This is a genomic window from Priestia sp. P5, from assembly GCF_029522155.1.
GTDB classification, from domain to species: Bacteria; Bacillota; Bacilli; order Bacillales; family Bacillaceae_H; genus Priestia; species Priestia megaterium_E.
This window is the reverse complement of the sequence record NZ_JAKWFJ010000001.1, coordinates 2,916,676-3,032,018: the sequence shown is the minus strand read 5'-3', so window position 1 is coordinate 3,032,018 and position 115,343 is coordinate 2,916,676. Positions and strand designations below refer to the sequence as shown.

Genomic DNA, 115,343 nt, shown 5'->3' with positions numbered 1-115,343 from the left:
TCCTCATTTGTCTTTATGCAAGTTTTATTTATTTTGCTGTTTTTTGAAAAGCAATGGTAAAGGGAAACGAAACAAACCATCCTTTTGCTTTTTAAAACGAAAAGGAGCAAAAGGAGCAAAGTAGGGTATGCCGAAAGACCTTAGGCTGCTCATATGAAGCCATATACATAAGGTCATAAGCAAAATTCCATACAAACCAATAAATGCTGAGATTATAATTAAGATAAACCGAAAACCGCGAGCTGCATTGACCATACTAGTAGTAGGGAGTGTAAAACTGCTAATAGCAGAAATAGCAACAATGATAACTACGGCTGCTGATACAAAACCTGCTTCTACAGCTGCTTGTCCTAGAATAAGTGCCCCTACAATGGATACAGCTGGGCCAATTGCTCTAGGCATTCGAATTCCAGCTTCTCGTAACATCTCAAATGCTAGTTCCATTACTAACATTTCTATAATTGCGGGGAAAGGAACTTTTTCTCGTTGAGCCATTAAGCTCACCATTAAGGTGGTTGGAATAAGCCCTTGGTGGTGTGTAATTAATGCTAAATAAATAGCTGATGCATACATGGAAAGAAAAAAAGCCCCAAATCTTAATAATCTCAAAAAAGAACTAATATAGTAGTTTTGATAATAGTCCTCTGGAGACTGAAAGAACTGAGAGAAAACAGCAGGCGCGATTAACACAAAAGGTGTTCCTTGAATGATGATGGCAATTCGTCCCTCCAATAAATTCCCTACAACGCCATCAGGCCGTTCCGTATTTAATAGAAGGGGAAAAATAGTCGTTCGATCATCTTGAATAAATTCTTCAATATAGCTTGATTCAAGGATACCATCTATATCAATATCCTTTAACCTTTTTTTGATTTCCTGCACAATGCTTTCATCTGCAATTCCCTGAATGTACATAATTCCTATATCCGTTTGGGTTACATTTCCGATTTTCATGCTATCTAAGCGCAAATTAGGACTCTGAACCCTAGCTCGAATTAAAGAAGTATTAGTCCTTAAATTTTCTGTGAAACTATCTTTTGGTCCTCTAACAACCGTTTGACTTGTTGGTTCCGTTACTGTGCGGGACTGGAGTTTTTTTGTACTAGCAACAAATGCTTTAGAACTTCCATTCAGCAGTACTACTGTATCTCCAGCTAAAACTGCTGACATGAATTCATTCCAACTCTCTTTTATCGTTAATTGTGATACAGTTAAAATCTGATGGATTCGTTCTTCTATCTCTGTAAAGGTTATCGCTTGATCACTTTCTTTAAGCCACTGAATTAAAGGATCTACAATGTTTTCATTTATAATGTTTTCATCAGCTAATCCGTCAAGATGAATAACGGCTACTTTTAACGTTTTCTGATACGGAGACTCAACTATTCGAGATGACACATCGGAACTATTTCCTAATTCGTTCAAGAGCCTCTCTATATTTTTATTTACATCATCATATAAGGGAGTTGCTGAACAATCTGTTGTCTTTTTTTCCTTAGATTTTTTTAGAAGATGTCTTTGTCGCACTTTTTACCACCTTTTATATGAGTGAATATTTGTTTATACAACGAGTAACGTTATCATTCCTATAAAATGTAAAAAATATGCACGTAAGGAAGATACATAAAATAAAATGATAGGAAATGTATCTAACTTTGTTTTCTATTTTGTCGCATTAGTTGAACGTCAAAATAAAGCTGAGGATTCTTTAGAGTTTTTAGATGAAAATCAAAGCGGTTTAGCTGGTATTACTTTATATCCAGTGACAGATCAGCAGACATTGTTTTAAGAGTGAAGGAATTGGAGAGAAAAGTACCTTACATTTCTCTGTATATCTGATGTTTTTATGGCCGATATCGTACATTATGATAATTAAAAATGAAGTGAATATTCACATTGATTGATTCCAAAATTCCCAACACGAAATAACAAAAAGCCCTCTCTTAAATTTAATGCTTAGAGATTGGGCTTTTGTACAGGAATATCTCCAATATTGTAAATGAATTTCTACTTACACTACCTCTCTACTAATCAAAAGAGCGCTCTCTTTCATGCCTTAACGCTCTGTTTTTTCACAGGAATGTAGATATCAATTTCTTTGTTTTCTGAGCCATAGCATCTTTTGTCATATAGTTCAAATTCCATTGATCCGTAGTGCTCATACCCTGATTTTGGGAACCATTCTGTAAAAACATAATTCCATGTGGACTGAATAGAAGAAGTAAAGGATTCTTCATCTGATTTTGGTGTAGTAAATACAGCATATTCTAGTTCAGGGAAGCTTCTGTAAACTGTTCCTTCGGGTGCTGGAGTGTCTTTCTCTACTTCCATGCCAATTACATAAACAAACTCACCCGTTTCAGGATTAAAATCAGTGCAAATGCCAAGCTCCGCGTTTTCGTTTATGGGATTTGGTATTTTAGAGCCCAAGCCATTTTGCATGTACTGTTGCCAAAATTCAGGAATGTCTTTGTTATTCTGGCCACCTTCGTTCTTTGTTTTTAGCTCATATCCAATGACATAAAAAGCAGGTTTAGTGACTAGTTTTGGTTCCATCTTATTTCCTCCTGACAAAAGTGTGGTATTTAGGTAGGCTTTTCCCCGTAGAGGTCCAGATATTGTTGGTGCATTACGGTATTGTTTCGGTGAAACATTATAAATTTTTTTGAACGCTCTGTTAAATGATTCTTGATAGTGGAAGCCAACATCAAGTGCAATATCAATCACTTTTTCATCTGTGAAGAATAAGCGTTCTGCTGCGCGTGTAAGCCTTCTTTTTCTCACATAATCCATCACAGATTCTCCCACCATTGCTTGGAAGACCCGGTGATAATGAAAAGGAGAAAAACAAGCAATTTCTGCTAACTTTTCTAAAGTAATTTGTGTCTCCAAATTCTCCTCAATGTAATCTAGCGTTCGCTGTATACAAGTTACATAATTCATTTGCATTCACCTACCTTACGTTCACTATAACAGCAAACAATTCTTTGTTCTTAACATTTTTTGCTACATTTATTTAGTTGAAGATTATTTTGTGATATACGCCTCTAGATGTATAGTCCTAAGGGAATTTTAATATTAAAATTCCTTATGTAAATTAATGGTACAAATATATTGTTAAAGAGAGCGCTTGAATTGAAGAAAATTTGTTTTAGCTTAATAACTATCTTTTTATTAGGTGCTTGTTCTTATCAGGAAAGTACAAAAGCAGCTAGTGAAAAAATTGTATTACCAACTTCCATATTTAGTTCATCGAAAAATAATGACCTAATTGATGAAAAAGAAATGAAAAAAGTATAAAGACATACTTAGATACTAGCGAGGATTTATCCAACATTAGGGATCAATTTGAAGGAACTATAGATTCCGATGAAAAATTAAATGAAGCTGAAGCGAAAAAATTCGAACAATTAAAAGACTTGGTCAAAGAAAATGATCATAACTTTTCTAGCTATATATCTCACAATACTTTACCAGAAGGATATAAAAAAGATTCAAAGAGAATTAGCCGCTATATTATGGGTTCCAATCAAATTTTGGATGAACTGGATCAAGCAATCGATGACATGGTTGAGCATATGAGTAAAGGAGATTTTTCTGAAACAGAAAGAGAACTGAAATGAAGAGAGTTAAAAGCGTGGACTGAATTCAGCTCGCGCTTTTATGATGGGGGATCATACTTAACAGAAGCTATATCATTTTAACTCAGAAATGTTAAGTAGAAAGTTTCTTAATATCAGAGTAACAAGTACGAAGCGTATTCTCATACTCAGATTCGTATCCTGTAAATACCAGATTGCTTTTTTTATTATCATAGTGAAGTCCGAATTTCTTTACATCATTTCTCAATATATCTTCACTAATTTTGATGGAAGAAACAATATCTCCACAAGTAGCACCATTATTTAGCTTTTGAACAATCTCACCTATTAACAAATTACGACCTCCAGTAGTATACGTTTCTTAAGTAATAATTTAACCTAAATAGCTGTTTTTATGAACGTTGTACGAAAAGCCATTCTAGATTATTAAAATTTACATCGAGCACTTCGTTTGCAAACTAGTGAATTAATTAGTTTTTTTCCTTTTACGATAATTATTAAAATAGTAAATTAAAAAAATTCCAATAAAAAAGCAAATAAAAAGACCGATGAGACTTTATATTTATACATCTTTTTCTCCAGTTAATCGGTCGTAAATTACTCTGAAGATCACACCAACGAAAGAGAGAAGAACAGCTGTTATGGCAATACGTAAAAAGTTAATAAAATCACGCCTTTTGATAAAGTGTATTACCCTTTTTTTAGCTATTATAAAGGTTTAGCAATAAAGATTTTTTGCTTATTAACCAAATTTCTGTAAATCGAAATTATTCTTTCTATTAGTAAATATGCCAAGTAAGGGAGACCCTACATGTTTGACTTATTGGCCTTTGTAAATTAGAGATTGGGTGAGAGCAACAAGTCAGCTTTTTCTAAAGAACGTTTAATTCCAATCTCACCAAAATCAATTTCCATTGTGGGTTTTCATGCTTGTGGAGATGGCTATGTTCCATTTATATATATATTTGTTTATTTATCCTTAGATTGGATATATAATGTATTTAATAAAAGAAAATTATACGGAGGAAATACTATGAAGAAAGCCTTATATTATGGGGGATGGGTTGTCGTTTGTTCGTCACTGATTACTTTAGCTGCTGCTATTTACTCAAGTTCCTCGCCTGTGAATCAGGTACCGGCAATTCAAAAGGGAGTTTCAGAATTCGACGAAGAAGATGAATTTATATTAAATTATTAAGCTCTTGTGGAAGTTTGGGGAGCTTTTTTTAATTGGAATTATACATAAAATAGGAGAAATAAATTGTTTAAAATGGTAAGAAGGTTCTATAAGGGAGCTTTTTCGTTTACTTTTATAAAATATATGGAGGATATAGTGAAAAAAACATTGATTTACATAGTTGTTCCGTGTCTCGCTCTATTTCTTAATGGCTGTTCTTCTACTCCAGAGCTTGATTTAATTAAAATGGATTCAGATCACTCTATTGAAAATTCAAAGTTAGCTAATTATTTAGCAAATGGCTCTGAAAGTATTTCATACTCTTATAAGGAAGACGACGATAAGTATGAAATTAATGTCAAAGCAAAGGTAAATAGCGCATTTTATGACAATAATCCGTTGGGTATCCTCAATATCCTTTCTAGAACTGTGCAGGATATTGACAGTGATATAAGTGACTATTGTGGAAGAAAAGATTGTGATTTTGGTACTCTAAAAGTAGTTTCAGCTACATCAACCAACCAAGACCCATATTCTATGAAAATAGATAGCCATGATAGGGATGAAGTTTTAGTATACGGTGAAGTGAAATATAAAAGGGATGACTTGACCTATTATAAAGGCCCTGACTATAACGAGAATGAAGATGTTCTTAGTTTTGAGGATGCTGTCTATGAGTATATGGAAAATAAATTTAATCAAATGACAAACGCTGGTCAGAATTACATACCAGAGGTAGATGATCCGAAGGTATTGAAAGCTGCTGCTTTACAATTTGATATTGCCGAAAAAGAAGCAAGTGATATTTACATTAGCAAAGCAGTACAACATGGAGAAACGTATATGATGGTAAATGAATGACTACATATTGACTACATATTATAGAAACTTTCCGTTGAGAGAAGAAAGAAATTCATTTTATTTTGCTAAAAAAACAAAATGAATTTCTAGTTATGTATGATAAAATGCTAGGAATTCTCGTGTATGAACGGCTCACTTTTTATGAGGTATGTATAATTTAAAAAAATTCAAAATTTTGATAAACAAACGATGTATAAAGAACTTTATATACCATATTTTATATACCATAAATGTATAAATCCAACCAGCCCTAGTATTAGCCATGGGCTGGTTGGATTGTTTGGTTCCCAGAGGAGACATTATGTCGACTGGATCGAGTTTTATTTGAAATCATAATTGCTTAAAAGGCAATTATGATTTCTTTTTCCTGATATTTGCCATTTTCTTATTTTTACATCCATAGAACCTATATAGTAAATCAATTATAAAACATCTCTGTTTGAATACTTATCGCTCTTTTTCTGATACCATTTTAACTTTACCTGGCCAGAAAGCAAATCTTCCTAAAACCGTAGTGATCGCAGGTACAAGGAATGGTCTTACGACAAATGTATCTAACAGAACACCTAAAGCTGTAATAATTCCGAACTGAACGAGAACTTGAATCGGCAGTGTTGCTAGAACCGCGAAAGTAGCAGCTAAAATGATTCCAGCTGATGTAATAACACCACTTGTTTCACTTACCCCTTCTTTAATTGCTTGCTTTAACGGCATGTGCTTCTTTTTCTGCCAGATGCTTGAGATCATAAAGATATTATAATCCTCACCAAGCGCCACTAAGAATACAAATGCGTATAAAGGAATTGCTCCTTGAATAGCATCTGCCCCCATAATATTATGGATAATGAGCCAGCCTAACCCTAAGGCTGCACTGTAGGACAAGATAACCGTTCCGACCAAGTAAAGCATGGCTACAATGGAACGCAAGTAAGCCAATAGCAGGAGCGATATAAAAATAATAATTAATGGGACAATAATACTGTCGTCTTTATCACTCGTGGTCATTGTGTCATACTGTGTTGCTGTTTGACCGCCGATCCATACTTTGGATTTGACAGCGGAAACTCCGGACTGTGACAGTGCCTTTTCAGCTGCATCTCTCAAGTCTGGAATAGCTTTCATTGCTTCTATACTATATGGATTCACATTAAACGTGACGTCATATACTTTTAAATCCTCATTATTTGTACCACTTTGAGGTGCAGAAACGGTACTAATAAGGTGATTTTCCTTTAATACTTTTTCAAGGTCAACCGATTTTCCTTCCGTATCAATGACTACTTGTGCCGGTGCTAGTTCACCAGGAGAGTAAGCATCAGAGATAATCGTAAATCCTTCGCGAGAAGGCATATCTTCAGGGAAAGAAGACAATAAATCATATGTGTACTTGATTTGACTTGAGTAAATGGACAAAGCTCCAAAAAAGACTAGACAAGCTACAATGATTGTCCATGGTTTAGTCGTGACCACATTACCAATCCAATTCCCGAAACGGTTTTTCTCTTTTCGGTCACGCACCGGTTTTCCTTTCTTTTTCGCCAATTCCTCTTCCATTTCAGGAGTACGAGGAACGAAAGGATAAAAAGAACCTCTTCCCATAACCGAAAGCAGGGCGGGAATAAGTGTTAAACTTGCTAATCCCATAACTAGAATAGATAAGCTAAAAGGGATTGCAAAACGGTGGTAAGCACCGTATTTTGCTACAATCAAGGCCAGAAGAGAGATGACAACTGTAAACCCACTCATAGCTATAGCACCTGAAGCACCTTTAAAGGCGTTAATAAGTGCTTGTCTCTTATCTCTTACTTTGCGAAGCTCATCGCGATAATGAGAAATTAAAAATAAACAATAGTCTGTTCCTGCTCCAAATAGCAAGACCGTCATAATGGATATGGACTGCGAGTCAACCGTAATCCATTCTTTATCTGCCAAAATACCGAGAATCGGACTCAGAACCCCATAGGCAAAACCTACACCGATTAAAGGAATAATCGCTAAAATTGGGGAACGATAAATTACAAGAAGTAAAATTAAGACTAATAAAACTGTCGCGATTAGTAAGGAAACGTCTGCTCCTTCAAATAAGCTAGTTGCATCTACTTGAATTCCTACAGGTCCCGTAACACGCGTGCTTAGCTTATCTTTTGCATCGATATCTGTAGCAAAAGAATCATATGAAACCTGTTCTTTTACTTGTTTTTTAATCGTGTCTAGATTTTTTTCTAGTACATCCGTTTCAACGTTTTCTTTAAAGAAAATGGGCTGTACAAGCGTTGTACCGTCCTTCGAAATCATTTTTTGTAAAGCTGCTAACGGTAATTTGTGCAAAGGCGGAGTAGACGTTTGTTCTTCTAATGGTTTCTTTTCTAAATCTGCCGCCACTTGCTGAATAGATTTTAAGTCATCGGTATTCAAACCTGAATCTTTATGCCATGTAAGCAGGGCAGGAACCCCTGAAGAGTTAGGGAATTCTTTCTTTATGAGATTTTCAGCCTCTACGGAAGGTGAATTCTCACTTAAGTTTGGTGCATTGTTCACTTCCGTTTTATTAACGGCAGGCCAAGCAATTGTTAGAACTGCAGTTGCCAGAATCCATACTGCAATAACAACCCAACGACTCACTTTTCCAGTCATCAATCGACTGAATGTTGCTAAAGGTGATTCTTTCATTAATTCTCCCTCATTTCCAAATCTGTTTGTTTCTATTACAATATATATAGAATCTTCAATAATTATATATACCAGAAGGTTAATTAATCAACTAGTTTAAATGTGCCAATTTCTTGAACTAGAAGGAGGGCCCTTATGAATGCGAATCAGACGCCGAAAAAAAAGCCTGGCAGACCTAAAATAACAACTGAAAATAATATAACAAGAGAGCAAATTTTAAAAACAGCTGCCCATCTCTTTATGGCATATGGATACGAAAAAGTTTCAATGGAGCAAGTGGCTGAAGCAAGCGATGTGACCAAGGCCAGCGTTTACTACTATTTTAAAAATAAGGCAACTTTGTTTACCGTTTCGGTATCAAGTATGTTCCAACGTATCACAAAACAGACGGAGAAATTATTACAAAATTCCAATGGGCTGAAACACAGATTATATGAGGTAACATTAGATCATTTAAAAAGACCGCATATTGATTTTGAAACATTATTGCAAGAAGCGACTTCTTCGCTTACAGAAGGTCATATTCATGAAATTCGTGAAGCGGAGAAAGCGATACATGAGGCATTAGAGAACGTATTCAAGCAAGCTGCAAACAGCGGAGAGATCGTCGTAGCAAGTCCCAGATTGCTTGCGCATACATTTTCCACGGTAACAATGATTCGGAACAAAAAAGAATTAATTACAGAATTAGGAGGCCCTGAAAAAACGGCTCAGGCTCTAGTGGACCTTTTTTGGGTAGGGATTAGTCCTAATTAATTTTCTTATTCCACTATAAAAACCGGCTGTAACATATTGGTTAATATGTTACAGCCGGTTTTTTTATCGTTCACAGGTACTTCTTGAGAAAAGGGGAAGGGCATAATAATAATAATATGGTGACTTTCTAACCTATGTAAGTATGTTGACATAAACTATTTACTCACATACTGGAATTCATAATTATGTTTATTCTAAAAGTTGTTCAACCGTTGATTAGTGTTAAAAAAATGAAAATCTCATCTTTTAGAGTTTACTGCAGCATATATGGTTATTCTATTGTAAACAAAACCTTTAGCATAACAGCTTACATTTTGGAAAGGAGAAAAATGGATGGAATCTATTTGGCTCGAATACGTATGGGCATTATTGATTCTAATCGGGTTAGAAGGATTATTATCAGCTGATAATGCTCTTGTACTAGCAGTTATAGCTAAACATTTACCCGAGGATCAGAAGAAAAGAGCGATTAATTACGGAATTCTTATGGCGTTTATTTTTCGATTTGGAGCTCTTTTTGCCATTTCATTTATCGCCAACGTCTGGTGGATACAGGCGATAGGAGCAGCTTATCTTCTTTATTTAGGTTTAAAGCATGTCATTAAGGCACGGTTTGGGAAACACAATGAGAATATTCATAATGATGATGAAAAGGAGTCTGCTGGAAAAGGATTCTGGCCGACGGTGGGCAAAATTGCGTTAGCCGACCTAGCTTTTGCCATTGATTCTATTTTAGCTGCGGTTGCTATAGCACTTGGACTTCCGGATTCACAGTTTGGAGAAATCGGTGGTATGGACGGAGGGCAGTTTGCAGTTGTAGTTCTTGGAGGGATTGCAGGTCTTATCTTAATCAAGTTTGCAGCGACCTGGTTTGTAAAACTCCTTGAAAAGCGACCTGCCTTGGAAACGACAGCATACGCCATTGTTGCCTGGGTAGGGGTGAAACTTGCTGTTATTACTTTTGCGCATAAAGATATTGGTATCTTAGATCCTCATTTTCCTCATAGCACTATCTGGACTCTAATTTTCTATGGAGTATTAGTTGGTATTGCTCTATTAGGTTGGTTTGCACCGGGCAATAAGTCATCAGAAAAATCATCGGTCTAGAAGGTAATCGAGTGTGATAATCACCCTGAATTCATCAATTAACCTTACTCTTTCCTTCCAAACTGATCCTCGCTTTAATATTTAAAAGCATGTTTAGATTTTATAGAAAAGTGAGTTTTGTTGATTCAAGTGTCACTATCAAGTGCGTTAATCCAAGCCAGATTAACGCACTTTTTAATTGAAATGGTTGCGCAAACGAACCTGGTTATTCTATTTATTATTTTTGTTTCTTTTACGATAATCAGTAAAGCAGGAAATTAAGAAAATCACACCTTTTTACAAAATGTATTACCCAATTTTAAACGATTAAAAAGGTCTAGAAAGACTTACAATTTAAGGTTCATTGAAGGGTTACATATTACACCTAAAGGGATTTATTCTCCAATAAAACCGAAGGTCAATTGCAAAAGATAGGTGATTATTTTTGCTAGTTTTAATATCCCAGTTTATTTTTCTAAAATTCCAAAAAAATAATCAATACTTGTTTAAATGGAAATGATTTGGGAATATAATTCACAAGTCAAAAAAATGACAAGGAGGATGCAAACATGGCAAAGGGACTAGCTATGCACGAAACGCTAGAAGTTCATGAAATCTTAACGCTTAAAACATCATGTGTAACAAAAGGAACAGCGATGTTGGGATTGGTAGAGGATGAGGAATTAAAAAAGATTCTTGAAGAAGATGTTCAAACATCTACTGAAGCGATTAAAGAATTGAAAAAAATCTTAAAGAAAGCTCAATAAATAGGAGGGGTAGAAAAATGGCCACTAAAAGTACTCTTACTAAAACGTTAGATGATCTTGCTATTGCGACTGATTTATTATTATCAGCTAAGAGTGGTGTACGAACATATGCTGTAGCGCTTACGGAAACAGCGACGCCCGAAGTTCGAAAGGTATTAAAAAAGCAATTAGATGAAACCATCGAGCTTCATGAAAGGATTGCTCAATATATGATTGATAATGAAATGTATCACGCCTATGATGTAGAAGAACAAGTAAATCACGATTTAAAAAAGGCAGATAAAGCGTTAGATTTAGCGAAAGGTTAACTAAAATTCCCCCTCTGACAATAGAGGGGGAATTTTTTTAAGGTTACATAAAAAGTTCTCTTTTGATATTTCTACAAAGGAGAAGAAGTCTATATTTTATTCTCTTAGAAGTAGATAATTTACCCCCATTTTATACAATATTTAGATGATATTTTATAGTCTTTTATCCCATATCCGAATAAATTGGTTTTAATTGGCTGCTGAAGGATACACCTATTAGTAGAACGACATATTCTATGGGGATAGAGGAGGAGAAAATAGTGAAGGAAATTAAAGTAGCAGAAAATAGTGGTCAGGCAAATAAGTTTATTGAAGAGTTTTTTGCCAACGGGTTTAGTAAAAACGAAATTTATTTATTGACCTATAATAAAGAGCGCTCGGAATATTTAACAAATACAACAAATACAAAAGAATATCGAGCTTTTGAACAAGGAGTTTTTGAATCTGCAGTTAATAAGTTATTTTCTCGTGAAGATGAACTTCATTCTAAAATGGCCTCGTTAGGTTTAACCCAAGAAGAAGCTAAACACTGTGTCGGTGAAATGAAACAGGAACGTATAATCATTATTGCAAAAAAAGATATGTAATGGTTTTTTCTTGCAATAACTTTCGAAGAAACTAACTGATCGAGAACTATTAGTAAATCATATTAGCATGTTGCCTTATATATAATATTTGTTCTTCTGTACGAAGGGTTTATGAATAGGAAAGATACTGAACGAAAAGTATATTACTAGAGTCGTTTACTACTCTCATATGGAGGTGAAAGGGTAATGATTCAATTTTTTGGTATCCACATAGGGACGTTATACTTTCCTACAAGTATCCTTCTAATTACTTTATTAGTTTTAGTAGGTTTTATTATCTATTTTCTTAGTAGAAGAAAAAGAAATAGAGATCAAACGATTCATTCAAATGAGAATAGGGTAAAGGGCAAAAGAGGAAAAGATAAAACTCTGTAAATGATCTAAAAGAAAAATTAATATATTTCGTCATCAAAAAGAATTCCAGTTTGAAGTCAAAGTAAATTATTTTCACCTATTGTTCCTGATACAGCCTTACACCATATTTAACCGGTGAGAAGGTATGATCTAAATAAATGCAGAGAGGGCCCTTGAATTCATTTCCAAGGGCCGTTTTTGTTTGTATTCTGTAAAGAACAAACGACCTTTTAATCTTTTATTTTCTTACTATTTCTTATTTATAACTTCAACAGAAACTTTATTATCGTTTTTTAAGATTTTAAACAAGCAATTGACCCCTTGATAAATTTGAAGTTGAATTATATTGTCATCCCTTGCTGCTGGGAGATAAAAAAGTAATCCAAACCTATGTGAGAGATATTACGGTAAAAAAAGAGAGTGAAACAAGACAAAAAGAAATAATAAAGCAAATAAATGAATTGTCTACAACCCTTGTTCCTCTTTTAGAGGGAATCGCTGTACTTCCCTTAGTAGAAGCCATAGATGAGGAAAGAGCAAATCAACTTTTAATGGCTGTTCCAGTAAAAGTGCAGACGCAAAATATAAATTGTTCAATTATAGATTTTTCCGGTATTTATACATTGAATTCAATTGTAACGGAGCATCTTTTTAAAATTAATAGCGTTATGTCACTACTTGGAGTGCAATGCATCTTAACAGGATTAAGACCAGAATTATCTCGCTCTGCTGTACAACTAGGTATTAATTTAGATTCTACCCGACAATGGCTACTGTAAAAAACGCACTTCATTTTTTAGGAATTACTTCTAGTAAATAAGCTGTAAAATGAAAATAATCAAAGCAACTTTTACAATTTTAAAGATACATATCATATAAATCTTTAGGTGGTGCTGAACCTTTTAGAGGAATTTTTTAATTATTTAATTAAAGGAATAGTGGCATCATCTTTACGGTTTCGTACTATTTTAAATATTTTTAGGTGGTTTTTTAAAATTAGATTTGTATCCTGTATACATTAGAAAAACAAAAGAAACTCCTGAACATATATTAGGAGTTTCTTTTGTTTAAAATAATATATTGTGCAATTGCACGTTTGTTAAATAAAAGATAGAAGAATCATTGAATTGCTTTCTTCAGTTTAAGATCTTGTATAAAGCTTCAGAAGCGTTATCTATATCATAATCGTTATAATTTAAGGTTTTTTGATCCGTAAGTGTAGTGATTTGAAAAATCTTAGATGTTTTACAATACGACAATTCCAGTACTTCAGGAATGGTATGAGTAATAGCGCTATCCTCATACTGAATAAGAGTATAAAGCGTTTTTTTTATTTCAAGTATATTCATAAAAGTACCTCTTTCCATTATAAGGAAACCCAGGGTACAAAGAGACCATATAATTTTAATTTATGTTCTTTCTCTATTGTAACATATGTACGTATAGAAAAATACCTGCCGAGAACAGACAGTATGATGTGAATTTAAAAATAGTTCTTTATAGATGGAAAATAAGATTACGCATTTAATTAATTAGCGGATACCGTTCTCTCTAAAATCGAGGGTTCGTAAAAGTATAACTAAGGGATCTTTGTTTTGATTTTACCGTATTATTATAAATATCAGGTTCAACTAACTTCTACTTCCATGTAACGGAATCCAAAAAACGCATAATATGTAACGCAGTAATTTTTATTTGATTTTTCTGTCACACTGCTCCACTAATGTCCATTCGGTTTTGCATGTACATAAATAATACACCTTAGATAAAATATACTTGGTTTATTGTCCCATTTATAGTAATCATCCATTTTAACTACTGTCATGATTACGATTTCAGTATTTTATGCTATAATAATCCCTAGTTTTTTAGTTTGTATAGAGAGGTGTAAAACGGAATGATTCCAAAATACCTGCAAGTAGCTGGCCAAATTGAATCTGATATTACTGAGCATGTTTATCAAAAAACAAACAAACTTTTGACTGAAGATGAATATGCAGCAAAGTATCAGGTGAGCCGTAATACAGTACGAAAAGCAATTGAAATTCTCGTAAATAAAGGATATGTATATCAAGTTCAGGGCAGCGGTGCATTTATTCGTAATCATCATAACAGTGGATACGTTAACCTTGAAAAGCTACAAGGAGTTACCAATGACTTTAGTGACCGTCTTGTAGAAAACAAGCTCCTAGATTTTAAAGTAATTACTGCGGACGAGGAACTAGCTCAAAATATGGGATGCAAGATTGGATCACCTATTTATTATGTGAAAAGGCTAAGATATGTTGATGGAGATCCATTTTCAATTGAAACTTCATATTTTAACAAAAATCTTGTTAAATATCTTGATGAAAATATTGTAAAAAAATCTATTTATACATATTTACGCAATGACCAGCAACTAGCAATTGGCTTTGCAGATCGTGTTATTCGTGCCGATTATCTCATGTCTGAGCAAGCTGGTTTATTGGGATTAAAAGAGAACGATCCGGCTTTGGTGGTAGATAATACGGTTTATTTAATAAACGGTGCTATTTTTGATTATTCACAGTCAGTGCATCACTTCAAACATGTAAAATTGCTAAAAGTATCAAATATGAAGGGAAGTTAAGGTGCAAAGAGAGCTCAGGGCTCTTTTTTTTTGTCTGAAAATAAAAAAAATAGTTTACATATGAATCTGAGTGAGTTATTATAAATTTATAAAATTTGTACCAACAAATTAAATTTGTACTTACGAAAGGGTGTACATATATGGTTGAAGAATCGATTGAGATTAGCTCTGAAGATATCTTTGGATTAATTGCATTTTCAGGTGATGCTAAAGCGAGCTATCACGCTGCTTTACATCTGCTCAGAGAAAATAAAGTAGAAGAGGCAGAAGCAGAAGTAGCAAAAGCGAATTCAATTTTAAACGAAGCACATGCTATTCAAACAAAATTTGTCACACTAGAGGCCCAAGGAAAATCGGCACGGGTTGGTGTATTGATGGTGCATGCCCAAGACCATTTAATGAACACGATTTTAGTAAAAGAGCTATTGGATCATATGATGACCATGCAAAAAGAAATTAACTTATTGAAAGGGATGAATTGATATGGTGAAGATTGGATTATTCTGTGCAGCAGGTATGTCTACAAGTATGTTAGTGGAGAAAATGAAAGCGTTTGCCGGTGAGCGTGGTGTAGAAGCTGAGATTGCAGCTTATCCTGAATCGGAGATGGAAAAGTATGTTGATGATATCGATGTTGCTTTATTAGGTCCTCAGGTGAAGTATTTGTTGAACAAAGGAAAATCTGTTTGTGAGCCAAAAGGTGTCGCAATTGATGTCATTAACACAGTGGATTACGGCATGATGAATGGTGCAAAAGTACTTGAACACGCAATTAAATTAGCGAATAAATAAACGAGGTGAATGATTTGAAAATGCCAAAAGATTTTTTGTTCGGTGCTGCTTCAGCTTCCTACCAAGTAGAAGGTGCATGGAACGAGGATGGTAAAGGAGTTTCAAACTGGGACGTCTTCTCAAAGATTCCCGGTAAAACATTTGAAGGAACAAACGGTGATGTGGCTATTGATCACTACCACCGATATAAAGAAGACATCGCACTTATGGCGGAGATGGGGCTGGAATCCTATCGGTTCTCCATTGCCTGGACACGTATTCTCCCCAACGGTACAGGTGAGGTAAATAAAAAAGGATTGGAATTCTATAATAATGTCATTAATGAATGTTTAACACATGGAATTATTCCGTTCGTCACATTGTATCACTGGGATCTTCCTCAAACGCTTGAAGAAGAAGGCGGCTGGCTAAACCCTAAAACAGCAGATGCATTTGTCGAATTCGCCGATGTTTGTTTCAGAGCATTCGGCGATCGAGTACGGAATTGGATTACCTTTAACGAAACCGTTATTTTTTGTTCGTTAGGCTATTTAACCGGTGCTCACCCACCAGGAATTGAAGGGGATGCGAAAGCATACTTTCAGGCGACACATAATGTGTTTGTGGCTCATGCCCGTGCAGTTGAACTTTTTAAACAGTCAAGCTATGAGGGTGAAATTGGCATTACTCATGTTTTTAACCCGGCGTTTAGCATTGATGAGGACGAAGAGAACAAATTTGCAGAAAGACATGCGAATGCCTATTCGACACATTGGTATTATGATCCAATTTTGAAAGGATCTTATCCACAATATGTAATAAAAGAGCTCGAAGCTAAAGGGCTACTCCCGCAAATGACAGAAGAAGAACTGGATTTGCTTCATAGAACGGCACCTATGAATGATTTCATCGGTTTAAACTATTACTGCCCACAGCGCGTAATGAAAAACGATTCAGCGCTCGTATTGTCTGGTGGACGTGAGAACTCAACAGGTAAACCTGGAAATCCTTCATTTGACGGTGTATACAAAACAGTCATGATGGAAGAAAAAGTATATACTAAATGGGGATGGGAAATTGCTCCTGACGCCTTTCTAGAAGGGATGCGTATGCTTAAAGAACGCTACGGAGACATCAAAATGTATATCACGGAAAACGGTTTAGGAGATGAAGATCCTATCGTGGGTGAAGAGATTCATGATCAACCTCGAATCGACTATATTGAAAATCATTTAAGCGCTGTCAAAAAAGCTGTCATGGAAGGAATTAACGTCTCAGGGTACTTTGCATGGTCTGTCATTGATTTGCTTAGCTGGTTAAATGGTTATAAAAAACAATACGGGTTTATTTACGTCGATCACAAAAATAATCTTGCAAGAAAACGAAAGCAGTCATTCTTTTGGTACAAGGACATTATCGCTACACGTGCAGAAGAACTTTAAGGAGGTACCCCTATGGGTCGCTTAGAAAGTGTATTTGAAAAGTTCACCCCGTTCTTCCTTCGATTTGCAAATGCAAAACCAACACTTGCAATTAAGGATGGGTTTATTTTAACAATGCCGATGACAATTATCGGCTCTCTCTTTCTACTAATTCTCGCTGCCCCGATTCCAGGCTGGGAAGAGACTATGGTGAAATTCTTTGGAGAACAGTGGAACCTTCCACTTACCCAGGTTGTCGGTTCTACATTTGATATTCTGGCTCTTATTGGTGTGTTTGGAATTGCTTATTCATACGTCCGGAACGAAAAAATTGAAGGTACGCCAGCTGGTATTTTAGGTGTAGTTGCCTTCCTTATTATCACTCAGGCCTCTGTCTTGACAAAAAGCGGAGAAACCGTCACAGGTGTTATTCCCAAAGTTTGGACCGGCGGGCAGGGTGTACTAGCCTCGATTGTAGTTGGTTTATTTGTTGGCTTTGTGTATTCACAGTTTATTAAGCGTGATATTCGTATTAAAATGCCAGAAGGTGTTCCGCCAGGCGTTGCGAACTCGTTCTCTGCACTAATTCCTGGGTTTGCCATTATTACAGTAGCTGCCATTGTCTTTGGATTATGCCAAGCTTTTGCAAATAAGACATTTACTGAAATTGTTTATAAACTGCTGCAAGTACCCGTACAAAATTTGACAGACACGCTTACCGGTGCAGTTCTTATCATGGTCTTAATGTCACTTCTTTGGTGGTGTGGAATTCATGGTGCTGCCATTATTATGGGAGTAATGGGACCGCTCCTAACAGCTAATGCTTTACAAAACCAAGCTATATTGGATTCTGGTAAAGAGCTTGTTGTAGGAGAAAATGCTAAAGTTGTAACTATTCAATTCTTGGATGTATTTACGAAACTGGGAGGATCAGGTATTACCATTGGTTTTATTATTGCAGCCCTTATAGTGGCCCGGTCATCGCACTTAAAGCAGCTCGGTCGATTATCTTTAGCTCCTGGCTTATTCAATATAAACGAGCCCATCATTTTTGGTATGCCAATTGTATTTAACCCAATAATGTTTGTTCCTTTTATTGTTGTTCCTGCAATCGCATCATTTATGGTCTACTTCTCTATCATTTGGGGATGGGTAGAGCCTTTCAATGCACTTCAGGTTCCTTGGACCACACCGCCGGTTGTTTCTGGCTTCTTGATTGGCGGCTGGAGAGGGGCTTTATTGCAAATAGTAACCATTGCAATGTCAGTGATGATTTATCTTCCTTTCGTTAGAATGCAAGATCGTATTTCTTACAACGAAGAGCTTGAAGCAAAAAAACAATCAGAAAGTAATATTGCTTGAAACAACTAAATAAAGAATTACCCCCGGTATAATTTTATAGGGGGTAATTCTTTATTTATGCGCTTATAATGAAGTTATAGTCAATATTTTAAATAAGAAAGTAGGATATACAATGAAATTTGTATTAGCTTGTGATATTGGTGGTACCGATTTAAAAATGGGTAAATTTTCTCTTTCCGGTGATCTTGTTGAATCCGTAAAAATACCTCTAGTCAACAGGAAAGGGCAGACTATTCTTACTCAAATTGAAAGCCAAATGGATTCTGATGTAGTAGGGCTAGCTCTAAGCATACCTGGTTTTATTAATCCTAATACAGGTTTTATTGAAATGGGCGGTGCTATTGAAGATTTTAATGGGTTCAATATCTTTGAATACTTTAAAGAACGATTTCCTGATTTGGCAATAAGTGCAGAAAACGATGCGAATTGTGTAGCTCTAGCAGAAAAATGGAAAGGAAGTGCAAAAGAAGAGACTGACTTTCTTTGTCTAACTATTGGAACAGGAATTGGAGGCGCAATTTATTTGAACGACGCTCTTTATAGAGGGAGACGTAACCGGTCTGGTGAGTTTGGACATATGTTCAGTGAACACGTTACGAGTGATATTGCAGAAAATCATAAATTTAACAAAACATCTACGCTAGCAGTCATTCGTGAAAAATATGCAACGTGTATGAACATACCTTTTCAACATGTCTCAGGTGAACAAATTTTTGAAGCTTACGACCAAGGGGAAGAAGTGGCATCACTTCTGGTTAGTGACTTATATAGTGGATTGGCAATGAACATCTTAAACTTATATTATGTGTTTGCTCCTCCTACTTTTTATATTGGGGGAGGGATTACCTCAAGAAAAACATTCATAAACGAATTAAAACAGAGAATCTTAGAAATTGATCCAGCATTCTCTGCTGTTATCAGGTCTACTAGTTTTGGAAATCAATCAGGTATGATTGGTGCAGTTTACCATCATATTGCGTCTCAAAAAACGTTGGAGTTAATTTAATACTAAATAGTAGAGCTATATATTTTTATAATAAATTTATTATAAAAAGCTAGGACATGTACAGACCATCATGAAAAGCTTTGCGCCTTAATAAGGAATCTAAGAGTGATTCTTATGAAATTGTCATCTACAATCAAGAGAATCAAATAATAAGTTAAAGAAATAGTACATAACGACAGTAAAGCCCTAAACAGTGTTCAGTGAACGCTGTTTAGGGCTTCTTTTCTGCCAACTATTATGGCTTAAGCGCTGTTTTATTAAGCAGGAAAGCCTCCTGTTGGCGGTGGCCATGCTCCATTTAACCTTCTCATAATGACAATTTCACCTAGATGATAGCTGTTGTGAGAAGCAATATTACGCAATAATCCCCCTGGGGTTTCACTTGGCCAAGCATCCAGAGGTTCTTCGATTGCTAATGTATCCGCTAAGTGACAAGCTTCGTCAATTCCATCACAAAAATGCTGGATTGTCTTTTTCCATTCTTCTTCATCAACCGGAGCAGGGTGTTCAGGCCAGCTTTCACTTACACTTTTCGGTCTTTCAGGGTTTTCTCCTTTAGCAAGAGCAAGTAAAAAGTCTTGCCAATAGCTCATATGCTTCACTAATTGATAAATAGAATAAGGTAATTCCTTTTGTTTATGTGAAGCAAGCTCCATATTAATATCAGTTATTGCGTTAATCGTTGGAAGATGACCTCTTTCACCTCGCAGTGATTTGATAAGCGCATCACGAAATGCTGTATTCGTTTGTGTCATGTTTTTTCCGGCCTTTCTTTTTCAAAGTATTAAGCTTGTAACAGTCTAACACAAATTAGTTTAATATATGTACTTTTGTGATTAACGATTTACTATAACAAAGCCACTAAAATAAATAGTCTCAATCACAATTTTTTGTTTGTAAGTCACCTTTATATGATGAAATATGGTTTAATATAAAATATATAGAAATAAGTAGAAAAAGGTACCCTTTATGGAAAGTGAAAAAGATTATGTGATTTTGAGAAAAACGATAACAACTCTTTCTACAAGCTTTATTTTAGCTTACCTCTTGGCAATAACGGGTCTAGTTCTACAGCTCACTGATGAAGAAGAACTGTCGTATCATATCGGAAACGACATGGCAGGATGGTTCCTTGTGTATCTTTTTTATATAGGTGCAGTCATTGCTGTTTACGGGAATTTTGTCTCAGTTATACTGGACGCTATTCGAAAGAAATGGCTTCCCAACATGAGGTGGCTATTTGTCTTCTTCCACGGCATATTTGGTTTAATTAACGGTTTGTTCTTTCAAGATACATATTTGGCTTATTACGGAATGGCAGCTGCTGTGTTATATGCATGTATAGATTGGTGGGTAGAAAGAAGAATTGACAGGGAAAAAAGTACAAAAGTATTACTAATTATACCTCTTGTTCTTTTACTTCTCAGTTGGAGTATATTAGAAGCGATATCACCTAGTCTTCCGCCATTTACCAAAGAAGATGCCATAGAGTTTACGACAAGTGGTGAAGGAACGGATATTGATCTATTTCCTGATAAAGCGGGAACGTGGAAAGGAACGTTTGAGGGATATCACGTTCAAAGAAGCACTCGTGCTAAAAAATTAAATAAAGAGTTATACCTTGTGACCTTTGAAGAAAACTGGACCAACGGGAAACGAAAAGGACGCTATGTAATGTCTTATAAAGTAGATCGCAGCAGTGTCTCAGGGTATGGAGGAAGTGGCACAACACCTCCTTATTATGAGAAGGTATTACAACAATAAAATAGTGAAAATTAAGTTTATGAATAAAGGAGCTTTGATCTATGTCTAAAATTTCTCTAGCAGAAGCTGTGAAATTGAAAAGTTTATTATCAAAACGAATACATGAATTAGAAGAAGAGATGAACCGAGTTGCATTGGTGCCCTTACTTATAAGTTAAGTAAGGGCCTTATTTATCTTATTTTTATTAGAAAGCTTTCAGTATAATAACACCTGTAATAATAAGAGTAACCGAGATAATCTTTCTTTTGTTTTTTGATTCCTTAAATATATAAATACCTAACAGCGTTGTACTAACAATCGTCAGCCCTGCCCATATAGCAAAAACAATTCCCATTTCAAAATAGTGCGTCGTTAGAGAAATAAAATAAATACAAGCAATGAAGAGTAGAAATGCGCCTATCGTGGGAACAGTTTGTCCAAAGCCTTTAGATAGTTTTACACACATTTGCCCTGCAATGCCTAAAACTAAGCCCATCGTTAAAAATACGTATCCCATTACGCTGTCCTTCTTTCTTTAGAGCTCCCTTTAATGTTAAGAGAAACTGCACCGATTATAATAAGAGAAACTCCTAAAATTTTAGATAAAGAAATAGTTTCATCAAAAAAGATAATACCTGTGACAACAACAAGTACAGTTGCTCCTCCTGCATACAAAGCACTTGCTACTCCTACTTCACCTTTGGCGTTAAGTAGCATATAAGCAGCAATTGAAGAACAATAAAATAGTATGGCGAAAACAGTCGGAACAAAGTTTGTGAATCCATTTGTAAGATTAAGAAAAAATACTGCGATTACCTCCAAGATGATGGCAAGAAACAATAGTAAATAAAACAATCAGATTTCCTCCTTTCAGTCACCTTATTTTAAGAACTTTACGTAATTGCTACTAAATAATTGCAGTAGCACTCGGATGTCATTATTTTATCTAGAGCTTGATATCTTGTAAAATAATGATAAATGATTATAGATATCACTATTATTAATACCTAAATGAATGCAAGTGGAAAGGAGGATGTTTATGGAAGTAGAAGATATACGCATATTTATGGCTGTAGCAGAATACGGCAGTGTAAGCCTTGCCGCTGATAAGCTAGGCTATGTCCAACCAAATGTAACAGCACGTATTCGGTCTCTTGAACGAAAAATTGGACACCCATTGTTTCATCGTCACAGACGAGGAATGACATTAAATGTAGAAGGTCGAAAACTTTTAACATATGGAGAACAAATGATGCGGCTGATAGATGAAATAGAGAAAGCGTTTCAAGATGAGCGTAACCTTGTTGGATCATTATGTATTGGATTAGTTGAAACGGTAGTAGGGTTTCCTGAAATCATTTCTTCCTATCATAATAAGCACAAAAATGTGGATATTTCTTTAGTATCAGGAGTAAGTGCACAATTAATAGAGAAAGTTCTTAAGTTCCAGTTAGACGGGGCATTTGTAGCAGAACCAGTAAATGTGTCAACGCTTGATCAAATTCCAGCTTTTGATGAAGAAATTGTACTTGTATGCAGTGCAAATGAGAACAGGAAGAAACAGATTCAGTCTGCCAAAGAGTTACTGCATTTACCATTCATTTTATTTAATGAAGGCTGTCAATATAGAGAAAGGCTACAGCAGTGGTTAAAAGAAGAACAGATCGTATCCCCAAAAATTATGGAATTTGCTACACTTGAAACGATTATGGGGACAGTAGTTTCTGGTCTTGGTGTGACACTTATAGCCCGGTCATTAGCGGAGAGATATGAGAGGGAAGGGTTAGTACAGCTCTTTTCAATACCTGAGCCTTACAGAAACCTCAGGATTGTGTACATTCGACGCTCTGACTCTTATCTAGGCGTAACTGAGCGTGAATTTATAAAGACAATCAGCGAAGTGAGAGAAGGGAAAAATCAGAGAACGAATTAAATCGATTATAGAAGATATAAACGAACACACGATTGTAGAAAGAGTTGAATCGGACGAAGTAGGAGGGCTAAAGATCTTTTTATCTCAAGGTTATTTATTAGAGGTGTTTCCGGATACTTCAGAAGACGATGAATATAGTGAGTTCTGGAGACTTTTCAACCGAAAGGAAGACAGCCCGCACTTTGTTGTCACAGGAAATGGTATTGAAAACGAGTAATCTTATAATTAAAGAAACGAAAAAAGCACAAACCCGTTGGAACCAAACGTTTTTGTGCTTTTTTCTTATTTTATAGTTGAGTTACATATAATCATAAGCGGAATCATCAAAATAGAGCCAGTGATAATATTCAACCTGCGGATCTGTCATTTTTAAAACTTCTTCTTCATTGAATTTTTGATACTCAACTAATTTCTGCACTTTAGAATTTCTTTCCACTTGGCTCATTTTAAATCCTCCTTATAGTTTGAGAAATAACGATGTATTTAAATTTAGAAAGCGTTTTCTTTTGTTCTTGTTTTTATTATATATCTCAATATGAGATTAAAACAATATCAATTATAGATGATTTTTCAAAAAACAATATAGAAATGGTATTATGGCGTCGGATTGGGACAACAAGGCTTCTGCAATCGAAATTAAATAATAGGTCATTGCCAAGGGCCAGGCTAAAAATTTTTTGTTAGTATCGTTGCTTAATCCCTGAAAAACATCATGATAGCTAATTCTATAAATTAGAAACAAAGCTAGCTGTGTTAAGCTAGCTTTATATTTTTTATGCTGTTTTGCAGAGCGGTTAATTTTCAACTGTCGTTCACTTTGTTATAAAAACTCTTTAACAATTTCATCATGTTACGCCCCGAAGTTCTTGACATTTGATGATGATCTTCATCATCACGCGTACTCAGGTACCAGCTTCCCTTGTTATCTTCATTTAATCTGTATACCTTATTGGTTCTATTATCTGTATAAAAGTTTCCATCCTTCAGTCTCAAACAATCGCCCCTCTACCAAGTATCTATCCTGTATTATGCCCAAGATATCAATTTTATGAAAAATTTTATATACACAAAAACAGCAGATTTCTTAATACGCTTACTATTTTGTAAGCAATCTACAGAGGTGCAAAAAAGGATAAGAGCTATGAGTGAGAAAATATTTAGTGATGGAGAAATAGTAAATAGAAGAGTATCGAATGAATTAGTGACAATTTTAAAAAGTCATTATGTAAAAAACATGAACTATAATTATTGATGAATAAGTGTTGATATAAAAATCTTTTTAAGTAAAAACAGACTCTGAAAATAGAGTCTGCTTTTTTAGTATGGTTTCTTATGCTTTATTTACGTTTGTCGCTTGTGGTCCACGTTGCCCCTGTTCGATATCAAAAGTCACTTCTTGACCTTCATCCAAGGATTTAAAGCCTTCACCTTGAATAGCTGAGAAGTGAACAAATACATCTTCTCCACCTTCACGCTCAATAAATCCAAAACCTTTGTCAGCATTAAACCATTTCACTTTACCGTGTTCCATTTTTTGTTGCCTCCTAGAATATAGAAAATAAACCAGATTATCATTAAATCTAGCTTATTTATTATATTATCCCAATAGAGACATCTTAAACTTAAATTAATGTGATCTTTCTAACTTTCTTTATCACTACTCATGCCACTAAAAGGTAATAAGTGTATGCCTATGTACATCATAACGGGATTCTCGTGCAAAAACTTCAACATATTTATAAGTGATCTTTTACACACGGAAATGATAGACGTCGAGTATTAGCCAATGTTCACACGATCATTAAGGGCACTGTATTCATAAATATGAACCTAAATTAGATGAGAAAGCACAATGGGAGCGGTCTGTTCAAAAAGAAAGGGAAGTTCACTCAAAAATTTTTTGAACAGTGGCGTAAAAATAGATTCTGTTAGATAAGAATCTATATGTCATTTTCATATAAATACAACCTTCGCACTACCATCCGTAAACTTATTTACACATAAAAAATGACGCCGTTGGAGGCGCCATTTTTTATAGAATAGAAAAGGACACACCCTATGCACGGGCGGTACTCTAAACACATCGTCTTGATTTGATAATACCCAGTGTTTAAATTTAATAAACCTTTGGTTATAACGCTTTATGCAGAATATCTACGTGTACCTGTTTAGTGAGCATAAGGTTTCTTAGAGTCATCAAGCAAAAGAGCCCTTACAGGTACAGTGTTTTATGAAGAAATTTCAAATAATACTGGATATTGTTAAAATTATTTATTGAATTTCTTTGGAAACTGCTTCACAACTCCCGCAGATATAGTATCTGCCATTAAGATAATATGTGATACTCCTTCATCAATTGCAACGATTCTTGCTTCCCAATCTTTTTCTAAGCTTGCAGATAAATCATTTGTCACTAATTTTAGATGCATATACAGTAATTTTTTTAAGTCTTCATTTTTTAAATAAGGGTTAGCCTGGCTAAGGAACGCTGCTATATCATCAGCATTTCGATACCATTCTTTGTTTAATTGATTCACCAAGGCTTTCTTTCCCGTTTTAGCTGCATCTACAATCTTGCCAGCAATCACAATATGTTCCTTGAGCAAAGCCGTAAGTTTGTTCCCAGCGTGCTCTCCGTATATTGGTTTCACAGCATTACCGATATCTTCTTGATTTTTTAATAACCTTGTCAACACCTGTTTTTGGTCTTCTGATCCTGCTGTTGTTGCACTTGTAATATAATTGCTTGTCCACAGTACATGATCCATCCAAAGTCTTCTGAATTCATTTTCAAACGTTACCTGAGATTGACTAACACGATGTTCTTGTGTTTCAGCACGAGCACTACTTGGTTCAACCAGCATGTTTAGCGAAAATAACAACGTAAATCCTATCCATAATAATCTTTTCATAAAAACTGCTCCTTCCAATTTAAATGATCCGTCTTATTATTTGTATATGGGATTTTTCACATTCCTTAAAACGTTATTTTCTAATAATAATTCTTTATAGAGTATTGTCATGCTACCAATCAGCTCACGCGGATGAAGGGTTACAGAAGATACCTTTCTATAAGGTGATAGTAGAGAATTCGAAATTTTAGGCTCTTGTATTTATACATTCATAAATATTATTACTCGTCTCATATGCTTATATAAAACTCTAGAAGAAAAAGAGGTAAAAAATGTGAAGCATATGCTAATAGTACGTAATCAGCATGTGAAGGAGGGACTTATTGGTCTTAAAATCCCCCATGTAAAGAAGATTCACTACTCTACATGTACCTGTTCTTTTTGTGATAAAAAGGCTGAAATCAAAATCTTTTATTCCATTCCTCAAAAATATAGTAAAACCAATTTTTAGATATAAGAATACATCGAAAAAGCTCAATTCTGAAAAGACTTGAGCTTTTTATGTGAGCCTAAGCATGTCCAGACATAAAGCAGAATAACTTAGAATGAAACTAATTTACAATTATAGGAGGATTAATAATGACTAATGCATTTGTTGCACAATCCTTAGATGAAATTCGTTTTTGGTCAAGGATTATGAAGGAACACTCATTGTTTCTTCGATTAGGTTTTAGAGGTGAGGATACACAATTAATTCAGGAAGCGAATCAATTTTATCGTTTGTTTGAAGATATTGAACAGCGGTCTCATTCATTTACGAATCAAACAGATCCGGAGCAAATGAAAAGATTTAATTCAGAAGTCCAACGAGCCGCCACAGGTATATTTGCTTTTAAGAGAAAAATTTTAGGTTTAATCTTAACCTGTCAACTGCCGGGCTCAAATAACTTTCCTCTTTTGGTTGATCATACTAGTAGAGAAGCCAACTATTTTAGAAAACGATTAATTGAATTAAACGAAGGGAAATTGAAGCCACTCGCTGATGCCATTATAAAGGAAAATGTCTTCTTTTTAAGAATTATGGCTGATCATGCCCAGTTTATAGGCCATCTTCTTGATCCATCAGAAAGAAAACTTGTAGATATGGCGAGAAATTTCAGTCATGATTTTGATCAATTAGTTTTTCAAGCAAGAGATTTAGAGTCTATGAAGCCTCAATCTCAAACGGTACCTCTTTTGGATCAATTTCTTGATCAGAATCGTGTTTCAGTGGCTTCCCTTAGAGACTTTAAAAAAACAGCGAGAGATTTAATTGAGGAATGTAAAATTAAAAGTATTATTCATCCTCTTTTAGCTGATCATGTTTTTCGAGAGGCTGAAAGGTTCCTTCATATTATCGATATGTTTGAAAAGAGTCTTCAAACACAAAAATAATACATTGATGCTTCCTTTTTACAAATCTTAATGACTTAATTTAAAAGGCTTCACTTTTAAGGGGGCCTTTTTTTGTTAATTAACAAAGAAACGATCATTGAAGCGTTCTTTTATTACAATTTTTTACTCAGCCAATTATTTATATATTATCTAAAAAATGTATTTAATATAAGAACCTAATGGTTACACTAGAAACAATAGTTAGTGAGTATGATTTCATTCCATATATTTACGATTTCGGTTAGTCAAAACTAGAAAAAACGAGATAAGAATTAATGAGCTATTTCTTTCACATAAGCTTGTTAGAATACTATCTAGAGAGAGGTCGAACAATATGAAAGTGACGGACACACTTGTTCAGTGTTTAGAAAATGAGGGAGTTGAATATATTTTCGGAATACCTGGTAAAGAAACATTGGATTTTATTGATTCTTTATCCAACTCTAAACAGATTCAATTCGTGAATGTGCGGCATGAGCAAGGAGCTGCTTTTATGGCAGATGTATACGGAAGGTTAACAAACAAAGTAGGGGTATGTTTGTCTACATTAGGCCCTGGAGCTACTAATTTATTGACGGGTATATCTAGTGCAAAGCTAGACCACTCTCCTGTTGTAGCATTAACGGGACAGGCTGCTTTGGGGAGACAACATAAAGAGTCACATCAATATATGGACATTATTAAAATGGTAGAACCGGCAACGAAGTGGTGTGTTCAAATAAAAGATTCACAAACGCTTTCTGAGATTATTCGAAAAGCATTTAAAATTGCACAGATGGAAAAGCCAGGACCCGTAGTAGTAGAATTGCCAGAAGACTTAGCAACTCAAATCGTTCCCATTAAACCTATTTCACCTACATCTATACCCGTAAGTATACCTATCATGGAGTCAATTCAGGCTGCCAATACTCTTATTAAGCAGTATGAGAGACCTTTTGTTATTATCGGTAACGGCGTTGTTAGACAGGAAGCCGTGGATGAGCTTCAACTATTTATTGAACACCTTCAATCACCGGTTACCCATAGTTATATGGCTAAAGGTGTGTTATCTAAAGATCATCCACAAAATTTCTTTACGTTTGGATTTAATGAAAAAGATGAAGTGCTCGCAGGCTTAAAAGAAGCTGATCTGCTTATTGTAATTGGGTTTGATTTTGTCGAAAAGTTACCCAAAGAATGGAACATCGAAAAAACACCAATTTTACATATAGATACTTTAACGGCAGAAATAGATGAATATTATCCTGTAGAAGTGGAATTGGTTGGAGATATAAAGCAGACTTTACGAGTATTCAATCAGCTGGATATCCCTTCTAAACCGTGGACTCCCTCTGGCAATCTCCAGGAGCAAATTAAGCAATCCTATCACATTGAAGAGAAAAAGATAGATAGTAATTTACTGCCTTTGACAATCGAGAATATCTTGCATAGTATTGACAAGCTCTCTTCAGAGGAAACAATTGTGATTTCAGATGTGGGAGCTCATAAAGTATCTATAGCTCGAACTTATCAACCCAAAAACGCTAACAAGTTCATTATATCAAATGGTCTAGCTTCCATGGGTATTGCTTTACCAGGCTCAATTGGGGCTAAACTAGCCTGCCCTAATGATCCAGTTATTTGTATTACTGGAGATGGAGGAGCTTTAATGAATTTTGCTGAAATAGAGACGGCAAAGCGCTTAGGGCTTTCATTCATCATTATTGTCTTAAACGACTCTACATTAAAAATAGAGCAGGAAATGATGAACAAAAAGTTTGGTAAGAGCTATGGAGTAACTTTTACAAACCCAAATTTTGTCCAATTCGCAACTAGCTTTGGAATTAAAGGAGAACGGGCAAATAGTTTAGTCGAATTTGAAAATATAATAAAAAGAGCCCTAAAAAATTCAGATGAGATTGTCCTAATTGACGTTCTTCTAAAAAGCTAATTGCGATTTCTCCATTATTTTAAAAGAAAATAAATGTTTTTAATTTTTTTAAATAAGCTAAGCTGAGCTCAACCCAAATCCAACTATAAAGGAAAGTAAATACAAAAATTAAACCAGTAGTAGAAAGAGAAAAATTATTGGAAATCACAGGACCTAGTACTGGGAATTTGAAACCGTACAATAAAGTAATAATCCCAACAGTTAATGAGGTGGCCCCACTTATAATAATGTACAATCTCTTTTTAAAAAAGTAAAAAGCTGCTCCTATGCCCACTCCCAATATTCCTGTTGTAAAAGGAAAAATAATAAGTTCACTTGGCTGGATAATCAGAAGAAGCAGATTTGTTAGTATATAGGTAAGAAACCCTAGAGGGAGCGAAAGTATAAAACAAAAAAGAATGGGTGCAGTAGATAATGGACTAATGAAAACTCCTATTCCTGGTAAGAAACCTCCTGCTGATTGAAAAAAGGCTGCTAAGCTGGCGAAAAGAGCGCCTGATACAAGCTGCTTAGTTTTAGATAGTCTATTAAAAAGAAGCTGCGTAGATTTTACTTCATTTGAAAGAGACTTTAAAAAGTACATGAATTTCACCTCGGTTAACTGTTTTTACATTATAAGGGGGTAAAGGTCGATTTAGACCACTGCCCGATATATCAACTCTTACATGTAATATATAAAGAAATTAAGAGGGAGCACTAATAAGTCGCATTTACTTTTACAGACATAGGTCGTACTTTCTAAAGGTATGGTATTTTAGCCCATAAAATGAATCTTTTATGGGCTTTATTGATTAAAGGCTTTCTTATTTTCTAGAAAGTTCATTTGCTCATTACTATAAAATAGCTGCTGAAAAAATTAAGCTATAATTTTTGGGAGAAAATCAATGTCCAGTCGAATTTTATAAATGTAAATCATGGAACAATTTCAAAAACAGTACCTTGATTAAAGTCAGACACTTTCATAGAGCCATAAACTCCTAAATAAAGCCTGGTTTGATCCAGGTTCGTTCCCAAACTAACGTAGTAAGCTGATTGAGAACCAAAATTATAATCAATTTCCACAATACTAAAATCATTTAGCTTACAATCTGTACTTGCCTTGGTATAAGCTAAAACTCCTCTAACTGGAGACTGAGATTCTTTAACCTGGGCAATGTCGGTAAACATAACGCTTCCTGTTAAGCTAGGGATTTTATTTCCCATATATGGCTGAACTCCAGTAAGGGAGGTTCCCCAAAATTTACCGAGACGGGAATCTTTATGAAAATAACTAGTTAAAGGCTGAAGACGTCTCGCTGAAGTTTTTACTGCTTCATCGTAATAAGCAATTATTTTCTCATCCAAGGCCGGATTTTCAGAACACCTCCTTATAAACGAAGTAGGGAAAGTTCCTTCCCATCCCCGCCAGCCAAGGTTAATAAACCCTTCTTGGCTGAGTTTAGCTCTCATTAAAGAAGCCTGAATAAGTTGAGGAACAGGTATTGGTTTATAATGAACGAATGAAAAAATCGACTCTACCACATCTTGTCCAACATTTCCCACATATTTGATATACTGATTATAAAATCTTTGAAATGAAATGCCCGTTATGTTGCGAACTCCTTTGGCAATGAGCGTAAGGGTTTCCTGAATAGGTGAGGGGAGTTCGTTAAAGCGTGTGACTGCGGGTGGATTATGGATGAATGTATTCTTACTTACATCAATTTCAATTATTTTTCCGTAAATCTCCATATCATCCTGACTTAAATTAAAGGGGTCATATCCTGATCCGCCATCTCCGATTGTTAAGATAAGTTTTCCAGTTTCAGGTGAAAAGTTTAAGCTGTTAACACCATTATGATTAAAAAATGGTCTTCTTAAGTTAAGTAACGTCCGTCTTTTTTGAGGTTGCCCATTTGGCTGGAAAATCCATTCTTCCACTGTATCAATATGATCATATTTAGTTTCTCTATTTATCCACTTTAGGTTTGAAGTTTTAGGATCACACGGGTTAGGCTTAAAATGTTCAGAAAGTGCACCTGGTCCTTGTGTTCCAGCTACTGAGTAATGAAGATAAAACAGACCGTTATAATAAAATTCTGGATGAAACGCTAGCCCCAGCAATCCTCGTTCATCATATCCCCCACGAGAAACACCTGGTTCAGACGTACCCAATTTTATGATTTGTGAGCGAATATCTAAAAAAGTCCGTATAGCGCCGTCTCTTATATAAAAGATCTCTCCTACTTGGGTTGCAATAAATAAGCTTTCAAATGAGTCACCCGGAAGTATAGCTGTTTTCAAAACGGTAGGTAAATTTATCTTACTAATAATAGGCCGTAAACTAACCTTAGCTTTTATCAACTAACTTGACACTCCTTTTTAATGTTTTCTCTTATAAGAATATGATTGAAACTGTTCTATTAGTATCAATACTATTTTATAAAGTGCGGCAATTTAATTGAGAGACCTAATCGAGAAGCTTCTTTCATAAAACTTATTTATTCCTGATTAAGTTTGCAATTTTCTTCTCTTAGCACTAACGATTCTCCCAACTTTCCTAACTATTTGTAGTTTCCGGAAATTGTGACTAAGGAAAAATAATACTTAATTCACAAAAAATATTGATATTATTTTATGAATTGGAAAAGAATATGGCTTAGGAAAGGAGTGATTGCAAATGTCTATGAAAAAGTGGTTAACGGGATGGGTCATTTTGTTTGCGATGGTTATCGGTGTGATAACTTCAGGGGCACTCGGCGTTTTGGCCGAATCGGACGTGGTAAGACAGAAAGCCATGGAGGTTCAGTTGAACGATGATTACTTTAATCCAGAAACCATCACTATCCCAAGTGGAAAAATGATTACATTGATATTGAAAAATAAAGGTCAGAAAGAGCATACCTTCACAGTAGAAAAACTCGGAATTGACGCTGAAGTCCAGCCTGGAAAAGAAAAAACCATTGCCGTGAAACCACAAAATCCCGGTACATATGAACTGATATGTAGGTACCATTTTAATAGTGGAATGGTAGGGAAAGTGATAGTCAAATAATAAGCAGGGCCCATCGGTCTCTGCTTTTTGAAGTGAATATAGCATACTTTCTTAGTTAACATAATGGATTTTAAAGGTACAAATAAATCATTCACAAGTTCAAAAAAGTAATAAATATTAATTTGAAATATATACTAAGTGAAGAAAAGGCACAGAAAAGTATAGAATAAAAACAGCATTTATATCCACATTATTAAAAAACGTATCCTTAATGCGCAATGAGCTTTGTTTAATTAAAAGGAGGAATTTTATATGAGTGATAATCAATCAAATGATTTAGAACAGGTATCAGAGGAATTAGCTGATCTTGAGAAAGAGTTTGTAACAAAGCCTGCCAAGCCTTCTGATCCTTATCCGCATAAGTATTATACTGGAGACGTTTCTATAATTTCTAATGCTGTGCCAGGAAACGATAAAGAATAAAAGTTTCTTTATTAATATATAAGGGGAAACTTAGAACATTTAAGCTTAAGCTCTGTATTTTTTCAGAATCAAAATACATTTCATAAAGTTATATTTCATTTATTATTTTAAACCCAAAGTAATCGCTTTCATTTTTTTCTTTCCCAAAATCATTTGATAGGTTATAATAAATATCTACAAAACTATTAAATGATATGTAAGTAACAAGCAATTACACCCTTAATATTTAAACAGAAAAACTCCATTAAGGCATTAAGGGAGTTTTTCTGTTTTTATGTACACTATATAAGGGTAATTTTATCATAATAATAGGGCGAACTCACTTTTCAATTCTAACTAATGTTTTTTCTGGCATGTCAATATCGTCAATGTCAAAGTAATGGATGTTTAACGTTAATTTCCTCTTTTGCTCTTCAGCTTCTTCTCCTACCCAACAACTATACAATTCAAAAAAGTCTCCTGACTTAAGATAGCGGTCCATCAATTTGCATAGTGCAATTAGTTTTTCTTTTGATTCTTTGCGCCTGCTCTTATTCATATATTCCGTAATTTCAATTCCCCAGTCACTTGCAACTTCATAAACATAAAGGGTAGTAAATGGGTGTTTCTTTATGTTCAATCGATTTCTTTCATCTGAGAAGCAACTCCCAATAGTAACTAAATCATCTAATTCCTTATTAATAGGTAATTCTACGTTCGAGCCTATATAAGTAGCTAAACTCATTCGTATTCACTCCGTTCCTCATCTAAATAACCCATTAAGTTTTGTGGAACTAACCTAGGCTGTTAACATCCTAAGAAATACATCCTGTTATCAAAAAGGTTTTTTACTAAACTTTATTACAAATAATCGAGTTTTATTCAAGGTTTACTATTATTCTACTTAATATATGAGTAGGCTACGAAATGTTTATATACTTGTAAATGGGGGATTTACCATATAAGAACATTAATACTTAATTGGAAGGAGAATGAAAAATGAACAATAATACTGAAACCGTTGAAAATAAAGTAGAGGATAAACTAAATGAAATGAGTCAAGAGAAGAAAGACAACATCCTTTCTAGTTTTAACGAATTTAAAAGTTATTTAGGAGATAAAGTCACAAAAGGTGAGAAACTAGGGTTAAATGATAATCAATTAGCTCTAGCAGCTAAAAAAATAGCTGATTATCTCGCAACACATGAGGAGCCACAAAATGAAGAGCAATACTTGTTACATGAGTTATGGAAAGTTGGAAACGAGGAAGAACAACATCATCTTGCTCATATGCTTGTTAAATTAGTTAAAGAATAATCTACATCACTTATAGATTGCTTTTTTTCATTATTTATTAGGGATCCAAGTGTATTCAATCAACGTAGCAAAGAGCCACTTGCGTAAAACAAGTGGCTCTTTATATTCGTTATGTGTTAGGTAATATCGTTGCAGAAGCAAGAATAAGCCGAGATTGAAATATATTATCTGCAACCCCTTCTATTGACAACTTAATAAAAATGTATAACTAAAGAAAAGAAATAAAGATCAGTTATTTTCTTCCCTCTTTTTTCTTATAAATAAAGTTTAGAGAAATATAGTATCAGTTATTGGATTCTATTTGGAGATGGAAGAAAAGAATGTAAAAAAACTACATTCTTCCTTTCCAACTTTTTATTTTTCTTCTAAATCAAGGACTGGAACCATACGGTCTTCATCATGTGTTCCTCTCGCATGAACGGTAGCCATACTTGATGTTTCATCTACACTTTTAATCCAAATAGGAACTCCGTGGTAATGAACATTAATTTCCTTGGGTGAAGAAAGAATTTGTTTGGCTCGATTTATTTCCATATTATCACCTCGTTTTTTAGTATGTCCCTGCGATGCATCAATTAAAAGATAAAGCTATATTTCCCCAACAATAATTTGACTACATGTGACATTCAAAATACGTCCCAAGCAATAGAAAGAAGAGGTTTTGAACGTTTATAATTAGGTTAAACATATTGTAACAATTATTTTTTGTTTATTCTGCATATTTAAATTATTCGTTCGTAATGGTACAATAAAATGATGGAAAGAGGATATGATGCTTCTTTCTTAATAAAGGATGAAGAAATATGGATATTAAGGCTCAGCAAACAAAATTGGCGAATAACTTGGGCAAATTGTTACGAGATAACTTTGGAAAAGGCCCCGAGGCTGTTCATGTTACGATTTATGAACCTTATGTTGTTATTTATGTCAGTGGCTTTGTATCGCCGATGGAACAAGTACTGTTAAACCAGAATGAAGAACTTCAAGTGATGACTACAAGAGAGCTTTTGGTAAAGACTCTTGAACCTCAAATCACTGGGCAAATCAAAGGGATTACAGACCTTGACATCCAGCACTTATATTATGATTGGAATTTAGATCATCACTCCGGAATTTTTGTGGGAGTTTGTCTGGACGATTTGAAAGCCGATTTGACTGAGGGTGACCCTTACCCAGGAAAACAAGCAATTCATGATCGAATTATAAAGATGAGTGAAATTGCACAAAAAGGGCCTGAGAAAATCTCTTCATATAAATTAAGCGATCGTACATTGGTCATCGTAAGAGAAGGAATACTGGTGGCTATTGAAAAGCAGCTAATTTCGTTGGGTTTTGATGACACCTTACGCATCTCTAAACGCCCTTTGGAAAAAGGAATCTTACGACAAAACGATGACTATGATGAGATATTAAATGCAGACATTCTTGATATTTTTGTGGATTGGGATTTTGAAAAGGATAATAGTATTATTACGCTTATCCTAAAACCAAAAAATTAATGAGGCAGTAATGAATTGGACACATTGTGCCAAACATAAGCCGAGGAAGAAAAGCTCATACCTTTTCTTTTTCGGCTTATTTTTGTTGTCTAAAAAGAGGAAGTCCTTTTGTAACGGAATAATTCCCTAAAATAGCATCTGAAAATAGGATGTGCCAACAGAAAGGATTTGATCGGTATGGCTGATAATCATGAGATTGTATTGTTTATAAAAGAGCTTCGTCGATTGTTGCAGGATTACCAAAAGTATGACAATGAATTATACAAAGAAGAAATTAGCAAGGATATAATACTTTTAAGTACCATTATCTATGGAAGTAAAATTGGAATTTCAAATAAAAGAAGAATCTTTAAACACAGAAAATACAAAGGTAAACAGAAACCAATCTATTAAAGATATACTAGTATGCCTCGTTTACACTTTGTAAAAAGTGAATTCTTATTACCGAAAATGATCTTATGATGAAGAAGGAGTTTTCATAAAACATCACGAATAGTATACCTTATGAAACTAGAAACTAGGTGCACCATCTATGGATAAAACGAAACTGGAAAAAGAATTAAGTAGTTATATGGGAAGGTTACTTCGTGAAAACTTTGGAAGAGGTCCTGGAGGTGTATTCACCGTCATTTCTCCTCCTTTTATAACCGTTTATTTTAAAGCCTTTTTATTACCTTTAGAAAAGGCTTTGTTAGACAAGGGACAAGTTATCTATGTTCAAAAAACACGTGATTTGTTAATGGAGACTTTAATTGAAGAGATAAAAGGATATATAAAATTGAATATACATGTAGATATTGAGGAATTTTATTATGATTGGAATTTAGATCTGCAGTCTGGCATGTTTATCATGCTCCATTCTGATAAAGAAAATATAATCAATCATTCCTATAAAAATCAGAAATTGCTGCATAAAGAAGTCGAGGAAGTGACTCGAAAAGCAGAAAAATTCCCTCAAGATGTTTCTTCTTATTTATTAGATGAGAGAACACTCCTCATAATCAGGGAAGGTATTATGGTAAATGTAGAGAAAGAATTAGTGCAATTAGGGTTTGAAGAAAACCTTACATTGGCTAAAAGAAATCTTGAAAAAAGGCTGCTTCATGAACATAGTCAATCATTAGAAGTGATTTTAGATTCGAAGGTAACAGATGTACTAGTCGCGTGGGACTTTCATAAAGATAAAAGTACGATTCTTCTGATTTTAAACCCAACTTCATAACGGCACTGATAAGCTAGGCACTGAACTAGATGTAGGCCAAAAAGAAAGGTCATATAACCTTTCTTTTTGGCCTATTGTTTTTTTACTACTATTAAAATAAAGAAAGTGGTGATAATTATGCTATTTCAATCGGATGAAGGAAAGGAACCTTTAACTGTTGAGATACACACTGAAGTGGATATAGTAGAAGCGCGTCAGAAAGGGCGGATGTTCTCTAACTGCTTAGGCTTCAGCACACTTGATCAAGCCCGAATTATTACGACTATTTCAGAATTGTCCAGAAATATATATAAATATGCCACTACGGGAAAAATTATAATGGAAATAATAGAGAATCAACTTGAAATAGGTCTCAAAATAATAGCCATAGATAAAGGACCAGGCATTAAAAATGTCCAAAAAGCGATGGAGAGTGGCTACACAACATCAGGAGGGTTAGGTGTTGGTTTATCAGGTGTAAAAAAATTAATGGACGAATTCACCATATCATCTCAAGAAAACCATGGTGTTAACATCGAGGTTATAAAATGGAAAAAAAGAAATAAGTAAAAGGAGCACAAGTTAAAATGTAAACGTTTATCTACAACAGTAGGTAAAGATTTGTATAGATTCATCAGTAGTTAGACTGAAAAATAGATTTTTTATTAAGCCCTATTAGGGTCAAAAAATTTTAAAAAGGTTAAGAAAGAACTGACTTCCTCTTTACAAAAGACTCCTTTATTGAATAGGAGATAGCTTCTAAAAATATCATCCCCTGATGATCCTGCTCTAGGATACGGTTAAGATATTTCACATGCTTGAGTTGATACCTTCAGCATGTGCTTCTCCTTTATTAACTCTTAGCAGTAGGACAAAAATTTTTCTCCGCAGTAATCACAAGAGGCTTAGAAACATGAGAAAAAGGTGTAGAAAATTAGGAGCTCCTTCCATTTAATCATTAAATGGAAGGAGCAAACTCTCACGCTAGAGAGCTTGCTCTTTTTATTTCTTAATATAATCCTATCTGACAAAAAAACAGCCTTTTTCAAGTACACCAAAAACATACATTTATGATACATAGATTTTGGTATAATCTCTGGAACATTTCTACCCGTATTAGAGGAGCAATAGAGGGGGGGAGTGTGTAAAGAGGTTCCCCTTCACTTAACTCAGTTATATAAACAAACAATACTCATATACATTTATTGAATGGCTTCTTTAAACTTGTCACGAAATAAAACATAATTCGATAAAGAGTACATAGGAGGAGAAAACATGTTTGTTCATATAGTTCAACCTGGGGATACCCTGTCTTCAATAAGCAGGAGATATGATTATCCCATTGCGCAGCTTAGGAGGGTAAATGGGTTAGAAGAAACAAATATTGTTCCAGGTCAAGCCTTACTTATAGCTTCTTATGTATACACAGTTCAACCTGGGGATACGATGAGGAGTATTGCTAAAAAAGCTTATGTATCCTTAGAACAATTAAAAAGAGCTAATCCTTCAGTCCATTATAATTATTTGCAGGTGGGAATGAAAATAAAAATCCCTAATATATCAGACTATATTGCAGGTACACTGGAGTATTATGCCGTTCGAAATCCAGAATTAGATCGCGATTTAATTACTGATTTTGCAACTTATTCCTCGTCCATTTCTATCTTTGAATATCATTTTGGCAGCAATGGAGATATTATGAATGATTTAAACGATTTAGTAGCGATTGAAACGACTTGGAAAAACCGAGTTACACCGTTAGTTACGATTACTAATCTAACTTCTGAAGGATTTAGTTCTGATCTTGCCCATCAAGTTTTAAATAATCCTCAGGCAAGAAACAATCTTGTCGATAATATTTTTTATTTAGTATCTAGAAAAGGATACGGCGGGGTGAATATTGATTTTGAACGTGTAAAGGCCGAGGATAGAGATCTTTTTACAGGATTTTTACTTCAGCTGGGTGAACGTTTAAAACCTGCAGGATACGTGCTGACCATAGCGGTTCCAGCCAAGACAAGCGAAGATATCCCTTGGTTAAAAGGATATGATTACGGGGGAATAGGTGCCGTTGTTAACTATATGTTCATTATGGCATATGATTGGCATCATGCAGGCAGCGAACCAGGGCCTGTTGCACCTATCACTGAAGTACAAAGAACAATAGAATTTGCGATAAAAAGTGTTCCGCGAAGAAAACTTATCATCGGAGTCCCGTTATATGGATATAACTGGTCAATTCCTTACAAGCCTGGCACAGTAGCATCTGCTATATCCAATCAAAATGCGATTAAAACAGCGATGAGATATCAGTCGCCCATACAATATTCTAAGGAGTATAAATCCCCCTTTTTTCAGTATAGAGATCAAGCGGGGCAGATGCATGAAGTATGGTTTGAAGATGTCAGAAGTATGAGTGAAAAAATGGTGTTAGTTCGTCAATTCGGCTTGCAAGCAATAGGAGCTTGGCAATTAACGCTTGGGTTTACGCCGGGACCTTGGCTTTTAAAGAAATTTTTTACTATTAGAACGGTATAAATAGTATTAGTTATTATGGATTAATCTAGAAAATTTCATGTATAGTAACTTATAAGAAGTTGGAGGTACTGCCATGGCAAAAAGGATAGATGTCTCAATAAAGCAGCATAAATTAAAACTATATGATGGAGCTAAATTGGTAAAGACATATCCTATTGCTGTAGGGAAAATGATTACTCCAACTCCAACTGGAAAATTTAAAATTATTAATAAAGATACTACTCCTCCAGCTGTATTTGGCCCCTTATGGATGGGACTGTCAAAACCTACATATGGAATACACGGGACTAATGATCCAGCTTCTATTGGCAGAGATATGTCACATGGATGTGTCAGAATGGACAATGAAGATATTCTAGAACTTTCCTCTGCAGTTCCCATTGGAACCCCGGTTTATATACATAAATAATAGTTTAAGAAGAGCACGACTGTTTACATTTAGCTAATTGTCGAGAGTGAGGGTATCAAAGTTTAAGTAGATGCTATACAATCATGGGGTTTTTTTATGTAATAACAAAAAAGTACCCCGATTAACAGAGGTACTTTTAGCATTTAAACTTATTTTGATGCTGGAGACGTAGTAACTTCTGGAGACGTTACTTTGTCATAAAAATCTACGAATTTGTCACGATCTTCGCTATCACGGTAAGCCATAGCAACACGTGGATGTTCATTCAGCACACCAGAAATCATGTAAGGAATGATATAGCCCCATTCCCACTTTTGACGCATTTCAAGCATATGCTTTTCAATTACGCCAAGAATCGGCTTCATCTCATAGCTTGGTTTTGGTATGTAGCTAACAAGCAACTCTGTGTTACAGTTACCAGCTGCACGGCCCATACCATAAACAGATGAATCAAGGAATGTAACTCCATTACGCATCGCAGTTAATGTATTAGCAAAAGCTAGCTGCATATTGTTATGGGTATGGATCCCAAGCTGTTTGCTAGGAATCATTGCTTGGAACTTTTTCACTTGATGCTCAATATCCGCAGGGTCTAGGCTTCCAAAGGAGTCAACAATATATACAACATCTACGGGGCTTTTCTTTACCATTTCAAATGCTTCAATAAGCTGATTTTCCGGTACGCTAGATAGTGCCATAATGTTAAGTGAAGTCTCATAGCCTAAATCGTGAAACATTTTTATAAGCTCTAAACCTTTATCTACTTCGCGAATATAGCATGCCACTCGAATCATATCTAACATACTTTGTTCACGCGGCAGAATGTCATTTGGATCTACACGCCCAATATCTACTAAGGCAGATAGCTTCGTGAACTTTTTCTCAGGAATAATTTCTTTGAGAAAGTTGTCGTCAAGAAATCTCCATGGATTGGGCTCAGTTGCTTGAAGAAGCTTAGGTGAATTTTTATAACCGATCTCCATGTATTCAACGCCGGCTGCGCTTAGGCCGTTATATAAGTCTTGCACAAATTCAACGCTAAAATCCCAATTATTAATTAAACCTCCGTCACGAATGGTACAGTCTATAATTTTGCTATTATGTCCCATGGTAGTTGTTTCCTCCTATGTATTCTATTTATATAAATATTGTTTTAAACTTTATCGCTTTTATGCTTTTAAGTGCTAAACTCTCCTATTGTGTTTATACCATGACTGATTCAGAGGCGTCAATGTATTTTCTAAATGTTTCTCTGCTTTACTGTATTTCATTGTAGGAGATGCTTCGGCTTTTTATCCGCTTGATGCTCTTAAAACAACACCAAGTTCAGCACTACAACCCCTAGTATATACAAACACAACCTTTATTACATCACTACTTACTGCAATAAAGGTTGTTTTTTAATTGAAACCGTTTATTAAGGAGAGAACTGCCATTAGTATCTAGGTTATAGGTTTAGATTTCTCTATAATTAATCCATAAATTTGGGAAGAGATTTAAAACCTGAGAAATAAGAGACTTTTTTCACATTAACAGTTGTATAGGAAATATTAGCTGTTACTTAATCATTTTAATTTACTTGTCTTTACATCGTCCAAAACGTAAGAAATGATAAGAGTATAGAGGTAATAAACATCGCAATCAACGGCTTCAATGCTTTTGTTCGAAGAGCCTTCATGCTTACATTTAAACCTAACCCGACCATAGCCATTGTTAAAAGAAAGGTAGTTAGAATTGAAATATTATTCATGATCGTTTTAGGTACTATAAGGTGCTTACCAACGACATAACTCCCAAAAATACTCATGATGATAAAACCTATTAAAAACCAAGGGAATTCAATCTTCGTATCCTTTTCCATTTTTCCTGTTCGCTTCATCCAGTACATTAAGATAAAGCTTAATGGCACAAGTAAGAGCACTCTGCCTAACTTAGCCAACAGGCCAATAGCTAGGGCGTCGCGTCCAGCCGGTGCTGCCGCTAGAGCTACATGGGCAATTTCATGAAGGCCTACGCCTGACCAAATTCCATATTGAATATTCGTTAAATGTATATAAGGTCTTAAAATGGTATATCCAATCGCAAATAGGGTTCCCACTAAAGCAATAACACCAGCTCCGATAGCTGTATCTTCTTCTTTTGCTTTTATAATCGGAGAAACAGCTGCGATAGCTGCAGCACCGCATATTCCTGTTCCTATCCCTAAAAGAAGGGATAAACCGCTATCAGCCTTCATCCATTTGGCTAGAAAAACCGTTAAAACAATCGCAAATAAAGCCGTTCCCACATCGCGAAGCAACAATCCTAACCCATGATGAATAACAACATCAATATTAAGCTTCAGTCCATATAAAACAATCGCATAGCGTAACAGCTTTTTAGAAGAAAATTCAATTCCAGATCTTATTTTTTCAGGGTACCCCCAAATTTGACGATAAATGACTGCCATTATAATTGAACAGGCTAGTGGACCGATATGATTAAACCCCGGGACTTTCGCTAAGCCATAAGCAAGTAAAGCAAAAAGAAAAGTAAAAGCAACTCCTCTAGCCGATACAGAACCAGTAGGTGACGTCCAGATATTTGTTCGTGAGAATAGATTTTGCTTTTGAGCTCTATTTATATTTATCATGCATTTCATCCCCAATATAGATTCTTATCAAGTAAAGCGTCACATAAGAAATATGTACTTTAACTATAAAAGACAGTTTATTATTAGTAAAATATAGATAAATCATGATTATGATTAAAAATATTAATAAACTAAACAAAAAAAGAGCAAGTTGATCTTCAGAGTTACTGAAAATCAACTTGCTCCTTTTGTACGTTTTTATCCTTTAATTCTTTAAAAAATAATCCATACAAAAATATATGTGCTTATGAGAGAGAGACAGCCTTACTAGTTGCTAAGCCTTTTTTGCGTCTATACCATAGCAGGATCAAACTGCCTAGCACGCAAAGGAAAGAAACTAGCTGAGCTATTCTGATATGAGAAGTTAGCATTAAGCTATCCGTACGTAATCCCTCTACAAAAAATCGTCCTATCGAATACCATAGCAGGTAAGTAAGAAAGACTTCTCCTCTTTTTAACAAGGATTTTCTTAGTACGATCAGGACAAGAACACCTATTATGTTCCAAAGTGATTCATAGAGGAATGTAGGATGATAATAAGTTCCATTGATATACATTTGATTAACAATAAAATCTGGTAAATGTAAAGTTTCTAAAAAATGACGTGTAACAGGTCCGCCATGTGCTTCTTGATTCATAAAGTTTCCCCACCGGCCAATAGCTTGGCCTAATAATAAGCTAGGAGCTAAAACATCAGCCATTTTCCAAAAAGAAAGATTCTTTTTTCTGCAAAACCATATAGCTGTTAATACAGATCCAATAATTCCACCGTGAATAGCTATGCCTCCATGCCAAATTGCTATAATTTCGCCTGGGTGGTCTTTATAATAACTCCATTCAAAAAGTACGTAGTAAATTCGAGCAGTAACGATAGCAATTGGTAGTGCTAGCAGAAGTAAATCAGAGATGGTTTCGGAAGAGATACCTCGTTTCTTTCCTTCTTTCGAGGCTAACAAAAAGCCTAAGAAAGCTCCTATTCCTATGATAATTCCATACCAATGGACTTCAAGTGGACCAAGGTGGAAGGCGATAGGGTTTAAAGGTTGTGTATGCTGGTTCATGTTTTTTCTCCTTTACTTCATATCGGTTTTCTTACATTTTTTTAGAGTAGTATTAAATTAGAGTGCTTTTTTAGTATATCTAATTAGATAAAGAAAGGACAACTTTTGCTTACGAACGGCCACTATTTCTTTGCCTACTTTAGTGTAACAGAATAGTCAAAATTAAAATAAACAGTATATTGACTTAATTACCAAAATATACTATCATTTTAGACAATATATTGTCTAAAATGGAGAGTGGATATGGATATTTATAGAGAGCTTTTTTTAATGCAGCAAACTTACGCTACTTTATTTTCTCTGGCAAATAAAATCCAAGTAAAGGGTGATAAATCTCTTGAACTTTTAACTTCAAGACAGCATATGGCGATGGTGGCAATTGCTCATTTACCTGAAGATGAAACAACGTTAAATAATATTGCTAGAAAATTAGGAACTACAAAACAAAGCGTCAAACAGTTAATTACCATTATGGAAAAGAAAGGTTATGTTGACGTAATTCCTAGCAGTAAAGACAAGCGTGCAGTTAACGTAAAAATTACAAAAGCGGGAAAAGAGGCACTGCTTGTTGTTTCAGAAAAAGGAATTTTCTTTTTGGAAGACCTTTTTAAAAAATTTTCAACCGAAGAGTTGGAAATAATGTGGAAGCTTTTAAAGAAACTTTATAGCTTTGATGGGGAAGAACATGACGGATTTGAAGAAGAAGGCAACATCAAAATGGATGGTGATCACAATGAATTACAGTTGAGAGTAATAAGGGAGCTTGAAAGTCGAAGGTTTCAAGCAATTGACAATATGAGAAAGAATAAAAAAAAAACTCGATAGGCTAATCTAACTTAAAGCATATCGATCAATCCTTTTAACAATTTTTTAAATAAAGGATAAGGGAGAGCACTCATTATGTTCGAAATCAGCGATGAAACATTACGGTTAATTAATAAAACCTGTAAAGGAAAAAAATACTTGAAACTAACCGTTGGCTACTTAACGGACAATCAGTCTATTATAAAAGTCTATAACGAAAGCGGTGAAATTGACTCATCAAAAAAATATCATTATGAAATTGGTTCTATTACCAAGACTTTCACTGTATCGCTGCTATCAAAATACATATCTGAAAACAAGTTGACACTAAACGATTCTATACAAAAATACATAAGAGAACTTAAAGAAGACACGTATTATCCTACATTGCTCCGCCTCGCTACTCACTCTTCTGGATATTCAGGAAGCTTACCTTTAAATAAACGGGAATATTTTAAAATAATTTTAGGTTTGATTTTTGGCGGAAGTGATTTTAACAAAAATAATCCGCTGCATATGGATTTTAACAAAATGAAAATGCTAATTGAAAGAACTAAATTGAAAGAAGTAGATTATTCGTGGAAATATTCTAATTTCGGTATTTCACTTATTGGGTATGTGTTAGGAACTATCTCAGGCAAAGGATATTGGGATACTATGAATGACTTTTTTCATAATGAGCTTGGACTAAAGGAGACTTGTTTAGGCAGCTCAAATAATAATTTACAGGGTTATGACCGCAAAAATAATGATTGCGGCAACTGGCAGTGGGACAAAGAAAACTTTATATCACCTGCGGGTGCAGTATCCTCAACCGCTGACGATTTACTTAAATACGCAAAAATAAATATGGACGAAGATAAACCATATCTGTCTTTTTGTCATAAAAAACACGGTAATGGAACAAAGAAGTTTGATATGGGTCTTGGATGGTTGCTTTTAAAGAAAAACAATAACGTGATGTTGCACGGCGGTGGAACAGGATGCTTCAGCTCATTTTTAGGAATTGATAAGGAAAAGAAAGTTGCGTCCGTCGTTTTAGCTAATTATAAACTAGAGAGAAATAATGATGAACATATAGGAATGTCTTTATTAGGAAGCCTGCAAAAGTCAAAAGATATATAAGAATAGTCTACAAAAAAATGAAGAAAATTAGTCTATTACAGTTCACCTTAACCCTTTAATTTCAATTAATTGAGAGATTATCACCAATATACCGACTTTCAAGAAGCTTAGATACCACTTCTTTTTTTGATAAAACCGTGCTATTATCATTAAGGTTTGTAAGGAACAGAAGATTTTTGTCTTTCCATACATTCTTTTGGTATAGTGTTAGAAATAAGGAGTGGGTAAGTTGGTTTTTACTGAATTTTTCCAGCAGTTTCCCGTAAAGGTTTTAACGGTAGGGCTGCTGATTGTACTTATCGTTTATTTTATTCGCAAATTCATTAAGCTTTTCTTTGATAAAACGAGCTTTTTAGATGAAAAACGAGAAGAGACGCTCATGCACTTTTCTAATCAAGTCACAAGAGTATTGGGGCTGGCTTTTTTCTTTATTTATGTGCTTAGCCATTTCTTTGACTTCGGAAAGATTCTCACTAGTTCGGTAGTGTTGGCCAGTGCCCTGGCAATAATCCTCCAGCATATCATCCGTGATTATATAATGGGACTGACTTACTTGTTTGAACGCCAGATCCACCATGGAGATTATGTTATTCTCAACGGAAACCGTCAAGGGAAAATAGAAGAAATTACTATGCGCTACTTAAAGATTCGCCAGTATGACGGCTACCTCTATACCGTCTCATATAGCAACATTACAGAACTTCAGAACGGAACCCGAGGAAGACGCCGGGTAAATGAAAGTCTTATTCTCAACTATAGACAAAACCCGGACGATGCTTTCAAAGTAATGGAGCAGGTAGCACAAACATGTAACGAGAAATATGGCCAATATTTGCTGAAAGATGTGAATGGAATTCCTATAGAAAGTTTTCAATTCAATCAAATTACTGAACTGAACGTAGGTTTTAAAGGTCACCAATATTCATTATCAGGCCTTGTGAAGGAAGCTGATTTTGTAGAAGCGGGTCAAAAGGTGCGATATGAACTCGCAATGGCTGCCTACAAAAATGACCTTATGATGGCTGAAAGCTTTGAGACAAGCCATTAAAAATAAAACTCATACCCTGTTTATATACAAGCTTTTATATTTAAGGCACAAACACCCTTTTAATTTTTAAAAAGGGTGTTTTTTATTTTAAAGAATATCTATTAAGTGCTTCTCCAGTACAGATTAATTATCTGAAACAGAAAAAATTATTTAGTATATCTAAATTATTCTTCTAGCAACATGGTAAAATTAAACAAAACACTCAAAAGGTAAAGGGGAATTAACTATGGCGCAAAAATCTAATTATACAAAAATCAACTCCGAAATGTGGGATGAATGGGCTTCAGCTGGAGGAGAATGGTCATTAGCTATTAATCATCAAGATTTTGTAGATGCAACTCAAGGTAATTTTGATATCTACTTAACACCTTGTAAGCCTGTTCCGCATAACTGGTTTATTCCATTTAAAAAAGCAAAAATATTGGGGCTTGCTAGCGGAGGAGGACAGCAATGCCCAGTCTTTGCAGCACAACATGCAGAAGTTACAGTGTTTGACTACTCTGATAAGCAATTAGAATTAGAAAAAATGGTGTCCACTAGAGAAGGCTATTCTATTGAATTAGTTAAAGGGGATATGAGCAAGATATTTCCTTTTGAAGATGAGACGTTCGATATGATTTTTAACCCTGTATCAAACTGCTATATTCAAGATGTTGAACACGTTTGGCAAGAATGTTTTAGAGTTCTAAAAAAAGGTGGCGTTCTGCTATCTGGCTTTGCAAATCCTGCTCTTTATTTATTTGGAGAAGATGAAAAAGCATTACAAGTAGTTAATAAATTACCTTATGATGGAACTAAAAACACCGTAGAAAATGATGAAGAACTTATAAAAAATGGGGGTGTGCAGTTTAGCCATTCATTAGAAACTCAAATTGGCGGACAACTAAAAGCTGGATTCACCTTACAAGACCTTTATGAAGATCATCATCACAAGGGAAAAATCACTGAATATATGCCTTGTTATATTGCAACTAAATCCATTAAATAATAGTTCGTTATCATGTTGAATGAGCTATCTCAACTTTTTCAATCGAATAAATTAGAAAATACATTTCAATCGAGTCAACGTAGATCTCAACTTTAGAATCCATCAAGATTAAGAGGGAAGAGGTTGTAACTAAAATAGAAAATGGTGTTATTAAACCTAATGTATCTGATAGTCCATCACTTATTCAATTACCTAAAGAGTATACTCAATTGTCTAAAGGCGGGGGCGACATCGCACTAGAAACAAAAGGAAAGGCTAAATTAATTCTTTTCTTTACATATCGTGGGATGCTAGACAATTTTTCCAGATTTGTATATAACCCAAACGATCATAAACCTTCAAAAAGCGATTTTAACGGGGATTTTAAACAAATAAAAAAAGTACGTAAAAACTGGTATTATGTATCTTCTTATTAAAAATAGGGGCTTTAAATTATAATTCAAAGTCCTTATTTTTTAAGGCTGCCGACAGCTCTAATTATGATAACTAAGATTGTATATCTTATCTACTATTAAAAAGCACCTACTATTTTGATGGCAGGTGCTTCTTGTTACTTATTACTTTTTATTTTTTGTTTGTAAATATTCTTTTTGAAACATACACATTCTTATAGCGTTATGATAGCTTCCATCAACAAAAAATTCATCTTTTAACTCGCCTTCAATAGAAAAACCAACCTTCTTATAGATATGAATAGCTTTTTCATTTTCCTTGTCTACAATTAAGTAAAGTTTATGCATATTTAATACCGAAAAGGCATAATTCATTGCTAGGTTTGTGGCAACCATGGCGTAACCATGACCTTGATATGTAGGGTCAATGATAATTTGAAACTCTGCTCTACGATGAATATAATCAATTTCGACTAATTCCACTAATCCAAGCATATCCCCGTCCTTTTCAAGTATGAAACGACGCTCACCTTGATCGTGAATATGTTTATCATATAAATCCTGTAGCTCTACAAAAGCTTCATAAGGCTCTTCAAACCAATAAGACATAATGTTTGCATCATTATTGAGTTCATGGACAAATTTTAAATCTTCTCTTTCCAAAGGACGTAACTTAAGTTCCTTATTCATTTCTAAAACCTCCACATTCTAGCATTACTTTAGCATTTTCTGTTTTAAATGTAAAAATTGCTGTAGTTTTAAAAAATAACAAGACATAGTGCGATGTTTTACATGCTTATCTAAAGAGCCATAGTATAATTTAAAAATCTTGCAAGTGAAATTCATTAACTTTAAGGAGGATCTTATGAAAAAAGCAGTTGGTATTCTTCTTATTTTACTATGCTGTATAAACCAAAGGGTTGAGGCAGCTATTCAGCCTTCAGCAGCTCCTATAATACATTATGAAATTTATGTTTCTCCTACAGGGGATGACAAAAACCTGGGTACTAAAAGCAAACCTTTTAGAACATTAAGAAAGGCAAGTAAAGTAGCTCAGCCCGGAACTACGGTTTACATCAGAGGCGGTATCTATTATGAACAATTAATTATTAGCCGTTCAGGTACTAAACAAGAGCCTATTATTTTCAGGAACTATAAAAGTGAAAAGCCCCTTATTAGTGGAGAAAAAATAAAAAGCCGTTCTACAGATGGAGGGCTAGTTAGCATAAAAAATAAGAGCTACATAACAATTCAAGGTTTGAATATAGGTCATTTTTCTACTTCAACGGAACAAAATACACCATGTGGTATTTTAGTAGAGGGAAGTGGAAAGAACCTTCGAATCATTAATAACCATATTTTCGATATTAAGACTGCACATAAAAATGGAAACGCTCATGGAATAGCTTTTTATGGATCTAAAGCGCCGCGTTCATTACAAAACATTGAGATATCGGAAAACCTACTTGAAAACCTAACCTTAGGTTTTAGTGAAGCGCTGACTCTAAATGGGAATGTTAAAGATTTTATCGTCAATGCCAATACAATTCGAAACGTTGATAATATTGGGATTGACGTAATTGGCTTTGAAAAAGTAGCTCCTATTGAGAAATATGACCGAGCCCGTGAAGGACTCATTAGTGAAAACCATATTTACAACGTCAGCAGTTATTCAAACCCTGCTTACAAACATGAATACTCCGCTGGTGGAATCTACGTAGACGGAGGAAAAGATGTTATTATTGAGCATAACGTTTCAAGTCATAACGATCTAGGAGTAGAAATCGCAAGTGAACACTATGGTAAACAAACTAGCAATGTTCAAGTCATACGGAATATGATTTATAAGAATCGTTTTACAGGAATTTCAATTGGAGGCTATGATAAAAAACGTGGAGGGACGATAAATACTCTTATTGAACATAATATTTTATATGGAAATGATACGATGAACATGGATGGTGGCCAATTACTGATGCAATATCATGCAACTCATAACACTATCAACAATAATGTTATGGTTTCAGTAAAATCTAATTTGCTTCTGGCCAATCTTCATTACTCAAATAAATATAATCAACTTAATCATAATGTGTACCTAAATAAAAGTAGAGATAAAGCGAATCGATGGATATGGAAGGGGAAAGAAATAGAAAGTTCTACTATCATATCACCTAGGCTTTTTTAATAAGAATTTCTTTTTAGAAGATATTCTTTATTTAGTTGCTCGCTGGGATTCTGTTTGAGGCCGGAAAATTATTCACTTCACTATCTGCTGATTATACTTTTTATTTCATTGAAACAAAGAGAAAGGTGCGTTCGTTGTAAATATATCAATGGATTGCAAGAAGATTCATGCTGTTTCTCTATATGAGTAGTGTCTATTTAGGTGCAAATCAATAGCCTTAACATAAAAACACCCCCAATCATTAGAGTTTTTTTATCTAATAATGGGGGGCAGTTCAAGCCGTGGGAAAGGTATTTTATGCTTTTATTGGTTTTCTTTTTCGCTATCGTTATCGTTATTAACATTATCACTATATTTGAAATCAATAATTCTTTTTCTAATTTCTTCTCTAATTTCAGGGTTTTCTTTTAAGAAAATCTTAGCGTTTTCTCGTCCCTGTCCTAAACGCTCCTCATTATATGAAAACCAAGATCCAGACTTTTGAACAATGTCTACTTCAGAGCCGATATCTAAGATTTCTCCTTCTTTTGAGATACCTTCTCCATACATAATATCTACTTCAGCAATGCGGAAAGGAGGTGCCATTTTATTTTTGACTACTTTAATTCTTGTTTTATTACCAACTATGTCATTTCCGAGTTTAAGTTGTTCAGCGCGGCGAACCTCAAGACGAACGGAAGAATAGAATTTTAGTGCTCTTCCACCTGGCGTTGTTTCCGGATTTCCAAACATAACGCCTACTTTCTCCCTGATTTGGTTGATGAAGATGGCAATGGTTTTAGACTTATTGATTGCTCCAGATAGTTTACGAAGAGCTTGAGACATCAAACGAGCTTGTAAGCCTACGTGAGAATCTCCCATTTCTCCTTCAATTTCTTTTTGCGGAACTAATGCTGCTACTGAGTCAACAACAATAATATCTACAGCACCACTTCTAACTAATGCTTCAGCAATTTCAAGTGCCTGTTCACCAGTATCTGGTTGAGATAACAGTAACTCATCAATATCTACACCTAGTTTTCTTGCATAAACTGGATCAAGTGCGTGTTCAGCATCAATAAAGGCAGCTCGACCTCCATTTTTTTGTACTTCTGCAATTGCGTGTAAGGAAACGGTTGTTTTACCTGAACTTTCGGGCCCGTAAACTTCCATAATTCTTCCTTTGGGATAACCATTAATTCCAAGAGCTATATCTAAAGCTAATGAGCCTGAGCTAGATGCCTCAACTTTTGTATGTGTGCCTTCTCCCATTTTAATAATTGATCCTGTACCGAATTGTTTTTCAATTTGTTTTAGAGCCATATCTAGTGCTGCTTTTTTATCATTCATAATTTGAAACCTCCGATTGTTATTACGTTTACAATAAACGCCAAGGTATTTCGATAAAGAATAAGAGTTGGCTCAAATGTTTTTGCTCCGTGCGAGAAAATTTTGTGTTTAACTGTGTTAGTTTATTCTGGTGTTCCTTTATTCATCTCTAAACCCTTAGTATCGAACAAATGTTCCTGTTGTGTAATCATACAATAAACGCATCTAATTGTAAAGGCGAAAGTTTTTCTACAAACTAGCTAAAAGAATATCTTATATTTATAAAAAGTAAGTTTATACTTTTACTTTTATATAAGTAGAATCGATTACAATCTGTATTTTTAAATTTGTATGTATATGAATCTACAAATCTGGTTAGACTAATAACGTATTCCTCATATTCCTAGTTACTATAAAACAGATTTCAGGAAGAAATAAAGCAGTCTACACAAATAGACTGCTTCTTAATTAATTATTTACCTGTTTCAGCAAAACGCTGAATACGTTCAGCGATTTCATCACGTACACGCTGGAAAAACGCCCATTTTTCTTCTTCTGTTCCTTCAGCTTTTGCTGGGTCATCAAATCCCCAGTGTTCACGCTTCACATGGGGAGGCGTTACTGGGCAGTGATCTGCTGCATGGCCACATAATGTAACGACCAAATCCGCATTATTTAAAATTTCAGGATCAATGACATCAGATGTTTGATTTGAAATATCAACACCAGCTTCTTTCATTGCTTTTACAGCATTGGGATTTAATCCATGAGCTTCTAATCCTGCACTGCGTACATCCCATTCATCGTTATTTAGATATTTTTTTGCCCATCCTTCAGCCATTTGGCTACGGCAAGAGTTACCTGTACATAAGAAATAAAGTGTTTTTTTAGACATGTGTAAAATCTCCTTTATAATATGTTAAGAAATAATTGATAACCAAATATATAAACCAACAAGCGTAATAAACAATGTTGGGATGGTTAAGATGATACCTGTTTTAAAATAGGTTCCCCAAGAAATCTTAACTCCTTTTGTCGAAAGAACGTGGAGCCATAAGAGAGTGGCTAGAGAGCCAATAGGTGTAATTTTTGGTCCTAAGTCCGAACCAATGACATTTGCATAAATCAAGGCTTCTTTAATTGTACCTGTTGCAGAAGTTGCATCAATGGCCAAAGCATCAATCATCACGGTTGGCATATTGTTCATAATTGATGAGAGAATGGCTGCAATGAATCCCATACCAATGGTTGCTGCAAACAATCCATGGTCAGCCGCTGTTTGAATAAGGCTTGCTAATACTTCAGTTAGCCCTACATTACGTAATCCGTAGACAACCACATACATACCGATGGAAAAAAAAACAATTGCCCATGGAGCTCCTGCTAACACTTTTTTAGTGTGAACAGCGGGACTCTTTCTCGCTATTCCTAAGAATAAAATTGCAATAATTCCTGCAATAATTGAAACGGGAACATCGAAAAACTCACCAATAAAGTAACCAAGAACTAAAATGAATAAAACGATTCCTGATAAACGGAACATTTTTTCATCTTTAATAGCCTCAACCGGTTTCTGTAAGTCATCTAAGTTGTATTTCTTAGGAATGCTTTTACGAAAGTACAAATATAAGATAACAATACTTGCCAAAAGTGAGAACAGATCTGGCACAATCATACGTGATGCAAATTCAGAAAAGCGAATACCAAAGAAATCAGCTGATACAATGTTGACCAAGTTACTTACTACAAGAGGTAACGATGTTGTATCTGCAATGAATCCACTGGCGATAATAAAAGGAAAGACCATTTTATCTTCAAATTTCAGTGCTCGTACCATGGCAAGTACAATAGGTGTTAGAATTAAGGCTGCTCCATCATTTGCGAATAATGCGGCTACTACAGCTCCAAGTAGGGATACATACACAAACATGCGAACGCCATTTCCTCCTGCAGCTCGTGCCATATGTAAAGCTGCCCACTCAAAAAATCCAATTTCATCTAAAATTAAGGAAATAATAATAACTGCAATAAACGTTAATGTTGCATTCCATACAATTTGAGTTACATTTAGCACGTCATGGAAATCAACCACACCCGCTAAAAGAGCTAATAATGCGCCTCCGCATGCTGACCAGCCAATAGACAAGTTCTTCGGCTGCCAAATGACAAAAATCAATGTCACTAAGAAAATGAGGGAGGCTACTATAACTGATACCACTTTACAAACCTCCTACTATTAGCAACAATTAATACGTAATCCTTGCTTTTCTAATTCTTTTAATCGTTCATCTTCGCTTGGTAAAGATTCAAGTACATTAAGGACAAACTCATAATAGCTGTTTCCTTTATTTAATGAATAGAAGATCCAATGTCCTTTTCGTCTTTCCTTTACAAGTTCGATGTCTCTCAATTTACGTAAATGTTGACTAATAGCCGGTTGACTTGCTTTATAAATTTCAACTAGCTCACAAACACAGCACTCGTTATTTTGGAGCAGCTTCATCATTGACAATCTTGTCTTATCTCCAAGCAGCTTCAGTATCTGTGCTGCTTTTTCCATTTCTATTTGTGTTTGTACACCCAATCTAACTCACCTCCTTGTTTCCGGATATAATTATATAAGTATTTTATTATATATTCAATAAAAATATACGCTGAAATTAATCAAAAAAAATTGATTAATATCTTGATTTATCTGAATTTTCCAGATATGATGAATACATCAAAAAAAATTGATTTATAAAAGTGAGGGTGAACGCAGTGAGAGTCAACAACTCTGGAAACTTATCTGTTACGTACTTTCGAGCCTATTTTCATTTAGTTATGAATACCCAAGGGATGGACCATAAGGAAGCACAAAACCTAATCTTTCAGCGTTTTTTTCATCAAGATCCTATGCTAAGAGGGGAAACTACATATCGTAACTTTAAAAAAGCTGCTGAAAACTTCGAACTTTAAATCAAAAAAAGTTGATGAAGGAGAATGACAATGGAAACAGTTAAGGAAGGGAAGCACCCATTTAAACAGTACGAACAAAAATTTAAAGCCCTTGCTGATCAAAAGAGATTAGAAATTATGTATGAGCTCTGCCAGCGAGGACAGACATGCGTATGTGATCTAACTGAATGCTTTGGAATGTCTCAATCTAAACTTTCCTATCATTTAAAGATTTTATTAGAAGCAAACCTCATCACAAAAGAAACGAAAGGGACATGGAGCTATTATGATTTAAATGATAAAGAGGTAAACCACCTGTTATCTGAGGAGCTTTGCTGCTTGTTTAGAAAAGATAAAAGTAAAAGCGGCTCATGCTCGTAATTTACTACATTCAAAATAATATTGTTTATCATGCGAAGGAGGAAGTGTAAATGAAATATGTTCATGTAGGAATTAATGTAACAAATCTAGAGGGGTCCATTGAATTTTATCAAAAGGTATTTGGCGTTCAACCTGTAAAAACGAAAGTAGATTACGCTAAATTCTTAGTAGATGAGCCAGGATTAAATTTCACTTTAAACGTACGGGACGAAGTAAAGGGTAATCAAGTAAATCATTTCGGCTTCCAAATAGAGACGCCTGAAGAAATCCATTCTCATAAATCACGATTAGAAAAAGAGGGCTTCTTTGCTCGTGAAGAGATGGATACGACTTATGCTATGCAAGATAAGTTTTGGTTAACAGATCCGGACGGAAACGAATGGGAATTCTTTTACACGAAATCTGATAGTAAGATTCATACGACTGAGGATAGCGTTGGATTGAATGAAAAGTCATCTGCAAACAACTCATGTTGTTAATGATTAATTGACTAAAAAGACAGGAAGAAATAGACTCTTTCTGTCTTTTTTATTTAGCATAGAATTAATGATGTTTAGCGGAGTTTTCTTGCTAAGACAGCTAACTGTAAGCAAGAAAACCTCGTAATGCACGTCCTTTAACTCGACTAAGCAATTATTTTGTTTCTGTATGAGAAATATCCCAAGGGTTAACAAACATCATTCTGTCTTCTTTAATTGAATCTCTCTTACCTTTTGACGAAGATGATCTGGCCACCACGCTCCACAATCATCGGATACAATGCAAGCAGCGCATGTTTTGAAATCATAAACCATCATCTCCTTGATTGGGGGAGAGTAGAGATGAAGAGTAACTAGACCCGCGCCTTCAGCACTCTTCATCTTGTGCACACCTTTCTTGGGAGCAAAAAAAAGCTTACCTTTTCCCTGATGCTGAGAAAAAAGCTCTTCTGGCATTTGGTTTTCTTTAACTTCGTAAACCGTATTTATAGTTGTACCATTTACTACTTGAATCCATCCATGCGAATGACCGTGATCGTGAGGAGCACACTCTATTGCTGACCAATTCATAACAAGTAATTCTACTTCGTCATTTTGATAGAGAAGCTTTCTATAGTATGGCTTGTCTTTTGCTGACTGCAATAGTGGTTTTAAATCATTAAAGTTTATATCTAAAGCCAAAAGAGCCTCTCTCAGTTCCAATTTGGTAGGGGAGTCCAAGTTATCTAAAATATGCTTTACCTGTTCAATTAAGCTCATACACGCATTACCTCCTTATGAGCAGCACAAATTTTTAGGTTTTCTGCATAGCTACAATTTTTTGTTTCTCCATGGCAAGTACCTTAAAAAAGTTAGTAGTCTTCCATTAGCTACAATTACTCCCACTATAATTATGACTCCTCCTAATATGCTGACGGGAATAATCTTTTCTCGTAACAGTAAAACAGCTGTTATCAATGTCGCTACTGGTTCTAAATAAAGGAACACAGATACCTGGGACGCCTCTAAAACCTCTAATGCCTTTGCCCAGTACCAATAGGCAACACCTGAAACGAATACACCGAGAAATAATAAATGAGCCCACTCCACGCTCGTTAAAAAAGGCATGATCTCCCAGCCTTTATTTCTTACAAGAAAAGGAGTCGTTAGAGTAAATCCTATTAAACACATATAAAACGTAACAACAAGAGAGGGAAGTTGGATATCCAGCTTTTTTAATAGGACAGAATAGATTGCCCAGTTTAACGTACTTAAAATCATTAACAGGTAACCAATATTAATCGGAAGCTGAAATGAATGCTGATTGCTAGAAGTGGTCACCAGTAGAACGCCAATAATAGCTACAATAATCCCTGATGCTTTTATTAAAGTCATCTTTTCATGCAAAAAAAATACTGAGAGAATGACTGTAAATACAGGAGAAAACGAAATAATCCACCCTGCTGCCGAAGCATTTATTGTGAGAAGTGCTGTTGCCTGAATAACTTGATGAATGAATACTCCAAGGATACCTAACACAATCAAATGAGGAATATACTTAAGCGAAATGTTTAATGGATATCTCTTTAGCACTAATAATAACAATAAAAAAAGTGCCCCAATTCCAAAACGAAGAACAAGGAGTGTGTATGGATCTAGTTTATCTAAAACAGCTTTGGTAGAGACAAAAGAAATTCCCCAAAAACTAATAGACATTATTGCATAGAACGAGGCAGCAAATTTAACCTTTGACGCAATCATAAGATCAATTTTCCTTTCAACAATAAAGGTATCTTTTATTAACTAACATATGCCTTTTCGAAAGGAAAATGAAAAAAATCATGCCATTCTAAAAAAATTAGTAGAAACTTTAGTATTTGTATCGTTATCACTATCTCTTAATCTTCATTAAAACAGCTATAGATGTTATGTATAGAAAACTAAATTTGGGAGTTTATAGCCATGTATAGGCTAAATTCTAAAGAGTCTGTTACCAAAAATAAAAATGCCAACTCTCCTTAATTATTGAGACTCTTTTATTCCTTCTTCCTGCTTGCTTATATAAGCATTGCCCCATTTCTCTAAAGATTTAAGTATTGGAAGAAAGCTTTCTCCAAGCTCTGTTAAATAATATAAAACTCTTTTAGGGTTATCGTTTGTTTCTTCTCTTTCTATTAATCCGGCTTTTTCCATATCGCGAAGCTGGAGTGTAAGAATGCGCTGAGTAATACCCGGTATTTCACGGCGCATTGCATTATAATACATAGGTGACTTTGATAACAAAGACAAAATAATGCCTTTCCATTTACCGCCCATAATATGCATCGCTAATTCAATTGGACAGGCTTGCTTTACAGTTAACGTACAAGGGCCGTATTGATCACTTTTAAAGTCTGACATTTCCTCACCTCAATGGGTAGTAACAAATTTGTGCCTTCTTGTTACTCCTATTTTTTCTGATTACACTTATGATATCAAATAAATTAGAAGAAGGTGTATGAATTGGAATTGGTTCAAATATCTGAACATGTTTATAGGCTCACTTATGAAACTGTCGTCGGTATTCCGATTAAGATTAATACATGGTACGTAGTGGATGGTGGGGGTGTTTATCTCATTGATACCGGAATGGAAGACTATGCAGATACGCAGCTGAATGCGGCAAAATTTTTAGGAGCGCCCAAAAGCATTCTATTGACACATGGTCATCTAGATCACATTGACGGCGCCAAGTATTTAAAGAATAATTTGAATATTCCCATTTATGCTCACGAAGCTGAAATTCCGTTTATTAACGGTGAGAAGCCATACCCAAACAAGGCAGAAAAGGAAATAACAGGTGTGAAACATCAAGTTGAAGGTTTAAGTGATAACATCATTAAAACGTTACCTTTAGATGTATATTTAACACCTGGCCATACGCCGGGACATGTGATATACCATCATAAAAGTGACAATGTGCTGCTAACTGGAGACTTATTCTTTTCCAATGCTGAATCTTTACATCCACCGATTCGAAAGTTCACAGTTAGTATGGATGAAAACATTAATAGTGGACGAATTATAGATGAAATTAAACCGTCTATAATTTCATCTTCACATGGTGAAGATGTCAAATATAATAATGATTTATACTCTGTCTATAAATTTATATATGAATAAGAGGGAGAAACATGAAAGTACAATTATTTCAAATGGAGATTATAGAAGGAGAAGTTAAGCAAAACGAAAACCGTATTGTATCCTTATTTGCAGAAAAGCTGGATATGGATACGGAGATTGTTTTGATACCTGAAATGTGGAATACGGGTTATGATTTAAAAAATGTAGCAGAAAAAGCAGATATTGATTTAAAGAGAGCTTTTCCTTTTATCCAAAGTTTAGCAATTAAACATCAGGTGAATATCATTGCAGGTTCGGTTTCAAATAAGAGAAATGACAACATTTATAATACAGCTTTTGCGGTATCAAAAACGGGTGAGCTTCTCTATCAAAAAGATAAGATACATCTTGTGCCGATGTTAGATGAACATTATTATTTAACCGGCGGAGATGAAGTTCCAGAAGTATTTGAGATTAACGGTATCAAAGCTAGTCAAATTATATGTTACGACTTACGTTTTCCAGAAATCACACGCTATCCAGCGTCTCAAGGTGCAAAAATTGTATTCTACGTTGCACAATGGACTACTAAAAATATAGACCATTGGAAAACACTATTAAAAGCAAGAGCTATAGAAAATGGTGTATACGTCATTGCGTGTGACAGCGTGGGGAATGTGAATCATAAAAATCATGCCGGCAACACATACGCTGGACATTCAATGGTCATCGATCCAAATGGAAACATTATAGAAGAGGGGAGAGACCAAGAAGAAATCATAACAGCAGAAATTCATATACAGAAAGTTACAGAACAACAAAAAAACATCCCAATATTTAAAAACCTGAGACCCAATGTTTATAAGCATGCGGAATAGAGATTTATATATTATTTATAGCGTAAAGGCCAGCACATGACTGTCTCTCATTGCTTTTCCATACTGAAAAGCACCCTTTTTCAGAATACTAGTATCAGTATGGAAAAGTTATATGTTTCTTACGTCAGGACTGAAAACTTTACATCTTTTCTTGATAATATTTCCGATAGACGTTAGGAGTTATGTTTTCATATTTTTTAAATGTCTTGATGTAATATCCAGGGTCATTAAAACCTAATTCATCACTAATCTGTGCAATAGACAAATCCGTTTTTTCTAATAATTGTTTGGACCACTCTATTTTTTTGAGAGAAATAAAAACAGAAAAATTCATACCCGTTTCTTTGGTGAATACACGGCTGAAATAACCTGTGCTAATGTGACATAAATCAGCCATCTTTTGTTGAGATATTTTTTCTCTTTTATGTTTATAAATGTAGTCAAAGGCTGGCTGTAATACTTTGTTTTTACATACTAAGTGATCGTTAATAGACGTTTTTACGTAAGCATTAGTAACTGTGTTGGCTAATTCCTTTTTTATATTTTGAATATTATCTAGAGAATAACCGTAAGAAATATCTTCAGTAGAAAGGTCCTCTTTTACTGGAGCCATCTTTTCATATACTTCTAAAATCAAGTTTTTATTCATAGCTTCCTCTACAATGTAGTTACAAAGCCTATATAACATTTGAGCAGCTTCGTTAATTTCTGTATAGGATAGAGTAGGAATAGAATCATATAGACGCTGTATTTCCTCATTATTATTTAACTTCTGTTCAAATCCCTTCGATGGAACAGTAAGCATTTGTTCCAAGGGAGGATGTTTGTCACCATCCTCAATTTTCACTTCTCCCGCCATGATGGCGCCTACATATTTATCATCAATTATAATGGGAATGGCAATATCGACAATATTCCAGTGGCATAAATAGATATACGGAGCATTGGTTCTAACTGCCTCTAGTCCTCCCCGCGCATCGCACTTTTCACAAAGTTTTGCCGTATTAGGATTTTTACGCATAGTCTCACAAAATGGACGTACACCACTGTGTTGAGAAATGGGCATTCCTTTATAGTTAACCGTGACAATCGCTAATTTTGTAACAAGCGCAAGCGAATCTTGAAGGTTTCGCCATTTCTTTAAATCTAGTATTTTATCTAAATTCATGTAAGTAGTTTTCAATGATGTTTTATCTCCCTTGCTTCTACTTCCCGTGTCGTAGTTTGGATTACCTATTTGAGAATACCTTTATTTTATTCCTGAGTTCGTAAAATAAAAGAGTGTTCAGCGATAAAGGTAACCTCTTTTCAACGTGAACTTAGTAGTATTTTTACCTGAAATAATGTCATAATAATACCATATTAAGTGAAGAGAGCAAAAAAATACGATAAAAAGTTGTAAAAACTCGTCATTTAAGACTAATGTAATCTTACACAAAAGATAGTAAAATTCCGATTGTAAGGGATTACAAAGTTAATTAGGAGGTTTTATTTATGAGAAAAGCATTTATTAGTCCTTCAAAATACATTCAAGGTGAAGATGAAATTTTAAATTTAGGTTATTTTGTGAAAACATTTGGTACTTCTGCACTTTTAATAGCACATCCTGAAGATATTAAACGTGTACAAGACAAATTAGATGCAACAGCAGAAAAATATGATATTACATTTTTTGAAGGCGGATTCAATGGCGAATGTTCAAGACCAGAAATTTCTAGATTGCAGGAAATAGCAAAAGAAAACAACTGTGATTGTACAATTGGTCTAGGTGGTGGTAAGGCAATTGATACAGCAAAATGTGTAGCAGAGGGAGAGGGATTAATTATTGTCCCAACAATTGCTGCTACGGATGCACCTACAAGTCATTCCGCAGTTATCTATACACCAGAGGGTGCTTTTGATGATTACGCATACTTTAAGCAAAGCCCAAGTGTTGTATTAATTGATACAACAGTCATCGCTAATGCACCTACTAGATTCTTAGTATCTGGTATGGGGGATGCATTATCCACTTATTTCGAAGCAAGAGCAACAGCACGTTCTTTCTCTAATGTAAATGCTGGATTACCTTGTGGAGTGCGTGAGGACTTATGTGCACCAGCAAAAGGTACAAATGCAGCGTTAGTTTTAGCAGAACATTGCTACAACACTCTATTAGAGGACGGGGTTAAAGCAAAAGCTGCAAGCGATCATAATGTTGTTACTCCAGCCTTAGAAAACATTATTGAAGCCAATATCTTATTATCAGGATTAGGGTTTGAAAGTGGTGGATTAGCTGGAGCACATGCGATTCATGATGGGCTTACTCTTTTAGAAAGTGCGCACCACTACTTCCACGGCGAAAAAGTAGCTTTTGGTACATTAGCACAATTGGTATTGGAAAATGCGCCAACTGAGGAAATAGAAGAAGTGTTAGATTTCTGTTTAGCAGTAGGACTTCCAGTGTGTCTCGCTGATATTGGAGTGGAACAAATTACACAAGAAGAGTTAATGGAAGTAGCTAATAAAGCTTGTATTCCAGAGGAATCTATCTATTCTATGCCATTCCCTGTTAATCCAGAGTCAGTAGCTGCAGCTATTCTTGCAGCAGATCAAATTGGAAATGATTATAAGAAGAGGTTGATATAAAATGAAAAAAATTATTAATAAACCGGAAGATGTTGTACTTGAGATGTGTAAAGGGATGGTTCTAGCACATCCTGAACTGAATTTAATTGAAAAATATAAAGTTATTAAAAAAGACCAAATTAATAAAAGTAAAGTAAGTATAATTAGCGGGGGCGGAAGTGGACATGAACCTGCTCACGCTGGGTATGTCGGAAAGGGCATGTTAGATGCAGCAGTTTGTGGTGATGTATTTGCTTCACCTTCTCAAATACAGATTTATCAAGCCATTAAAGAAACAGCTAGCGATAAGGGAACTTTACTAGTGATTAAGAACTACAGTGGTGACATGATGAATTTCAAGAATGCTGCTTATCTTGCAGAAGAAGATGGCATTCAAGTGGATTATGTAAAAGTAGATGATGATATTGCTGTACAGGACAGTTTATATACAGTTGGAAGACGCGGAGTAGCTGGTACTGTTCTTGTTCATAAAATAGCAGGTGCAGCAGCAGAACGCGGCTATGATCTACCAAAAGTGAAAGAGGCAGCAGAAAATGCTATTGCGAATATTAAAAGCATCGGCTTTGGACTAACTTCTTGCACAGTTCCTGCTAAAGGAACTCCTACTTTCGAGATTGCAGAAGATGAGATGGAGTTTGGCGTTGGTATTCATGGAGAACCTGGTATCCGTCGTGAAAAAATTATTTCAGCAGACGAACTTGCAGAGCGTACGGTAACTTCATTATTAAAAGAAGTAGGGATAGAAGATGGAAAAGGAGAAGTGGCTGTCCTAATTAATGGATTTGGAAGCACACCTCTTCAAGAACTATATTTATTAAATCATTCTGTCATTCGTGAATTGTCACGTAGAAACGTAACGATTGCAAGAACGTTTGTCGGAAACTACATGACAGCCATCGATATGGCCGGTGCTTCTATTTCAATTATGAAATTAGATGAGAACTTAAAGAGTCTCCTATCTGAAGAATGCGATACTCCTGCGCTAAAAATCAAAGGTGAAGTACCAGCTGTTACTTATGATGAAATTATTGGTACCGCGGAGGCCCCGAAAGTGTCTTATGAGGTGCAAACCAACAAAGAATATTCCGTAGTAACGGAAAATCGATTGACGTTGAATAATATAATTTTTATGGTTGACCAAATGAGTGAATGTATTATTAGAAATGAAATACCATTCTGTGAATTAGATTCCCATGCTGGTGACGGAGACTTTGGTATGAGTGTTGCTAAAGGGTTCAAACAGTTGAAAGCTGAATGGCACGAAATTCTAGAAAATAAATCAAATGATATTGGCAACTTCTTAGAGGCTTGTTCCATCGTTATCATGGAGCATTGTGGTGGAGCATCGGGCCCTATTTGGGGATCAGCATTTCGTGCGGCTGGAAAGAACACCGAATCTAAAACCGAATTGACTTTAACAGAATTTGCTGAAATGGTCCAAGCGTCTGTAAAAGGAATTCAAGCAACAGGAGAACGTTCTTTTGGACGTGGAGCTGTTGTGGGAGATAAGACTTTAATTGATGCTTTAGTACCTTATGCAGATACGTTAACATCAAGTGCTGTTGAAGGTGAAAGTTTGAAATATGCTCTTGTCAAAGCAGCAGAAGCTGCTGTTGAAGGAGCAAAATCAACCGAACAGATTGTTGCACGTATGGGGCGCGCCGGTACAGTTGGAGAAAGAAGTCTTGGTTATCCAGACGCGGGTGCACATGGTTTAGGCGTAATCTTTACTGAAGTGGCTCAAGTAATGCAAGAAAATAAATAAACTTTAATATGATCCTCTCCAAATATAGTGTAAGAAATCACTCTTTGAAAGTGGGTGTTGCATTATATTTGGAGGAGGATTTTTTATGGTTTAAAAAGAGACCTTATAAATTAAGATCTCTAAAAGTTTTAAAATTTTCTATATAAATTTAATGACTATGAAATAGTGAAAGGGAATATTGATAAATATAAATAATTAGTACTCCTAGCGATATTAAAAGCCATACATGTAGGTTTCTGAAGTGACTAATGGCCTTTCCTATTATTTCATGAAAAATAACAAAGGATAGGGTGCCAACTGCTCCTCCGGTAGATAAGGCTTGTATTTTAAGCGAGGAAGCTTGTACACTTTCTCCAAGTAATAGACTCCCACCCAAAGATAGTGATAGAAGGATTACAATGAATAAAAAGAAGACGTTAGGCACTTTTGCTATGGAGAGAACGGTCATAATAGCCATACCCTCTGGAATTTGGTGTAAGAGGGTAGCTACAAATACGGAAGCTGACTGATGTAGATCTGTTATCCCGAAGGTAATACCTGTGATAATATTATGAAAAAAGATTGCAAATGTTAATAAAACAAGTGACTGCAAAGGCGAAATTTCACTATTTTGCTTGTGTAAAAAGAGATCTATGCATAACATAACGATATAGCCTGCTACAATGCCCAATAGAACGCCTTTTAAATCATACAGATGCCACGTGGAGGGAAGGATATCAAAGAATAATAACCCTAATAAGATTCCTCCACATATAGCATACATAAACTGAATTCTCCCTCGCGACAGATGACTAACTAATTTAAGAAGTCCTCCACCTACTAATAAACCCATTAAAGAACCTAAAGTAAATAAGATATTTATTTCTATATGCATAATTGCTACTTCCTTTCGGCTATATGTTTTTTTACAACTAACCTATTCAAAGGAAGGGCAATCATACCTATGTTTTATAAATGGTTAAAAAAATAAAAGTACATGATATTAACTTGGGAGTGATTTTTAGGTAAATCACTAATAAAAAAGGACATACTAACGTTATCTAAAGAAGAGGTGTTGCTATGGAATCTCCTTTTGAAATGATAACCAATGTGGACAAGGTCGAAAATGCTTATTATATAGAAGTGAAACCAGGTGAGTACAACGCAAAGTATTGGAATAAAGAATCGGTCTATTTTGCTGATGAAGCTTTTTCTTATCTCCACACCACGATTTGCAAGTATGTGCCACAGTATCAACCTACCCAAGTGACAGAGATCAAAGCAGAAACATGGCTGAGGATCAGTAATCAGCTGCAAGAACTCGCGTATTTTTTGAGCACCAACCCGCCTATGATTAAACTAAAGAAATGGATTGATTTTAGCAAAGTAGAAGAAACGTACAAACAGTTTGATCATCACAAAAACAAGTACATTCGTGAGTTAATTAACATGATTAACGAATTTACAGTGTGGATAACAAAGGTATGTCAAACACAATCGTACATCACCATTTTGGGCACTTAATGGAAATCGATGTTGCTTATTGTAATCTACAAGCTATGCAGAAAATGAAAGAATTGCTCAAAACGAGTATGGCATCTTGTATGGCATATTACGCTAAAGAAATAAACTACACTCACAGCGAAAACAACTATAACGAGATGCAAAGAGTATCTTACACTTACCAAGCCTTGAAACCTTAGAGGCTTGGAATGAAGAGAAAAAATCCCAAAAACAAATCGTGAGTTAAATCACTAAAAATGCTCTCATATGAAGTAAGTGATTCTATAAATCAAAAAAGCTACTTTAAAAAGTAGCTTTTTGATTTAAGTTTTTGAAGAATATAAAATCTAATTGGTATCATTCGATATTTCAAGAGAAGTAGGTTTGGTGTTCTTTTTGAAAAATGAAAGAATTACCATTACAAGAACGAATGCTACACAAACTATAGAGCTTAACTTATTCGCACTGTCTATGAGAAAGACTGTGAAGCTAATAATTAATGTACATGCGGCAAAAAGCGTTAAATAAGGGAAGCCCCAAAGTTTAAAATATGGTTTTTCTTTATATTGAGGACGTAGCTTTAGCTGAGCTAAGCAAATACTAATCCATATAAGAGAAACTGTAAATCCAGGAATAGCTAATAAATAAGAAAAAGCTTTTTCAGGATATAAGTATACGAGGTACGTTCCCAATAATAAAAATAGGACACTGAAAGCTAAACTGTAAACAGGTACGCCTTGTTTATTCACATAGGACAAACTTTTAGGAGCATCTCCCGACTGAGATAAAGAATGAAGCATCCTTGTACAGCCATAAATACCTGAATTGGCTGCTGAAAGGACAGCTGTTAATAAAATAAAGTTCATAACATGAGAAGCCCCTTGAAGCCCGGCTGTTTCAAATACTTGGACAAAAGGGCTAGCATTTGCATCAATTTTATCCCATGGTATCAAGCCACAGATAATAAAAATAGGCAAAGTATAAAACAGAACTACTCTCCACATAACGCCTTTAACTACCCCTGGTAAGACTTTTTCAGCATCTTTTGTTTCCGTAATAGTTAAACCAATGAGTTCTGATCCTCCATACGAGAAAATGACTACAAGTAATGTAGAGAAAACGGCTTTCCAGCCATTTGGCACAAAATCACTATAATTGTGAAGGTAATGAGAAGATGAATTATTACTTGGCATAATTCCAAATAGTATCGCTATACCTAATAAAATAAAAGCAATAATAACAAAGATTTTAATACCAGCAAACCAAAACTCAATTTCTCCAAAAGACTTTACGCTTGTAGCATTAATTAAAATAAGTACAATTGAACAAATGAGACAGAGAATCCATAAAGGAATAGAAGAAAACCAATATTGCAGAAAACTACCTGCAGCGATGACTTCAATAACGCACACAGTAAGCCACATAAAGCAATAAGTAGCTCCCGTTACAAAAGAAAAACGTCTTCCAAAAGCTTTTTGAATTAGATCTTTCATATTGTGGGATGGGTATACAATAGCCATTTCAGCCAAAGCTCCCATTACAATGAGAAGCAATAGTCCAGCAAATAGATACGAAAAGATAACCGAAGGTCCTGCTAATCCAATTGTATCAGCACTCCCTTTGAAAATTCCTGTCCCAATCATTCCTCCAATAGCAATCATTCGAATGTGTCGCGGTAATAACTGTTTTTTTAACGTATTCTTTGATGCGGTATTTTCTTTCATGATGCCCTCCTTTTAACATAAAAAAGTCCCTGCTGAATTATTCAGCAGGGACGAAAATTTCGCGGTACCACCCTATATTGTAAAAACATCTTACCTCTTAATTAGCATAACGGTTTTATCCGTCCTCTCTAAAACACCATTAGAAGAGGAAGCTCTAGGAGTGAATTTCATCTCTAATCTTTGTACTGACTTCCACCAATTATCAGCTCTCTATAACAGGGAGATTAGGATTACTTAAGATCCTATCTTAGCTTTTGTTTATTAAATTAAAGTATATGTAATGTATATCATCTTAGTTAGTTTGAAATTAAATGTCAATATGTTTTTTATCTATTTACAGCTATAAAAAGAGTTATTAGATTTTACATAAAGATAATAATTACCACTATTTAGTAGTTAATCATTCCTTTTCCAATCAGTTGCACTGTGATTGAACTGTACGCTTTTCTATAATAGAAAACCTACTGTGCAAACAAGAGTACAGTAGGTTTTCAAATCAGAATAAAAATGGTGAGAAAATATCTCAGTATTGTATTTTATCCTAAAGAATATAACAAGGCAAGAGTTATTCTTTTCTTTTACAACATTTGAATTACACATATACCAAACCTTTAATAGGAATTTTAAAGGTTTGTTACTTCTTATAATTCATATTAAGTGAACAAAAAACTCCTTTAAACAAAAGGTCTGGAGGATATTTTTATAGAAGTATAGTTAAGTTGACTACTGATACCTTGTGTAATGTCGATAATGAATGGGGAAATAGGGGGAGTTTCAAATGTCACATCACTCATTAAAATTGTACGACTACCATGTATGGGCAAACCAAAAAAATTTCGACCGATTAAAAGAACTTTCTGAGGACATTTACGAAAAGGAAATTCAGAGCGTTTTTCCTTCTATATCAAAGGTGATGGCGCACATTTATGTCTCTGACAACATATGGTTAGATTGTATTTCTGGTGAAAAGTTTGATGAAGCATCTGCGTCGGCTAATCAATTGAGAGAACAGATTGAAACGAAAAGAATCGAGGAAGTAGAAACGATGTTTTTCGATTTATCTGGCCGGTACAAAGCGTTTCTCAATCGTCAAGAAGATATAGAAACCGCCTTTGTGCTTGAAACTTCATTTGCTGGACGACTCGAAACCCGTTTATCTGATGTAGTACAACATGTTGTCAATCATGGAACATATCATCGTGGCAATATTACAGCTATGCTACGGCAATTGGGCCATCCCGGTGTTATGACTGATTATATTTTATACTTATATGAAAGGGATGCAAAAGAGTAGTTTCTCCTCTATCTAAAAGGGGTAGCGTCAGGAAATGCGGATTTACAACGTTAATATTAAAAGGCCCAATTCCTAAGTGTTAAACTAGAGAAATTGGGCTTTTTTCGTTCCTCCATTTTTATGTTTTTATAAGAAACGAAAAAGCACCTCCCGTACAAATAGAAAGGTGCTTTCTCGTCACAATCATTTATAAATAAAAACCTAGTTAATCAAAGACTTTGACATGCAGAGAAATGCTCGCTGACAAAATTAACTTTTGCTTTTCATATAATTCCTGATTCAACGCAAATTTTGGCGTTATAGAAATCTTTATTTTCTTGTTATCAATTTATTTTTCAAACTGAAGTCAGAGCTTTTATACCTTCAACAATTTAAAGATATGGATCATTTTGAGAGAGAGCTAAAAGAATATATACACTACTATAATAACACTCGAATTAAGGGGAAATTAAAAGGCATGAGTCCAGTCGAATACTCTACTCATGCCAATTACGTTGCTTAAATATAAATTGTCTAACTTTTTGGGTTCAGTCCAAGGGACAGTAGTTCCTTCTGTTTTTAGACTGTATAACCTATACTTGTTCAGTTCACATAATGTAATTTAAAGGAACCAGACAAAAGAACTCATACTGAAGGCGTCTAACAAGGGTTCTTTTGCTGGTGTATGAAATTTTTATACATCCTTGATTTCTCAACCTTTCTGAGACAACCAAGCCCGAAATCTTTGGAAAAAAGATAGTTATTTTAATGACTCTAAATTAAGAATAAATTGCTTCCAAATCTTTAAAGAGATACCTTTTTCGTTTGAAAGTGTTATGAATTTATTTAAGTAGTTCCGTGTTCTAAAAGCTTAACAGGCAGATACGTTTCAAGTTCTATATTATTGAATTCGCCCTCAATCTCTTTAGATAAAATGTCTATTGCTACCTTAGCAATAGAATCAATAGGTTGTTGTATGGTCGTTAATTCTGGTAGTATAGCCTTTACTGTTTCTGTTCCATCGTAACCAACCACTTTTAGTTGAGTGGGTATATCCTTTCCTCTTTTTCTAGATTCTGTTATGACGGCAGCCGCAATTAGATCATCACTTGCAAAAATACCGTCTACTTCCGGATTTTCATCAAAAAGCTCAGCGATTACATCCTCACGGCTCTTTTGAGGAGAGACTTCATATGTAATTGGTAATTTTCCGTGTCCTTTCATAACATCCTCATACGCTTTTCTTCTTAAGTTTGCTGGTGTTTCCAAATCGAGTGGGCCATTAATATGAATGATATTTTCACACTGTTTCTTTATTAACAATTCTGTAGCTTTTTTCCCTCCATCATAATTATCGGATCCTACAACAGGAATCTTTTCAGATAAATAATGATCAATTGCTACGATAGGTAAATTTTGTTTATGATAATCTAGGACTCCTCGGTTGTATGTTACAACAATGACCCCATCTACCTGGTTTCGTATAAGCATTTCTAAGTACTTTTCCTCTTTATCCATACGGTTTAAACTATTACAAAGCAACAATTTATAACCTAGTGAAGTACAAATACTTTCAATATGAAAAGCCAGCTCACCGAAAAACGGGTTACTTGAATTAGGTATAATTAATCCTATTAAATTTGTTTTTTTATGAAATAAGGAACGTGCTAAATCGTTTGGAAAATAATTAATTTCCTCCATCGCTTTATAAACTTTATCCTTTGTTTTTTCACTTATGTAACCTCGATTATTTAAGACACGTGAAACTGTTGTTGATGAAACTCCTGCGACTTTTGCTACATCATGGATATTAGGTTTCATTTTATTTCCTCCTATCCTGCTAAATACCATTTTTGAATATTATATTAGGATTTTTTATCTTTATTATTTAAATAAGATTTTATATTTTTTAGTCACACAACACATTTTTTGTTTAGATTAGAAAAATAGCCTATCAACTATTAAATAAATACTTTACAACAATTAAAATTAATTCCTCCTTTGATAGCTTTACAATTTCCTGATTAATAAAAATTTCATATTGTGAAATAGTTTATTTTGAGGAATACTTTAATTAATTAAAGTTTATTTGTTACGGACTTATTGTAGAAAATATCTCTAACATGTGCAAGAATTAGGGGTTAATTACTATTAGCTTATATCGAACAAACATTAACTTTTATTATGAACGAGATATTGATAATACATATATTCTAATATATTATACCTCCATTTTAAGGGTAGGAGCGAAAAGTTTGATATTTCAAAAAAAACATGTCAACCGATTGACATATGTAAACGGTTGACATAAAATACTTCTTGAAAGCGCTTTTATATATTTGTTGTGAATAAGGAAAAATAAGGGGGATTGGAACGTATGAAGAAATGGTTTTTAGTAGGTATATCTTTATTACTAATTCTTGCTGTAGCAGGTTGTAGTAAGGATAAAAGCGTAAGTAGTGATGGCAAACAAATGGTTACAATGTGGGTACACGTATCAGACGATAGTGAAGAAGGTAAGGTATATAAAAAACGAGTAGATGCTTTTAACAAGAAGTATGCATCTAAAAATGTTAAAGCTAAAATTGAATTTATTCCACGTAGTGGGAACGGCGGAGGATATGAGGATAAAGTAAACGCAGCGTTGACAACTGATACATTACCCGATGTTATTACGTTGGATGGGCCAAATACAGCTGCTTATGCAAAATCTGGCATCATTGCTCCACTAGATGATTATGTGAAAGATCAAGATGATTTACTACCGAGTATCAAACAACAAGGAACATACAAAGACAAATTGTATGCGATTGGTGCGAGTGAATCATCTGTGGGAATTTACTACAATAAAAAAATGCTACAAGAGGCAGGCGTTGATTTAAATACGTTACCGACAGTTGACAATCCTTGGACATGGGATCAATTCATGGCCCTTTGTAAAACGTTGAAAGAAAAATATAATAAACCGGCTATTGATATGCAATTACAAGCAAAAGATGAAATGTTGACGTATGCACTAACGCCATTTGTATGGTCTGCAGGTGGAGAAATTCTCTCGAAAGACGGTACTAAAGCAGAAGGTGTGTTTAATAAAAAGCCTAGTGTTGAAGCCATGACTTTTATTCAAACGATGTTAAAAGAAGGTTATACAACGCGTACTCCGGTCAAACAAGCTTTTGAAACAGAAAAGTACCCAATGAAGTTTAGTGGTGTATGGACAGTAACGGATATGAAAACAAATTTTCAAAAAGTTGATTATGGTGTGATGCCTTATCCAGTATCACCCAAGACAAAGAAACTGGTTTCACCTTCAGGAAGTTGGCAGTTTGCAATGACACAGAAATCTGAAAATAAAGAATGGTCTGCTAAACTAGTAGATTGGATGACAAATAAAGATTCGAATTTAGAATTAAGTCGTACAATTGCAGCACTACCAGTGCGTTACTCTTCTGAAAAAGTACTTACAAAAGAATTTTCTGATCAAATGAATGTATTTATGAAACAATTAAAGCAATCAGGACATGCACGACCAGTAACACCAGCGTATCCACAAGTAACACGTGCTTTCCAACAAACAATTGATGATATCAGTTTCTATGACCAAAACAAAAACATCAAAAAAGTCTTAGATACACGTGCTACAGAAATGCAAGCAGCTATCGATAAGGCTAATCGATAAAAGCAGCTAGAAGGAGGCATTATGATTAAAACTGGATTAAAAGGAAATAAGACTGTTTACACATTTCCAAGAGCAGAAAAAAACATCAAAAATAAAATTAAATGGAAAGACAATGTAGTAGCTTATACATTTTTAGGACCAGCATTATTACTTTTATTGCTGTTTCTTATTATTCCAGCTATTATGTCCGTCTACTATGCATTTACAGATTATTATCTTTTAACACCCGATATGCGTAAGTTTGTTGGATTAGACAACTTTATCAATTTATTTAAGGATCCTATTTTCTTGAAAAGCTTGGCGAATACACTGAAATTTGTCGTTTGGGTAATTCCTTTACAAATAGGGGCAGCTCTTGGGCTGGCCCTCCTGTTAAACAAACAACGGAAAGCTAACACATTTTTTAAAGTAGCTTACTTTAGTCCTGTGGTAATGTCGCTCGTTGTTATCTCAGTTCTTTGGCTCTATCTGTTAAATCCAAATGAAGGAATTATAAACAATGTACTTACTTATTTTGGTGTATCAGCTCAACCGTTCTTAACGAGCCCTAAACAGGCTATGTTTACAATCGTTTTTGTTTCAGCATGGCAGGGGGCTGGCTTTCAAATGTTAATTTTCCTAGCAGGTTTGCAAAATATACCTGGAGACGTCTACGAAGCTGCACAGCTAGATGGAATGAATAAATGGCAACGCTTTATTTATATTACGTTACCATTATTAAAGCCAACTTCTATTTTTATATTTATTACGACATTAATTGGTGCGTTTAAACTATTAGTCCAACCAATGGTTATGACACAAGGTGGGCCAGTAAACTCCACGATGACAGTTGTATATTACATTTATCAAACTGGCTTTACGGATCGAATGGTCGGATATGCTAGTTCAATTGCTCTTCTATTTGGAACAATTATTGGGTTAGTTACGCTAGCGCAACGGAAATTAGTGAAGGAGGAAGATGACTAATGAGACGAAAATTCGGACCTTTAACAATTCTAGAATACATTTGTTTAGTTTTGCTGGCAGTATTGTTTATATTCCCATTGTTTTGGATGATCGCATCCTCAATGAAACCTGAAGCAGAAGTTTATAATAATATGAACAGTATCAAGGCTTTCCTACCTTCCTTTCATCCGTCAGATTGGTTTATATCCTATAAGCAAGTTCTGTCACGTTTTCATTTACTTGGTTATATAATAAACAGCTTGTTTTATGGTTTATGTGTAGCAGCAGGTTCTGTCATTATCAACGGGATGGCAGGTTATGCGTTTGCTAAATTGAATTTTAATGGAAAAAGAGTTCTGTTTGGTCTTTTATTGGCGCTTTTAATCGTACCACTAGAAACAATCTTAATCTCACAATTTACTATAGTTCACAAACTGGGATTAGTAGACACTCGTCTTGCTGTAATTCTGCCAGCCTTAGCAGGGGCATTCAATATCTATTTATTCCGAAACTTTTTCATGGCTATTCCAGCAGAGATTATTGAATCAGCCAAATTGGATGGAGCAAATACCTGGCAAATATTCTTGAGAATTATGCTACCGATGTCTAAACCGGCTGTTGCTACAGTTGGAACTCTAGCATTTATCGGAAGTTGGAATGATTATATTTGGCCTTTGATGGTTTTAACGGACAAATCAAAATTTCCTATTCAAGTAGCAATTACAGCCATCAATAGTACGGAGCCAGTTTACACGAATCAAGTTATGGCTGTTTTAACAATATCGACCATTCCCTTAATTCTTATCTATATAGTGGCTCAACGTTATATTTTAGAAGGGATTGGTGGTTCAGGAACAGGTATTAAATAAAAAAATTTAGGTTATTGTTACGAAGATAATAACTATGTATGGGTGATTTTTAAAATAAATGTCAACCGGTTGACATAAAAATATTGACTTGTGGAACCGGTTGACATAAAATGAATCTGAAAGCGCTTTCAGTTTTTGTTTCAAAGATTCTATATATCTAGTTAAAGGAGCAACAAACATGAAAAGTTCAAAAGTTCTCTATTGGAAGCTAAGTGCTTATTTTTTCTTTTTCTTTTTTACTTGGTCTTCTAGCGCCTCTTTATTTCCTATTTGGTTAAAGCAAGAATTAAACTTAAGTGGATCAGCCACAGGTTTGATTTTCTCTGTAAACGCTATCTTCGCATTGTGTATACAGCCTGTATATGGTTATATCTCCGACAAGATAGGCCTAAAGAAAAATATATTATCTTTTATCAGTTTAATGCTTATATTTGTAGGACCATTTTATATTTATATATATGGACCCCTTTTAAAATATAATGTGATTTTAGGTGCAGCTGTAGGAGCAATTTATTTAGGCGTTGGTATTTCTGCAGGTATTGGCGCTATTGAAACCTATGTTGAAAAAGTTAGCCGCAAATACGGTTTCGAATACGGAAAGTCTAGAATGTGGGGTTCGTTAGGTTGGGCGTCAGCAACCTTCTTTGCAGGTCAGCTATTTAATATTAATCCAAATATCAACTTTTGGGTGGCATCTGTTTCAACAATTATCTTAGTTGGAATTATTTTATCGGTGAAAATAGAAGTCACAAACTATGAATTAGAAAAAGCTGAGTCCGTTAAATTAAAGGATGTTGGACAACTTTTTCTTTTAAAGAAATTTTGGTTTTTGATGATGTATGTGATTGGAGTAACGTGTGTATATAGTGTGTACGATCAACAGTTTCCAATTTACTACACATCTTTATTTCCTACTGAGGCTACAGGGAATCAAGTATTTGGATATTTAAGTTCTTTTCAAGTATTTTTAGAGGCTGGAATGATGTTTATTGCACCTTTTATTGTAAATAAAATTGGAGCCAAAAACGGACTATTATTAGCCGGTCTTCTAATGGCACTTCGTATTATTGGTTCGGGGCTTGTAGTAGGGCCAATCGGTATTTCTTCAATGAAATTAATACATGCACTAGAATTACCCATTATGTTGATTGCTATTTTTAAATATTTTGCAGCTAACTTCGATACACGTCTATCTTCCGTTTTATATTTAGTCGGATTTCAGGCTGCCTCTCAAATAGGTGCATCTTTGTTATCACCTTTTGCAGGTAAATTATACGACATGATAGGGTTCCGTCATACTTACCTTATTCTAGGCACAATGGTCCTTTGTTTTACGATTATTTCAATGTTCACTTTATTAAGTTTTAATAAAATTAAAGATTTAGAAGGAAATATAACGGACATAAAACAAGTTATATAAGGAGATGTTAGAATGTTCACAATAAACAAACTTCAACAAGCGCAAGAAGCATTGGATATTGCAAAAGAGGGAATAAATAACCGTTATCGGTTAGGTTATCATATTATGGCACCTGCTAACTGGATTAATGACCCAAATGGTTTAGTACAGTATAAAGGAGAATATCATGTATTTTATCAACATCATCCTTATGATGAAAACTGGGGTCCAATGCACTGGGGACATGTAAAGAGTAAAGATCTTGTGCATTGGGAACACTTGCCTATCGCTTTAGCTCCTGGTGATGCTTGTGATACTGACGGGTGTTTCTCCGGAAGCGCTGTAGATAATGATGGTGAATTAACGTTGATCTATACAGGTCATCACTATGTGGACAAAGAAAAAGACCTATTTTATCAAAATCAAAATCTTGCTGTTAGTACCGATGGTTTAACATTTCATAAGATTGCAGAAAATCCAGTAATTCCTGAACCACCTACGGATAGTAGTCATCATTTCCGTGACCCTAAAGTATGGAAATACAAAGATAGTTGGTATATGGTAGTAGGAAATTCGACCAAGGAGAATGTGGGCAGAGTAATTTCATACCGTTCTCCAGATTTACGTACGTGGTCATATATTGGTGTATTGGCACAAGGAAACGAAAACCTTGGATTCATGTGGGAATGTCCAGATTTCTTTGAATTAGATGGAAAACACGTTCTCATGATTTCTCCACAAGGTATTAAAAAAGATGGGGATTTATACAACAACTTATTCCAAACGGGATATTTAATTGGAGATTACAATTACGAAACAAACGACTTTACACACGGCTCATTTAGTGAGTTAGATAATGGACATGATTTTTATGCAGTTCAAACGTTATTAGATGAAAAAGGACGTCGAATTGCTATTGGTTGGATGGATATGTGGGAATCAGATATGCCAACAAAAGAAGATGGATGGTGTGGGGCACTTACATTACCACGTGAAGTTACCTTAGGAGAGAATAATAAAGTTCTAATGAATCCTGTGGAAGAATTAAAGTTATTACGTGAGGTTAAACATAATACACTTACTAATGTGATTTCTAATAGTTATTTAATAGAAACAAACGAAGATTTACTTGAAATAAAAGCTGTGTTTGACTTAACTAATTGTAACGCTCAGTCGGTTGGAATAAGAATTCGTGGAATTAACCAGGAAGAGACTGTACTAACGTATCACTTGGACAAACAAACACTAAAACTTGATTGTTCTAAGTCTGGTAAAGTCGAAGACGGTGTAAGAAAAACTATTCTTAGGGCAAATCAAGAGCTTTCTTTACGTATATTCATTGATCGATCCTCTATTGAAGTATTTGCAAATGAGGGACAAGCAACTATGACAAGCCGTATTTACCCAACTGAAGATAGATTAGGCATTGAAGTATTTGCAGATGCTGAGGATGTAAGAATTAAAGAATTAACACATTGGAAGTTAAAAGATATCTGGAAATAAACTATGAATGAACAAGTGTACAAACACTTGTTCATTGTTCTGGGGTGAGGATGTTGAAAAGAGTTTTTTGTATTGGTGAAACATTAATTGATTTTATTCCTGTTCAAAAAGAAAAATCTTTAAAAGAAGTTACTAGTTTTGAACGTGTGGCTGGGGGAGCTCCTATGAACGTTGCAATTGCGATTGCAAAATACGGCGGAAATTCTGTTATGCTAACCAAAATAGCTAATGATAGTTTTGGTGATTATTTAGTAGATGTGCTTGAAGGAAATGGGGTAGACACTTCCTACATTATCCGATGTAATGAAGGAGAGACCGGTTTGGCATTCGTATCTGTAGATAAAGTGGGAGATAGGGACTTCAGCTTTTATAGAAAGAATTCAGCTGACTTATTACTTTTACCAAACGAAGTGAAAGTAGAGTGGTTTGATAAGGGAGACCTTCTTCATTTTTGTTCTGTAGATTTAGTCGAAAGTCCAATGAAACAAACTCATGTAAAAGTAATAGATAGTTTTCAAAAAATAGGGGGGATTGTCAGTTTTGATCCCAATGTTCGTCTTCCCTTATGGCCTGATAAAGAAAGCTGTCGCCAAACAATTCTAGACTTTTTACCTTTAGCAGATATCGTGAAAGTATCGGATGAAGAACTATTTTTTATAACTAATATTAGGGAAGAAAGAGAAGCCATTAACTCCCTTTTTGTTGGCAATGTAAAAGTAGTAGTTTATACAAAAGGAAAAGATGGAGCCATTATTTATTTGAAAACTGGAGAACAATTTGAGGATAAAGGATTTAAGATAACTGTCTCAGATACAACCGGAGCAGGTGATGCATTTATAGGTGGTTTTTTATCTGAATTGCTTTCAATTGATATATCGAGCGACAATCTATGTCAAAAAGTGAGTGAACACCATCAACAATTGCTTACCTTTGCTAATGCAAGTGGGGCACTTACTGCTTCAGTAAAAGGAGCGATCCACGCAGCACCTGGAAAACAACATATAATGAATTTTATTGCTACTCAAAGAGGCAGATTAGTTTAAGAAAATATGTATTTATAATTGGGAATTAGTTTGGAATTCACAATATAAGTAGGGGTTAAAAGAAAGGGTTTAAATAATGAGGACTGAAAAAGAAAAGATGTTAGGTGGAGAAATGTATAATCCTGCAGACCCACAATTAAGAAAGGATCGAGAACATGCTAGAAGGCAGGTTAGAATATATAATGAAACTTTAGAGAGTGAAGGTAATAAGCGTATTAAATTATTAAAAGGTTTATTCGGTTCTACTGGGGAAAACGTATATGTTGAACCAAATATTAGAGTTGACTATGGCTATAACATATTTGTTGGCGAAAACTTTTTTGCAAACTTTGATTGTGTCATCCTAGACATTTGTGAAGTGAGATTTGGAGATAATTGTTTACTTGGTCCGGGTGTACATATCTATACAGCAACTCATCCAATTGATCCAAATGAACGGAATTCAGGAAAGGAATACGCAAAACCAATTATTTTTGGAGACAATGCATGGATTGGTGGAAATTCAGTGATAAATCCGGGAGTGACGATAGGAGACAATGTTATTATTGCATCTGGTTCAGTAGTGACTAAAGACATACCTAACAATGTAGTGGTGGGAGGGAATCCAGCGAAAATCATTAAAAAAATTGGAAACTAAGGTTATAAGAAAATTTCGCTGAATTTTGGTAACATTACTCTAAATGAAACTTGAATTTCTAACTTATTAGTTAATTGGTGATTAAATTGAATATATGGATGGGGAAAATTAGAGATTATAATCATTTGGGTCATTATCAAGGGACCTATCAAGCAATTATAGAGAAACAAGATAAGATGCTTTATAAAATGACATTATCGTTTAATCCAGCATATACGCTAAAAAATCAAGATAGAAATAATCATTTAAAAGATAACATATTGTACAGTTCAAGTGTAGAGGTACTTAAAAGAAAATTTAGAAATAAAATCCCTCTTTTAAAGAAAAAAACAAAAGTAGTATGGATAAAAAGAGGGCTAAATATTTAGTTTTCAAGTGAAAGGTCATGATAACAAGAGAACATGCTGGTAAAGCTAGTTTTATTGGTCCAAGTGTAAATCAAACCATGATTATGCATTTTTACAGAGTAAAAAACTTAGAAGGGTATATCTTATGATATGTCCTTTTAGTGTGGTTAATTTTCATCTTTTTTTCACTATTAAATGATAAATTAATTGCTAATCATGCTGTAAAGCATTTTTTCATAGATATTCCCCTTTCAAAGCTTACCTAAAAAGGTGAGCTTTTTTAGGTAAGCTGCATTTTATTTACATAATGTGATTTTTCGGAAGTAATTTATGTATATGAATGTATAGCGTATAGACAGACCCCCTTGAAATTTTCGAGGCTGTCTCCTTGGAAGTCTTCGTACTGGTATTCTGGACAAAAATGCATAACGAAAAGATATCCTGTTTTTAACAAAGCGTAATTATAGTTTCTCCTTTTGTTTCGACGAAAACTTTATAATGGAGTAACTGATAGTTAACACAAGAATAGCGCAAGTGTGCAAAAGTGTATTAACTGGGTTATCATGCTCTACAATAACCAGACGTATCAATGCAGTAATACCAATATAAAGAAAGTAGCGTAGAGGAAAGTGATAATTCTCCTGAAAATATTTTACGATCATTGCAATGAATTCAAAGTACAAAAAGAAAACTAAGATACTTTCAAGAATTTTGTAGTGAGTCTCAATTCCTCGATTAAAAATAGAAAAATGAATAAAATGGAAAATTTCCTTACCAAGCAAAACGGATAAAGTAACAGCTAGTAAAATCAATGCTGTATTTAAGATAAGCCGGAGAACGTGTGAAACCTTAAAGTTCGGCCTGTTGTTTTGGTGTATCATCAATATTCCTCCTACATACATAGACTCTTTACTTTATTATATCTCTCGTTTTAGATTTAGCGTTAGCCGTTACAACTTGTTTGTTGGAATGTTTATTTTAATTTATATATTGCAATAAATGAAGACGTATATAATATACAAACTTGGTTAAGTCGGGTAAGTCATATTATGTAACTGAATCATGTAGACAAGTAAAAAAGAAAGAAATATCCAGTTGCGAATTTACAAGTGATGAATTGGTCGCATTTCCTTTTTGACACAAAGTACATTGCAAACCAGACTATAGATGGATGTAATGGTTATATTATAGTCAGAAATGCTATATTTGAGAATTATATTAGCCGAGGAGAATGATGGAGTAAGTATATAGATTATCAAGAGAAAAACATATGGAAGCTCTATAATGTTAAGTAAACAATAAAATACTTTTGTTATAAATGCTTTATCTATTACACACCTTGTAGAAAAAGGTCTTATTTGTCGTCACTAAGTGTAAATAGTAAAACCATAATAATAAATAAAATAATTTAGTGTTTACTTAACAAACACTGAAACAGAGACAAGGTTATATTCTATGAATATAGTTAATGACAATATTTGTTTTCAAAGATATATGTATGTGGATCTACAAATCCGGACAGACTAATAGCATATTCCCTCGTATTCCGATAAATTTAAAAAACCTCTGCCTAATATGAGCAAAGGTTTCTTTTTTGTAATTCATTCTCAAGGGGCAAAATCTCGAAGAGCTATAGAAACATATATACCAAGTGAAATGATGCAAATAGAAATAAAATGAAACAATAAAAAGATGAATTTTTGGTTTCCTTTGATGAAGAAAGAGTAAATAAATCCTAAAATTGTAATGAAAATTAAAATAGGTACAGTAATTTGTATCAATGAACCAAACGTGCTTGCTGTGAAAGCTCGTGACAGAGGGCCTCCAATTATTACTCCGTACAAAATAACAGTAGCAGCTACAGAGGATACTGCTACTTTCAAAGGAATTCTAAAAAAAATTTTCATTTATTTACTCCCTTCTACACCTTTAGATATATCCTTTTATCAGCAGCTAAAAGTAAAAAGCTATCTCATAGAGTGAGATAGCTTTTATAGTATGCTTTAAATGAATTCAAATGCAATTAATGAAATTATAAGTCCTAAAAAAACAGAAATTATGTTAAACCACCATCTATTCTTTGATCGGAGAAGCCATAAGCCAGCAGGTATCATAATTAAGTACTTGGAAACAGTCTCGTTTACATACAACACTTCGGGTAAAAAGCTGATAGATAGATAAGGAGAAGAATTACATAGTTACTTGGCAAAATTGCGCAGTTCGGAATAAGGTCTTCATTTACAATTATATTATTACTGTTTTGTTTTTGTAAGGAACTTATTGGCCTCCTTAATAAAAATCTAAATAAAAAGTTTGATGGAGGGTCTAGTGATGTTACCAGAACACTTAAATAAAGGGCTTAATAATCAACTAAATTATGAGTTTCAATCATCTCAGGCATATACGGCTATGGGAGCTTATTTTTCTGTTAGGGGGTTCCATGGTTTTGCTAATTTCTATTTAGTTCAAGCTGAGAAAGAAAGATTTCACGCAATGAAGTTTTATCATTATTTAGTTTCAAAAGGCGGAAATCCATTAATTAGTGAAACAGAAAAACCATATTGTAACTTTCAAAGTTCGTTGGAAGTCATTCAATACTCTTTAGAACACGAAAAGGGCATTACAGATAACATTTATTCATTACTCCTTTTGGCAGTGGAATTGGGTGATTACTCCACATTGAGCTTTCTTCAATGGTTTGTTGATGAACAATTAGAGCATGAGGAATCTCTTAGACAGATTATTACCCAATTAAAGGGTGTTGCAACAGGTAGTGAGCTTTTCTTATTAATAGATAATAAGCTTAGTAAAAAAACTTTCAAAATTAAAAGTAGTCAGTAAAAACAGGTTTATATAAACCTGTTTTTACTATTGGAATAAATTCACCAGGATTAAAAAAGATTTATAAACTATATAACAAATTAAAACTGGATCTTATAAATCGAAAATATTTTATTCATCATGAATAGGAGTGTATAAAATGCTTCCAAAACATATTGGATTGATAATGGATGGGAATGGAAGGTGGGGAAAAAAGAAAGGACTCTCTCGTAGTCACGGACATTTTGAAGGGATAAAAACATTGGAAATGGTAATTAATACAGGTATAAATTTAGGCATTGATGTAATAACTTTTTATACCTTTTCCTCTCAAAACTGGAAAAGGTCTAAGAAGGAAGTAGAATATCTCATGGAACTACCAACTATATTTTTCAGAGAAAAAATATCTGAATTCATGAGCAAAAATATAAGAGTTAGAGTTTCTGGTAATATTGATGAATTACCTTTGGAAACAAAAAAAACCTTAGTCCAGGCTATGAGAGAAACTAAAGACAATACTGGGATAATCATTAACTTTGCTTTTAATTATGGAGGGAGAGAGGAAATTATCCAAGCTACTAAAAGAATAGTTGAAGATATACAAAAAGGAGAGTTAAGTAAAGACAAGGTAGATGAAAGATGTCTAGAGACGTATTTATATACAAATCTCCTTCCTCGTCCAGACCTTATTATTCGTACAGGTGGAGAGCAAAGGTTAAGTAATTTCTTGCTATGGCAATCTGCCTATACTCAGCTTTATTTTACAGATGTATTATTTCCAGATTTTAATAATGAAGATTTTTTAAAAGCTATTAATCATTTTAAAATGACAGTAAAAGGAAGAGAATTATATTATTAAATACTACTCTCCCTCCTAAATTGTTTTGGAGATTTACCTACGATTTGTTTGAACATTTTATTAAAATTACTAACATCGTCAAATCCAACTTCTTGTGCAATACTGATAACTTTAAGGTCTGTATTACTAAGAAGTTCTTTGGCTATCCGTAAACGGACATTGTTACGGTATTGAATAAAGGTTATTCCGGTATATTCTTTGAATTTCGCTGTAAAGCTGGATTGACTCATACCACACAATTGACTAACTTGTTTTAAGCTAAGCGCACTCGCATGATGTTTCTCAATAAACTTTGCTACCTGATCAATTAATTCCGCATCAGAAAGGGAATAAGTCACTGGTTTTTTATAAATATTATCGTAGCACCGGCTTAAGTATATAAACATTTCTATTAACTTTGTCTGGATTAAGAATCGATAACCTAACTGTTTCCTTCTATATTCTTCAAGGATACGGTCTAACAAAAAATTGAATTCCATTTGTTGATGAATATCTAGTGTTAATTTTGATTTAAAATCAACAGTTTTACGAAAAAAAGGTTCCATGTAAAAGAAATCTACGAATGGAGTAACGTTTGTAAGTGCCTCTAATTCTCTACTTAAAAGCTGTGGTTGAAACATTATATTGTAAACAAGTAGATGATGGTGCATATCCACATGATAGCTATGTTCTACCTCTGGCTCTATTATGAATACATCTCCTTGAGATATAGAATAAGAACTCTGATTATAAGTGTGTGTACCACTTCCTTCTTTTACATAAACTAATTCTATAAACTCATGAGAGTGTAAGTTGAAAATTTCATTAGGTTTAAGCTTGTGTGGCTTAATACTAAATGGAAATTGTGAACTTTCTAGATAAGATTCTTTCTTAAAACGCATCATTCTTTTCCTCCAATAACTCCCTTTTAGTATATTTGCAAAAAAACTCGGCATATTTTCCAAGTATGAACTGAATTAATAAATTTATAATATATTAATTAAAGTATAAGTCAATAAAAATAATTCTCATCTAAAAGAATAGGAATTAACAAAAATAAATGTTAAGGCGGAATTAATTATGTTACAAGTTCAACTAGACATACTTGGTATGTCTAAGCATTACAGCGTATCATTTATTAGAGAAAAAATGCTTACTTTAAAAGGGGTTATTTCAAGTGATATTTTTTTAAAACATAAGAAAGTTAAGATAACATATAACCCGGATGTTATTACTTTGAATAAAATTATTAATACTATTGAAGAGGAGGGTTACGCAGTTATACATGTAAAGAGATAATAAATTGTAGAAACTAAAAAAAGATTTTTATTAAACTGGTCTATACGATCAGTTTATTTTTGGGAGGTTATTATAACAATGGAGACGGAACGTCTTTTAAAAGATACTTCTTTAACTAAAGGACTTATATTTTTATTAGCTATTTCTGGAGGAGTATCAGTTGCGAATATTTATTATAATCAAGCGTTATTAGCTACTATATCTAAAAGTTTCCATGAAACGTCACAGTCTATAGGTTTATTGCCTACTTTTACACAATTAGGTTATGCATTAGGCTTATTTTTCTTTGTCCCATTAGGCGATATTAAAGAAAAGAAAAAACTCATTGTATCTTTATTAATATTAGTGGCTATTTCATTACTAGGGCTTGCGTCAGCTCAGTCCTTGGTATGGATATATATCGCTAGCTTAGCTGTAGGGCTTACATCTGTTGTACCTCAAATCATTATACCCTTTGCAGCAGAATTAACTATACCAGAGGAACGGGGGAAGGTTGTAGGAACTATTGTAAGTGGTCTATTAGTTGGGATCTTACTTGCTAGAACAGTTGCTGGATATGTTGGAGAATTAGTGGGTTGGAGATATATGTTTGTATTTGCTTCATTTTTAATGTGTTTATTAGCTTGTATACTATACTTTAAATTACCTAATATTAAACCTACTGTAAACCTAACTTATAAAGAAGTTTTAAGATCGATTATAACCATTTCTAAAAAGTACTCTACTTTGAAAGAAGCGTCTATTATAGCTGCACTGATGTTTGGAGCATTTGGTGTTTTTTGGACTACTTTAACATTTTTACTAGAAGGATCTCCATATTATATGAATAGTGGCCAAGCTGGCTTATTTGGTCTCATAGGAATAATAGGTGCATTAGGTGCACCATTGATTGGTCGTCTTAGTGATAAAAGTAGCCCCAAACTATTAGTGATAACATGTATCATTATTGGGATTTTCTCGTACGTGTGTTTTTATTTTTTAGGAATGTCAATTATTGGACTTGTTTTAGGTGTAATTTTATTAGACCTAGGTGTTCAAGGAGCACAAGTTTCAAATCAAACAAGAATTCAGGCTTTAAATCCCAATGAAGGAAGCAGGTTAAATACAATATATATGGTATGTAATTTTGGAGGTGGTGCGATTGGGTCGTTATTGGGATCTTCAGCTTGGAGCTTATTTGGCTGGAGAGGTGTCTGTATTCTTGGAATTGGGATGACTTTGATGTCCTTATATACGTGCTTACGATTTAATAAAAGCTACAAATAAAATTGTAGCTTTTATTAAGTTTATTAACCATCATTATTATGTGTTTTTAGTGAATTTTTAAACTAAGGAGTTTAATCTTGAATACTAATAATAAATGTGAAGAAAAACAGGATATACTAAATGAAGTGGAGTTTATACGTGAAGTAATGATTTCTACAGCTTTTAAAGAAGGAATTACTAGTAAAAATGCTATTAGAATGAGTATGATATTAGATCGGCTATTGAACGAAATACAAAAACTTAAATGTCTTTAAAGTAATGATTAGCCCGAATTTTTTAGGGGTTTTCTTTATTAATGGAAACTTTAGGTTATTAAATTTCACTAAGGAAGTTAAAGTATCACTATCAATTTATTTGACAAGTAAATATAATTCGCTAAAATAGTTATGTAGCATAATTATATAACATAATTATATTGTATAATGATTTATTGTTAATGGATGATGCTAAGCTAATTAAATTTTCACTAGAGGTGATTGTTAATGGATAAAGATCAATTATTAGAAGAAATATTAGATGCATTATATTTGGCTAAAGATGCTACGAGAATATACCCTACATTTCCTGCCAATATTAAAAGTAGTCACTTGCATGTATTATATGCAATCAACAATCTAGGAAAAGAGGTTCGAATTTCAGACGTTTCTAAAGAAATGCTAATTACTTTACCTAATATAACTAATCTAATCAAGGAACTTGAAAAATTAGGATTAGTAAAGAAAACCTCTTTGAAAAGCGATAAAAGAGTAATTTTGGTGCAATTAACAAATGAAGGATTCAAAGTATTAGATAAATATTTTTTAGATTATAAACGCCGTATAGCTGACATGCTACAAGTTGAAGATAGCGAGAAATATCAAGTGATGGTTGAATCCATTAAGAAAGTGAATGAACTTTTCAAAGTGGTAACTGAACAGATTAATGAGAAAAATGAGGAAATATAAATCAGAAATCTAAGAAAGGGGAAGCGAAAATAATGAAAAGAAGAATTATACTAACAGGGGTATTAGTAGCAACGATACTAGCTGCAATGGAAAGCACAATTGTGAGTACAGCAGCACCTAGTATCGCTAAAGATCTTTCAAACCTGGATATGATAAGCTGGATATTTTCTATTTATTTATTAGCAAGTGCTGTATCAGCGCCCATATTTGGGAAATTAGCCGATATATTTGGCATTAAAAAGATTTTTATTATAGGGATGATTCTTTTTTTGATTGGATCTCTAGCTTGTGGATTTGCAACTTCTATGAATCAACTTATAATTGCTAGGGCAGTTCAAGGGTTAGGAGGGGGTTCGGTTTTTCCCTTATGTCGTACCATTCTTGGACTTATCTATATCGATGAAAAAGAACGATCAAAAGCTCAAGGGTGGGAAAGTGCTATATACGGAATTGCTGGTGTATTAGGACCTTTAGCTGGCGGTATTATAGTTGATAATTTATCATGGCATTACGTATTTTTGATTACTGTTCCTATCGGTTTAATTGCAAGCATTCTAATTATCGTTAATTTTAAAGAGCAGATACCAGGAGTAAAACATAAAGTTGATTATATAGGAGCAACTATTTTTTCAATTGGTACAATATCTTTAATATTCGCTTTGTTAGAAGGCAGTAAATTAGGCTGGTCTAGCTTAAAAATTATGATTTTATTTATTATCGCAGCCATTTCATTATTTGTATTTATATACGTCGAAAGAAAGACTCAAGAACCCCTTATTCCTTTAAATTTATTTAAGGATCCTGGATTATTAATGATTAACGTTATCACTTTATTTAGTGGAGCTATTTTAATTGGTATTACAACGTATATACCTACTTGGAGTCAAACTATTTTAGGAAATAGCGCTTCTCAATCAGGATTATTGTTAACGCCCTTACTAGTTTTATGGACTAGTGGTTCATTTATCGTTGGAATTATTGCTGGAAAGCTTACATCTAATAAAATTATTAGAATAGGTAGTATTATCTTATTAGTAGCAACTTTTTTATTATCTACAGTTTCTCATAACACATCAGAAATGTTGATTTATATTTATACAGGGCTTTTAGGTTTAGGTATGGGATTAATTGTTCCTTTAATTATTGTGTACATTCAGTCAAACATATCAAATAATGAGTTAGGCAGTGCAATGGGATTAAATGCTTTTATTAACACTCTGAGCCAAGCTATCGGTGTATCGATATTTGGAGCTATCTTTTCCTATTCTACTGTTGGAGCAAGTAATCAAGTAAAAGCAATTGAAAGTGGAACTCATTATATTTTTATTGGAACAGTCATATTAGCACTCCTAATATTTGGAGCAACCTTTTTATTAAAAAAGAAGGATGTAGAACGCCAATATTAACTGTCAATATGTAAATAATAGTAACGAATAAAAAGGATATAAAATACCATAGAGTAAATCCCTGATTAATAATTAGACTTAAGTTGTATAGAGTAAGCACAAAAAAAGAGCTAAAAAACATCAATTAGATGTTTTTTAGCTCTTTTAGCAATTCTGATAATACTTCTCTATCTTCCTTTTTAATATCTCTTCTAATTTCGATAGAATTTGCTTTTTATAATCATTACGTAATTTTTTCTCTAAAATAAGTCGATCGAAATTAGATTTCATTAATTTACCTCAGTGTTTCATATAATTTTATGTTTACTAAATTTTTTTCCCTTAATATACATGTTTAGTAGATAAAAAAGAATTAATTGCTCATTTTCTCAACCTTTAAAGGTGGGATTGCCTAAATTAAAATGTTTTTCACCTTCAATGTTTTCACATTCTAATATTTGAATATTTACAAACAAATTTAAATTCTTATAAATAGTATCAAAGCTGATTTTTTTATTTGTCTTTTTTAAGTCACTTATTATCTTTTTGGCTGAGACTGCTTTTTCTCGGTTATTATAAAAGTAATTTATTAAAATTTTTCTCTGGGATGTAATAGTACAATCCTTTTTTCTTAGATAGAATAAATAATCTTCTTGTGTCATTTTACATGTAGCCTTTCATAATACTGCATATAATTTATTCGCTTTATATCTCACTCCTATTCAAATAAGTTTTAATTATTATCAAGACTGTTCTTTATTCCTACTTTTTATAAATTATTTGAGAATAAAATGATTATAGGACAATTCTAAGCTTCAGTTTTTTTGAAAACTGCGCAAAAATAACGACTTAATATGCAAATTTGCTTTTTGCAATCAAAATAACAAACATCTACTTGAAAATGATTATCAATATCGATATATTTTATTTAAGTTATTTAAAAAGGGTGAGAACATATGTCAATTGATAATATAATAAAAGAGAGAAGAACAGTAAGAAATTTAAAGAAAGACCCAATTGCTATGGATAAACTAGCTAGCTTATTAGAAACAGCATCTTATGCACCATTTCATAGCAAAGATGAACCTTGGAGAGTAATAACAATTACCTCTACTGAAGAGAAAATGCATATGCTATCGGCAGTATTATCTAGCTTTGAAAGGTTAGGAACGTTAGATGGGTTTACAAAAGAAAAATATGAGCAGCTTGTAGAATCTTACAAGGCATATTTTTTAGATACACCTATACACCTTATTATTACATCCGTATTAGATGGAGATGCAAAAAAACAATTTGAATCGAAGGCGGCTACTTGCGCTTTTATACAAAATCTTCAATTAGCTGCATGGACAGAAGGAATTGGAGTTAGTTGGCGAACTAATTCTTATAATTTTGATAAAGAATTTCAGAAGGAGATGTGCGTGCCTTATAATCAAATGATTGTAGGTGTATTACACCTTGGTTATCCGAAAGTTATTCCGAGAGTGAAAGTAAGAGCTCAGCCTGAGGTATGGACTCAATCTCTTTCTAAACTTAAAAATAATAAGATATCTAGCTAATTTTAGCTAGACCATTACTTAAAGGAGTTAAGTTACTTATATGGAATCGTATGAACTAACAACTTTAAAAAAGGGATTACTAATACTTGATTTATTAAGAAATAAGCATTCGTTAACAATGAACGAGGTCATGGATGAATTATCACTTAATAAATCCTCAGCTTATAGAATGCTATATACCTTAGAGAAAATGGAATATGTGCTGAAATATGATAAATATTTTCATTTAAACCCGAAAATTTTCAATGATAAACGAATCAATATTTATAAAGGAATTCAATGGATATCACTTGTTACTCCATACCACTTAGCTCGTGGTACTGGTGAAACTGTATATATAGGTATACTCGATCAATATGAGCTTGTTATAAAAAATGTTATTAAATCACCTTTCAATGAACCCTTATTTGAAGCTATAGATAAACGGACACCGATACATTCTAGTGCAATTGGAAAATCTATATTGGCCCACTTGTCCCCACAACGGCAACGTGAGATATTAAATGGTCTGTCCTTAGAGAATCTTACTAAGAATTCATTTGTAGATAAAGAGTTATTTATCTCTCACCTAAATGTAATAAAAATGCAAGGATATGCAGTAGATAATGAAGAGACAAACATAGGGAAGAGATGTATTGCAGCTCCTGTATACTTAAATGAAGAAGTCATTGGTTCAATAGCTATTCATGGAGAGGTAGAACAGATTAAAAAAAATTCTATTCGTTCTTTAGCAAAAAAAGTAATTCAATTTAGTAAACAACTAACCCATGAATTAGAAAACTTAACAGAATAAAATTACTTAACCAGTGCATCGGTATGCACTGGTTTTTTCAACTGTTTGAGGTTTTGTTTCTATATCTGAAACTGTTTGTTCTACAGTTGTTTGATTTTTTAATTGTCCCGTAAAATCATACATGTAAACATAAGGAGGGAGGTAACAATATTAAATATGTGCTATGGATCAGATATTCATGTGCCTCTAGTGCGAATGAATTAAGAAAAATAATGAACCTTTTAACTTTTTAAATATTAATTATATACTTGATTTCTCAAAAATTAACGGATAAACATTTTGAAAGGAATGATTTTATGAAATTTAGAAAATTAAAAAATACAGATATAACTGTTTCAGAAATCGGTCTTGGAACAAATGCAGTAGGCGGACATAACCTATTTAATAATTTAAATGAAGAATCTGGCAAGGAATTGGTAGCAGCAGCAATTGACCTTGGCATAACATTTATTGATACAGCTGATATTTATGGAATGGGTCGTTCAGAAGAATTAGTAGGTGAAGTGCTGTCAAATTATAATAGAGATAAGTTTATCCTAGCTACAAAAGGAGCAAGACGTTGGTTTGAAGATGGCAGGGTAGAGGTAGATAATAGTCCAGCTTATTTACGTCAAGCTTTAGAAAATAGTTTAAGTCGCTTAAAAATGGATTATGTAGATCTATATTATCTTCACTTTCCAGATAATAAAACCCCATTAGTGGAAGCTATAGGAGAATTATCTAAACTAAAACAAGAAGGTAAAATTAAAGCAATTGGTATTTCTAATGTATCACTGGATCAATTAAAAGAGGCCAATACACACGGTGACATTTCCGTCTTGCAATCAGCTTATAATATGTTAGAACGCTCTGCGGAAGAAGACTTACTTCCTTACTCAAGAGAAAATAATATTTCATTTATCCCTTATGGACCTCTTGCATTTGGGCTACTTGGAGGGAAATATACGAAAGATTTTCAGTTAACAGAAGGAGACTGGAGACAATCTAATCCACTATTTGAAAAAGAAAATTTTGATAAAGTGTTAGAGAAAGTGGAACAATTGAAAAACATTGCTACAACTAAGGAAACAACTGTTGCAAATCTATCATTAGCATGGTTATTAGCTCAAGATGGTGTTGATGCTGTAATTCCAGGAGGAAAGCGAAGTGACCAGATAATAACAAATGCTAAAGCAAGTGATGTATTGTTAACCAAGGATGATTTAAATAACATTGAAAAGATATTAAAGTGATTTATAAAATAGACCGTAATAATTTATGATTGGGACATAATAAAAAGATTAATCCTGATTAAGACATATCCACTAACTAATTATTCCAATTAGTTAGTGGTCAATTTAGGTGTGCTTAGGAAATGGAATTTGTGAATTTATTTATAAAGAATAGCAAAAGATATTATAGCTATAATCTGGACTCTAAGTAAAAGGAGAAGATTGTATGGGTACCAATGAGACAATTCTATATAACGGAGTGAGAATGCCCTGGATTGGATTAGGAGTATGGACTGAAGCGAGAGAAGATGCGACAGAAGCGATAAAGTTCGCTATCAAAAACGGTTATAGAAGTATAGATACTGCATCTGCATATGCAAATGAGGAACAAGTTGGAAGAGCAGTCAAAGAATCTGAAATTAAACGAGAAGATATCTTTATAGCTACCAAAGTAGCTAATACCGATCAAGGCTATGAATCAACATTGAAAGCTTTTGAAAAGAGTTTAGAGCTTTTAAAGATGGATTATATCGATCTATATTTAATACACTGGCCTATTGAAGGAAAATCTTTGGAGACTTGGAAGGCTCTTGAGACATTATATAAAGAAAAGAAAGTAAGAGCTATCGGCGTAAGTAATTTTCAGATTAATCATTTAGAGGAGTTAATGAATCAAGCAGATGTTAAGCCCATGGTTAATCAGGTAGAATATCATCCTAACTTGACTCGTCCAGAACTTAGAGAATATTGTATAAAGCATGGAATTCAAATGGAAGCATGGTCTCCATTGATGAGGGGCCAGTTAAATGAACATGAAGTTTTAAAAGAAATAGCACTTAAGTATAAGAAATCAGTTGCTCAAGTTATTCTACGCTGGAATATTCAAGGTAATGTAGTGACAATTCCAAAGTCATTTAATGAAAAACGAATAATAGAGAATTGGTTGATTTTTGATTTTGAATTAACAGATAAAGAAATGGAAGTTATCTTTGCGCTAAATCAAGATAAGCATTTACCGCCCCCTGATTTAAGTAAATTCCGAAATAATATAAAAAATTAGGAAATCCTCTAAAAAGGAAATATTGATTTTTCATCATAAATAAAAGATCAATATTGAGCCATATTATTTATACACAGATACAGTTTTTAAGAAAAGTCTACCTCTGACAAACCAGGTAAGCTTTTTTAATACATAAGCTGTATATAATATGAGCAAACTACTTGAGGAGTCTTTTAAGACTCCACTTACAATCTAATATTTATCAGTAGAAAAAGCTATCTTCATCAAAGATAGCTTTTTTGCCTTATAGTTAACATAAAACATTTTATCGGCACAAATAAAGGGCCTGAGAATATAAACTCTCCCATGCCCTTTATTTCGTTTAAGCCTCTCCTTGTACCTGATCCTTTATCATGACTCCAAATAAAGCAATGAAGTTTAACACAACTAGAAATCCATAATAAATTCCAAGTCCATCAAAAAATAGAGAGAGAATAGGAAATATAATAGATTCTAAGCCAAATAACATAATAATAATCCCAAATCCTTTAGCAAGCTGCTTTTCATTCTTAGGTGTAAACATCTTTCCATATCCAGCAATAAAAGTAGTTCTTCCTTTCCTCCATACAAGCTGCCCTACATAAATAATCAAGCAACTTAAGATACATACCAACAATACTTTCAACATTAAGAAAACACCTTCTTCCTAAACAAGAATCTCATTTTATATGTAACATTTTACCATATTATTATATTTAATAACATGAATATCATATGCAGAGCTAGTTAACATAAAGTCTCTTTCCGGAACCAAGCAAGCAAAAGAACCCTTGCGGCAGTAGGGTTCAGCTAAGGATTCTTTTGCTTGAGTATGCGTCTTTTTATACATCGTTGATATGACTACGTTCTTTAGGTAGTTGAAAGAAACGAGAATGTATAAAAAGAGCTCCTTTTATACATATGCAGCAGCAAGAAAAATATAAATGAATTGGAAAATTATGATACAATTTGATGGTTATGGCATTCATTCTTCAACGAGTGTGAATCCTAAAAAGCAACCTCACTCCTATGACAAAAATGAGGTTGCTTTTACTTTTGGTATATTAAGAACAAAAACTAATCAGTTGAAGTAATCTTCTTTAATTCATTCAACAATTCATCAATTAATTGACTGATTAGAATTGTATTATGGCTAGTAAATCCTTCTTCTAATCCTACTTTAACCATAAGTTCTCTTGCTGCCTCTATATCTACAAGTAAAGCCTTCCTTAAAGTACTGTTATATCTATATCTTTGCAATTATGTAGTCACCTATCCCTCTAACTTGTAAGTCTTTGTTTAACAATAACTGGATTTTTACCGTATAACAATAATTGTTCCTGTAAAAGCCGATTAAGAGCATAGAATGAGGGTTTTAGGGTTTAAATAGTTATGTTTTTATACTTAATACATATTTTGATTCACGAACTTATGGAAAATAGTGAGTTCATAAAAGTGTACTTTTACGGACGTTTTGATAGGAATTTCTTAACGCTATAAACCTATATTTCCTTACGGTATTCCAATAACAGAGACAAATAAAACTCTTTTGAAGTTAGCGAGTATGACCATACGTCGTGTCATCCATCTATGAAGTCTCTTGAAAAATCATCTCTACATAAATTAGACGTCTTTAGCTCCTTTTACTACTGTTAAGTACAAAAAATCGTACTAGGGCAATAAAAATTGCCCTCTTCATAAATAAGAGTAATGATTTTATCATTGTCTATGCAAGTGATTTCTTTGAAAATAGTCCCAATTCAAATCGATAATCATAACAAAATTAGATGTAAATTTAATATTTAGGAAAGAAAGGAAGAATATCATTATGAATAATACAATTGAATTACTTTCTAATCATACCTCTATTCGTTCTTTTACAGATCAACCTTTGACAGAGGAACAACGAGATGCAATCTTTAAGGCAGCTAATCAAACTTCATCTTTCAGCCTTCTACAGGCCGTTTCTATCATTAGGGTTACAAATCCAGATCTTCGAAAACAAGTGATGCAACTCTCTGTCAATCAACCGTATATTGAAGAGGCAGCAGAGTTTTGGATTTTTTGTGCAGATTTTAACCGAAATCATCAAATAGCTCCCAAAGTAGACCTGGACTATATTGAATACCTTTTGATAGGTTCATTTGATGCTGGGCTCATGGCTCAAAACGCCTTAACTGCAGCCGAATCAATGGGACTCGGTGGTGTCTATATCGGTGGAGTAAGAGCTAATATTGCAGAATTAACCGAGGTATTAAATTTGCCAAAGTATGTGGTTCCTCTAGTAGGGCTATGCATAGGCCATCCGGCAGGAGAGAAACCTGGACTAAAACCACGTTTGCCTCAATCAATGGTCATGTTTGACAATCAGTATCAACCATTAGATGAAGAAAAATTAGAAATTTATGACCAACAGATGCGTGAGTATTACCAGGATCGTCCTGTTAAAGCTCCTTTCACAGTAAAGAAAGTAAAGGGATGGAAAGATCATATTGAGGATCATCTTGAAAGAAGTAAACTGCCTTTTATGCTTAATTATTTAAACAAACAAGGGTTTGCTAAAAAATAAACTTTTACAATTTGCGTAAAATACACGAGATTACGGATTATTGATCACTTTTTAATGATAGCTGGAATAGAACTGACTTACATTAAAGTAATATATTTATTTTTCATAAAACAATATTTAAAGGTAAACAAAGAGCGTAAACCCAATAAATAAAGAAGGGTTTACGCTCTTTGTTCTAATATTTTTTATATAAATTAGCATTTCTGCTTACATATACAAAGATATTCTTCAGCTTAAAATTAATATTATGTTTATTAGGTTTGTATCACATACGAATAAGTATTAATACCTAAAGATAAAAAAGACTATTACAAGTAATAAACTTAATTTGGTAATCATTTCGCCTATAATTAAAATAAGTTAAAATAAATGTATGATGTGTTAAGAGAAAAGAGGGAAAGGGAATGAAACCAACAATATATGATGTAGCAAAAGAAGCTGGTGTATCCATTTCAACCGTTTCTAAAGTATTAAATAATACAGGGAGTATTGCAGAGAAAACCAGAAAAAAGGTTAGGGATACCATGCACCAATTAGACTATCAACCTAGTGTGGTAGCGTCCGTCAAAAAGCGTATTCAAACTATTGGGCTTTTGATACCTAATATTGCAAATCCTTTCATGGCAGAGATAGCAAGGGGTATTGAAAATCATGTTAAGAAGTTCGGTTTTAGTTTAATGATTTGTAGTACGGACAATGATTTAAAAAATGAGATCGAATACATCTCTATATTAAAACAAAAGTATATAGATGGTATTATAATTGCTACCGGATTAAAAGAGGATAAAGCCATTAAGGAGCTCCTTAAGGCTGACATTCCAGTTGCATTACTTTCGAGGGATGTATCTTCGCTTGCTGTGGATGCAGTATTAGTAGATGATTTTCTGGGAGGGTATGAGGCTACAGAATACTTAATAAGTTTAGGACATAAAAGAATTGCAATGATTACTGAAGACATTAAGTTTCCAACGATAGGAGCAAGATTTGAGGGATATAAGCAAGCTCTCGAGAAAGCAGGATTGCCATATGAGGAAAGTTTAGTGTCTCTCAATAATACTTCACTTGATGAAGGAAAGCAGTCTACACGTGAACTTCTACATTTGTCTATTCCCCCGACAGCTATTTTTGCCTCAACCGAATTTCTTGCGATTGGAGCAATACAAGGTGCGCGTGAACTTAAGATAAAAGTTCCGCAAGATCTATCAATTATTGGGTTTGACGACACGGTCCTATCGACAATTTGTGATCCTCCTTTAACTACTATAGCTCAACCTATTCATGAAATGAGTAAGAAGGTTGTTGAACTATTGATAGAGGAGATTGAAGATTCGAAGGAGACGAAGCAACGAATCGTTTTATCTCCAAAATTAGTGGTTCGTGCATCTACCTCTCATAATAAAACGAATACATGAATGTAAATAAGATAATTAAACCTTGTAGTAATTAATACCGTTATTAAAGCTTAAAGTTAGATATTTATGTATTGAATAATCAATTTTTAGAAGTAAAAAAGGCTACACATCTTGCTTTGAAGCTGTGTAGCCTTTTTTGCTATCTTTTTTAAAAAGAAGAAAATCAATAATCTTAAATCATAAGAACATTTATATATCTTCTAAAATATCTATAGCGAATTTAACTTGTTAGAGATGGTCTTGTGCTTCATTAATTCAACTAACAACGTATTAATCTATTCACTATATGTCTTTACGCTTCTCTAAAATCTTCGTTTGATATAGGTAAAATATTGCTAATTATTCTATATAATAAAATTCATTCTACGCAAAAAATATAGTTATTTATGGACAATCCATTTAAAGCTTTCCTCTTAACTTTATTAATCTATCATGGTAACTACTTATTGATTTTAAGGAAATTCCGAAAGGAAAGAACTTTCCTTATTTTCAGAAGTACTTGTATGGATTTTACTAACACTTATAAAAAACATACAGTTATTTTACTATTGTTAAGATGCTTAGGAAAGACATTTAATCTAGAAAACCAGTCATAAGGTATAGAATCATGTTATTATTTAAATTTTTAAAAAATTATTGACAATAAAAAAACTAGAGGATAAACTCATTATCAAGGAAAGAGCTTTCCTTTTTTGTTAGCTTGCTAATCATAACATGGTAGGTTAAACCAAAATATGAAAGCGCTACAAAAAAAGAATAGCAAGAAGATAGTAACTTTATTTAGTCTTAAGGGGGAAGAAAGATGAAAGAAGTTAGAATTGGTCTGGTTGGTGCAGGGCGTATGGGAAGTTTTCATGGAAGAACAGTGGCTCGTAAAATCTATGGGGCAAAGCTTAACGCGATTGCTGATCCAGTTTCAGGAGCTACTGAAAGACTTGCAAAAGAACTCGGAGTGTCAAAGGCATATACAGATCCAAAGGAAATGTTCCAAGATCCACATATTGATGCAGTAGTTATTGCAGCTCCTGCTCGTTCACATGCAGATCTTGTTGTAGCTGCTGCTAATGCAGGGAAAGCAGTTTTCTGTGAAAAACCAATGGCAATTACCCTAGAAGAAGCAGATAGAGCCATATTGGCAGCAGAGGAAGCAAACGTTCCCTTACAAGTAGGCTTTAATCGTCGTTTTGCTTCAGATTTTAGAGCTGCTTATAACGATATTGTAGAAGGTAAAATTGGAACTCCACAGTTATTGAGATCATTGACACGTGATCCGGGATTAGGGGATCCTACTCCAATTCCAGAATGGACGATATTCTTAGAAACGCTCATTCATGATTTTGATGCTCTGCTCTATTTAAATCCAGGTGCAGAACCGATTGAAGTTTATGCAGTAGCTGATGCACTTGTACGTCCAGATTTTAAAGATAAAGGTCTCCTTGATACTGCGGTTGTTAACATCCGTTTTGATAACGGAGCAATTGCAACAGCTGAAGCAAATTTCCAAGCAGTTTATGGATATGATGTTCGCGGTGAAGTATTTGGTTCAGCTGGAATGGTGACAGCTGGAGGTGTTCAACAAACAAATACGATTCGCTACACTGCGGAAGGAATAAGTAGCGATACATACCGAAGAGACACTGAATTATTACATGATGCTTATGTCTCAGAACTCACTTCTTTTGTAGAATGTGTGCGTAATGAGAGTACCCCTTATGTAACAGGTAAAGATGCTCGCAGAGCTCTTTCAATTGCACTTGCTTGTATTGAATCTGTTAAGACAAATGCACCAGTGAAAATGAAGGAAAGTGTACAGTTGATTTAATTAAACTATCTCAATTACAAAATTCCTATTTTATCTGACCTAAAAAGAAAGCGATATCATTATGGATTTGATTCTTCTTTTTAGGTTTAGATTCCTGAAATGTATCACTTCTAAAATAAATCAAATGTGTAAAAAGGAGAATAGAAATGAAATTTTCAATTTGTAGTTGGACTTTTGGAGATATTCCTTTAGAAAAGACAATGGAGTTTGTTGCAAAAACTGGGTATGACGCAATAGAAATTAGAGCTGCAGTAGATGACTATAACTGGCGCGATATTAAACAATTAGCGAGAAATTTAGATCTAGAAATAAGTGGTTTGACAGGTGATACTGGTTGGCCAAACGAAGAACAAGATTTAGCCAATCGAAGCGAAGATAACCGAAAAAAAGCAGTCTCATACTTTGAAAGGCAAATCGAAGCTGTTAAGGAGGTAGGAGCAGAATATTTAGTTGTTTGTCCTTCTGCGGTTGGAAAAACGGCTCCAATGGGCGCGGATGGAGAGGACTGGAAATGGGCGATTGATTCTGTACAAAAATTAACGAAAAAAGCAGAGGAATTAAATATTACTCTTGTAATAGAGCCTTTAAACAGATATGAGAGTTGCATTGTTAATACAGGAACCGAGGCTATAAAATTTGTGAGAGAAGTTAATCACCCTAAAGTGAAAATGTTGTTGGATTCCTACCATATGAACATTGAAGAGCGAGATCTTGAATTTCCTTTTTTAGATGCACAGGATAACCTGCACATTCTTCATGTAGCTGATAGCAATCGAAGAAGTATGGGGCGTGGACTCATCGACTTTAAGCCATTTATCTCAGGGATAAAAAGGATAAACTTTGACGGATATGTTGTAGTAGAAGCAACAGCTCCCGGTTCAAATCCTTTTCAAGCGAATAAAGGAGCCAACATGAATAAGATTTATACGTTCGCCGAAGAAAGTTTATCGTTCTTACAAAATAACTTCATACCTGTAAAACAACTCTAAATAGTATTTCTTTGCTAAAAAAGATTCAACTAAAGGGGCGGATGGGTGGACCATGAATAAACAAAAAATGTATAGGTGGGTAATTTATTGTTTTGGTGCTTTAGGTGGGCTTTTATTTGGTTATGATACAGGGGTTATTTCAGGTGCTCTTCTTTTTATAAAGAAAGACATGGGGCTAACACCTTTTCTTGAGGGGTTAGTGGTAAGTGGCGTTTTAATTGGGGCCCTTATAGGCGCAGCTTTTAGTGGACCTGTAGCCGATAAATATGGAAGAAAGAAAACAATCATTATCCTAGGTGTACTATTTACGATTGGCGCAATTGGAACAGCTATTTCTCCTAATGTACATACTTTAATTGCGTTTCGTATTGAACTGGGAATAGCAGTTGGAGGAGCTTCAGGTATTGTTCCTCTATACTTAGCTGAAATGGCTCCAGCAAATATTCGCGGTAAGGTCTCTTCGTTAAACACGATTATGAATGCTCTTGGCATTTTTATGGCCTACCTTGTAAACTACATGTTTGCAGCTTCAGAAAACTGGCATTGGATGCTAGGATTAGCCGTTATTCCCTCTGTTTTATTGATGCTAGGAATGTTCTTTATGCCTGAAAGCCCAAGATGGCTTTGGCAGAATGTAGGTGAAGATGAAGCACGTAAAGTGCTATCTCTAACAAGGTATTCACACCAAGTAGAAGAAGAAATAAGAAGTATTATGCAGGTAAAGGCTGAAAAAAAGGTAAATTTAAAGCTGCTCTTTGCACCTGGATTACGTTCTATTTTATTTATTGGAATCGGCATTGCTGTATTTCAACAGATCATCGGAACCAATACAATTATCTACTATACACCAACGATTCTAAGTACAGCTGGATTCGGTTCTACAGCAGCGATTGCAGGAACAATAGGTATTGGAGTTTTTAATATATTGTTTACGATTCTTGGAATGCTCCTTATTGATAAAATTGGCCGTAAAAAGCTATTGTTAATTGGAAACATCGGTATGACAATTGCGCTGGGTACACTGGGAGTTGGAATGGTCTGGGTTGAAGTGCCGGTATGGTTGTTACTTACTTGCCTTTCCTTGTTTATTGTAGCCTATTCAGCAAGTTGGGGTATGGTCGTATGGGTCATTCTTGGTGAAATCTTCCCTATGAATGTGCGTGGCATAGCAATGGGGGTAGCAAGTACAGCTTTATGGCTTTCAAATATCGTCATCTCGATGTCATTCCCAGTACTTGTAGAGGCTGTTGGAGTAGGAGTCCTTTTCTTAACATATGCAGTTATTGGAGTTTTTGCTTTCCTCTTTGTTATGAAATATGTTCCTGAGACAAAAGGTCGAACGTTAGAAGAAATTGAACTAGAAATAGCATTTAAAAATAAACAAGCTGTAAGTTAACGTTATCTCCTGCTTAGAATTTAGTGCTTGTAATCTTAAAAGTTTTTTAATAAAAAGGGCTCATTCTTATAGCTAAAAAGAGAAATGAACCCTTTTTTATTAAATAAATTATTTAACTCCTGCTTATTACTCTACTCAGGTTTCTCCCCGAATTTTTTCCCGAAGTTCTCCATCATATCAAGTATCGGGATAAATTCACGCCCTTTAGTTGTTAAGGAATATTCTACACGTGGAGGTACCTCAGGAAAAACCTCTCGTTTAATTAGTCCATCTGTTTCTAGTTCTCTTAACTGTTTGGTCAGAGAACCTTGTGAAATATCCCATAAAAAAGCTTTAATTTCACTATAACGACGTTCTTTTGTTTTTAAGAACCAAAGGATAATATACTTCCAGCGTCCTGAAAGTATATTTTGGGTATAAGCTATGCCATATACTTCTCTTTCTTCCCTTATCCACTCTTCATCAAATCCATCCTTGCATATTCTTGACATCTTTTCACCTGCTTTCTACCCTTAAGTACAAAAAAATGTACTACGGCAATTTTTATTGCCTACTTTAAAAAAGTGAGAAATGATTTTATTCTAGTATATGTAACAAAGATACTCAATACATTTTTAATTTCTAATGAATATATGTTTATGGTTTGATAACCATACGATTGTGTAACTTTAAGCAGAATAATTCTTTTATATATAAATTCTTGAGGAGGAATTGTAATGAGATTTGGAATTATAGGCGCAGGATCAATTGGATCCATTATTTCTGAAAAATTAGTTAAGAACGGCCATAATATCAAAATTGCAGATGCAAGGGGAATTGAACATTTAGAAGGAAAAGAACTTGCTGGAACTCCTGTGCCCGTAGAGGATGCAATTAAAGATATTGAAGTTCTTATAATATCTCTTCCTACAAAAGCAATACCAAGCATTCGGAACATTATCAATCAAGTCGGGGAGGAAGTAATCATTGTAGATACTTCAAATTACTATCCTTTTAGAGACGATAAAATTGAAGAAATCGAGAACGGAATGGTTGAAAGTGTTTGGGTTTCAAATCAATTAGGTAGACCTGTCATTAAAGCTTTCAACAACTTATTAGCCTATACTTTAGAAAATGAAGGAACATGCGAAGATTCTAGTGGACGAATTGCGATGGCAGTTGCTGGTAATGACTCAGCACAAAAACAAGTAGTCATGGACGTAGTAAACGAGCTAGGCTTCGATTTAGTAGACAGTGGTTCTTTAAGTGACTCTTGGAGACAACAGCCAGGAACTCCTGCTTACTGCACAGAGCTAACGAGAGATGAACTCACGAAAGCGTTGAAAAAAGCAAATAAAGAAAAAGCACCATTACTACGCGACAAAGTAATAGAAAATTTTACGCAAGAAAAGGATGTTGAATTCTCACATAAGGATGTTGTGAATCTAAACAGAGAAATATATAATTCATAAAACAAAAGGTGCACTCAGTTAGAGTGTACCTTTTTGATTGGAATAACCACATTTACTTCTAACTTTTAATGGATTATGGTAATCTTCTTTTACTTTCATAAATGTATTGAAATCCATATAAGAGAAAAGCCTTGTAAAAGAAATAAAGGAAGAATTGAAATGCATTAAATCGAACTAATTTAAATAATTTTATCTTTGTAAATAAAGTTTTAGCTAAAAATGAAAAAGATATTTGGAAAAGGGCATTTAGAATAATAAACTTTTTGAAATTTCCGTATGTCCATTTTAATGACCATAAAGCAACTGCAAGCATTGGACCAATTTTCATTATAAATAAAGGAATTTGGTTTATTATAAAAAGACCACCATTTAAATTTCTTTCCAATAGGAACATCAATACAATTTATTAAAAACACAAAGATAAAAGCCGGGAAAAATCTTTTTATACTTCGCCAGTCCAAAAAAGATATTGATATCCAAGAGAATAATACCATTACACCATTAAATAACCACTTGTTTTTCATTGACATATTTAAACTTCCTTTTATTTCTTTTTAATTTAGAATTTCTTTTTTTGAAAGGAAATATGCGTATCAAACGTACCTTATATATACAGATATATACAGTTATAGAATTACCTTAAACAGCAACCTCACTCCAATGCCCTTGGGGATGAGGCTGCTGTTTATTTTGGATATTATAATACCTTCTCTAAGAAAAGTCTTTACGCATTTCTCGTGTTCGAACACCATCTTCAATTTTTTCTGCAATGTCCATTAATCTTTCAATATCGGAAAAGGAATACATTCGGGTACCTGAAGAGTTTCGTTTTGGGAAAATAAGCTCTCGAGTTTCATAATAACGAACTTGTCTTTCTGATAAACCTGTCATTTCAGTAACGATTTTTATAGTCATAACTTTCTCATCTAAATACGGATGATTATTAGTCAAGAATATCCTCTCCTACTTCCATTCTTTATCAGTATTTATGTTATTAACTTTTAGGTTGTATATAGAAATGTAGTTTATTAAATATCCCATGTTATAAGCACTCTTTGGTAAAAGGGGATTGGGTTCCTATAAGTCACATTAAGGTAACTGATTTTGGAAAGCGAGTTTTCAAAAATCAATAATAATAAAAAAACGAAAGCTTCTAGATTACTGAAACTTGCATTGAGTCATTCATATATGTAAAACCAAAGTTAATTCCTTCACAGGGCGTTTTTCTTCATATTCAAAACATATAGCTGGTGTTTTTCTTGATAAAAATAGTGAATTTTTTACCTAATGAACAAATTATGGCTTTAAGAGGACTATGTAACCAAGCTTGTTATTTCTTTTATCCCAACTATTTAATATCGTGTAAAATATAGTGCTATGACTAATGAAATAGGTTAATACGGTGTAACTAGTTTAAATCTGATAAATAAAAAGACTTGCTTTAGATAAAAAGCAAGTTAAGAGAAGGATAATCACTTTGGTGATTCCATTATAATCCAGTAACTATAATGAAGTATTAAAATATAGTTAAAAACTGATTAAAAGTAAATTAATTCATAAAAAGTATTAATTAACCTTTTAGTTTAAGTTAAAGTAATTTCAATAATTCAAAGAAAATCCTTAACTTCATTTCTTTAGCATTTTAGAATAGAATCACATTAAAAGTCCGTAAAAGTATACCTTTACGGACTTATATTTGGTATATAAAATCTATCATTTTTATTGTTCGTTTAAGTTTCAAAATAAATTACGAACGTCTTCCGAAATTCATAAACTTTTACGAACGTCTTTGGTAAAATAAAAGGAAGAGAAACGTAAAAGGAGTATAAAAATGGAAAATAGAAGATTTGGATATATACGTGTAAGCAGTCGAGATCAAAATGAAGGGCGCCAACTTCACTCCATGCAAAAAGTGGGTATTTCTCCTCGTGATATTTTTATCGACAAACAAAGTGGAAAAAATTTTAATAGAGAACAGTATCAATTACTAAAACGAATGATTCGTAAAGGTGATATTCTTTATATTCATTCTTTAGATCGTTTCGGTCGTAATAAAGAAGAAATCTTACAAGAGTGGAATGCGATCACAAAAGAGGTTGAGGCGGACATTGTCGTCTTGGATATGCCGTTGTTAGATACGACTCAGTATAAGGATAGTTTAGGAACCTTCATTGCCGATTTAGTTCTTCAAATTTTATCTTGGATGGCTCAAGAAGAACGAGATCGTATTCGCAAGCGCCAGCGAGAGGGAATTGATGCTGCGGTGACTAAGGGAATTTCTTTTGGACGACCCAAAGCTCAAGTCAACGAAGAGTTCATTGAAGCTTATAATCGATGGAAGAAAAAAGAAATTACAGCTGTACAAGCTATGAAAGAAGCGAATGTAAAAAAGACAACATTTTATAAATTAGTAAAGCAATATGAGAGTACTTTAGAAAAGGTCAATGTATAGTAGAAGAAACTTACCGAAAAGAAGATTTTGTGTATGAAATTAAAAGCTTCCTCTTTAGCAGCAAATGTTCGGGGAGAAAAGTACACGCATATTCGTCACTATAGCCTTTCTGAAGCCCCTGGAAAGGATTATTATCGAATCAGTGTAAAACGAGAAGATGCACATGACGGTGCTTCAGCAGGAATCGTGTCAAACTATTTACATAAACAAGTTCAGACAGGAGATACTCTTAAGTTCTCAGCTCCCGCTGGAGATTTTGTACTTGATCACAGTGAACTTCCCGTTGTGCTAATTAGTGGAGGTATAGGTATTACACCTTTGCTTAGTATGCTGAATACCATTGTAGAAAAACAACCTACACGTAAGGTTACCTTTCTTCATGCAAGTATTAATGGGAAAACGCATGCTTTTAAAGAACATGTGGCTCAACTAAATAGAAATAACGAAAATGTTACCTCCTTCATCTGTTATAGCTCGCCTAATGAAGGGGATCGACTTGGCACTGATTTTGATAAAGAGGGTTATATTGATTTAGAATTGTTACAATCCGTTGTTCCTTCAAAAGAAGCTGTCTTTTATTTCTGCGGATCCATTCCGTTTATGGAAGCTATTCTTAAAGCACTACATAGATGGGATATACCAAACGAACGTATTCATTACGAGGTATTTAGCCCTGTAGCCATTTTAGGAGAAAAATAAAGAAGTAATTGTTACCAGTAAACGGAAAATGTTTGATTAAAACACACGTCCTGTTTAAATAAATACGCTGTAAAAAAGCACTCATAAGCGTGCTTTTTTACTTTGCCCTAAGGAATGATTCTACAAACGATGATGATACATATAAGTATTTCTACACTCTCTGCGTACAAAAAACTGGAAAAAATTCTCTTCGGTAATTTATAATAATAGAAAACTATGTCGAATCCTAACTATTGGAGAGATTACTATATGAGAAGACTACTTCCTTTTATAATTTTTACCATTTACTGCATTCCATATGTTTATTTATCTATGCGAAAAGATTTTGAGGATGATTCAAAGGTAAGCTATATAATCATGGCCATAGTTACACTAGCACTGTCTTATGTAAGTGGGCTTATTAGAGCGGATTTATCACTTATTTTAGGAAATATAATTTCTTTTAGTACTTCATATTTTTATAATGCATTAAGGCTGCCTGATTCTAAATGGGAGAAATATTTTTCGCCCTTTAATTCTGTCGAACAAGTAGTACTGATAAGCCTTGCGGCGCTTGTGCTGCAGGTGATTATTTATACACTTGCTAGAAAACGAGCTAAGAGATACATTCGTAACGCTATGATTTCAAAATAGCAAAAAAGAGAGTTAGTCATTTGATGGGCTAGACTCTTCAGGTGACTAGCTGAAAGAAGGGGGAAAAAGAAATTTATTCTGTATGAGAAGATGAAATGATTAAAAACATTGAAAAGAATTCTCTTGCGGTCAAACTAGGCGGGAAGAATAGCAGCGTTATGAGGCGTGTGCTTATCTGCTTTAAAAAGGATACAAATCAATTAGATAAGTTAGTTATACAACTTCCAAATATGTAAACGCAAACAAAAAGGCGTGTATTTCTCCTCCTACTTTAATTATACCACATAAAAAAACGCCGATATAGACTGTTTATTCTCATTTACTGCTGGTAAAATCAATAAAACATTACCGGTTAGGAGAGATGTTGAATGAACTCTTTAGTTCTTAGCTTTCAAGAAATAGAAGAAACACAGCTTTCACTTGTTGGAGGAAAAGGCTTGAATTTAGGGGCGTTATCAAAAATTCAAGGAATACAAGTACCGGAAGGATTTTGTGTGACAGCGGCCGGGTATCAAAAAGCCCTTGAACAAAATGAAACGTTTCAAGCGTTACTGAACCAGCTGACGATGCTAAAAGCTGTTGACCGAGATCAAATTGGTGAAATTAGCGAAAAAATTCGCCAAATTATTCTGGAAATAAAAATTCCTTCTGACGTTATAAAAGCAGTTATTCATTCTCTCTCTCAGTTTGGGGAAGAGCATGCTTATGCAGTTCGTTCAAGTGCGACAGCTGAAGATCTGCCACATGCTTCTTTTGCTGGTCAGCATGACACCTATTTAAATATCAGAGGCAAAGAAGCCATCCTTGAGCACATTAGCAAATGCTGGGCTTCCCTGTTTACAAATCGCGCGGTAACCTACCGGATTAAAAATGGATTTGACCATAGTCAAGTGCACGTATCGGTTATTGTTCAACGAATGGTTTTCCCGCAGGCTTCAGGTATTTTATTTACCGCTGACCCAATTACTTCTAACCGAAATCTGTTATCAATCGATGCGGGCTTTGAACTTGGAGAAGCGCTGGTGTCAGGTTTGGTCTCTGCCGATTGCTATAAAGTAAAAGAAGGAGAAATCGTCGATAAAAAAATAGCAGCTAAAAAGGTAGCTATTTATGGATTAAAAGAAGGGGGAACAGAAACGAAGGAAGTTCATTTCGATCTGCAAAAAATGCAAGCGCTCACTGACTTTCAAATTTTACAGCTAGAACGCGTTGGAAGACAGCTTGAAGCTTATTTTGATTGTCCTCAAGATATCGAGTGGTGCTTGGCTGATGATACATTTTATATTGTCCAAAGTCGTCCAATCACTACTTTATATCCAATTCCTGAAGCAGATGATCAAGAAAATCACGTGTATGTATCTGTTGGACACCAACAAATGATGACCGATGCCATGAAACCACTGGGATTGTCTTTTTTTCTGTTAACGACTAATGCACCTATGCGTACAGCCGGTGGAAGGCTATTTGTCGATGTCACGCCTATGCTGGCTTCCCCTGACAGCAGAAAAAGGATGTTAGGTGCCATGGGACAACATGATCCGCTCATGAAAGACGCACTTACAAGCATAATGGAGCGGGGAGACTTTATAAAACCTTTACCAAATGATCAAAGTTCCGGTAAAAGCAATAAAAGCGTGCCGCCTACGAAGCCTAAGGCACAAATCGAAAACGACTCGACGATCGTTTCTGACTTGATCAAGAAGAATCAAGCATCAATAGAAGAGCTAAAGCAAACCATCCAGACGAAATCTGGGTCGGAGTTAGTCGATTTTATTTCAGAAGATATCAGGATATTAAAGAAGATTTTATTTGATCCACAAAGTACAGCTGTGTTTATGACCGCTATGGATGCTTCATCATGGATCAATGAAAAAATGGAGACGTGGCTAGGTGAAAAAAACGCAGCAGACGTGCTTTCTCAATCTGTACCAAACAATATTACTTCAGAAATGGGTCTGGCGCTATTGGATGTCGCAGATGTGATTCGTCCTTATCCAGAAGTCATTCATTATTTAAAACATGGAAAAGATGATAACTTTTTGGAGAAACTGGTTAAGTTTGAAGGCGGAGAGAAAACTCAAGACGCTATCTATGATTATCTCAGCAAATACGGAATGCGATGTCCCGGCGAAATCGATATTACGAAAACTCGATGGAGCGAAAAGCCGGCTGCACTTATTCCTGTGATTCTTGGTAATATTAAAAACTTTGAGGCTAACGCTAGCAAACAAAAATTTGAAAAAGGCCTGCAGGAAGCCTTAAAAAAAGAGCAAGAGCTATTAAATCGATTAAAGCAATTGCCCGATGGCGAACAAAAAGCAAAAGAAACAAAAGAAAGAATTGATCTCCTCCGAAATTTTATCGGTTATCGTGAATATCCCAAATACGGGATGATTAACCGTTATTTTGTTTATAAACAGGCTCTGCTGAAAGAAGCCGCTCAGCTTGTAAAAGCCGGTGTTATTTCTGAAACAGAAGATATATACTATCTGACGTTTGAAGAACTTCAAGAAGTCGTGCGCACACATAAAGTGAATGATCAAATCATCACCAAGCGAAAAGAAGAGTACAAATTATATGAAAAGCTAACGCCGCCGCGTGTAATTACGTCTCAAGGCGAAATTATTACAGGTGCCTACAAACTAGAAAATCTCCCGTCCCAGGCAATTGCAGGTTTACCGGTTTCGGCAGGAGTGATAGAAGGGCGCGCGCGCGTCATTTTAAACATGGAAAATGCTGATCTATCAGAAGGCGATATATTAGTCACTTCCTTTACTGACCCTAGCTGGACCCCGTTGTTTGTAGGGATAAAAGGGCTTGTTACGGAAGTTGGCGGGCTGATGACTCATGGAGCAGTCATTGCACGTGAATACGGATTGCCAGCGGTTGTCGGAGTAGAGAATGCTACTCGGCTGATAAAAGACGGACAGCGAATTCGCGTACATGGAACAGAAGGGTATATTGAACTATTGTAAAAACTAAAGATGCTTGCGCTGTTTTTCTTCTTTATTAATAGATGAAAATTTGTGTAGATTTCTATGCGTATCTTCAGGTAATACAAAAAGGCAGGCCATTATAACGGCCTGCCTTTTTGTATTGGTGACGCAGTAGATTAAAACGTCAAATGATGACTTTTTTTACAGCCGACTGCTGCACATGCTCCATAAACAGTTTGAACAAGTTTAGCATTGAAGTATGTTCTTTTGCCATCATTTCTGGATGCCACTGGACGCCGACTACAAATTGATTTCCTTGTTTTTCAATGGCTTCAATGACTCCGTCTTTTGCCCATGCGGAAACTTCAAAGCCTGGCGCTACGTCTTTAATCGCTTGGTGGTGAAATGAATTAATGAGAGCTTGATTACCGTAAAGGTCATGCAGGCGTGTTCCGTCTTTAATCATGATGGAATGAGAAGGGTCGCTTGTATTGTTGTATTGATCATGTTTGATAAATGACTCTTTAATGTCTGACATATCTTGATAAAGAGTGCCGCCGTAAGCAACGTTTAAAATTTGTAAGCCGCGGCAAATTGCTAATACCGGCTTTCCATGATCAATCACATGCTTTAACAATAGCTGTTCAGACTGATCTCGTGCTAAAAAAGGTGAACCTGTTTTAGTTGTCGGTTCTTCACCGTATAAAAGGGGATTGACGTCTTGTCCACCTGATAAAATCAACCCGTCTATACTTTCTGCCTGCGCTTTAATCATTTCTTCGTCTTCTAACACTGGCAAGACAAAAGGAACTCCGCCGCTGAGCGCTGTTGATTCGATATAGTCGTTATTTACATACGCTCGCTTATAGCCTGGAAAGGGTCCTCCTTGATCGACAATAATGCTTCCTGATATACCAATTAAAAATCCCACTGTTGTTTTCTCCTTTTTTGTTAAATTACCATTTCTTGAGATGTTTTTTCTTTTTTACTGCGTTGATAAAGTGTTCTCAATTGCTTGCTCTATAAGAAATAAATGGTTCTTTTGTTCAACTATTATACATATATACCATATTTATTTAATAGAAAATGGTATAATAGCCTCTGTATGTTAAAAATACTAATTGCCAAAGGTAGAAGGTAGTGCTACAATTGTTCACATTCCTACTATTCTTCTTATTATAGTCGGATTAAAATTTTATACAAGGAAATAGGAGTGATTTTAGTGAAAAGGACTTATTTACTTTTCATCTCTCTTTTAACCATTGTCCTCATGGTAGCAGGGTGCAGTGGTAACGCAAGCAAAAATTCTTCAAGTGAAAAAGAAGGAAAAGAAGGCGGAACGCTAAACGTCGCGTCTCAAAGTGAGCCAGCAACGCTAGATGCTCAAATTACTGGGGACTCAGATGTGAAAGACGCAACGCGCAGTATCTACGAAGGACTAATGATTTTAGACGACAAAGGAAATCCTAAGCCTGACTTAGCGTCTAAAGTAGATATTAGCGACGATAAAAAAACATACACGTTCCAATTAAGAAAAGGGGTTAAATTCCATAATGGTAAAGAAATGACTGCAGATGACGTTGTCGCTTCTATTAACCGCTGGATTAAGCTATCGTCTCTTGGAAAAACAAACTTCTCTGGTGCTGAAATGACCAAAACCGGTGATTATACGGTAGAACTTCATTTACCATCGCCAAATGTTAACACGCTTTCTTTATTAGCTGATCCAATCCCCGCAGCAGCTATTTTACCAAAAGAAGTGGTTGATAATGCATCTGATGAAGGGATCAAAGACTACATAGGAACAGGTCCATATAAAGTAAAAGAATGGAAGAAAAATCAATATCTTTTATTAGAGAAATTTAAAGATTATTCTTCGAAAGGCCGCGAAGTTAAGAAAACTCCTCACGTCGATGAAATTAAGATTAGTTTCGTAAGCGATGAGTCAACTAGGATTTCTGGTATTACAACCGGACAATTTGACGTTGCGCTATCTGTATCAAGTGATAATGCCAAACAAGTTGAAGGCAGCCAAAATGCAAAAGTAGAAACATCACCAGGCGGATTTATGGGACTTTTCTACAACGCAGATAAAGGCGTCTTTAAAGACATCAATGCACGAAAAGCAGTTAACGCAGCTCTTAACTCAAAAGATATCTTAGACAGTTCTTACGGAAGCTCAGATTATTACAAGCTTTCTTCATCCATTGTGAACAAAGAGTATCCAAATTACTACAGTACAGCTGGAAAAGAAGAATATAACCAGCATGATAAGAAAAAAGCAAAAGAATATTTGAAGAAATCTGGTTATAACGGAGAAGAAATTCGCTTAATGGCGTCTCGTGATTACCAAGATCAATACAATACAGCTGTTGTGGTTCAACAAGAGTTAAAAGACATTGGTATGAATGTAAAATTAGAAGTATACGACTGGGCGACATTCAGCGATAAAATGAGTGATACAAGCCAATGGGACATCTATCCTGTTGACTGGAATGCTCGTTCTACCATCTTCCAAGGATTCTGGACTACAAAAGGTACATCAGTTGAAAAATCAATGGACTACTTAAACAAAATTAAAGCTGCTCCTTCTGTTAAAGAAGCTCGCGGTGACATTGATGCGATTCAACAATACGTATGGGACGAGCTTCCATTCACGCTTATTGGTCATAAAGTGAACATCAATGCTGTTTCTAACAACGCAAAAGGCTATGAGTATAATTTAGGTCCAATTTTCTACAATATGAGTTTAACAAAATAATATCTTATTATTCTAATAAACAGGGAGCTTATGCTCTCTGTTTTAGAAAGGAGTTTACGATGGGAGCTTATACACTTAAGAGACTTTTTGCACTAATTCCTGTTTTATTCATTGTATCTATTGTTGTGTTCTTAATTACGCGCTTAACGCCTGGGAGTCCCGCAGCAATCATTTTAGGACAAGGCGCAAGTCCGGAACAAATTGCAGCGCTGAGCAAAGAAATGGGATTGGATGAACCTGTTATTAATCAATACTTTATCTGGCTATCTAATATTTTTCACGGAGATTTTGGCTATTCCTACTTTTTAAATAAACCTGTGCTCGGGGCAATTTGGGATAATGTAGGTCCTACGGTTTCTCTAGCTATACTCGCGCAAATTTTTGGCGTGGCGTTTGCTTTACTATTTGGTATATATGCAGCTAAACATAAAGGAACGATTCGTGATGAAAGCATTATGGGAGCCAGCCTTTTAGGTATTTCCATTCCTAGCTTTCTTCTCGGTTCATTCCTTATTTTGCTTTTTGCGGTACAGCTTCGAATTTTTCCTGTTTCAGGATACGTTCCGTTAAATGCTGGATTATTTGAGTATTTAAAGTACTTAGTTTTACCAACGATTACGCTTGGAGCGATTCAAGCTGCATTAATTACGCGTATGACCCGTTCCTCTTTACTTGATACCATTTCTGAAAACTTTGTTAAAACGGCAAAAGCAAAAGGATTAAATGAACGTACAATTATGCTTAAGCACACGCTGCGCGTGAGTTTTTTACCGATTTTAACAGTTATCGGAGAATCATTTGCGGGACTTGTGACCGGAGCGGCGGTAACAGAATCATTATTTAACATCCCCGGGTTAGGTCAGCTGATTGTTTCATCAATTGAACGCCGTGATTACGCGCTTATTCAAGGAGCCGTACTTTTAATTACGGTTGCTTATGTGGTCATCAATTTAGTTGTTGACTTGCTGTATGCCGTGATCGATCCGCGTGTACGCAATTCTTATCATGATTAAAGGAGGGTGATGAATGTGAACGCACAACAAAATACAGAGACCATTTCAGTAACTGCAAAGAAAAAAAGAAACCTAGCGGTAGCGCGTTTTTTCTCAAATCGCTTGCTAGTAAGAGGAGCGATACTTATTTTATTATCTATTTTGATTGCTGTTTTTGCTCCGCTCATTTCTCCTTTTGGCAGCTTACAAATCGATCCTGCAAATCGATTAGCACCGCCGTCAAGCACGCACTGGTTTGGAACGGATAACTTTGGACGAGATGTATTTAGTCGGACAATGTACGGCGTCAGAATATCGTTAATGATTGGAGCAGCAGTAACAATTATTGCTACTGTACTTGGTTTAATCGTTGGACTTTTATCTTCTTATTATAAAATTCTCGATTATATTTTAATGAGAATTTGTGACGGCTTGTTTGCTTTTCCATCTATTTTACTAGCAATTGCCATCATGTCTGCTTTAGGACCTAAAACAAGCAACGTTATTATCGCACTGAGCCTTGTATTTATTCCTTCGATTGCGAGAATTGTTCGTTCAGCTGCGCTTGTTGTAAAAGAAAAAACGTTTATTGAAGCGCTAAAAGCTCAAGGAGCAAGCTCACTTCGAATCATTTGTTTTCATATGGCACCAAACGTCTTATCACCTTTAATCGTTCAAGTAACATACGTGTTTGCCGTGACGATTTTAACAGAGGCTTCTCTAAGCTTTTTAGGAGCGGGAATTCCTGCGCCAACGCCAAGCTTAGGAAATATGCTGTATGACGGAAAGCTTGCGATTTACAACGCATGGTGGATGACCGTGTTTCCGGGTGTATTCATCATTTTAATTGTACTCGGTCTTAATTTATTTGGTGACGGTCTGCGCGATTGGTTAAATCCGAAAAACGTAATGATGAAGAAAAGGAGGAAAAAACGTTGAGTAATGCCCTTTTAAAATTAGAAGACTTACAAGTAACTTTTACAACGTATAGCGGAGAAGTAACGGCTGTGGACAATGTATCTCTTCAATTAAATAAAGGAGAAGTATTAGGCATTGTCGGTGAATCCGGATCTGGAAAAAGCGTAACGTCCGAATCTATTCTTCAGCTATTAGATGAAGACCTAACAAGCTACGATGGTAAGATTTTGTTTGAAGGAAAAAACTTATTGGACATGTCTTCAAAGCAAATTCAAAAGCTAAGAGGAAACGAAATCTCAATGATTTTCCAGGATCCCATGTCGTCATTAAATCCCGTTATGCCAATTGGAAAACAAATTGCTGAAGTGATTCGTCTGCATCAAAAAGTCTCTAAAAAAGAAGCGCAAAAGAAAGTCGTAGAGCTTTTGAGACTAACTGGCATTCCGTCTCCAGAACAGCGAGCAAAAGAGTATCCTCATGAAATCTCGGGAGGAATGAGGCAGCGCATTATGATTGCGATGGCTTTAGCCTGCGAGCCGAAGCTTCTTATTGCTGATGAGCCAACAACGGCTTTAGACGTAACCATTCAAGCGCAAATCCTTGACCTTATGATGGATTTAAAAGATAAGCTCAACATGGGCGTGCTGTTCATCACCCATGACTTAGGAGTTGTCGCTAATATTTGTACAAAAGTAGCCGTGATGTATTTAGGACAAGTGATGGAAGAAACGGACGTTAAAACGCTGTTTTCAAAGCCGCTTCATCCTTATACAATGGGCTTAATTAAGTCGGTTCCTCACTTAGATGGCGACAGAACACAAGAGCTTTCGTCTATTCCAGGAACGGTTCCGCCGCTTTCAAACGTGCCAGACGGCTGTCGTTTTGCACCAAGATGCCCGTTTGCAACGGAAAAATGCCATAAAGAAGTGCCTGTTTTAGAGCATGCCGATGAGACGCATCGCGTTCGATGCTGGCACTATGAAAAAATTCAAGAAGGAGAGGTTGCGTATGTCTAGTGAAGCAAAACAGCAAAGCGTGAAGCCCTTGCTTGAAGTTCGCAACCTGCAAAAATACTATCCGGTTCGTTCTGCTTTAGGAAAAGCGAAGGGACAAATCAAAGCGGTTCAAGATGTATCCTTTGACATTTATGAAGGCGAAACGTACGGATTAGTAGGTGAATCTGGCTGCGGGAAAAGTACAGCAGGGCGCACGCTTTTAAAATTAGTAGAACCAACGGGCGGAGAAGCACAGTTTAATGGAGAAAGTATTTTCGAATCTAAAGCATCACGCTTACGAACGATTCGTAAAGATTTACAAATGATTTTCCAAGATCCGCATACTTCTCTTAATCCAAGAAAAAAAATTGGTGCTTCCATTCAAGAAACATTAACAATTCATAATGTAGGCGTAAAAAGCGAACGAAAGAAGCTTGTCATTGAGTTATTAAAAAAGCTTGGATTTAACGAAGAAGATTACAACCGCTATCCGCACGAATTTTCAGGGGGGCAGCGCCAGCGCATAGGCATTGCGCGTTCATTGATTTTAAATCCAAAGCTTATCATTTGTGATGAGCCGGTTTCAGCGCTGGACGTATCCATTCAAGCACAAATCTTAAACTTACTGCGCAGTTTGCAAAGAGAAATGAAGCTTTCATATCTCTTTATCTCCCACGATTTAAGCGTCGTAAGACATATTGCAGATCGCGTTGGCGTGATGTATTTAGGAAGATTAGTAGAAGAAGGGCCAACAGATGAGATTTTTTCAAACCCTCGTCATCCTTACACAAAACTTCTTTTATCATCTGTTCCGGCAATTCACGAACATGAAAAACGCGAAAAAATTGAGGTTAAAGGTGAAATTCCTTCTCCTCTTAATCCACCTTCAGGCTGTGCGTTTCATAAAAGATGCCCGTTCGCATTTGACCGCTGCATGAAAGAAACACCTGAAGATACAGTGATTGACAGCCATCATAAAGTAAAATGTCATCTTTATAGTTAAGGTGAAAAGCTGTAGCGATAGGGAAAACCTACGTATTGATACAGCAGCACAATCGAATAAATAGAAATGAAAAAGTCACTAGTGTCTCTAGTGGCTTTTTTTGTAAAAACAGTAGGTTCAATGGGTTGAGAAAAGTCATTATTTAGCATATTAGATTCATTTTTATATAAAAAACGAATATTTTAATGATAATATAGTTCTATAAATATACATAAAAAGGAGTTTTTGGATGGAAAAAGAATCTTTTGTTTTGGGGATTTCATTACTGTTATGTATAGGTAGCTTAACCGGGTGTGATTTTTTAGATGAAAAGGAAGCTGCTACAAGCAGTCAAGCAACTGAGGAGAACGCAATGAAGAAAAATGCAGAACTAACAGGAGAAGGTAACCAAGCAATCAAGAAGAAAGAGCCTCAAGATAATGCTACGAAAGAGTCAGATGAAGAAACAAATAAAGTCGCAGAAAAAGAGAAAGACTCCTCAAAGCAAGGGAATAAACAGGAAGAAAATTCTACGAAAGCAGCAGAAAAAACTGAATCAGCACCTAGTCGAGTTGACTGGGGTAGCACGTGGAGCAGAAATATTGATACTGATCCTGCTGGAATAGATATTACTAATCTAAAAGGTAATACGTTTAAATTCAAACTAAATTCGAATCACTTAGATAACCCAAAAGATGTTAGTACAGGACTTGTAAGCGCAGGGGACGTGGAAGGAACTGCGAAGATTGAAGGGAATGTCGCTACTCAAACAACGGATGATATAGAAAGCGGTTGTATGATTAAGATGACTAACCATAAGAGTTATATCCAAGTTGAAGAGATTTCTAATTGTTCAAGAGCTGGAGGGATAGGTGTGTACTACGAAGGTAGATATCAAAGAGGTGATATAGTGCCACAAGAAGAGAACACTAACGACAATACGGTTTCAGAAGA

Annotated in this window: 115 protein-coding genes, 2 pseudogenes and 1 other annotated feature (1 of these 118 running past the window's edge); of the genes and pseudogenes, 78 read left to right on the top strand and 39 right to left on the bottom strand. The window is 34.6% G+C overall.

What is annotated here, in order from left to right; translation table 11 throughout:
* Positions 1–24: 24 nt before the first annotated feature.
* Positions 25–1,527, bottom strand: a complete 1,503-nt coding sequence (locus MMB69_RS16065; RefSeq protein ID WP_277447985.1) for a spore germination protein — start codon at positions 1,525–1,527, stop codon at positions 25–27.
* 106 nt (positions 1,528–1,633) lie between these two features.
* Between MMB69_RS16065 and MMB69_RS16060 the strand changes: the two genes are divergently transcribed.
* Complete coding sequence (locus tag MMB69_RS16060; RefSeq protein WP_221782429.1) at positions 1,634–1,789, top strand: hypothetical protein; 156 nt, start codon at positions 1,634–1,636, stop codon at positions 1,787–1,789.
* A gap of 260 nt (positions 1,790–2,049) precedes the next feature.
* On the opposite strand, the gene MMB69_RS16055 is transcribed toward MMB69_RS16060, so the two are convergent.
* Positions 2,050–2,943 (bottom strand): AraC family transcriptional regulator, encoded by an 894-nt coding sequence (locus MMB69_RS16055; RefSeq protein WP_221782431.1) that lies wholly within the window; start codon positions 2,941–2,943, stop codon positions 2,050–2,052.
* Between the two features lie 353 nt (positions 2,944–3,296).
* Between MMB69_RS16055 and MMB69_RS27310 the strand changes: the two genes are divergently transcribed.
* Positions 3,297–3,623, top strand: a complete 327-nt coding sequence (locus tag MMB69_RS27310; protein WP_221783405.1) for an NDxxF motif lipoprotein — start codon at positions 3,297–3,299, stop codon at positions 3,621–3,623.
* A 91-nt stretch (positions 3,624–3,714) separates the two neighbouring features.
* On the opposite strand, the gene MMB69_RS16050 is transcribed toward MMB69_RS27310, so the two are convergent.
* The gene (locus tag MMB69_RS16050; protein WP_221782433.1) at positions 3,715–3,936 is read right to left on the bottom strand and encodes a hypothetical protein; all 222 of its coding nucleotides are present in this window, start codon (positions 3,934–3,936) and stop codon (positions 3,715–3,717) included.
* A 699-nt stretch (positions 3,937–4,635) separates the two neighbouring features.
* Between MMB69_RS16050 and MMB69_RS16045 the strand changes: the two genes are divergently transcribed.
* The gene (locus tag MMB69_RS16045) at positions 4,636–4,800 is read left to right on the top strand and encodes a hypothetical protein (RefSeq protein WP_221782435.1); all 165 of its coding nucleotides are present in this window, start codon (positions 4,636–4,638) and stop codon (positions 4,798–4,800) included.
* Between the two features lie 135 nt (positions 4,801–4,935).
* Complete coding sequence (locus tag MMB69_RS16040; protein WP_221782437.1) at positions 4,936–5,640, top strand: hypothetical protein; 705 nt, start codon at positions 4,936–4,938, stop codon at positions 5,638–5,640.
* Positions 5,641–6,087: 447 nt separating this feature from the next.
* Here the strand turns inward: MMB69_RS16040 and MMB69_RS16035 are convergent, their stop codons facing one another.
* Complete coding sequence (locus MMB69_RS16035; RefSeq protein WP_269870988.1) at positions 6,088–8,310, bottom strand: MMPL family transporter; 2,223 nt, start codon at positions 8,308–8,310, stop codon at positions 6,088–6,090.
* A gap of 135 nt (positions 8,311–8,445) precedes the next feature.
* On the opposite strand from MMB69_RS16035, the gene MMB69_RS16030 reads away from it, so the two are divergent.
* From MMB69_RS16030 to MMB69_RS16005, 6 genes are all read left to right on the top strand, one after another.
* Positions 8,446–9,066 (top strand): TetR/AcrR family transcriptional regulator, encoded by a 621-nt coding sequence (locus MMB69_RS16030; protein WP_221782441.1) that lies wholly within the window; start codon positions 8,446–8,448, stop codon positions 9,064–9,066.
* A gap of 333 nt (positions 9,067–9,399) precedes the next feature.
* Positions 9,400–10,173, top strand: coding sequence for a TerC family protein (locus tag MMB69_RS16025; RefSeq protein WP_221782443.1), 774 nt, complete (start codon positions 9,400–9,402; stop codon positions 10,171–10,173).
* Positions 10,174–10,721: 548 nt separating this feature from the next.
* Positions 10,722–10,919 (top strand): spore coat protein, encoded by a 198-nt coding sequence (locus MMB69_RS16020; RefSeq protein WP_221782445.1) that lies wholly within the window; start codon positions 10,722–10,724, stop codon positions 10,917–10,919.
* Positions 10,920–10,936: 17 nt separating this feature from the next.
* A complete protein-coding gene (locus tag MMB69_RS16015; RefSeq protein WP_221782446.1) occupies positions 10,937–11,227 on the top strand; it encodes a spore coat protein in 291 nt (96 codons plus the stop codon).
* 260 nt (positions 11,228–11,487) lie between these two features.
* The gene (locus MMB69_RS16010; protein ID WP_221782448.1) at positions 11,488–11,814 is read left to right on the top strand and encodes a YflT domain-containing protein; all 327 of its coding nucleotides are present in this window, start codon (positions 11,488–11,490) and stop codon (positions 11,812–11,814) included.
* Between the two features lie 746 nt (positions 11,815–12,560).
* Positions 12,561–12,947: an STAS domain-containing protein gene (locus MMB69_RS16005; protein ID WP_264409083.1), complete on the top strand. Its 387-nt coding sequence runs from the start codon at positions 12,561–12,563 to the stop codon at positions 12,945–12,947.
* A gap of 357 nt (positions 12,948–13,304) precedes the next feature.
* Here the strand turns inward: MMB69_RS16005 and MMB69_RS16000 are convergent, their stop codons facing one another.
* Positions 13,305–13,517, bottom strand: a complete 213-nt coding sequence (locus tag MMB69_RS16000) for a hypothetical protein (protein ID WP_047751259.1) — start codon at positions 13,515–13,517, stop codon at positions 13,305–13,307.
* Positions 13,518–14,065: 548 nt separating this feature from the next.
* Here MMB69_RS16000 and MMB69_RS15995 point away from each other — a divergent pair.
* The 6 genes from MMB69_RS15995 (at position 14,066) to MMB69_RS15970 (ending at position 19,339) form a co-directional block, all read left to right on the top strand.
* Entirely contained in the window at positions 14,066–14,779 is a 714-nt protein-coding gene (locus MMB69_RS15995) for a GntR family transcriptional regulator (protein ID WP_221782450.1), read from the top strand.
* 140 nt (positions 14,780–14,919) lie between these two features.
* The gene (locus tag MMB69_RS15990) at positions 14,920–15,261 is read left to right on the top strand and encodes a PTS lactose/cellobiose transporter subunit IIA (RefSeq protein ID WP_014460688.1); all 342 of its coding nucleotides are present in this window, start codon (positions 14,920–14,922) and stop codon (positions 15,259–15,261) included.
* Between the two features lies 1 nt (position 15,262).
* The gene (locus MMB69_RS15985; protein ID WP_098333468.1) at positions 15,263–15,571 is read left to right on the top strand and encodes a PTS sugar transporter subunit IIB; all 309 of its coding nucleotides are present in this window, start codon (positions 15,263–15,265) and stop codon (positions 15,569–15,571) included.
* A 14-nt stretch (positions 15,572–15,585) separates the two neighbouring features.
* Positions 15,586–16,992: a GH1 family beta-glucosidase gene (locus MMB69_RS15980; RefSeq protein WP_221782452.1), complete on the top strand. Its 1,407-nt coding sequence runs from the start codon at positions 15,586–15,588 to the stop codon at positions 16,990–16,992.
* A gap of 12 nt (positions 16,993–17,004) precedes the next feature.
* A complete protein-coding gene (locus tag MMB69_RS15975; protein ID WP_098333466.1) occupies positions 17,005–18,333 on the top strand; it encodes a PTS sugar transporter subunit IIC in 1,329 nt (442 codons plus the stop codon).
* 112 nt (positions 18,334–18,445) lie between these two features.
* Positions 18,446–19,339 (top strand): ROK family protein, encoded by an 894-nt coding sequence (locus MMB69_RS15970; RefSeq protein ID WP_221782454.1) that lies wholly within the window; start codon positions 18,446–18,448, stop codon positions 19,337–19,339.
* 257 nt (positions 19,340–19,596) lie between these two features.
* Here the strand turns inward: MMB69_RS15970 and MMB69_RS15965 are convergent, their stop codons facing one another.
* Positions 19,597–20,094, bottom strand: a complete 498-nt coding sequence (locus tag MMB69_RS15965) for a DinB family protein (RefSeq protein ID WP_153252600.1) — start codon at positions 20,092–20,094, stop codon at positions 19,597–19,599.
* 214 nt (positions 20,095–20,308) lie between these two features.
* Here MMB69_RS15965 and MMB69_RS15960 point away from each other — a divergent pair, with 214 nt between their 5' ends.
* Entirely contained in the window at positions 20,309–21,103 is a 795-nt protein-coding gene (locus MMB69_RS15960) for a hypothetical protein (RefSeq protein ID WP_221782456.1), read from the top strand.
* A 185-nt stretch (positions 21,104–21,288) separates the two neighbouring features.
* Here MMB69_RS15960 and MMB69_RS15955 read toward each other — a convergent pair whose 3' ends face one another.
* Complete coding sequence (locus MMB69_RS15955) at positions 21,289–21,600, bottom strand: DMT family transporter (protein ID WP_221782458.1); 312 nt, start codon at positions 21,598–21,600, stop codon at positions 21,289–21,291.
* A complete protein-coding gene (locus tag MMB69_RS15950) occupies positions 21,600–21,938 on the bottom strand; it encodes a DMT family transporter (RefSeq protein WP_013056402.1) in 339 nt (112 codons plus the stop codon). Before MMB69_RS15950 ends, MMB69_RS15955 begins: the two co-directional genes overlap by 1 nt.
* A 184-nt stretch (positions 21,939–22,122) precedes the next feature.
* Here MMB69_RS15950 and MMB69_RS15945 point away from each other — a divergent pair, with 184 nt between their 5' ends.
* Positions 22,123–23,016 (top strand): LysR family transcriptional regulator, encoded by an 894-nt coding sequence (locus MMB69_RS15945; protein WP_221782460.1) that lies wholly within the window; start codon positions 22,123–22,125, stop codon positions 23,014–23,016.
* Between the two features lie 298 nt (positions 23,017–23,314).
* On the opposite strand, the gene MMB69_RS15940 is transcribed toward MMB69_RS15945, so the two are convergent.
* The 3 genes from MMB69_RS15940 to MMB69_RS15930 all read right to left on the bottom strand — a co-directional run bounded on the left by MMB69_RS15940 (position 23,315) and on the right by MMB69_RS15930 (position 25,928).
* Positions 23,315–23,461, bottom strand: coding sequence for a BH0509 family protein (locus MMB69_RS15940; RefSeq protein WP_221782462.1), 147 nt, complete (start codon positions 23,459–23,461; stop codon positions 23,315–23,317).
* 885 nt (positions 23,462–24,346) lie between these two features.
* Positions 24,347–24,547, bottom strand: a complete 201-nt coding sequence (locus tag MMB69_RS15935) for a cold-shock protein (RefSeq protein ID WP_013056409.1) — start codon at positions 24,545–24,547, stop codon at positions 24,347–24,349.
* Between the two features lie 736 nt (positions 24,548–25,283).
* Positions 25,284–25,928: a glycosyltransferase gene (locus MMB69_RS15930; protein WP_221782464.1), complete on the bottom strand. Its 645-nt coding sequence runs from the start codon at positions 25,926–25,928 to the stop codon at positions 25,284–25,286.
* A gap of 579 nt (positions 25,929–26,507) precedes the next feature.
* Here MMB69_RS15930 and MMB69_RS15925 point away from each other — a divergent pair.
* Together MMB69_RS15925 and MMB69_RS15920 are read left to right on the top strand one after the other, a co-directional pair.
* Positions 26,508–27,302, top strand: a complete 795-nt coding sequence (locus MMB69_RS15925) for a DUF2935 domain-containing protein (RefSeq protein WP_221782466.1) — start codon at positions 26,508–26,510, stop codon at positions 27,300–27,302.
* Between the two features lie 334 nt (positions 27,303–27,636).
* Complete coding sequence (locus tag MMB69_RS15920) at positions 27,637–29,232, top strand: acetolactate synthase large subunit (protein WP_221782467.1); 1,596 nt, start codon at positions 27,637–27,639, stop codon at positions 29,230–29,232.
* A gap of 19 nt (positions 29,233–29,251) precedes the next feature.
* On the opposite strand, the gene MMB69_RS15915 is transcribed toward MMB69_RS15920, so the two are convergent.
* Positions 29,252–29,815 carry a hypothetical protein gene (locus MMB69_RS15915; protein ID WP_221782469.1) on the bottom strand — a complete coding sequence of 188 codons (564 nt, stop codon included), beginning with the start codon at positions 29,813–29,815 and terminating at the stop codon, positions 29,252–29,254.
* Between the two features lie 329 nt (positions 29,816–30,144).
* Positions 30,145–31,575 carry a PQQ-dependent sugar dehydrogenase gene (locus tag MMB69_RS15910; RefSeq protein ID WP_221782471.1) on the bottom strand — a complete coding sequence of 477 codons (1,431 nt, stop codon included), beginning with the start codon at positions 31,573–31,575 and terminating at the stop codon, positions 30,145–30,147.
* A 316-nt stretch (positions 31,576–31,891) separates the two neighbouring features.
* Between MMB69_RS15910 and MMB69_RS15905 the strand changes: the two genes are divergently transcribed.
* Together MMB69_RS15905 and MMB69_RS15900 are read left to right on the top strand one after the other, a co-directional pair.
* Complete coding sequence (locus tag MMB69_RS15905; RefSeq protein ID WP_221782473.1) at positions 31,892–32,266, top strand: cupredoxin domain-containing protein; 375 nt, start codon at positions 31,892–31,894, stop codon at positions 32,264–32,266.
* 252 nt (positions 32,267–32,518) lie between these two features.
* On the top strand, positions 32,519–32,689 hold the full coding sequence (locus MMB69_RS15900) for a hypothetical protein (RefSeq protein WP_221782475.1): 171 nt from the start codon (positions 32,519–32,521) through the stop codon (positions 32,687–32,689).
* 319 nt (positions 32,690–33,008) lie between these two features.
* Here the strand turns inward: MMB69_RS15900 and MMB69_RS15895 are convergent, their stop codons facing one another.
* On the bottom strand, positions 33,009–33,413 hold the full coding sequence (locus MMB69_RS15895) for a hypothetical protein (protein WP_221782477.1): 405 nt from the start codon (positions 33,411–33,413) through the stop codon (positions 33,009–33,011).
* Positions 33,414–33,667: 254 nt separating this feature from the next.
* On the opposite strand from MMB69_RS15895, the gene MMB69_RS15890 reads away from it, so the two are divergent.
* Positions 33,668–33,985 (top strand): DUF3243 domain-containing protein, encoded by a 318-nt coding sequence (locus MMB69_RS15890; RefSeq protein ID WP_014460657.1) that lies wholly within the window; start codon positions 33,668–33,670, stop codon positions 33,983–33,985.
* A 354-nt stretch (positions 33,986–34,339) separates the two neighbouring features.
* Here the strand turns inward: MMB69_RS15890 and MMB69_RS15885 are convergent, their stop codons facing one another.
* The gene (locus MMB69_RS15885) at positions 34,340–34,519 is read right to left on the bottom strand and encodes an H-type small acid-soluble spore protein (RefSeq protein ID WP_221782479.1); all 180 of its coding nucleotides are present in this window, start codon (positions 34,517–34,519) and stop codon (positions 34,340–34,342) included.
* Positions 34,520–34,788: 269 nt separating this feature from the next.
* Between MMB69_RS15885 and MMB69_RS15880 the strand changes: the two genes are divergently transcribed.
* The 6 genes from MMB69_RS15880 to MMB69_RS15855 all read left to right on the top strand — a co-directional run bounded on the left by MMB69_RS15880 (position 34,789) and on the right by MMB69_RS15855 (position 39,632).
* On the top strand, positions 34,789–35,484 hold the full coding sequence (locus tag MMB69_RS15880) for a Na-translocating system protein MpsC family protein (protein ID WP_014460656.1): 696 nt from the start codon (positions 34,789–34,791) through the stop codon (positions 35,482–35,484).
* A 177-nt stretch (positions 35,485–35,661) separates the two neighbouring features.
* Entirely contained in the window at positions 35,662–35,877 is a 216-nt protein-coding gene (locus MMB69_RS15875) for a hypothetical protein (RefSeq protein WP_182421102.1), read from the top strand.
* A 139-nt stretch (positions 35,878–36,016) separates the two neighbouring features.
* Positions 36,017–36,706: a Na-translocating system protein MpsC family protein gene (locus MMB69_RS15870; protein WP_221782481.1), complete on the top strand. Its 690-nt coding sequence runs from the start codon at positions 36,017–36,019 to the stop codon at positions 36,704–36,706.
* Between the two features lie 117 nt (positions 36,707–36,823).
* The gene (locus tag MMB69_RS15865; RefSeq protein WP_221782483.1) at positions 36,824–37,255 is read left to right on the top strand and encodes an ATP-binding protein; all 432 of its coding nucleotides are present in this window, start codon (positions 36,824–36,826) and stop codon (positions 37,253–37,255) included.
* A 705-nt stretch (positions 37,256–37,960) separates the two neighbouring features.
* A complete protein-coding gene (locus MMB69_RS15860) occupies positions 37,961–39,223 on the top strand; it encodes a glycoside hydrolase family 18 protein (RefSeq protein ID WP_221782485.1) in 1,263 nt (420 codons plus the stop codon).
* A gap of 73 nt (positions 39,224–39,296) precedes the next feature.
* Complete coding sequence (locus tag MMB69_RS15855; RefSeq protein ID WP_116740989.1) at positions 39,297–39,632, top strand: L,D-transpeptidase; 336 nt, start codon at positions 39,297–39,299, stop codon at positions 39,630–39,632.
* Positions 39,633–39,781: 149 nt separating this feature from the next.
* Here MMB69_RS15855 and MMB69_RS15850 read toward each other — a convergent pair whose 3' ends face one another.
* The 3 genes from MMB69_RS15850 to lgt form a co-directional block, all read right to left on the bottom strand.
* Entirely contained in the window at positions 39,782–40,741 is a 960-nt protein-coding gene (locus MMB69_RS15850) for an aldolase catalytic domain-containing protein (protein WP_033578621.1), read from the bottom strand.
* A gap of 476 nt (positions 40,742–41,217) precedes the next feature.
* Positions 41,218–42,264 (bottom strand): YeiH family protein, encoded by a 1,047-nt coding sequence (locus MMB69_RS15845; RefSeq protein ID WP_277447983.1) that lies wholly within the window; start codon positions 42,262–42,264, stop codon positions 41,218–41,220.
* Between the two features lie 245 nt (positions 42,265–42,509).
* Positions 42,510–43,325 (bottom strand): prolipoprotein diacylglyceryl transferase, encoded by an 816-nt coding sequence (gene lgt, locus MMB69_RS15840; protein ID WP_277447981.1) that lies wholly within the window; start codon positions 43,323–43,325, stop codon positions 42,510–42,512.
* Between the two features lie 243 nt (positions 43,326–43,568).
* Here lgt and MMB69_RS15835 point away from each other — a divergent pair, with 243 nt between their 5' ends.
* From MMB69_RS15835 to MMB69_RS15820, 4 genes are all read left to right on the top strand, one after another.
* Complete coding sequence (locus MMB69_RS15835) at positions 43,569–44,150, top strand: MarR family winged helix-turn-helix transcriptional regulator (RefSeq protein ID WP_277447980.1); 582 nt, start codon at positions 43,569–43,571, stop codon at positions 44,148–44,150.
* Between the two features lie 75 nt (positions 44,151–44,225).
* Positions 44,226–45,254: a serine hydrolase domain-containing protein gene (locus tag MMB69_RS15830; protein WP_277447979.1), complete on the top strand. Its 1,029-nt coding sequence runs from the start codon at positions 44,226–44,228 to the stop codon at positions 45,252–45,254.
* A gap of 229 nt (positions 45,255–45,483) precedes the next feature.
* Positions 45,484–46,302, top strand: coding sequence for a mechanosensitive ion channel family protein (locus tag MMB69_RS15825; protein ID WP_221782495.1), 819 nt, complete (start codon positions 45,484–45,486; stop codon positions 46,300–46,302).
* Positions 46,303–46,528: 226 nt separating this feature from the next.
* The gene (locus tag MMB69_RS15820) at positions 46,529–47,290 is read left to right on the top strand and encodes a class I SAM-dependent methyltransferase (protein WP_269870978.1); all 762 of its coding nucleotides are present in this window, start codon (positions 46,529–46,531) and stop codon (positions 47,288–47,290) included.
* Positions 47,291–47,847: 557 nt separating this feature from the next.
* On the opposite strand, the gene speG is transcribed toward MMB69_RS15820, so the two are convergent.
* On the bottom strand, positions 47,848–48,372 hold the full coding sequence (speG, locus tag MMB69_RS15815; protein ID WP_221782498.1) for a spermidine N1-acetyltransferase: 525 nt from the start codon (positions 48,370–48,372) through the stop codon (positions 47,848–47,850).
* 175 nt (positions 48,373–48,547) lie between these two features.
* On the opposite strand from speG, the gene MMB69_RS15810 reads away from it, so the two are divergent.
* Positions 48,548–49,870 (top strand): DUF1565 domain-containing protein, encoded by a 1,323-nt coding sequence (locus MMB69_RS15810; protein ID WP_277447978.1) that lies wholly within the window; start codon positions 48,548–48,550, stop codon positions 49,868–49,870.
* Positions 49,871–50,173: 303 nt separating this feature from the next.
* Here MMB69_RS15810 and recA read toward each other — a convergent pair whose 3' ends face one another.
* From recA to MMB69_RS15790, 4 genes are all read right to left on the bottom strand, one after another.
* Positions 50,174–51,199: a recombinase RecA gene (gene recA, locus MMB69_RS15805; RefSeq protein ID WP_013056446.1), complete on the bottom strand. Its 1,026-nt coding sequence runs from the start codon at positions 51,197–51,199 to the stop codon at positions 50,174–50,176.
* A 451-nt stretch (positions 51,200–51,650) separates the two neighbouring features.
* A complete protein-coding gene (arsC, locus tag MMB69_RS15800) occupies positions 51,651–52,073 on the bottom strand; it encodes an arsenate reductase (thioredoxin) (protein WP_013056447.1) in 423 nt (140 codons plus the stop codon).
* A 24-nt stretch (positions 52,074–52,097) separates the two neighbouring features.
* Positions 52,098–53,396 (bottom strand): arsenic transporter, encoded by a 1,299-nt coding sequence (locus MMB69_RS15795; protein ID WP_221782500.1) that lies wholly within the window; start codon positions 53,394–53,396, stop codon positions 52,098–52,100.
* A gap of 18 nt (positions 53,397–53,414) precedes the next feature.
* The gene (locus MMB69_RS15790; RefSeq protein ID WP_372452232.1) at positions 53,415–53,738 is read right to left on the bottom strand and encodes an ArsR/SmtB family transcription factor; all 324 of its coding nucleotides are present in this window, start codon (positions 53,736–53,738) and stop codon (positions 53,415–53,417) included.
* A gap of 428 nt (positions 53,739–54,166) precedes the next feature.
* Between MMB69_RS15790 and MMB69_RS15785 the strand changes: the two genes are divergently transcribed.
* A complete protein-coding gene (locus tag MMB69_RS15785; protein WP_221782504.1) occupies positions 54,167–54,496 on the top strand; it encodes an ArsR/SmtB family transcription factor in 330 nt (109 codons plus the stop codon).
* Between the two features lie 50 nt (positions 54,497–54,546).
* Entirely contained in the window at positions 54,547–54,975 is a 429-nt protein-coding gene (locus MMB69_RS15780; RefSeq protein ID WP_277447976.1) for an ArsI/CadI family heavy metal resistance metalloenzyme, read from the top strand.
* Between the two features lie 198 nt (positions 54,976–55,173).
* Here the strand turns inward: MMB69_RS15780 and MMB69_RS15775 are convergent, their stop codons facing one another.
* The 3 genes from MMB69_RS15775 to MMB69_RS15765 form a co-directional block, all read right to left on the bottom strand.
* Entirely contained in the window at positions 55,174–55,734 is a 561-nt protein-coding gene (locus MMB69_RS15775; RefSeq protein WP_221782507.1) for a cysteine dioxygenase, read from the bottom strand.
* 51 nt (positions 55,735–55,785) lie between these two features.
* A complete protein-coding gene (locus MMB69_RS15770) occupies positions 55,786–56,715 on the bottom strand; it encodes a DMT family transporter (protein WP_277447975.1) in 930 nt (309 codons plus the stop codon).
* A gap of 261 nt (positions 56,716–56,976) precedes the next feature.
* Positions 56,977–57,354 (bottom strand): winged helix-turn-helix transcriptional regulator, encoded by a 378-nt coding sequence (locus MMB69_RS15765; RefSeq protein WP_221782511.1) that lies wholly within the window; start codon positions 57,352–57,354, stop codon positions 56,977–56,979.
* A gap of 102 nt (positions 57,355–57,456) precedes the next feature.
* Between MMB69_RS15765 and MMB69_RS15760 the strand changes: the two genes are divergently transcribed.
* Together MMB69_RS15760 and MMB69_RS15755 are read left to right on the top strand one after the other, a co-directional pair.
* A complete protein-coding gene (locus tag MMB69_RS15760; protein WP_277447974.1) occupies positions 57,457–58,116 on the top strand; it encodes an MBL fold metallo-hydrolase in 660 nt (219 codons plus the stop codon).
* 11 nt (positions 58,117–58,127) lie between these two features.
* Positions 58,128–58,934 carry a carbon-nitrogen family hydrolase gene (locus tag MMB69_RS15755; protein WP_277447973.1) on the top strand — a complete coding sequence of 269 codons (807 nt, stop codon included), beginning with the start codon at positions 58,128–58,130 and terminating at the stop codon, positions 58,932–58,934.
* A 139-nt stretch (positions 58,935–59,073) separates the two neighbouring features.
* On the opposite strand, the gene MMB69_RS15750 is transcribed toward MMB69_RS15755, so the two are convergent.
* Positions 59,074–60,117, bottom strand: coding sequence for a PocR ligand-binding domain-containing protein (locus MMB69_RS15750; RefSeq protein ID WP_221782517.1), 1,044 nt, complete (start codon positions 60,115–60,117; stop codon positions 59,074–59,076).
* A 311-nt stretch (positions 60,118–60,428) separates the two neighbouring features.
* Between MMB69_RS15750 and MMB69_RS15745 the strand changes: the two genes are divergently transcribed.
* Together MMB69_RS15745 and dhaK are read left to right on the top strand one after the other, a co-directional pair.
* The gene (locus MMB69_RS15745) at positions 60,429–61,562 is read left to right on the top strand and encodes a glycerol dehydrogenase (RefSeq protein WP_221782519.1); all 1,134 of its coding nucleotides are present in this window, start codon (positions 60,429–60,431) and stop codon (positions 61,560–61,562) included.
* 1 nt (position 61,563) lies between these two features.
* On the top strand, positions 61,564–63,327 hold the full coding sequence (dhaK, locus tag MMB69_RS15740; RefSeq protein WP_277447972.1) for a dihydroxyacetone kinase subunit DhaK: 1,764 nt from the start codon (positions 61,564–61,566) through the stop codon (positions 63,325–63,327).
* A gap of 148 nt (positions 63,328–63,475) precedes the next feature.
* Here the strand turns inward: dhaK and MMB69_RS15735 are convergent, their stop codons facing one another.
* Positions 63,476–64,201, bottom strand: coding sequence for a ZIP family metal transporter (locus MMB69_RS15735; protein WP_277447971.1), 726 nt, complete (start codon positions 64,199–64,201; stop codon positions 63,476–63,478).
* A gap of 185 nt (positions 64,202–64,386) precedes the next feature.
* On the opposite strand from MMB69_RS15735, the gene MMB69_RS15730 reads away from it, so the two are divergent.
* On the top strand, positions 64,387–64,830 hold the full coding sequence (locus MMB69_RS15730; RefSeq protein ID WP_277447970.1) for a hypothetical protein: 444 nt from the start codon (positions 64,387–64,389) through the stop codon (positions 64,828–64,830).
* 326 nt (positions 64,831–65,156) lie between these two features.
* On the opposite strand, the gene MMB69_RS15725 is transcribed toward MMB69_RS15730, so the two are convergent.
* Complete coding sequence (locus MMB69_RS15725) at positions 65,157–66,533, bottom strand: amino acid permease (RefSeq protein WP_269870966.1); 1,377 nt, start codon at positions 66,531–66,533, stop codon at positions 65,157–65,159.
* Between the two features lie 43 nt (positions 66,534–66,576).
* Positions 66,577–66,791: a binding site (T-box leader), on the bottom strand.
* A gap of 520 nt (positions 66,792–67,311) precedes the next feature.
* Here MMB69_RS15725 and MMB69_RS15720 point away from each other — a divergent pair.
* Together MMB69_RS15720 and MMB69_RS15715 are read left to right on the top strand one after the other, a co-directional pair.
* On the top strand, positions 67,312–67,827 hold the full coding sequence (locus MMB69_RS15720; protein ID WP_221812916.1) for a DinB family protein: 516 nt from the start codon (positions 67,312–67,314) through the stop codon (positions 67,825–67,827).
* A 325-nt stretch (positions 67,828–68,152) separates the two neighbouring features.
* Positions 68,153–68,329 (top strand): annotated as a pseudogene (locus MMB69_RS15715) (IS3 family transposase); the annotation flags it as partial.
* A gap of 323 nt (positions 68,330–68,652) precedes the next feature.
* Here the strand turns inward: MMB69_RS15715 and MMB69_RS15710 are convergent.
* Complete coding sequence (locus MMB69_RS15710) at positions 68,653–69,627, bottom strand: LacI family DNA-binding transcriptional regulator (RefSeq protein WP_221782531.1); 975 nt, start codon at positions 69,625–69,627, stop codon at positions 68,653–68,655.
* 556 nt (positions 69,628–70,183) lie between these two features.
* Here MMB69_RS15710 and MMB69_RS15705 point away from each other — a divergent pair.
* The 8 genes from MMB69_RS15705 (at position 70,184) to MMB69_RS15670 (ending at position 78,249) form a co-directional block, all read left to right on the top strand.
* Positions 70,184–71,485 (top strand): ABC transporter substrate-binding protein, encoded by a 1,302-nt coding sequence (locus MMB69_RS15705; RefSeq protein ID WP_221782533.1) that lies wholly within the window; start codon positions 70,184–70,186, stop codon positions 71,483–71,485.
* Between the two features lie 21 nt (positions 71,486–71,506).
* A complete protein-coding gene (locus MMB69_RS15700) occupies positions 71,507–72,451 on the top strand; it encodes a carbohydrate ABC transporter permease (protein WP_236019661.1) in 945 nt (314 codons plus the stop codon).
* Entirely contained in the window at positions 72,451–73,299 is an 849-nt protein-coding gene (locus tag MMB69_RS15695) for a carbohydrate ABC transporter permease (protein ID WP_221782535.1), read from the top strand. The genes MMB69_RS15700 and MMB69_RS15695 overlap by 1 nt, the downstream gene beginning before the upstream one ends.
* A gap of 178 nt (positions 73,300–73,477) precedes the next feature.
* Positions 73,478–74,719 (top strand): MFS transporter, encoded by a 1,242-nt coding sequence (locus MMB69_RS15690; RefSeq protein WP_277447969.1) that lies wholly within the window; start codon positions 73,478–73,480, stop codon positions 74,717–74,719.
* Between the two features lie 21 nt (positions 74,720–74,740).
* A complete protein-coding gene (locus tag MMB69_RS15685; protein ID WP_221783408.1) occupies positions 74,741–76,201 on the top strand; it encodes a glycoside hydrolase family 32 protein in 1,461 nt (486 codons plus the stop codon).
* Between the two features lie 53 nt (positions 76,202–76,254).
* Complete coding sequence (locus MMB69_RS15680; protein WP_221783410.1) at positions 76,255–77,244, top strand: carbohydrate kinase family protein; 990 nt, start codon at positions 76,255–76,257, stop codon at positions 77,242–77,244.
* Between the two features lie 76 nt (positions 77,245–77,320).
* Positions 77,321–77,881, top strand: a complete 561-nt coding sequence (locus MMB69_RS15675; protein ID WP_221782539.1) for a maltose acetyltransferase domain-containing protein — start codon at positions 77,321–77,323, stop codon at positions 77,879–77,881.
* 86 nt (positions 77,882–77,967) lie between these two features.
* Positions 77,968–78,249 (top strand): hypothetical protein, encoded by a 282-nt coding sequence (locus tag MMB69_RS15670; RefSeq protein WP_146274342.1) that lies wholly within the window; start codon positions 77,968–77,970, stop codon positions 78,247–78,249.
* 440 nt (positions 78,250–78,689) lie between these two features.
* On the opposite strand, the gene psiE is transcribed toward MMB69_RS15670, so the two are convergent.
* Complete coding sequence (psiE, locus tag MMB69_RS15665) at positions 78,690–79,109, bottom strand: phosphate-starvation-inducible protein PsiE (protein ID WP_221782541.1); 420 nt, start codon at positions 79,107–79,109, stop codon at positions 78,690–78,692.
* A 726-nt stretch (positions 79,110–79,835) separates the two neighbouring features.
* A complete protein-coding gene (locus tag MMB69_RS15660; RefSeq protein WP_221782543.1) occupies positions 79,836–80,135 on the bottom strand; it encodes a hypothetical protein in 300 nt (99 codons plus the stop codon).
* 424 nt (positions 80,136–80,559) lie between these two features.
* Between MMB69_RS15660 and MMB69_RS15655 the strand changes: the two genes are divergently transcribed.
* Both MMB69_RS15655 and uppS read left to right on the top strand, forming a co-directional pair.
* Complete coding sequence (locus MMB69_RS15655) at positions 80,560–81,069, top strand: ferritin (RefSeq protein ID WP_221782545.1); 510 nt, start codon at positions 80,560–80,562, stop codon at positions 81,067–81,069.
* Between the two features lie 139 nt (positions 81,070–81,208).
* Positions 81,209–81,907 (top strand): polyprenyl diphosphate synthase, encoded by a 699-nt coding sequence (gene uppS / locus MMB69_RS15650; RefSeq protein WP_221782547.1) that lies wholly within the window; start codon positions 81,209–81,211, stop codon positions 81,905–81,907.
* Here the strand turns inward: uppS and MMB69_RS15645 are convergent.
* Complete coding sequence (locus MMB69_RS15645) at positions 81,904–82,791, bottom strand: AraC family transcriptional regulator (RefSeq protein ID WP_171779294.1); 888 nt, start codon at positions 82,789–82,791, stop codon at positions 81,904–81,906. The genes uppS and MMB69_RS15645 overlap by 4 nt on opposite strands.
* Before the next feature lie 175 nt (positions 82,792–82,966).
* Here MMB69_RS15645 and MMB69_RS15640 point away from each other — a divergent pair, with 175 nt between their 5' ends.
* From MMB69_RS15640 to MMB69_RS15620, 5 genes are all read left to right on the top strand, one after another.
* A complete protein-coding gene (locus MMB69_RS15640; RefSeq protein WP_221782549.1) occupies positions 82,967–83,185 on the top strand; it encodes a heavy-metal-associated domain-containing protein in 219 nt (72 codons plus the stop codon).
* A gap of 78 nt (positions 83,186–83,263) precedes the next feature.
* Positions 83,264–84,451, top strand: coding sequence for an MFS transporter (locus MMB69_RS15635; protein ID WP_171779377.1), 1,188 nt, complete (start codon positions 83,264–83,266; stop codon positions 84,449–84,451).
* 77 nt (positions 84,452–84,528) lie between these two features.
* Positions 84,529–84,705: an aspartyl-phosphate phosphatase Spo0E family protein gene (locus tag MMB69_RS15630; protein ID WP_243495836.1), complete on the top strand. Its 177-nt coding sequence runs from the start codon at positions 84,529–84,531 to the stop codon at positions 84,703–84,705.
* Positions 84,706–84,933: 228 nt separating this feature from the next.
* On the top strand, positions 84,934–85,395 hold the full coding sequence (locus MMB69_RS15625; protein WP_171779296.1) for a MarR family winged helix-turn-helix transcriptional regulator: 462 nt from the start codon (positions 84,934–84,936) through the stop codon (positions 85,393–85,395).
* A 32-nt stretch (positions 85,396–85,427) separates the two neighbouring features.
* A complete protein-coding gene (locus tag MMB69_RS15620; RefSeq protein ID WP_221782551.1) occupies positions 85,428–86,801 on the top strand; it encodes an MFS transporter in 1,374 nt (457 codons plus the stop codon).
* A gap of 368 nt (positions 86,802–87,169) precedes the next feature.
* On the opposite strand, the gene MMB69_RS15615 is transcribed toward MMB69_RS15620, so the two are convergent.
* Positions 87,170–87,442: a transcriptional repressor gene (locus tag MMB69_RS15615; RefSeq protein ID WP_221782553.1), complete on the bottom strand. Its 273-nt coding sequence runs from the start codon at positions 87,440–87,442 to the stop codon at positions 87,170–87,172.
* A gap of 294 nt (positions 87,443–87,736) precedes the next feature.
* Here MMB69_RS15615 and MMB69_RS15610 point away from each other — a divergent pair, with 294 nt between their 5' ends.
* The 4 genes from MMB69_RS15610 to MMB69_RS15595 all read left to right on the top strand — a co-directional run bounded on the left by MMB69_RS15610 (position 87,737) and on the right by MMB69_RS15595 (position 91,403).
* Entirely contained in the window at positions 87,737–88,339 is a 603-nt protein-coding gene (locus MMB69_RS15610) for a nitroreductase family protein (protein WP_221782555.1), read from the top strand.
* A gap of 40 nt (positions 88,340–88,379) precedes the next feature.
* Positions 88,380–89,132, top strand: coding sequence for an IclR family transcriptional regulator (locus MMB69_RS15605; RefSeq protein ID WP_221782557.1), 753 nt, complete (start codon positions 88,380–88,382; stop codon positions 89,130–89,132).
* A 296-nt stretch (positions 89,133–89,428) separates the two neighbouring features.
* A complete protein-coding gene (locus MMB69_RS15600) occupies positions 89,429–90,364 on the top strand; it encodes an aldo/keto reductase (RefSeq protein WP_221782559.1) in 936 nt (311 codons plus the stop codon).
* A 205-nt stretch (positions 90,365–90,569) separates the two neighbouring features.
* Positions 90,570–91,403 (top strand): aldo/keto reductase, encoded by an 834-nt coding sequence (locus tag MMB69_RS15595; protein ID WP_221782561.1) that lies wholly within the window; start codon positions 90,570–90,572, stop codon positions 91,401–91,403.
* Between the two features lie 322 nt (positions 91,404–91,725).
* Here MMB69_RS15595 and MMB69_RS15590 read toward each other — a convergent pair whose 3' ends face one another.
* Both MMB69_RS15590 and MMB69_RS15585 read right to left on the bottom strand, forming a co-directional pair.
* Positions 91,726–92,031 (bottom strand): hypothetical protein, encoded by a 306-nt coding sequence (locus MMB69_RS15590; protein WP_221782563.1) that lies wholly within the window; start codon positions 92,029–92,031, stop codon positions 91,726–91,728.
* 428 nt (positions 92,032–92,459) lie between these two features.
* Entirely contained in the window at positions 92,460–92,642 is a 183-nt protein-coding gene (locus tag MMB69_RS15585) for an aspartyl-phosphate phosphatase Spo0E family protein (protein ID WP_221782565.1), read from the bottom strand.
* A 568-nt stretch (positions 92,643–93,210) separates the two neighbouring features.
* Between MMB69_RS15585 and nfsA the strand changes: the two genes are divergently transcribed.
* The 5 genes from nfsA (at position 93,211) to MMB69_RS15560 (ending at position 99,570) form a co-directional block, all read left to right on the top strand.
* A complete protein-coding gene (nfsA, locus tag MMB69_RS15580) occupies positions 93,211–93,951 on the top strand; it encodes an oxygen-insensitive NADPH nitroreductase (protein ID WP_098383280.1) in 741 nt (246 codons plus the stop codon).
* Between the two features lie 404 nt (positions 93,952–94,355).
* Complete coding sequence (locus MMB69_RS15575) at positions 94,356–95,363, top strand: LacI family DNA-binding transcriptional regulator (RefSeq protein WP_098383279.1); 1,008 nt, start codon at positions 94,356–94,358, stop codon at positions 95,361–95,363.
* A gap of 802 nt (positions 95,364–96,165) precedes the next feature.
* Positions 96,166–97,185 carry a Gfo/Idh/MocA family oxidoreductase gene (locus MMB69_RS15570; RefSeq protein ID WP_221782569.1) on the top strand — a complete coding sequence of 340 codons (1,020 nt, stop codon included), beginning with the start codon at positions 96,166–96,168 and terminating at the stop codon, positions 97,183–97,185.
* Positions 97,186–97,331: 146 nt separating this feature from the next.
* Positions 97,332–98,174: a sugar phosphate isomerase/epimerase family protein gene (locus tag MMB69_RS15565; protein WP_221782571.1), complete on the top strand. Its 843-nt coding sequence runs from the start codon at positions 97,332–97,334 to the stop codon at positions 98,172–98,174.
* 52 nt (positions 98,175–98,226) lie between these two features.
* Positions 98,227–99,570 carry a sugar porter family MFS transporter gene (locus MMB69_RS15560; protein WP_098383276.1) on the top strand — a complete coding sequence of 448 codons (1,344 nt, stop codon included), beginning with the start codon at positions 98,227–98,229 and terminating at the stop codon, positions 99,568–99,570.
* 131 nt (positions 99,571–99,701) lie between these two features.
* On the opposite strand, the gene MMB69_RS15555 is transcribed toward MMB69_RS15560, so the two are convergent.
* On the bottom strand, positions 99,702–100,061 hold the full coding sequence (locus MMB69_RS15555; RefSeq protein WP_098383275.1) for a winged helix-turn-helix transcriptional regulator: 360 nt from the start codon (positions 100,059–100,061) through the stop codon (positions 99,702–99,704).
* Positions 100,062–100,286: 225 nt separating this feature from the next.
* Between MMB69_RS15555 and MMB69_RS15550 the strand changes: the two genes are divergently transcribed.
* Positions 100,287–101,021 (top strand): NADPH-dependent F420 reductase, encoded by a 735-nt coding sequence (locus MMB69_RS15550; protein WP_221782573.1) that lies wholly within the window; start codon positions 100,287–100,289, stop codon positions 101,019–101,021.
* Positions 101,022–101,741: 720 nt separating this feature from the next.
* Here MMB69_RS15550 and MMB69_RS15545 read toward each other — a convergent pair.
* Positions 101,742–101,936: pseudogene (locus tag MMB69_RS15545) on the bottom strand (MerR family transcriptional regulator); the annotation flags it as partial.
* Positions 101,937–102,852: 916 nt separating this feature from the next.
* Between MMB69_RS15545 and MMB69_RS15540 the strand changes: the two are divergent.
* The 4 genes from MMB69_RS15540 (at position 102,853) to ppsA (ending at position 107,780) form a co-directional block, all read left to right on the top strand.
* Positions 102,853–103,473: a recombinase family protein gene (locus tag MMB69_RS15540; RefSeq protein WP_221782575.1), complete on the top strand. Its 621-nt coding sequence runs from the start codon at positions 102,853–102,855 to the stop codon at positions 103,471–103,473.
* A 33-nt stretch (positions 103,474–103,506) separates the two neighbouring features.
* Complete coding sequence (locus MMB69_RS15535; RefSeq protein WP_221782577.1) at positions 103,507–104,172, top strand: FAD-binding oxidoreductase; 666 nt, start codon at positions 103,507–103,509, stop codon at positions 104,170–104,172.
* A gap of 249 nt (positions 104,173–104,421) precedes the next feature.
* Complete coding sequence (locus MMB69_RS15530) at positions 104,422–104,805, top strand: hypothetical protein (protein ID WP_277447966.1); 384 nt, start codon at positions 104,422–104,424, stop codon at positions 104,803–104,805.
* Between the two features lie 368 nt (positions 104,806–105,173).
* Complete coding sequence (ppsA, locus tag MMB69_RS15525; protein WP_277447965.1) at positions 105,174–107,780, top strand: phosphoenolpyruvate synthase; 2,607 nt, start codon at positions 105,174–105,176, stop codon at positions 107,778–107,780.
* A gap of 145 nt (positions 107,781–107,925) precedes the next feature.
* On the opposite strand, the gene MMB69_RS15520 is transcribed toward ppsA, so the two are convergent.
* Complete coding sequence (locus MMB69_RS15520) at positions 107,926–108,672, bottom strand: gamma-glutamyl-gamma-aminobutyrate hydrolase family protein (RefSeq protein WP_277447964.1); 747 nt, start codon at positions 108,670–108,672, stop codon at positions 107,926–107,928.
* A 291-nt stretch (positions 108,673–108,963) separates the two neighbouring features.
* Here MMB69_RS15520 and MMB69_RS15515 point away from each other — a divergent pair, with 291 nt between their 5' ends.
* The 6 genes from MMB69_RS15515 to MMB69_RS15490 form a co-directional block, all read left to right on the top strand.
* Positions 108,964–110,502 (top strand): ABC transporter substrate-binding protein, encoded by a 1,539-nt coding sequence (locus MMB69_RS15515; RefSeq protein ID WP_098331561.1) that lies wholly within the window; start codon positions 108,964–108,966, stop codon positions 110,500–110,502.
* A gap of 59 nt (positions 110,503–110,561) precedes the next feature.
* Complete coding sequence (locus MMB69_RS15510) at positions 110,562–111,515, top strand: ABC transporter permease (RefSeq protein WP_050691645.1); 954 nt, start codon at positions 110,562–110,564, stop codon at positions 111,513–111,515.
* 9 nt (positions 111,516–111,524) lie between these two features.
* Positions 111,525–112,433 carry an ABC transporter permease gene (locus tag MMB69_RS15505; protein WP_277447963.1) on the top strand — a complete coding sequence of 303 codons (909 nt, stop codon included), beginning with the start codon at positions 111,525–111,527 and terminating at the stop codon, positions 112,431–112,433.
* Complete coding sequence (locus MMB69_RS15500) at positions 112,430–113,428, top strand: ABC transporter ATP-binding protein (protein WP_014460576.1); 999 nt, start codon at positions 112,430–112,432, stop codon at positions 113,426–113,428. The genes MMB69_RS15505 and MMB69_RS15500 overlap by 4 nt, the downstream gene beginning before the upstream one ends.
* Positions 113,421–114,410, top strand: a complete 990-nt coding sequence (locus tag MMB69_RS15495; RefSeq protein ID WP_269870946.1) for an ABC transporter ATP-binding protein — start codon at positions 113,421–113,423, stop codon at positions 114,408–114,410. The genes MMB69_RS15500 and MMB69_RS15495 overlap by 8 nt, the downstream gene beginning before the upstream one ends.
* A 229-nt stretch (positions 114,411–114,639) precedes the next feature.
* Positions 114,640–115,343, top strand: the 5' portion of a protein-coding gene (locus MMB69_RS15490; RefSeq protein WP_269870945.1) for a hypothetical protein. It continues 319 nt past the right edge of the window; 704 of the gene's 1,023 nt are visible here — the first part of the coding sequence; its start codon is at positions 114,640–114,642; the stop codon falls past the right edge of the window.

Coding starts and splice junctions, on each gene's coding strand:
- MMB69_RS16060 (WP_221782429.1), top strand. CDS start 1,634: ATGATAGGAAATGTATCTAACTTTGTTTTCTATTTTGTCGCATTAGTT.
- MMB69_RS16055 (WP_221782431.1), bottom strand. CDS start 2,943: ATGAATTATGTAACTTGTATACAGCGAACGCTAGATTACATTGAGGAG.
- MMB69_RS16045 (WP_221782435.1), top strand. CDS start 4,636: ATGAAGAAAGCCTTATATTATGGGGGATGGGTTGTCGTTTGTTCGTCA.
- MMB69_RS16035 (WP_269870988.1), bottom strand. CDS start 8,310: ATGAAAGAATCACCTTTAGCAACATTCAGTCGATTGATGACTGGAAAA.
- MMB69_RS16030 (WP_221782441.1), top strand. CDS start 8,446: ATGAATGCGAATCAGACGCCGAAAAAAAAGCCTGGCAGACCTAAAATA.
- MMB69_RS16025 (WP_221782443.1), top strand. CDS start 9,400: ATGGAATCTATTTGGCTCGAATACGTATGGGCATTATTGATTCTAATC.
- MMB69_RS16020 (WP_221782445.1), top strand. CDS start 10,722: ATGGCAAAGGGACTAGCTATGCACGAAACGCTAGAAGTTCATGAAATC.
- MMB69_RS16015 (WP_221782446.1), top strand. CDS start 10,937: ATGGCCACTAAAAGTACTCTTACTAAAACGTTAGATGATCTTGCTATT.
- MMB69_RS16000 (WP_047751259.1), bottom strand. CDS start 13,517: ATGAATATACTTGAAATAAAAAAAACGCTTTATACTCTTATTCAGTAT.
- MMB69_RS15995 (WP_221782450.1), top strand. CDS start 14,066: ATGATTCCAAAATACCTGCAAGTAGCTGGCCAAATTGAATCTGATATT.
- MMB69_RS15990 (WP_014460688.1), top strand. CDS start 14,920: ATGGTTGAAGAATCGATTGAGATTAGCTCTGAAGATATCTTTGGATTA.
- MMB69_RS15985 (WP_098333468.1), top strand. CDS start 15,263: ATGGTGAAGATTGGATTATTCTGTGCAGCAGGTATGTCTACAAGTATG.
- MMB69_RS15975 (WP_098333466.1), top strand. CDS start 17,005: ATGGGTCGCTTAGAAAGTGTATTTGAAAAGTTCACCCCGTTCTTCCTT.
- MMB69_RS15970 (WP_221782454.1), top strand. CDS start 18,446: ATGAAATTTGTATTAGCTTGTGATATTGGTGGTACCGATTTAAAAATG.
- MMB69_RS15965 (WP_153252600.1), bottom strand. CDS start 20,094: ATGACACAAACGAATACAGCATTTCGTGATGCGCTTATCAAATCACTG.
- MMB69_RS15960 (WP_221782456.1), top strand. CDS start 20,309: ATGGAAAGTGAAAAAGATTATGTGATTTTGAGAAAAACGATAACAACT.
- MMB69_RS15955 (WP_221782458.1), bottom strand. CDS start 21,600: ATGGGATACGTATTTTTAACGATGGGCTTAGTTTTAGGCATTGCAGGG.
- MMB69_RS15945 (WP_221782460.1), top strand. CDS start 22,123: ATGGAAGTAGAAGATATACGCATATTTATGGCTGTAGCAGAATACGGC.
- MMB69_RS15940 (WP_221782462.1), bottom strand. CDS start 23,461: ATGAGCCAAGTGGAAAGAAATTCTAAAGTGCAGAAATTAGTTGAGTAT.
- MMB69_RS15935 (WP_013056409.1), bottom strand. CDS start 24,547: ATGGAACACGGTAAAGTGAAATGGTTTAATGCTGACAAAGGTTTTGGA.
- MMB69_RS15930 (WP_221782464.1), bottom strand. CDS start 25,928: ATGAAAAGATTATTATGGATAGGATTTACGTTGTTATTTTCGCTAAAC.
- MMB69_RS15925 (WP_221782466.1), top strand. CDS start 26,508: ATGACTAATGCATTTGTTGCACAATCCTTAGATGAAATTCGTTTTTGG.
- MMB69_RS15920 (WP_221782467.1), top strand. CDS start 27,637: ATGAAAGTGACGGACACACTTGTTCAGTGTTTAGAAAATGAGGGAGTT.
- MMB69_RS15915 (WP_221782469.1), bottom strand. CDS start 29,815: ATGTACTTTTTAAAGTCTCTTTCAAATGAAGTAAAATCTACGCAGCTT.
- MMB69_RS15905 (WP_221782473.1), top strand. CDS start 31,892: ATGTCTATGAAAAAGTGGTTAACGGGATGGGTCATTTTGTTTGCGATG.
- MMB69_RS15900 (WP_221782475.1), top strand. CDS start 32,519: ATGAGTGATAATCAATCAAATGATTTAGAACAGGTATCAGAGGAATTA.
- MMB69_RS15895 (WP_221782477.1), bottom strand. CDS start 33,413: ATGAGTTTAGCTACTTATATAGGCTCGAACGTAGAATTACCTATTAAT.
- MMB69_RS15890 (WP_014460657.1), top strand. CDS start 33,668: ATGAACAATAATACTGAAACCGTTGAAAATAAAGTAGAGGATAAACTA.
- MMB69_RS15885 (WP_221782479.1), bottom strand. CDS start 34,519: ATGGAAATAAATCGAGCCAAACAAATTCTTTCTTCACCCAAGGAAATT.
- MMB69_RS15880 (WP_014460656.1), top strand. CDS start 34,789: ATGGATATTAAGGCTCAGCAAACAAAATTGGCGAATAACTTGGGCAAA.
- MMB69_RS15875 (WP_182421102.1), top strand. CDS start 35,662: ATGGCTGATAATCATGAGATTGTATTGTTTATAAAAGAGCTTCGTCGA.
- MMB69_RS15870 (WP_221782481.1), top strand. CDS start 36,017: ATGGATAAAACGAAACTGGAAAAAGAATTAAGTAGTTATATGGGAAGG.
- MMB69_RS15865 (WP_221782483.1), top strand. CDS start 36,824: ATGCTATTTCAATCGGATGAAGGAAAGGAACCTTTAACTGTTGAGATA.
- MMB69_RS15860 (WP_221782485.1), top strand. CDS start 37,961: ATGTTTGTTCATATAGTTCAACCTGGGGATACCCTGTCTTCAATAAGC.
- MMB69_RS15855 (WP_116740989.1), top strand. CDS start 39,297: ATGGCAAAAAGGATAGATGTCTCAATAAAGCAGCATAAATTAAAACTA.
- MMB69_RS15850 (WP_033578621.1), bottom strand. CDS start 40,741: ATGGGACATAATAGCAAAATTATAGACTGTACCATTCGTGACGGAGGT.
- MMB69_RS15845 (WP_277447983.1), bottom strand. CDS start 42,264: ATGATAAATATAAATAGAGCTCAAAAGCAAAATCTATTCTCACGAACA.
- lgt (WP_277447981.1), bottom strand. CDS start 43,325: ATGAACCAGCATACACAACCTTTAAACCCTATCGCCTTCCACCTTGGT.
- MMB69_RS15835 (WP_277447980.1), top strand. CDS start 43,569: ATGGATATTTATAGAGAGCTTTTTTTAATGCAGCAAACTTACGCTACT.
- MMB69_RS15830 (WP_277447979.1), top strand. CDS start 44,226: ATGTTCGAAATCAGCGATGAAACATTACGGTTAATTAATAAAACCTGT.
- MMB69_RS15820 (WP_269870978.1), top strand. CDS start 46,529: ATGGCGCAAAAATCTAATTATACAAAAATCAACTCCGAAATGTGGGAT.
- speG (WP_221782498.1), bottom strand. CDS start 48,372: ATGAATAAGGAACTTAAGTTACGTCCTTTGGAAAGAGAAGATTTAAAA.
- MMB69_RS15810 (WP_277447978.1), top strand. CDS start 48,548: ATGAAAAAAGCAGTTGGTATTCTTCTTATTTTACTATGCTGTATAAAC.
- recA (WP_013056446.1), bottom strand. CDS start 51,199: ATGAATGATAAAAAAGCAGCACTAGATATGGCTCTAAAACAAATTGAA.
- arsC (WP_013056447.1), bottom strand. CDS start 52,073: ATGTCTAAAAAAACACTTTATTTCTTATGTACAGGTAACTCTTGCCGT.
- MMB69_RS15790 (WP_372452232.1), bottom strand. CDS start 53,738: ATGGAAAAAGCAGCACAGATACTGAAGCTGCTTGGAGATAAGACAAGA.
- MMB69_RS15785 (WP_221782504.1), top strand. CDS start 54,167: ATGGAAACAGTTAAGGAAGGGAAGCACCCATTTAAACAGTACGAACAA.
- MMB69_RS15780 (WP_277447976.1), top strand. CDS start 54,547: ATGAAATATGTTCATGTAGGAATTAATGTAACAAATCTAGAGGGGTCC.
- MMB69_RS15775 (WP_221782507.1), bottom strand. CDS start 55,734: ATGAGCTTAATTGAACAGGTAAAGCATATTTTAGATAACTTGGACTCC.
- MMB69_RS15770 (WP_277447975.1), bottom strand. CDS start 56,715: ATGATTGCGTCAAAGGTTAAATTTGCTGCCTCGTTCTATGCAATAATG.
- MMB69_RS15765 (WP_221782511.1), bottom strand. CDS start 57,354: ATGTCAGACTTTAAAAGTGATCAATACGGCCCTTGTACGTTAACTGTA.
- MMB69_RS15755 (WP_277447973.1), top strand. CDS start 58,128: ATGAAAGTACAATTATTTCAAATGGAGATTATAGAAGGAGAAGTTAAG.
- MMB69_RS15745 (WP_221782519.1), top strand. CDS start 60,429: ATGAGAAAAGCATTTATTAGTCCTTCAAAATACATTCAAGGTGAAGAT.
- dhaK (WP_277447972.1), top strand. CDS start 61,564: ATGAAAAAAATTATTAATAAACCGGAAGATGTTGTACTTGAGATGTGT.
- MMB69_RS15735 (WP_277447971.1), bottom strand. CDS start 64,201: ATGCATATAGAAATAAATATCTTATTTACTTTAGGTTCTTTAATGGGT.
- MMB69_RS15730 (WP_277447970.1), top strand. CDS start 64,387: ATGGAATCTCCTTTTGAAATGATAACCAATGTGGACAAGGTCGAAAAT.
- MMB69_RS15725 (WP_269870966.1), bottom strand. CDS start 66,533: ATGAAAGAAAATACCGCATCAAAGAATACGTTAAAAAAACAGTTATTA.
- MMB69_RS15720 (WP_221812916.1), top strand. CDS start 67,312: ATGTCACATCACTCATTAAAATTGTACGACTACCATGTATGGGCAAAC.
- MMB69_RS15710 (WP_221782531.1), bottom strand. CDS start 69,627: ATGAAACCTAATATCCATGATGTAGCAAAAGTCGCAGGAGTTTCATCA.
- MMB69_RS15705 (WP_221782533.1), top strand. CDS start 70,184: ATGAAGAAATGGTTTTTAGTAGGTATATCTTTATTACTAATTCTTGCT.
- MMB69_RS15700 (WP_236019661.1), top strand. CDS start 71,507: ATGATTAAAACTGGATTAAAAGGAAATAAGACTGTTTACACATTTCCA.
- MMB69_RS15695 (WP_221782535.1), top strand. CDS start 72,451: ATGAGACGAAAATTCGGACCTTTAACAATTCTAGAATACATTTGTTTA.
- MMB69_RS15690 (WP_277447969.1), top strand. CDS start 73,478: ATGAAAAGTTCAAAAGTTCTCTATTGGAAGCTAAGTGCTTATTTTTTC.
- MMB69_RS15675 (WP_221782539.1), top strand. CDS start 77,321: ATGAGGACTGAAAAAGAAAAGATGTTAGGTGGAGAAATGTATAATCCT.
- psiE (WP_221782541.1), bottom strand. CDS start 79,109: ATGATACACCAAAACAACAGGCCGAACTTTAAGGTTTCACACGTTCTC.
- MMB69_RS15660 (WP_221782543.1), bottom strand. CDS start 80,135: ATGAAAATTTTTTTTAGAATTCCTTTGAAAGTAGCAGTATCCTCTGTA.
- MMB69_RS15655 (WP_221782545.1), top strand. CDS start 80,560: ATGTTACCAGAACACTTAAATAAAGGGCTTAATAATCAACTAAATTAT.
- uppS (WP_221782547.1), top strand. CDS start 81,209: ATGCTTCCAAAACATATTGGATTGATAATGGATGGGAATGGAAGGTGG.
- MMB69_RS15645 (WP_171779294.1), bottom strand. CDS start 82,791: ATGATGCGTTTTAAGAAAGAATCTTATCTAGAAAGTTCACAATTTCCA.
- MMB69_RS15640 (WP_221782549.1), top strand. CDS start 82,967: ATGTTACAAGTTCAACTAGACATACTTGGTATGTCTAAGCATTACAGC.
- MMB69_RS15635 (WP_171779377.1), top strand. CDS start 83,264: ATGGAGACGGAACGTCTTTTAAAAGATACTTCTTTAACTAAAGGACTT.
- MMB69_RS15625 (WP_171779296.1), top strand. CDS start 84,934: ATGGATAAAGATCAATTATTAGAAGAAATATTAGATGCATTATATTTG.
- MMB69_RS15620 (WP_221782551.1), top strand. CDS start 85,428: ATGAAAAGAAGAATTATACTAACAGGGGTATTAGTAGCAACGATACTA.
- MMB69_RS15615 (WP_221782553.1), bottom strand. CDS start 87,442: ATGACACAAGAAGATTATTTATTCTATCTAAGAAAAAAGGATTGTACT.
- MMB69_RS15610 (WP_221782555.1), top strand. CDS start 87,737: ATGTCAATTGATAATATAATAAAAGAGAGAAGAACAGTAAGAAATTTA.
- MMB69_RS15605 (WP_221782557.1), top strand. CDS start 88,380: ATGGAATCGTATGAACTAACAACTTTAAAAAAGGGATTACTAATACTT.
- MMB69_RS15600 (WP_221782559.1), top strand. CDS start 89,429: ATGAAATTTAGAAAATTAAAAAATACAGATATAACTGTTTCAGAAATC.
- MMB69_RS15595 (WP_221782561.1), top strand. CDS start 90,570: ATGGGTACCAATGAGACAATTCTATATAACGGAGTGAGAATGCCCTGG.
- MMB69_RS15590 (WP_221782563.1), bottom strand. CDS start 92,031: ATGTTGAAAGTATTGTTGGTATGTATCTTAAGTTGCTTGATTATTTAT.
- nfsA (WP_098383280.1), top strand. CDS start 93,211: ATGAATAATACAATTGAATTACTTTCTAATCATACCTCTATTCGTTCT.
- MMB69_RS15575 (WP_098383279.1), top strand. CDS start 94,356: ATGAAACCAACAATATATGATGTAGCAAAAGAAGCTGGTGTATCCATT.
- MMB69_RS15570 (WP_221782569.1), top strand. CDS start 96,166: ATGAAAGAAGTTAGAATTGGTCTGGTTGGTGCAGGGCGTATGGGAAGT.
- MMB69_RS15565 (WP_221782571.1), top strand. CDS start 97,332: ATGAAATTTTCAATTTGTAGTTGGACTTTTGGAGATATTCCTTTAGAA.
- MMB69_RS15560 (WP_098383276.1), top strand. CDS start 98,227: ATGAATAAACAAAAAATGTATAGGTGGGTAATTTATTGTTTTGGTGCT.
- MMB69_RS15555 (WP_098383275.1), bottom strand. CDS start 100,061: ATGTCAAGAATATGCAAGGATGGATTTGATGAAGAGTGGATAAGGGAA.
- MMB69_RS15550 (WP_221782573.1), top strand. CDS start 100,287: ATGAGATTTGGAATTATAGGCGCAGGATCAATTGGATCCATTATTTCT.
- MMB69_RS15540 (WP_221782575.1), top strand. CDS start 102,853: ATGGAAAATAGAAGATTTGGATATATACGTGTAAGCAGTCGAGATCAA.
- MMB69_RS15535 (WP_221782577.1), top strand. CDS start 103,507: ATGAAATTAAAAGCTTCCTCTTTAGCAGCAAATGTTCGGGGAGAAAAG.
- MMB69_RS15530 (WP_277447966.1), top strand. CDS start 104,422: ATGAGAAGACTACTTCCTTTTATAATTTTTACCATTTACTGCATTCCA.
- ppsA (WP_277447965.1), top strand. CDS start 105,174: ATGAACTCTTTAGTTCTTAGCTTTCAAGAAATAGAAGAAACACAGCTT.
- MMB69_RS15510 (WP_050691645.1), top strand. CDS start 110,562: ATGGGAGCTTATACACTTAAGAGACTTTTTGCACTAATTCCTGTTTTA.
- MMB69_RS15505 (WP_277447963.1), top strand. CDS start 111,525: ATGAATGTGAACGCACAACAAAATACAGAGACCATTTCAGTAACTGCA.
- MMB69_RS15495 (WP_269870946.1), top strand. CDS start 113,421: ATGTCTAGTGAAGCAAAACAGCAAAGCGTGAAGCCCTTGCTTGAAGTT.